This is a genomic window from Streptomyces sp. NPDC049879 (assembly GCF_044461265.1).
In the GTDB taxonomy this organism is placed as follows: domain Bacteria; phylum Actinomycetota; class Actinomycetes; order Streptomycetales; family Streptomycetaceae; genus Streptomyces.
In genome coordinates, this window is record NZ_JBITKT010000012.1 from 1 (window position 1) to 114,231 (window position 114,231).

The following is a 114,231-nucleotide window of genomic DNA, read 5'->3' on the forward strand; positions in this document are numbered from 1 at the left end:
TTGGCATTGACTTTTGGCACGCTGTTGAGTTCTCAAGGAACGGACGCTTCCTTCAAGACCCTCTCAGGCCTCTCCGGGCGCTTCCCTTCGGTGTTGCTCGCCTGCCTTGGGAGCCTTGGCAGTTGGCCTGTTCGGCTTCCCCCGGCGGCGATGACGTAAACGTACTTGAGCGGGGCGCCCGGATGCAAATCCTGGCGCCCCGCCCGGTGCTGAGGGTCAGACGTCGACGACGACCGGCATGATCATGGGGCGCCGGCGGTAGGTGTCGGACACCCACTTGCCGAGCGTCCGCCGTACGAGCTGCTGGAGTTGGTGCGACTCCACCACGCCGTCCTGGGCCGACCTGGCCAGCGCCTCGTCGATCTTCGGGATGACCGCGGCGAAGTCCGCGTCGTCGATGCCGGAGCCGCGGCTGTGGATGCTCGGACCGCTGACGATCTTGCCCGTGCTGCTGTCCACCACCACGACGACGGAGATGAAGCCCTCGTCGCCCAGGATGCGACGGTCCTTCAGGCTGGACTCGGTGACGTCGCCGACGGACAGGCCGTCCACGTACACGTAGCCCGCCTGGACCTTGCCGACGATCTTCGCCTTGCCGTCCTTGAGGTCGACGACCACGCCGTCCTCGGCGATGACGATGCGCTCGGCCGGGACCCCGGTGAGGACGCCGAGTTCGGCGTTGGCGCGCAGGTGGCGCCACTCGCCGTGCACCGGCATCAGGTTCTTCGGTCTGCAGATGTTGTAGAAGTACAGCAGCTCGCCCGCCGAGGCGTGGCCGGAGACGTGGACCTTGGCGTTGCCCTTGTGCACCACGTTCGCGCCCCAGCGCGTGAGGCCGTTGATGACGCGGTAGACCGCGTTCTCGTTCCCCGGGATCAGCGACGACGCGAGGATGACCGTGTCGCCCTCGACGATGCGGATCTGGTGGTCCCGGTTGGCCATCCGCGACAGGGCCGCCATCGGCTCGCCCTGGGAGCCCGTGCAGACGAGGACGACCTGGCTGTCGGCGAGGTCGTCCAGCGCCTTGACGTCCACCACCAGGCCCGGAGGGACGCGCAGATAGCCGAGGTCGCGGGCGATGCCCATGTTCCTGACCATCGAGCGGCCGACGAACGCGATGCGGCGGCCGTGCTCGTACGCGGCGTCCACGATCTGCTGGATGCGGTGGACGTGGCTGGCGAAGCTCGCCACGATGATGCGCTTGTCCGCGCGCGCGAACACCTGGCGGAGGACGCCGGAGATGTCGCGCTCGGGGGCGACGAAACCGGGCACCTCGGCGTTCGTGGAGTCGGCGAGGAGCAGGTCGATGCCCTCCTCGCCGAGCCGGGCGAAGGCCCGCAGGTCGGTGAGGCGGCCGTCGAGCGGCAGCTGGTCCATCTTGAAGTCGCCGGTGTGCACGGCCATGCCGGCCGGTGTACGGATGGCGACCGCGAGGGCGTCCGGGATCGAGTGGTTGACGGCGACGAACTCGCAGTCGAAGGGGCCGATGCGTTCCCTGTGTCCCTCCTTCACCTCCAGGGTGAAGGGGCGGATGCGGTGCTCCTGGAGCTTGGCCTCGATGAGGGCGAGCGTCAGCCGCGAGCCGATGAGCGGGATGTCCGGCTTCTGCCGCAGCAGGAACGGGACGCCGCCGATGTGGTCCTCGTGGCCGTGGGTGAGCACGATGCCGTCGATGTCGTCGAGCCGGGACGTGATGGAGCTGAAGTCCGGCAGGATCAGATCGATGCCGGGCTGCTCCTCCTCCGGGAAGAGGACGCCGCAGTCGACGATGAGCAGCCTGCCGCCGTACTCGAAGACGGTCATGTTCCGGCCGATCTCGCCGAGGCCGCCGAGCGGGGTAACGCGTAGGCCACCCTCAGGAAGCTTCGGCGGACGGCCGAGTTCTGGATGCGGATGACTCAAGAGACTCTCCTGACCACGCGCGCCACCCGCCCCGTTGCGGGCTTGTGGCGCGCGTGACTGTATGCACTGGTCGGTATTCAGTTATCACCCTGGGTGCGGGAATCCGCGCCTCGGGCAACGTCTGTGTGTTCAGATCTGTACCCCGCCGGCGGCGAGATCGCGCGTGAGCTGTGCCGTCTCGTCGGCGCTGAGGCCGACGAGGGGCAGGCGCAGGGGGCCGCCGGGGAGGCCCTGGAGATCGAGGGCGGCCTTGGTGGTGATCACGCCCTGGGTGCGGAACATGCCGGTGAAGACGGGCAGCAGCTTCTGGTGGATCTCGGTGGCCTTCGCGACGTCACCGCTCGTGTAGGAGTCGATGAGGGCGCGCAGCTCCGGCGTGACCACGTGGCCGACGACGGACACCACGCCGACCGCGCCGACGGACAGCAGCGGCAGGTTCAGCATGTCGTCGCCCGAGTACCAGGCGAGGCCGGTGGTGGCGATGGCCCAGCTCGCGCGGCCCAGGTCGCCCTTGGCGTCCTTGTTGGCGACGATGCGCGGGTGGGCGGCGAGCCTGACCATGGTCTCGGTGGTGATCGGCACGCCGCTGCGGCCGGGGATGTCGTACAGCATCACGGGCAGGCCGGTGGCGTCCGCGATGGCGGTGAAGTGCTGGTACAGGCCCTCTTGCGGGGGCTTGTTGTAGTACGGGGTGACGGTGAGGAGCCCGTGGGCGCCCGCCTGCTCGGCGGCGCGGGCCAGCTCCAGGCTGTGCCGCGTGTCGTTGGTGCCGACCCCGGCGACCACGTGGGCGCGGTCGCCGACCGCCTCGACCACGGCCCGCACGAGCCGCGCTTTCTCCGCGTCGCTCGTGGTCGGTGACTCGCCGGTGGTGCCGTTGACGATCAGACCGTCGTTGCCGGCGTCCACCAGGTGGGCGGCGAGGCGCTGGGCGCCGTCGACGTCGAGGGAGCCGTCCGCCGTGAATGGCGTGACCATGGCGGTCAGGACCCGCCCGAAGGGGGTCTGCGGTGTGGAGGTCGGAGCCATAGGTTCCACGCTACTCGCAGCTCAGCGTGCCGGGGGCCATCGGGGCGTGCATCGGGGAGAACCCGGCACCGTCTGCTCGGGGGTTCAGACAGCGCCGGGTCCGTTCATTCACCCTAGATGAACTTAGTGAAATGTCGCAATACGTGACACTTCAATCGGGTTTTCCGCTCGCCCGGCCACCGGTGGGGGCGGGCGTGGCGGCGGTCAGGGGGCGATTCGGCCGTTCGCGTTGAAGGCGGCGTAGGTGAGGGGCATGAGCCGCGCCCACTCGGCCTCCATCAGCTCGGCGACCATCTCGATCTCCCGCTGGGGGAAGGACGGGACGGCGGCGCGCTCGTCCTTGGTGCGCAGGCCGAGGAAGTGCATGAGCGACCGCGCGTTGCACGTCGCGTACATCGAGGAGTACAGGCCGACCGGGAGGGCCGCCCTCGCCACCTCGCGGGCGACCCCGGCGGCGAGCATCTCCTGGTAGGCCGCGTACGCCTGCCGGTAGGTGTCCTCCAGGGTCTTGGTCACCAGGGCGTGCTGGTCCTGGGTGCCCGGGACGAACTCGTACTTGCCCGGCCTGCCCTGCTGGACCAGCCTGCGGTCCTCGGCCGGCACGTAGAAGACGGGGCCGAGCTGCCGGTAGCGGCCGCTCTCCTCGTTGTAGGACCAGCCGACGCGGTGCCGGTGGAACTCGCGGAAGACGAAGATCGGGGCGCTGATGAGGAAGGTCATCGAGTTGTGCTCGAACGGGCTGCCGTGCCGGTCGCGCAGGAGGTAGTTGATCAGGCCGCGGGAGCGCTCCGGGTCCTTCCCCGCCTCCTCGATGGACTGCTCCCCCGCGGTGGAGACACGGGCGGCGAAGAGCACGTCCGTGTCGGCGGCGCTGTGCTTGACCAGCTCGACGGTCATGTCGCTGCGGAAGCTGGGGGTGTCGGTCACCTGCGGGTCCTTCCCGGTGGACGGCGGAGCGGGGACCAGCCTAGGGCCAGGCACCGACAGCGGGGACGGGGCCGGGGCGGGTACGGGGGACGATGGGGGAAAACGGGTGGAAACCGACTTCTCCCCGGGAGTCGGATTCTTCATTTGATAACTTTGTATTGCCTGCGATGAGGGGGTGGATGTCATGGCCGATCCGGCCGGAGAGTTCCTCAGCGATGTCGAGCCGCCGCGCCGCCCGCGGCCGACCGTGGGCCGCCTGCTCGGCGGCCTGCTGTTCGGCCTGGTGGTCGCCGCCGCGCTGGTGGGAGCGCTGCTGCTCGGACGACCGGCGCTGGACGTGGACCAGCAGCAGGCCCCCCACGCACCGGAAGCAGCCGACGGCCGCTGAGCGCGATAGCCTCACCGTTCACAGCACTGTCCCCCCGGATAATCCGACTGTGATACGAACGAGGACTCCGCTTTGCCCCTGCATTTCCTCACGGCCGACCGAGAATCCGACCGCGACGCCCCGGACACACCGCTCGTCCACTCCGGTCTGGACTCCTGGCGCCGCCCCTACCGGCTCGGCCCCTGGCGCGTGGCCGTCGCGGCGATCATGCTGCTGCTGGCCGCCTACATCCTGATATCCGCCCTGGTCATCGCCATGGCGGGCCCACCGTCCGGAGCCAGCGCGACCGTGTGCGTCGCACTGGTCGTCATCGCCCTGGCCCTGCGCATCCTGCGCATCGGCATCTGGGTCAGCCCGCGCGGCCTGCGCCGCGTCGGACTGCTCACCACCCGCACGCTCCGCTGGCGCGAGGTGGCGCGGGTGAGCACCGTCCAGCAGCCCGTGAAGTGGCTGGGCCTGCCCCGCAGCGTGCAAGGCCAGGCCCTCCACATCGAGCGCCGCAAGGGCGAGCCCCTCGCCACACTGCTCACGGACCACAGCGCCGACTTCCTCGGCCGGTCCGCGTCCTTCGACCGCGCCGCCGACACCGTCGAGGCGTGGGCGGCCGAGCACCGCTGACCGGCGGGGCGCGCAGACCCTCCCAAGCCCTCAGGGAGTCCGGCCGGACAGGCCGGGCTCCCTGTCCGTGTCCGTGCCCGCGCGGCCCGCGCGCAGGGCGATGGCGTGCTGCATCGCCTTGCGGGCGCGCGGCGTGTCCCGGGCGTCGTGGTAGGCGACCGCCAGACGGAACCAGCAGCGCCAGTCCCCGGGCGACGCCTCCGTCTCCGCCTGGCGCACGGCGAAGACCTCGTCCGCCGAGGCCCGGTCGATACGGCCGCTCGGCGTCCTGGCCAGCTCGTCCACCGGCAGCCCGCCCTCGGCCTCCAGCTCACGCGCGAGCCGGTTCGCGTCCAGCACGAAGCGGCCGCTGCGCCACAGGAACCACGCGCCGATCAGCGGCAGCACCAGCACGGCGAGGCCGAACGGGACCGTGACCCACGTGCCCTGCGCCACGAGGACGACACCGCGGTGCCCCGTCAGCAGGAAGTAGCCGACGAGGACGGCGCACAGGACGATGTAGGTGATCTTCGCCCGCACCGGTCAGCCGTCCAGGTCCATGAAGTGTTCGAGCCCCACGGTGAGGCCCGGCGCGCCGCCGACCCGCCGCACGCCCAGCAGCACGCCCGGCATGAACGACCCGCGGTTCATCGAGTCGTGCCGGAGCGTGAAGATCTCGCCCTCGTCGCCGAAGAGCACCTCCTGGTGGGCCACCAGGCCGCGCAGCCGCACCGCGTGGACGGGGACGCCGGAGACGTCCGCGCCGCGGGCGCCGTCGAGCGCGGACGCCGTCGCGTCCGGCTGGGCGGGCAGCCCCGCGGCCGCCCGCGCGTCGGCGACGAGCTGCGCCGTGCGTACGGCCGTGCCGCTGGGCGCGTCGGCCTTGTCCGGGTGGTGCAGCTCGACGATCTCGACGGACTCGAAGAAACGGGCCGCCTGCGCCGCGAACCGCATGGTGAGGACGGCGCCGATGCCGAAGTTCGGGGCGATCAGGACGCCGGTGCCGGGCGCGTCGGCGAGCCAGCCGCGTACGGTGGCGAGCCGTTCGTCCGTCCAGCCCGTCGTGCCGACGACGCCGTGGATGCCGTGCGCGACGCAGAACTCCAGGTTCGCCAGCACCGCGTCCGGCCTGGTCAGCTCGACGGCCACCTCGGCGCCCGCGTCCACCAGGGACTCCAGCCGGTCGCCGCGCCCGAGCGCCGCGACCAGCTCCATGTCCTCGGCCGCCGACACCGCGCGCACCGCCTCGGACCCCATGCGTCCCGAGGCGCCGATCACGGCCACGCGCAGCTTGCTCATCGTGTCACTCATCTCTTTCCCAGGGGTCCGGGGGTGTCCGCGGCCGGTCAGGCCACCGCGTCCCGCAGACGGGCGGCCTGGCGGTCCTTCACCGGGCCGATGACGGCCAGCGAGGGACGCTGCCCCAGGATCTCGCGCGCCACCTCGCGCACGTCGTCCGGGGTGACCGCCGCGATGCGCTCCAGCATGGCGTCGACGGTCAGCTGCTCGCCCCAGCACAGCTCGCTCTTGCCCAGCCGGTGCATCAGCGAGCCGGTGTCCTCCAGGCCGAGGACCGTGGACCCGGCGAGCTGCCCGATGGCGCGGCGCACCTCGTCGTCGTCCAGTCCGTGCTCGGCGACCTGCGTGAGCTGCTCGCGGCAGACGGCCAGGACGTCCCCGAGCCGGTCGGGGCGGCAGCCGGCGTAGATGCCGAAGAGGCCGCAGTCCGCGTAGCCGGACGTGTGGGAGTAGACGTTGTACGCCAGGCCGCGCTTCTCGCGGATCTCCTGGAAGAGGCGGGAGCTCATGCCGCCGCCGAGCGCGGTGGACAGCACGTTCAGCGCCCAGCGCCGCTCGTCGTGGCGGGACAGGCCCGGCATGCCGAGGATCAGGTGGGCCTGCTCGGTGGGGCGCGTGACGACGTCCAGCTTGCCCGCCGCGCGGACCGTGCGGTGGCCGCCGCGCGGGCCGACCGGCTCGGCGTCGCCGGTGCCGGGCAGGGCGCCCGCGGCCTCGAAGGCGGCGGCGACGCGGGCGGTGACGTCCTCGTGCGTGACGTTGCCCGCGGCCGTGACGACGAGGCGCGTCGGGTCGTAGTGCTTGCGGTAGAAGCGGGCGACGCGGTCGCGGGTCAGGGCGTTCACGGTCTCGACGGTGCCGAGGACCGGCCTGCCGAGGGGCGTGTCGCCGAAGAGCGTGGCCGCGAACAGGTCGTGCACGCCGTCGCTCGGGTCGTCCTCGGTCATGGCGATCTCCTCGAGGATGACGTCGCGCTCGGCGTCGACCTCCTCGGGGGCGATCACGGACGAGGTGAGCATGTCGCAGACGATGTCCACGGCGAGCGGCAGGTCGGTGTCGAGGACCCGCGCGTAGTAGCAGGTGAACTCCTTCGTGGTAAAGGCGTTCATCTCGCCGCCGACCGCGTCCACGGCGGCCGAGATGTCCAGGGCGCTGCGGCGTTCGGTGCCCTTGAAGAGCAGGTGTTCGAGATAGTGCGTCGCGCCGCCGAGCGCCGGGGTCTCGTCCCGGGAGCCGACGCGCGCCCAGATGCCGAACGTGGCGGACCGTACGCCCGGCACGGTCTCGGTGACGACCCGCAGGCCGCCGGGGAGGACCGTCCTGCGGACGGCGGCGCCGTCGGCGGGGCGCGGACCGGGCACGGCCCGCCCCACCGGAGCGGTGGGGCGGGCCGTGGCCTTGGCTGAGCTGCGGGTCACTTGTCGGCGCCGTCCTCGGCCGCCGCGTCCGAGGACGCCTCCTCCTCCAGGACGGGGATGAGGGAGAGCTTGCCGCGCTGGTCGATCTCGGCGATCTCGACCTGGACCTTCTGGCCGACGCCGAGGACGTCGTCCACGTTCTCGACGCGCTTGCCGCCGGCGAGCTTGCGGATCTGCGAGATGTGCAGCAGTCCGTCCTTGCCGGGGAGCAGCGAGACGAAGGCGCCGAACGTCGTGGTCTTCACGACGGTGCCCAGGTAGCGCTCGCCGACCTCCGGCATCGTCGGGTTGGCGATGCCGTTGATCGTCGTGCGGGCGGCCTCGGCGGACGGGCCGTCGGCGGCGCCGATGTAGATCGTGCCGTCGTCCTCGATGGTGATGTCCGCGCCGGTGTCCTCCTGGATCTGGTTGATCATCTTGCCCTTGGGGCCGATGACCTCGCCGATCTTGTCCACCGGGATCTTGACGGTGATGATGCGCGGCGCGTTCGGGGACATCTCGTCCGGGACGTCGATCGCCTCGCTCATCACGTCGAGGATGTGCAGCCGGGCGTCGCGCGCCTGCTTCAGGGCGGCGGCGAGCACGGAGGCGGGGATGCCGTCGAGCTTCGTGTCGAGCTGGAGGGCGGTGACGAACTGGCGGGTGCCGGCGACCTTGAAGTCCATGTCGCCGTACGCGTCCTCGGCGCCGAGGATGTCGGTCAGCGTCACGTAGTGCGTCTCGCCCTCGATCTCCTGGGAGATCAGGCCCATGGCGATACCGGCGACCGGCGCCTTGAGGGGCACACCGGCGTTCAGCAGCGACATGGTGGAGGCGCAGACGGAGCCCATGGAGGTGGAGCCGTTGGAGCCCAGGGCCTCGGAGACCTGCCGGATCGCGTAGGGGAACTCCTCGCGCGTCGGCAGCACCGGGACGAGGGCGCGCTCGGCGAGCGCGCCGTGGCCGATCTCGCGGCGCTTCGGGGAGCCGACGCGGCCGGTCTCGCCGGTGGAGTAGGGCGGGAAGTTGTAGTTGTGCATGTAGCGCTTGCGGGTCACCGGGGAGAGGGTGTCCAGCTGCTGCTCCATGCGGAGCATGTTCAGCGTGGTGACGCCGAGGATCTGCGTCTCGCCGCGCTCGAACAGGGCCGAGCCGTGCACCCGCGGGATCGCCTCGACCTCGGCGGCGAGCGTACGGATGTCGGTGACGCCGCGGCCGTCGATGCGGACCTTCTCGCGGATGACGCGCTCGCGGACCAGCTGCTTGGTCAGCGCGCGGTAGGCGGCGGAGATCTCCTTCTCGCGCCCCTCGAACTGCGGCAGGAGCTTCTCGGCGGCGACCGTCTTCACGCGGTCCAGCTCCGCCTCGCGGTCCTGCTTGCCCGCGACGGTGAGGGCCTGCGCCAGCTCGTCGCGCACGGCGGCGGACAGGGCCTCGAAGACGTCGTCCTGGAAGTCGAGGAAGATCGGGAACTCGCCGGTGGGCTTGGCGGCCTTGGCGGCGAGGTCGGACTGCGCCTTGCACAGCGCCTTGATGAACGGCTTGGCGGCTTCGAGGCCGGCGGCCACGACCTCCTCGGTCGGCGCGGTGGCGCCGCCCTTGACCAGCTCGATGGTGCGGTCGGTCGCCTCGGCCTCGACCATCATGATCGCGACGTCGCCGTCCGGCAGGACGCGGCCGGCGACGACCATGTCGAAGACGGCCTCCTCCAGCTCGGTGTGCGTCGGGAACGCCACCCACTGGCCGCTGATGAGGGCCACGCGGGTGCCGCCGATGGGGCCGGAGAACGGCAGGCCGGCGAGCTGCGTGGAGCAGGACGCGGCGTTGATGGCGACCACGTCGTACAGGTGGTCGGGGTTGAGGGCCATGATCGTCTCGACGATCTGGATCTCGTTGCGCAGGCCCTTGCGGAACGACGGGCGCAGCGGCCGGTCGATCAGGCGGCAGGTGAGGATGGCGTCCTCGGAGGGCCGGCCCTCGCGGCGGAAGAAGGAGCCGGGGATCTTGCCGGCCGCGTACATCCGCTCCTCGACGTCCACCGTGAGCGGGAAGAAGTCGAGCTGGTCCTTGGGGTTCTTCGACGCGGTCGTGGCCGACAGCACCATGGTGTCGTCGTCCAGGTAGGCGACCGCGGAGCCGGCGGCCTGGCGGGCGAGCCGCCCGGTCTCGAACCGGATCGTGCGGGTGCCGAAGGAGCCGTTGTCGATGACGGCCTCGGCGTAGTGGGTCTCGTTCTCCACCTTGTAATATCTCCTCTTCTGCGCCCCCTGCGGCGGGGGCGGGTGGGGTGGAGCACCTCCGACGAGCCGGCCTTCGATCGAAGCCCCCGGGCACTGCCCGGAAGCCACTACCGAGGACCGGCGACGGTCTGGCAGGCGCTCCGCCTCCTGCGTCGTCTCGCTGGGTCGTCCGGCTGGGCCGTCCGATCCGTACGTCGGGTCCAGCCTACAAAGGAGCCGGGCATCGGGCCCGGCGCCGGGGTGTCTCGTGTGTGTTCCGTACACGCACCGGTATACGGCGAAGGGAGCGGCCCCGCCAGCGGTGGCCGCTCCCTCGTGGGCGTACTACCTCGCGCCCGCCGCGCCGCGGCGGATGCCGAGGCGCTCGACCAGCGCGCGGAAGCGCTGGATGTCCTTGCGCGCCAGGTACTGGAGCAGGCGGCGGCGCTGGCCGACCAGCAGCAGCAGGCCGCGGCGGGAGTGGTGGTCGTGCTTGTGGGTCTTCAGGTGCTCGGTCAGGTCCGAGATGCGGCGGGACAGCAGCGCCACCTGGACCTCGGGGGAGCCGGTGTCGCCCTCCTGCGTGGCGAACTCGGCGATGATCTGCTTCTTCGTAGCGGCGTCGAGCGACGACACACGTACTCCTTGGGGATGTCATGTAGGGCCACCGAGTGCCTCCGCCTGATGCGCGGAGGAGCTTCCTGAACTCGGGAGGCGGGGTCCGCTGAGCGCTTCCTCCAGAAGACTCCGGGGGCGCGTACGCAAACGGCCAGTGAGCACGGTACAACAGATCGGCGTGCCGAGCACATCCGGGCAGGTGGGGGGCTCGGGCGGCGGGGTCAGCCGCTCGTCAGGCCGCGGGCCTCGGCGTAGACGTCGAGCACGGCGAGGCAGAGCGGGATCAGCGACAGGAGGACCGCGCCCTCCGTGAGGTCGAGGACCCGCCCCCAGAACGGGGTGAGACCGGCGCGGGGCACGATCAGGGCGACGGAGGCGATGAGGGCGGCGCCCGCGGTGAGGGCGGCGGCGAGCCAGAGGGTGCGCAGGTCGCCGTCGGCTGAGGTGCCGAGCGCGTGGCCGAGGGCGAGGAGCGCGAGGGTGACGAGCCCGGCGGCCAGCAGCGTCGTCACCTGGACGGCGTAGCGGAAGAGGCGGGCGCGGGTGAGCAGGGCGATGCCCGCGGCCAGCGCCAGGAGGCGGCCCCAGCCGTCGGACGAGAAGGCGAGGACGGCCGACGCGCTGGTCGCCAGCAGCGCGCAGCCGCCGGTGAGGCCGAGGAGGATCTGGTGTCCGCGCCGCGCCTGGGCGGCGATGCGGGCGGTGTCGACAGGGTCGGTCCGCGGGGCTGAGTCGGCGGAGTCGTCCGTCTCGTAGCCGGGGCGCGGGGCGGTGTAGCCGATGGGGAGGCGCACCAGGCTCGCGGTGAGGGCGGGCAGGAACGCGAGGGCGCCCAGGGCGAACGGCACGCAGACGGCGGCGGCGGCCGTCGGCTCCGCGTCGGTCGCGATGGCGCCGAAGGTGGCGAGGGCGGCCGGGGCGGCGGCGCCCGCCGTGGCCGTGAACCAGGCGGCGGCGCGCGGGAGCGCGGCGATCAGGGCCACCGAGACCACGAGGACGGCCAGGAGGCCGAGGAGCAGTTCGAGGCGGCCGACGCCGTGGCCCGGGTCGAGCGGGAGCAGCCCGGTGCCCGCGACCAGGGCGTGCGGCAGGGCGGCGAGGCCGAACGCGACGGCGGCGGCGTGGTCGTCGTAGACCCGTGCCCGCACGGCGGCGAAGGCGGCGAACAGGACGGCGAGCACCCCGGCGACGAGGCCGGGGATGCCGTGCATCCCGTGGGTGCCGGGCTCGCCCGCCCACAGGACGGCGGCGGTGAGCGCGCCGAGGACGCCCGCCGCGGTGAGGCCGGCGGTGCGCAGCAGGTCCTCGTGCCACAGCAGGCGGTCGCGGGTGACGGCGTCGGCGATCGCGTCGGTGACGTCGTCGTGGACCGGGGGCGGCAGCGAGTCGGCGAAGGGCCGGAGGGCGAGGACGTCGCCGTCGAGGACGCGCTGGGCGGCGAGGGTGCGGGCGCCGTCGAGGATGGTGCCGTCGCGGCGTACGAGGTGGTAGCCGACGGGCGCGCCCGGCTCCGGTTCGGCGCCGCTGAGGTGCAGGATCTCCGGGCTGAGGTCGGCGAGCGGGATGTCGTCCGGCAGGGCCATGTCGATCCGGCTGGCGGGCGCGGCGATGGTGACACGGCAGAAGCCGGTGGTCGCGGTCGTGCTCACGTGCTGTCTCCCTCCCCGGGCACGGACTGCGCCCGCCACCCTACCCGCTGTGCTGTCGGTGGTCCCTACTAGGATCGGTGACAAGGCATCAGCTGTGACCGGGGGGTCCCGATGAGTCAGGTCGTGGTCAAGCGTCCGCCGCGGGCGTTGCCCGAGCGGGCCGCCGAGGAGGCGGTGACGCTGCTGCCGCCGCCCGAGCTGCCGAGGGGGCAGCAGGAGGGCGTGCTGATGCAGCTCGTGCCGATGCTGGGCATGGGTTCCTCGGTCGTCTTCTTCTTCATGCCGAACGCCGCGCCGTTCATGCGCATCATGGGCCTGCTGATGCTGGTCTCGACCTGCGCGATGGTCGTGGCGATGATCGTGCGCTTCCGGCGGGGGACGCAGGGGGAGATGGCGCAGCTGCGGCGCGACTACCTGCGGTACCTGTCGCGGACGCGCGAGACGGTCCGGGAGACGGCGCGGGAGCAGCGGGACACGCAGCTGTACCTGCATCCGGCGCCCGAGCAGCTGTGGGCGCTGGTGGCGGACGGCGGCCGGGTGTGGGAACGCCGGGCGGGCGACGGGGACTTCGGGCAGGTGCGGCTGGGGCTCGGCGAGCACCAGCTCGTCACGCCGCTGGTGGCCGCCGAGTCCGCGCCGGTGGACGAGCTGGAGCCGCTGACGGCGGGGGCGCGGAGGCGGTTCCTGGACACGCACGGCACGGTGCACGGGCTCCCCATGGCGGTGTCGCTGCGCGCGTTCCACCGGATCGCGGTGGGCGGTGAGGCCGAGGCGGTGTACGGGACGGTCCGTGCGCTGGTGGCCTCGCTGGTGGCGCTGCACTCCCCCGAGGACGTGCGGGTCGTCGTCGTGGCGGCGGGGGACGAGGCCGTGCGGCGCTGGGAGTGGACGAAGTGGCTGCCGCACCTCCAGGGAGCGGCGCAGGACGGGGCCGGGTCGCGCAGGCTCTTCGCGCGGAGCCTGGTGGACGTGGAACCCGAGCTGGTGCCGCTGCTGGAAGGGCGGGGACGCTTCTCGCCCGGCGGCAAGCCGGTGCTCGACCAGCCGCACGTGCTGGTGCTGCTGGACGGGGCGCGGGTGCCGCCGCACTCGGCGTTCGCGGCGGCCGAGGGGCTCCAGGGCGTCACCCTCGTGGAGGTGTCGCCCGGCGGGGACGCGCCGACGGCGCGGGACGGGCTGGCCGTGCGGTGCCGGCCGGGGCTGCTGCGCCTGGAGTCGCCCGACGGATCGGTGTTCGACGGCGAGCCCGACGTCCTGCCGCTCGCGGCGGCGGAGGCGCTGGCCAGACAGCTCGCGCCGCTGCGCCTGGGGACGGCGGCCGACGAGGACGAGCCGCTGCTGGCCGACCTGGACTTCGCCGACCTCCTCGGGCTCGGCGACCCGGCGACGGTGGACGTCGCCAGGACCTGGCGGCCCCGGTCGGCGGGCGAGCGGCTGCGGGTGCCGATCGGCGTCGACGAGGAGGGCCGGCCGGTGATGCTGGACCTCAAGGAGGCGGCGCAGGAGGGCATGGGCCCGCACGGGCTGTGCGTGGGCGCGACCGGGTCGGGGAAGTCCGAGCTGCTGCGCACGCTCGTGCTGGGCCTGGCGGTCACGCACACGTCGGAGACGCTGAACTTCGTGCTGGCCGACTTCAAGGGCGGCGCCACGTTCACGGGGATGGCCGGGCTGCCGCACGTGTCGGCCGTGATCACGAACCTGGCGGACGACCTGACACTGGTCGACCGCATGGGGGACTCGATCCGCGGCGAGCTGCAGCGGCGGCAGGAACTGCTGCGCGCGGCGGGGAACTACGCCAATCTGCACGACTACGAGAAGGCGCGGGCGGCGGGCGCGCCGCTGGAGCCGCTGCCGTCGCTGGTGCTGGTGATCGACGAGTTCAGCGAGCTGCTCACCGCGAAGCCCGACTTCATCGACATGTTCATCCAGATCGGCCGGATCGGCCGGTCGCTCGGCGTGCACCTGCTGCTGGCGTCGCAGCGGCTGGAGGAGGGGCGGCTGCGCGGCCTCGACACGTACCTCTCCTACCGGATCGGTCTGCGGACGTTCTCGGCGGCGGAGTCGCGTACGGCGATCGGCACGCCGGACGCGTACCACCTGCCGCAGATCCCGGGCTCCGGCATCGTCAAGTTCGGCACGGAGGAGATGACGCGGTTCAAGGCGGCGTACGTCTCCGGGCCGTACCGCGAGCCGGCCGCGCCCGCGGCGCCGAGCGGGCCGCGTCCGGTGCGGCGCCATCCGGTGCTGTTCACTGCGGAGCCGGTGGCGGTGCGGTACGCGGAGCCCGACCCGCGGACGGCGCTGGCCGCCGCGCCCGCCGCGCCGCCGCAGGACGACGCGCTGGCGGAGACGGTGCTCGACGTGATCGTGCGGCGTCTCGAAGGGCGCGGTCCGGCGGCCCACCAGGTGTGGCTGCCGCCGCTCGACTCGTCGCCGACGATGGACGAGCTGCTGCCGGGGCTGCGGGTCGTGGAGGGGCGCGGGCTGCAGGCGCCCGGCCGGTCGGGGGCGCTCGCGGTGCCGCTCGGCCTGGTGGACAAGCCGTTCGAGCAGCGCAGGGAGGTGCTGTTCCGGGACTTCTCGGGTGCCGGGGGCCACATGCTGGTCGTCGGCGGCCCGCAGTCGGGGAAGTCGACGCTGCTGCGGACGCTCGTCGCGTCGTTCGCGCTGACCCACACGCCCGCGGAGGCGCAGTTCTACGCCCTGGACTTCGGCGGCGGCGGGCTGGTGACGATGGCGGGGCTGCCGCACGTCGGCGGTGTGGCGTCCCGGCTCGACCCGGACCGTGTGCGGCGGGCGGTCGCGGAGGTCGGCGGGGTCTTGGCTCGGCGGGAGGAGCTGTTCCGCAGGCGGGGCATCGACTCGATGGCGACGTTCCGGCGGATGCGCGCCGCCGGGCAGCTGCCCGACGAGCCGTGGGGCGATGTGTTCCTGCTGATCGACGGCTGGGCGGCGTTCAAGCAGGAGTACGACATGGCGCTGGAGCCGGTCGTGACGGACATCGCCGCGCGGGGCCTCGGCTTCGGCGTCCACCTGGTGGTCACGGCGTCCCGGTACATGGAGCTGCGTCCCGCGCTCAAGGACCAGCTGACCAACCGGCTGGAGATGCGGCTCGGCGACCGGCTCGACTCGGAGTTCGACCGGAAGGTGGCCGGGGCGGTCCCGGCCGACGTGCCGGGCCGGGGGCAGACGCCCGAGAAGCTGCACTGGATATCGGCGCTGCCCAGGCTGGACGGCGTGGCGCGGGCGGCGGACCTGGCGGAGGGCACCGCGGGGCTGGTCGCCGCGGTGCGGGACGCGTGGGCGGGCGGGGCGGCGCCGTCCGTGCGGATGCTGCCGCGCCGGTTCGCGGCGGCCGACCTGCCGAAGGGCTTCGAGCGGCCGGAGCGCGGGGTGCCGATCGGGATCGGCGAGACCGATTTGGAGCCGGTGTACGTCGACTTCGACCGCGACCCGTTCCTCTTCGTCATCGGCGAGAGCGAGTCGGGGAAGACGGCGGCGCTGCGGCTGGTCATGCAGAAGCTGACCGAGCGGTTCTCCCCGGCCGAGGCGCGGTTCGCCGTGACGGACTTCCGGCGTTCGCTGATGGCGGCGGTGCCGGAGGGCTATGTGGCCGGGTACGCCACCTCGGAGCAGAAGCTGCACACGGACGTGATGTCGCTGCACAGCCTGTTCCAGAAGCGCGCGCCGAAGGACAACATCACGATCCAGGAGCTGCGGGCGCGTGACTGGTGGAGCGGGCCGCGGATGTTCGTGATCGTGGACGACCACGATCTGACGGCGGCCGGTGGCAAGAACCCGCTGGCGATGCTGGCGGAGCACCTGCCGTACGCGCGGGACACGGGCATCTGCTTCGTCATCGCGCGGGGGGCGGCGGGGGCGTCGCGCGGGCTGTTCGACCCGTTCCTCGGGCGGATGCGGGACCTGGGGGCGCAGGGGCTGCTGCTGTCGGGCGATCCGAAGGAGGGCGAGCTGCTGCACGGGGCGCGGATGCGGACGCTGCCGCCCGGCAGGGCGCAGCTGGTGTCGCGGAAGCGGAACGGCGGTCTGGTGCAGCTGGGCTGGCTGCCGGAGGAGTAGCGGGCCCGGTCCGAGCGGGACCGGCGTACGACGGACCGGGGTGGTACCGGCGGCTGATCCGCCGGTACCACCCCGGTCGTCGTCGGGCGGGGCGGGCTGTCAGCCGCCCTCGATCGCCCCGCGCAGGCGGAGGTCGGTGGCGCGGTAGGCGGCTCCGGCCTCGGCGACCTGGTTGCCGGTGCGGCCCAGCAGGGTGGCGAGGCGGCCCGTCTCCTCGGCGAGGACGGCGATGTTCACGTCGAACGCCGCCTTGGCCTCACCGGTCCACCCCGCGGCGACGCGGGTGAGTCCGGCCCTGAGGTCGTCCAGCTTGGTGATGAGCTGGCGCTCCTCGTGGGTGAGTCCCTCCGCGCCCGCGGAGAGGGCGGCGTAGCTGACACCGATGTTGGTCATGGACGTGCCTTCCTGTGGTCGGTGGTGCCGGTGCGAGCGGTCGGGTCAGAGGTCGGCGATGCCGCTGTTGAGCCGGAGGTCCTGGTAACCCGCGTTGACCGACCGCAGCTGGGAGGCCTGTTCCTGCTCCTCGGCGGTGAACGAGTCACGGCTCATCTGGACCAGTTCCTTCAGGTTGCCCACCGAGTTGATCAGCCGGTTGAGCGTGTTGCGGGCCTCTTCGGCACCCGAGCCGAACTGCGACGCGGCCTCGCCGCGCCAGCCGGCGATGGCGTCCCCCGCCGAGTTGGCGACGCCGCGCCGGGTGTTGTCGAGCTGGATCAGCACCTCGTCCATCGTGGTGGTGAGAGCGGTGATGCTCTCCTCACTGACGACGACGTCCTGACCGGCGCCTGCGGCATCCGTCATGTCGAACCCCTCCTCTTGTCGATCACTTGCTGCGGACATCGGCGGCGGCGCGCCGCCGTAGTACGACGGCGGTGGTGACACCGCCGACCAGGACGGCGCCGGCGAGGCCGAACAGCACGACCGGCCCTGACCCTCCCCCGCCGTCCGAGCCTTGCTGGAAGATCCGGGGCATGGCGTCGGCGTCCTCGCGGGCCTGGTCCTCCGGCTCCTCACCGGCGGCGCCGCCCGCGTTCTCCTCGCCTCCCTCGGCGTCGTCCTCCGGCGCGGTGGGCTCCGCGCTGGGGGGCGGGTCGAGGGATCGTTCGTACCGGGCGAACAGCGGGTTGACGTCGGGATCGCCCGGGTCGCCCTCGCCGTCGAGGATCACCCGGTCCGGGCGGATCATCCCGTGGCCGGTGTAGTCGTCCCTGATCTGGTCGTCGGTCCGCACGGCCGTCTCGACCATGACGCGCAGCACCTGGTTCTTCGTCCAGTCAGGATGCGCCGACCAGATCAGCGCGGCGGCCCCGGAGGCGATGGCGGTGGCACTGCTGGTGCCGCCGCGTGGGTCGAGGCAGACCGGCCCGTCGAGATCGGGACAGCGCCACGGCACGTCGTTCCCCGGCGCGGCGACAGCCACCTGCGGCCCGTAGGTCGAGTACCCGGCCCGCTCCCCGTTCCTGTCGACGGCGCCGACCCCGATCACGCCTTGCTGGTCGGCGGGAAACATTGATTCGTTCTCGGCGTCGCCTTCGTTGCCGGTGCCGGCGAAGATCAGGACACCCTCTCGCGCCGCTGCCGCCATGGCATTGTCGACAACTCGCTCACTGCTCTGTACCACCCCGGCCATCGAGATGTTGATGATTTGGGCACCCTCGTCGACTGCATAGCGGATTGCCCGAGCCATCCGTACTTCTGGCTGGAAGACCCATCCCCTCAGGTCGTCGCTGGGCAGACCCTCGCTGAGACGGATGGGAAGAATCTTCGCCTCGGAAGCGAGCCCGCGGACGCCTCCTTGAGCACCGGTACCGGCGATCAGGGAGGCCACACCGGTGCCATGTCCGTTCGTGTCGACGTGAGCGCCGTCTTCACCCGCGGTCAAGTCAGTGCCTTCAAGGACCTGTCCTTCCAACTCGGGCAAGGAGCTGTCCACCCCGGTGTCGATGACCGCGACAGTAATGCCTTCTCCTCGGGTACGTTCCCAGATCTCTTCGAGGCGGTATGTGGTGGCATACCAGGGACTGTCGGGGCTGTCCGCACGCGTCTGAGGAAGAACACTTCCCCACAAGAGCATTGCGGAGGTCAGCACGACGAGAAGCCGTCGGCGACGCCTTCGCGGCAGAAGTTTCAGGCCTAACGTCACGATGGGGTGTCCCTCTCCCTCTGGGTCCTGTCCCCCCGGCCAGAATTGCGGCGCCGCCGTCGCTTCTGCTGGCGTCCCCGCCCGGTGATCCCTCCGACACGGCCCGCATCACGAGCGACCGGACGGCCAGGGATGGCTTCATTTCCGGGGGCGCCGGACGCCCGGCTGTCGCGGAAACCGTCCGCACGGTAGCCGGTCGGACCGGCTACCGGAGGCCGCCCTACAAGCCCGCCACCCGGTCCACGCACCGCTCCTGTCCCCGGGTCCCGCAGGGCAGGAACCGTCCCCACGCCGAGAGCACCGCCACGAGGAATTCCTTTGGTCAGCCTTTCGGCAGGGCGGGGAATGCCCCCAACGATTCCGCTGCGCGGTGGCGGGGTGGAACCGAAACGCCCACCGCCTTGGCCAGGACCGATCGGGCGACCCACGGGAGCGGACTGTCCGGCTGCCGCGTCACCGACCGTGCGGGGCAGCGGGGACGGTGCGTTCCTCGCTGACTGCGCCCCCGCGTAGTCGCGGGGGTACGGACCTTGCGACCCACCCGGTGTCTGCGATCCGAAGCGGCCGGTCTGACCGTTCCACCGACCCTGACTCCCCTGGCTCGGCGGCGGCAGGGGGACAAACGTGTCCCCGGGCACGCCGGTCCTGCTGACGGGCGGCATCTGCACCCGCTCCCCGGCCGACTGGGGCGGAGGCAACAGGCTGGTGGCCGAGTCCCCAGGAAGCGAATCCAGCGAGGTACCGATACGGTCGTCCCCGAGGGGCGGGACGTACGCCGACGGGATCGGCTCCGTCACTCCCCTGTTGTAGGCAGGATGAGAACCGGCTCCAGGGCGCGTTCCTGCCTCTGCGGACGTGCCGGTATCCGTCTGACCGGGGAAACCACCCGGTGCCGTCCCGGAGTCTCTGACGTCAGAGCCAGAGGCGTCATACGGAGACGGAAAAGCGGGCTGTGCAGGAGGGACCGCCCTTACCTGGCCGAGGTCCATGATGGGCAGTTCGAACCCCGGCTCCTCCACCCTCTGCAGTCTCTCGGCGGCCACCCGGTAGTTGGAGGCGAGGCGTTCCATGACGCCGATGGCTTCCTGGCGGTTGAGTTCGCCCAGGGGCGTTCCGTCGAGCGGGTCATTCATCACGATCGCCGGAGGCGCCTCCGGCATCGTCGCGCGGGCCTCCCACACCGCCTGGCCGGCGTGTTCCATGCTCTGGCCCATGGTTTCGACGTACTGGCCCAGCGCCCGGGACTGCTTGTGGAAGTGCTTGCCCCAGGCCCGGAAGACGTCCGCCGTCTCGCCCTGCCACGCGACGTTGGTCATCTGGACGGCGATCGACGCGCCGGTCTCGGAAAGCTCGGGAGCCAATCGCCGCAGCCGCTTGCCGAGGTCCGCGAGCCCCCGTGGGTCGGCGCTTTCCAGAGCCGCGGCGAGTTCTCTGTGCGAGTAGTACTCGTAGTTGGGCATGTTCCCCCCTCCGATCCCCTTACAGCTTCATGTCCCGGCCGCCCCCGCCGCCCCCCGCGGACGGGTCCTCGGCCTGTGCTGCCCGTTCCTGCCAGCCGTCCATGATCTCCCGCAGCCGCGCGAGCTGGTCCGCTTCGAGTGCCTCGAAGTTCCGCTGCGACAGGCGCGTGAAGATCCCCAGCGCTTCGATGGCCTCCTGCTGGAAGCGGATGAACTCGGCGAGGCGCGCGCGCATCCCGTCGTACTGCCTGCCGAAGTCCCCCGGCACCATCCCCGGGGCGCCGAACTGCTCCGGCCTGGCGATCAGTTCATCGGCGAGAGCCGGGCTGATACCGGCCGCCTGCATCTCCTCCAGCCGGAGCGACAGCGAATTCGTGAAACTCCCGAGCGACTGGGTCTCCACGTGGAGATCCTGCTGCGCCGGGCCGACCGGCGTCCGTGGATCGAACTCCATTGCTTCCCCTCCCCCTCCTCCACAGCTCGTGCCCCTCCCGTCACCGTGGGCCAACCATCCTATGACGGTGCACCCTCGGTGACGCAACGCGATTGGCCAGCGGGCTGCTCCCCCGGAAACACGGGCGCGGCCCGCGAACCCAGCCTAGTTACCGAACCGTCGGGTCACATCCGTCATCGTGACCAGCCCGGCTACGCATACGCGCCGGACACCGAACGCTTATGCTGCTGGCGTGACTTCGACACAGCAGGGGCTCACTCCCCGCCAGGCCAGGCGGCTGCGGATGGGGATCGCGGGGGCTGCGATGGCCGTCATGGCGGTCGTGCTCGTCTACCAGCTGGGCGACGGCTCGTCCTTGCAGTCCATAGGTCTCTACGGCGCCGCGTTCATCCTCTGCGGGGCCGTGATCGAGATGAGCCGCCGGGGGCGGACGCGGCTCGGGACCGCGGTGCTGGTGGCCGGGTTCGTGCTGCTGCTGGGGACCAACTGGCTTCTCACCGCCCGGTGACAGTCCGCTGCGTTACGATCACCTACGGGCTGCCGCGCGGCCGTCGCGCGGACCCGAGTTGACGCCTGAGTCCAAGGGGAGCGCACAGATGGCCACGACCGAGACGCCCGAGGAGATCGCCGCCCGCAAGGAGCGCGAGAAGAACGAGCTGTACTCCCTGGACATCTCCGGGGTCGAGTGGCTGAGCGCCCCGGACGGGCCGCAGGACGAGAAGGTGGAGATCGCGTACCTGCCCGGGGGCGGTGTGGGGATGCGGAACTCGAAGGATCCCGACACGGTGCTGCGGTTCACCGCCGCCGAGTGGGAGGCGTTCGTCCTCGGCGCGAGGGACGGCGAGTTCGACATCGAGTGACCCCGCCGCCGTCCCGGTGCGGTCAGCGCCGGACGCAGGTGTAGGCGCCGAAGAGCCGGCCGCGGTAGTCGGCGTCCACGATCTCGAAGCCCGTCGCGGTGAGCATCGGTTCGAGCAGCCAGCGGTAGGTGCTGTGCTCGGTGCGGATGTGCTCGGCGTAGTCGTCGGCCGTGTAGCCGCGCGCGGGATCGGTGGACGCGCCCGCCAGCCAGTCGGCGAAGACGTCCTCCGCCTCGTCCGGCGCGAAGTCGTAGACCAGGTCCGTCAGCCGCAGGACGCCGCCGGGGCGCAGGAGGGCGGCGATGCGGCGCAGCGCGACCGTCTTCCAGAAGTCCGGCAGCTGGTGCAGCGCGTGGCGGCTGTGGACGGCGTCGGCGGGCGGGCCGGTGTGCTCGTAGCTGAGGAAGCCGCCCCGTACGGGCTCCAGGCTTGTGAGGCCTTCGGCGGCGGCCCGTTCGCCGATGACCCGCGTCATCGCCGGGGAGATGTCCACGGCGACGACGCGGGCGAACGCGCGCGCCGCCGCGAGGGCGAAGCGCCCGGTGCCCGCGCCGAGGTCCACGACGGTGGCGTCCTCCGCGATGCCGTGGGCGCGGAGCGCGTCGATGTCGGGGGCGGGGTCGGGGTAGCCCTGTTTGCGGTCGAATCCGGCGACGAACTCCTCGTCGAGGTGTTCGGGGCCCGCGTGGGCGAGTTCGTCGATCATCCATGGTGTCGGCATGGGCACCGACCCTCGCACACGCGGTGGACGCGCTGCCTCCTCTTTTCCCGGCGGGGCGCGTGTCAGGCGCGGTGGCGGCGGCGCCGGTCGCGCAGGACGAGGGAGACCCCCGCGAGCGCGGCGACGAGGACGGCCGCGGCGAGGACGGCGTACGTGCCCCGGCGCGCGACACGTTCCGCGTGCGTCTCGGACAGGTCGAGCGCCGGTATGTCGGGGGCAGGTGCGGCGGGCGCGCCGGTGTCCGTAGTGGGGGCCGGGCCGGGGACGGCGGCGGTCGGCGCGAGGGCGCGGACGGGGTCCACGACGCCCCAGCCGATGTCGCTGTCGGGGCCGGGGGCGGGGCGTTCCGCCGTCTGCTGGAGGTGGCTGACGATCTGCCGCGGTGTCCACCCGGGGTTCGCGGCGCGCAGCAGGGCGGCGACGCCGGCGACGTAGGGGGCGGCGAAGCTCGTGCCGTTGTCGACGCACTGGCCGCCGCCGGGGACCGTGGAGACCATGTCCACGCCGGGCGCGGCGATGCCGACGAAGTCGCCCGGCTGGGAGAACGGTGCCCGCTCGTTGTTGCGGTCGGACGCGGCGACGGCGAGGACGCCCTCGTAGGCGGCCGGGTAGGTGCGGCGGTCGCGGCCGTCGGCGCCGCTGTTGCCGACGGAGGCGATGACGACGGCGCCCGCGGCGAGCGCGTCGTCCACGGCGCGTTCCAGTTGGGAGTCGGGGCCGAGGGCGCCGTCCACGTCCTGGGAGATGTTGATGATGTCGGCCCGGGCGGCGACGGCGTGGTCGATCGCCTGGACCAGCCCGGCGACGGTGCCGTTGCCCTCGGTGTCGTTCTGCTGGATGGGGATGACGGTCGCCTCCGGGGCGAGGCCGACGAAGCCCGAGCCGTCGAGGGCGCGGGCGGCGATGATGCCGGCGACCTTGGTGCCGTGCCCGGCCGGGTCGTCGGTGGGCCCGGTGTCGCCGGGGAGGAAGTCGCCGCCGCTGGTGGCGTCGACGGCGTCGGTGAGCTGGGGGTTGGTGGTGTCCACGCCGCTGTCGATGACGGCGACGCGTACGCCCGCGCCCCGGGTGCGGGTCCACAGCCGGTCGAGCTGGACGCGCTGGAGCGACCAGGGGCGTTCGGCGATCGGGTCGGCGGGGAACGAGCAGCGTCCGCCGTCCGCGTGGGCCGCGGGGGCGGCGGTGAGGGACGCGGGGGCGAGCAGCGCCAGGCAGGTGAGCGCGGGGAGGATGCGGTGGGTCGTCATGTCAGGACCCCTGGGGCTGGGCGGCGCTGTCGCGGTCGAGTTGCGGGCCGGTCGGCAGCAGCGTGGACCAGGTGGCGGGGACGGGGACGGGGGTGATGCCGCCGTAGCCGAGGAGGGTCTGGGCCTCCTCGCCCGCCTCGTCGCCGTCGGCGGTGACCTGGACGGCGTGGCGCAGTCCGGTGTCGGTCGCGAGGAACACGCCGCCCGACTCGGTCTGCTCGCCCTGGACCTGGCGGTAGAGGAGGCCCGAGCCCGGGGTGACGTACGCGGTGGCGGCGCCGGAGGCGATGGCGGCGGGGTAGTCCTCCCCGGCCCAGGTGGCGACCTCGGTGCCGCCGTCCCCGTCCACGGAGAGGAGGACGGAGCAGAGGGTGTCGCGCGCGGCGTCGTCCACGGGGGCGGGCTCGGCGCTCGGCCAGGTGCGGTCGCGGTCGATGCTCTCCTCGGGCGGCGCCGGGTCGAAGTCCGCGGCGCCCGCGGGGACGGGCTCGCCCGCCATGCCGAGGGACTCCGCGCCGGGGCGGTTGGTCAGGAGCATGCCGGTGAAGTCGGAGACGGGCACGACGCGGCCTGGCAGGACGGCGTACTGCTGCGGGCCGTCGCCGGTGCGCGCGGTCAGGACCGTGCCCACGCGGTTGAGTTCGGCGCGCAGGCCGGGGACGCCCGCGTCCTCGCCGGGCGCGCCGTCGAGTTCGGGGAAGACGATGGGGGACCCCTCGGCGAGGGTGGCCAGCCACTCGTCGGTGACGCGCTGCGGCTCGCCGCCCGAGGTGAGGAGGCGGCGCAGCAGGCGCCGTTCCTCCTCACCGGTCCCGTCGTCGCCGATGCGGTACCTGGTGCCCGCCGCGTCCACGATGTGGTCGGTGCCCGCGGAGTCCTGGACGTGGAGGAGTTCGCCGCCGGTGAGGCGTTCGTCGCCCTCGACGCGGGCGGTGTCGCGGTCGGCGAGGACGAAGACGGCCTGCTGCACGGTGCCGCCGTCGCCGCCGGGCTGCTGGCAGACGGCCCAGCGTTTGGCGGCGGCGGCCTCGGCGGCGTCGGGCAGGCGGTCGGGGGCGTAGGGGATGCCGAGGGTGGGGCCGCGGGGGATGGTGCCGCTGTCGAGCTGCTCCTCGTCCACGTTGACGATCGACAGGGCGTCGGGGCTCTCGAGGAGGAGGCGGGCGGAGGAGAGGTTGAGGACGGGGTGGAGCTGGGTGCGCCCGGCTGTCTCCAGGACGACGTACCTGGTCGTGGAGTCGCTGCCGATGATGACGTGGCGGCCCGGTTCGTCCCAGCCCTCGGGGACGGCGGGGCGGAACAGGCCCCAGGCGCCGAAGCCGATCAGGACGAGCGCGCCTGCGACGGCGCCGGGGACGACGGCGCGCAGCGGGCGGGGCGCGCCTTCCTCCGTGCCGGTGGGCGACGGCCGCAGGAATGCCGCGACGGTGCGGCGTTTCGCGTAGGTGTAGGCGTTGAGTTCGTCCTTGCGTGACGCCATGACTGAGCGTTCCTCCCCCTGCCCGTGACCAACTGTCGGACCCGGGCTCTACTATGCCGGGTGACGGTCCGGTCACGGGGAGGAGGGGGCGGATGATGGCGACGGCGACGACGCCCGTCGCGGCGGGGGCGTCCGTACGGGGTCCCGAGGGGGCTGCTGCCGCGCAGGGGGGTGTGCTGCCGAGGCCCGTGTCGGGGGTGGGCGGGCTGCTTGCGCTGTGGCCCCTGGTGTGTGTCCAGGCGGCGGGCGGACTGGTGTTGGGGGCGTGGGCGGCCGACGGCTGGCTGCGGTATCCGCTCGCGGCGCTGGTGGCCGTACCCGTGGCGCTGCTGGTGCTGGTCGTGCTGGCGTGGCGTCAGGGAGAGACGCTGACCGGCTGGCTGGGGTCGGCGCTGGCGCTGCGGCGGAGGCGGCGGGCGGCGGCTGTGCCGCTGCCGCTGCCCGCGGGGGCCGACCCGCTGTTCTCGCTGGCCGAGGAGTGCCGTCCCGGGCTGCGGTGCCACGCGTTCGCGGCGCGTGCCGGGCGGGACGGGCGGGAGCGGCGCGAGATGGGGATGGTGGAGACCGGCGGCTCGCTGACGGTGGTGCTGCGGGTGGAGGCGGGGCTGACGCCCTTGCAGCCGGGCCTGGACGGGCGGCCGTTGCCGCTGACGCTGCTGCACGACGCGCTGGACACGGACGGCATACGCCTGGCGTCGGTGCAGTGTGTGCAGCACACGCAGCCCGCACCGGCGCCTGTCCTGCCGAGCCGGTCGGTCGCGGGGGCGAGTTACTCGCTGCTGCAGGCGCATGGGCCGGGGGGCGCGCCCGCGCTGCGGCTGACGTGGGTGACGCTGCGGCTGGACCCGGAGCTGTGCCCGGAGGCGGTGGCCGTACGCGGCGGAGGGCTGCTGGGGGCGCAGCGGTGTCTGGCGCGGGCGGCCGACCAGTTGGTGAGCCGCCTGGCGGGCGCGGGGTTCTCGGCCACGGTGCTGTCGGAGGCCGAGCTGCTGTCGGCGGTGGCGGCGTGCGCCAGTTCCGACCCGCTGGTGACGACGCTCGTCGGCAAGGGGGACGGGGCGCGCCCGCGCCGTACGGCGGAGGGCGTGCGCGCGTGGCGGTGCGACGACCGGTGGCACGCGACGTTCCGGGTGGCGCGCTGGCCGCTGCTCGGGGCGGGCGGGGCGCCGCTGCCCGCCCTGGTGGCGCTGCTGACGTCCGCGCCCGCGTTCGCGACGACGTTCGCGCTGACGCTGCGGGCCCACGGGCCGCGCGCCGTCGAGGTCACCGGGCATGTCCGGGTGACGGGCCGTGGGGAGCGCGAACTGCGGTCCGCGGGGCGGGCGCTGACGCGCGCGGCACGCACCGCGCGGGTGGGCCTGGTGAGGATGGACAGGCGACAGGTGGCGGGCCTGCGGGCGACGCTGCCGCTGGGAGGGATGGGCTGATGCCGCGCGGGGGACATGTGCTGTCGGTCGGGGAACTGTCCCGGCTGGCGCTGCCGGTCGGGGACGACGGCATCATCGTGGGGGTGGACAGCAGGTCGCGGCCGGCCGTGCTCGGCATCCACCACCCGGTGCCGTACGACATGGTGCTGGTCGGCGGCGTCTGGACGGCGCAGGTGCTGGCGCTGCGGGCGGTGGCGACCGGGGCGCGGGTGGCCGTCGAGACGGGACGTGCCCACGTGTGGGCGCGGCTGGCCCAGGCGGCCAACGGCGGGCTCGAGTGCATGACACTGCACGAGGTGGGCCAGGTGCCGCCGCTGGGTGCCACGCTCGGGAGTCCCGTGCTGGTGGTGCGGGACTGCGGTGTCCGGCCGCCGCGCGGGCGGGTGGCGTCGGCGCCCTGGCAGCCGGTCCTGACGCTGCTGCCCTACCTGGGACCGGCCGCGACACGGCTGATGGAACGCGCCGCGCTGGTCGGGGTGCAGCGCGTCTCGCCGGAGGAGGCCCGGCAGGTCGGCCGGGTGATGGCACTCCCGGCGGTACAGGCCGAGGCGCTGTCCACGTTCGCCGAGGACGCGACGCTGTGGTGCACCCGCACGGCGCGGCGGCTCGTCCGCCTGGTGCCCACCGACAGCGAGACCGGTCTCCTGGGGAACCCGAGCCGCCTGGACGCACACAACTGACACATCGCGCCCACTTCACTCACAACTGGTCTGCTCCGGACGATTTTCGGCCGATATGGGCGTGCGTGGGGGCGGGGAGGACTACGGGTCTTCGCTGTACGCCCACTAGGGTGAGTGGCGACACGGCAGTGGAGCTGTGCGCAGTGCCCTGAGCCCGTGCCGCGGGAACCGCTCTGGGGCTCCGGTCCGTCATCCGGGTAGCGGAACCCCCACGAGGTGCGGATCAGGGATGCAATACCAGGAGCGGGAGGCGCGTCGTGAGCAGCGATCGGGACAGGGTTCGCCCAGCGGAGGACACCTCCGCCGACGAACGGCCCGATGACGATCTCCTTGAGGAGGAGTCGGAGACCACCGGGCAGTTCACCATCGACTACACCCCGCCCGCCTGGTACTCGGGCGGTGCGGCGGCCACGCCGCCCGAGGGCGCGGCACAGGGCGCCGCCGGTGGCGCGCAACCGCCTTCGGCCCCGCCGCCGCAGGCGGGCCCGCCCGGATTCCCGCCGCCCCCGGCTCCCGCGCCGGGACCGCACGCGACGCCGCCGCCCGCGCAGGACGGCGGCGAGGAACCGGACGGGCGGACGATGAAGTTCTCGCCGTCCTCCGTCCGCAAGGCACTCGCGGAGGCCAGGCAGCAGCAGGAGCAGCAGCAAGGCCAGCAGGACGCCGGGCCGGCACCGGCACCGGCCGCGACGGGGGACACGCAGAACGCGGCTCCCGCATGGCCCGCTCCCCCGCCGCCGCCCGCCCGCTCGGAGCCGGAGAACGTGCCGCCGCCCGCCGAGGTCGCCGACCCCGGGCCGGAGAACGCGCCCGCCGAGGCGTCCGGGGACACCCAGGACGCGCCGGGCCCCGAGCCCGTGCGTCCCGAGGCCGCTCCCCCGCCGCCCGCCTCGCCGCCGTCGGCCGCGCCCGCCGGACTCCCGCCGCTGCCGCCGGACTTCCAGATCAAGCCCCCGGCCCAGGACAGCCCCGCCGAGGCCCCCGCGCCGCCGCCGCCCGCCGGTGCCCTCGCCCCTGAGCACACGGCGGTGTTCACCCCGCCGATGCGCCCGGCGGCGCCGGAGGGCCCGAGCGTCGAGGTCGAGTTCGCCAAAACGGGGACCGAGGCCGCGCTGGAGGTGGAGGACGACGCCGAGCCGCTGCCGCCGCCTCAGCCGCAGCAGACCGCCGACCCCCGCCTCGCGGGACCCGTGGGCCCGCCCTCGGTCGCCGGTGCCCCCGCGCCCGAGCGCCCGGCCCAGCCTCAGTGGCCGGAGCCCGCCCAGCACCGGCCCGGCAACGAGCAGCAGCCGTGGCCCCAGCCGCCGTCCCAGCCGTCCCCGCAGCCGCCGGGCCCGCCGAACGCGGGACCGCCCGGCCTTCCGCCCTACGCCCGCCCCGTGCAGGGCGCGCCGCAGGGCCCCGGTGTCCAGGAGCAGCGGCCCGCGCTCCCCCAGTGGCCCGAGCCCGCCGCGCACCAGCAGCCCGCGCCCGGACAGTGGCCGTCACCCGGTACGCCCGCCGAGGGCGGCCCGGTCCTGCCGCCGGGCATGCCCCGGCCGGGCCCGGCGCAGCAGCCGAGCCTGGGCGGCCAGCACCCGTTCGCCCCGCAGTACCCGCAGCACCAACTGCCGCCGCAGCAGGCCCAGCAGCCGCAGTTGCCGCAGCTGCCCCAGCAGCAGGGGCCGGGCGTGCAGCAGCCGTTCCCCCAGCCGCCGGGGCCGCAGCAGTACGCGCAGCCGGACCGGCGCGCCCTGCCGCCGGGCGAGGTGCCCCCCGGCCCCGGCCCGCAGCTGCCGGGCCAGGCCGGTCCCGGCCCCCAGCCCCAGGACCCCCGCGCGGGCGGCTGGCCCGACCAGGAGAGCAGCCCCGTCCAGATGCAGCCCGGCGCGCTGGGCTACACGGCGTCCGTCGAGCTGTCCTCCGACCGCCTGCTCAACGACAAGCGCCGCGCCAAGCAGCGGTCGCAGCCCGCGAGCAAGCCGCCGTCCCGCTTCCGGCTCGGCGGGAAGGCCGCCGAGGAGGAGCGGCAGCGCAAGCTGGCCGCGATCCGCACGCCCGTCCTGTCCTGCTACCGGATAGCGGTCATCAGTCTGAAGGGCGGCGTCGGCAAGACGACCACGACGACCGCGCTCGGCGCGACCCTGGCCAGCGAGCGGCAGGACAAGGTCATCGCGATCGACGCCAACCCGGACGCGGGCACGCTCGGCCGCCGCGTGCGCCGCGAGACCGGGGCGACGATCCGCGACCTCGTGGGCGCCATCCCGTACCTGCACAGCTACATGGACATCCGCCGCTTCACGTCCCAGGCGCCGTCGGGTCTGGAGATCCTGGCGAACGACGTGGACCCCGCCATCTCCACGGCGTTCAGCGACGACGACTACCGGCGCGTCATCGAGGTGCTCGGCAAGCAGTACCCGATCATCCTCACCGACTCGGGCACCGGCCTGCTCTACAGCGCCATGCGCGGCGTCCTCGACCTCGCGCACCAGCTGATCATCGTCTCGACGCCCTCGGTGGACGGCGCGAGCAGCGCGAGCACCACGCTCGACTGGCTCGCCGCCCACGGGTACGGGGAGCTGGTCCGCCGCTCCATCACCGTCATCTCGGGGGTGCGGGAGACCGGCAGGATGGTGAAGGTCGAGGACATCGTGGCGCACTTCAAGACGCGCTGCCGCGGTGTCGTCGTGGCGCCCTTCGACGAGCACCTGGCGGCCGGGGCCGAGCTGGAGCTGGACCTGATGCGGCCCAAGACCCGGCAGGCGTACTTCGACCTGGCCGCGCTGATCGCGGAGGACTTCTCCCGGATGCAGCAGGAGCAGGGGCTGTGGACGCCGGACGGCGGGATGCCGCCGCAGGTGGCGCCGCCGCTGCCGGGCCAGGGGCAGCCGCAGGGGTACGGGTACCCGGCGCCCGGCGCGCAGCCGGGCCAGCACCAGCCCCAGCAGCCGCAGTACGGGTATCCGCCGCAGGTGCAGCAGCAGCCGCCCCCGCCGGGGCCGCCCGGCTACGGCTTCCCGCAGCAGCCAGGCGGCTGGGGCGCGCCGCCCCCGCAGCGCTGACGCGCGCGCCGGGCCCCCGGGGAACCGGGGGTCCGGTCAGCCGCCGCTGGTCAGCTCGCGGACGCGCCGCAGGTCGTCGGCCATCTTCTCCAGCAGCGCGTCGAGCGAGTCGAACGTCTCCTGCCCGCGCACGAACGCCGTGAAGTCGACGGCGACGCGCATCCCGTACAGGTCCAGGTCCGTGCGCCCCAGCGCGTGCGCCTCGACGGTGCGCTCGGTGCCGTGGAAGTGCGGGTTGGTGCCGACCGAGATCGCGGCGGCCATCCGCTCCCCGGCCGCCGTGAGCCAGCCCGCGTAGACCCCGTCCGCCGGGACGGCGGTGTACGGCGGGGTGTCGAGGTTGGCGGTGGGGATGCCCAGTTCGCGTCCGCGCCGCGCGCCGTGCACCACGACGCCCTCGACGCGGTGCGGGCGGCCCAGCACCTCGGCCGCGCCCGCGACGTCGCCGTCGGCGATCAGGCGCCGCGCCAGCGACGACGAGAACGCCTCCCCCTCGCCCGCGGTCCCCCGTTCGTACAGGTCGACCACCAGGACCTCGAAGCCGTACGTGCCGCCCAGCTCGGTGAGCGTCGCGACGGTCCCGGCGGCGCGGTGGCCGAAGCGGAAGTTGGGCCCCTCCACCACCGCGCGCGCGTGGAGCTTCTCCACGAGGACCTTCACGGCGAAGTCGGCGGGCGTCAGCTGCGAGAACTCCTTGGTGAACGGCAGCACCAGCACCGCGTCCACGCCCAGGGCCGCCATCAGCTCGGCGCGGCGCGGGTGCGGCGCCAGCAGCGGCGGGTGGCTGCCCGGCCGGGTGACCTCCTTCGGATGCGGGTCGAAGGTGACCACGACGGCGGGCAGACCGAGTTCCCGCGCGCGGGCCACCGCCCGGCCGATGATCAGCTGATGCCCGCGGTGAACACCGTCGTACGAACCGATGGTGACGACGCTGCGTCCCCAGTCCCCGGGGATGTCCGCCAAGTCACGCCAGCGCTGCACCGTTTCCGCTCCTCACCACCTGGGCCCACGCCACCGCTGCCGGTGGTCCTGCCGGTCCAAGGTACCTGGCGCCACGGCCGGTGAGGACGGCCGCCTCACCCGGCCCGGCCGCAGACGGCACGCGGCACGGCCGGCTGCCCGGCGGCGGGCCCCGCGACCCGTTCGCCCGCCAGCTCGGCCAGCAGCTCCCCGGCACGCGGCCACGGCGCCCCCGCGAGGACCGCCGCCAGCGTCTCCGGCGCGCGGCCCCGGTGGGCGTACAGCAGCGCCTGCGCGGCGGTGGCCACGGTCAGTTCGCCCGGCGCGGGACCGCTGCCGCAGCGCAGCGGCCGCTCGTCCCCCAGCCACCGCGCGACCGCCGCCACGCCCGCGCCCGGCACGTCGGCCAGCAGCGCCGAGGCCGCCGTCAGGAACCGCTCGCCCCCGGTCCCGGGCGCGTCGGCGGGCAGCAGCCGCCGCAGCAGGTCGAACGTCTCCTCCGCCGGCAGCCGCAGCCCCCGCCAGAAGGCGGGCCCGAACGCGCCCACGGGCAGGGCGAGTCCGCCGATCCGGTCGGCGAGCCAGCGCAGCTCGGCGAGCAGCCCGGCCGCCTCCGGCAGCCCGAGCGGCACGGCCCGCAGCAGGTGCCGCGCCCACCAGCCGGGGTCGCCCGGCGCGTCCAGGGCCTCGGCGAGCGGCCTCAGGCGGCGGCGTACGGCGTCGGTCCCGGCCCGGCGCGCCAGGTGCAGCACGGCCTGGACGACCGTCCCGGCCCGGTCGCGCGGCACCGCGCCGCGCGCCGCCGCCGCGAGCGTGGCGTCCAGGTCGAGGTGCGGCCCGTGCAGCCAGTCGGCGAACTCGCCGTCCACGAACCGGTATCCGGCGCCCTCACGCCGCATCACCCCCTCGCCGAGCACCGCGCCGCCCCAGCCCCCGGCCGCCGGGAACAGCGCCTCGAACGCCCGCCGCCCCAGCGCCCCCGTCCCCACCGAGCGGCGCGCCGCCTCCCGCAGCCGCTCCGCCACCTCGCCCGCCGACGCACCGCAGCCGGGCGCGCGGACGACGCGCCGTACGACCAGGTCGAGCCGGTGGGTCGCCGCCAGGTCCGCGCGCAGCCCCGGCGAACAGACCACGACCAGCCGCACGTCGGCCGCCCGCAGCCACGCGCAGGTGGCCGCCGACCACCCCTGCGGGCGCGCCGCGGGGGCACCTCCCGGCGTGTCGGGCACGTCGAGCACGACGAGCAGCCGCCGCCCGTCGTCCCGCGCGACACGGGCGGCGACGTCCGGGTCCACGCCGGGCAGCGCGCGGGCGAGCGCGTCCCGGAGGCTGTGGTCGCCGTCCCGCAGGACGTCGCCGCGCAGCCACAGCACGGGGCCGCCACCTGCCTGCCGCCGCGCGGCGTACGCGGCGACGGCCAGGGCCCGTTCCTCCCCGGGCGGGGCGGCGAGGGGCAGCACCTGGACCGTCCCCGCCTCGAAGCGGGCCAGCTCGTCCGCCGTCCCGTCCCCGCCCCCTTCCCCGTCCCTGGGCCAGCCGCCGGGGACGGCGGGCAGCGTCGCGGCGGTCAGCGCGCGCAGCCCCGCCGGGGTCAGGTCGGCGCCGAAGCCGGGGACGGCCCGCCCGTTGCGCCGCAGCAGCCCCGCGAGCGGCCCTCCGGCGGCCGCGGCGGCGTGCAGCGGTACGGCGAGCCCGGCCGCGCGGCCCGCGCAGTGCAGCGCCGTCCCCAGCACGCCGACCACCGCGCCCGTCACGCCGTCAACGACGGGGCTGCCGCTGTACGCCGCGTTCAGCCGCAGGGCGGCGAGCCGCCCCGGCGGGAGCGGGAGCGCCACGGTGTCGGGGACGCGGTGGAGGCGGTCGGTGGCCGTGTACGTGGCGGGGCCGCCCGCGAGGAGCACCGAGTCGGTCCACGCGTCGAGCCGTACGCGGACGGCGGTGCCGGGCGGCCGTTCGCCGCCGACGAGCAGCGGTTCGGCGCGGATGCCGGGCGCGTCGACGAGGGCGAGGTCCCACTCGGGCAGCGGCGTGACGGCCGCCGCGCGGACCTGCCGCGTGTCGCCGTCGCCGGTGCGCAGCAGAAGCCTGGCGAGGCCGTCGACGGCCTCGTGGGTCGTGACGACCGTGCCGCTGTCCCGGTCGGCGACGAAGCCGCGTCCCCGCACCCGCCCCGCCAGGTCGCGGATCTGCACCAGCGCGCGCTCGTACGCCATCTGCCGAACCTCCCGTGCCGCCGCCGGTGCCGGACCGGCGCGGGAGCACTCTGCCCCGCCCGGGGCGGTTCTGCACGGTCGCGCCGCCGTTCGGGTGAACGGCGGCGGACCCGTGCGGCTCAGACGAAGACGGCGAGGCTGCGCGCGGTGTCGTCCCGCGCCTCGATCAGCGCGATGAACCGCCCGGCGGGCCCGAAGACCGCCACCGGGCCCGGCGGGAGGGCCGGGGTGCCGAGGCGGGCGCCGTTGCCCAGCAGGCGCGCCTGCCGTTCGTCCACGTCCCAGCGGGGGAACGCGGCGGCGGCCGCCTCGCCGAGCGGCAGCACGGTCAGCTCGGCGCGCAGCTCGTCCAGCGTGCGCGCCGCGCCGAGGCCGTAGGGACCGACGCGCGTGCGGCGCAGGGCGGTGAGGTGGCCGCCGGTGCCGAGCGCGGCGCCGAGGTCGCGGGCGAGCGCGCGGATGTACGTGCCGGAGGAGCAGACGACCGTCACGTCGAGGTCGGTGACGGGCGTGCCGTCCTCCGCCGCGCGCTCGGCGGCCGCCGTGACGCCGAACGCGGAGACCGTCACCGGCCTGGCCGGGATCTCGACGTCCTCGCCGTCGAGCACACGGCGGTACGCGCGCTTCCCGTCGATCTTGACGGCGCTCACCTTCGCCGGGACCTGCATGATGTCGCCGGTCAGCGCGGCGACGCCCGCCGCGACCGCCGCCGGGTCGAGCCCGGCGGCCCCGGCCGCGCCGGTGACCTCGCCCTCGGCGTCGTCGGTGACCGTCGTCTGGCCCAGGCGGATGGTGCCCCGGTACTCCTTCTCGGTCAGGGCGAGGTGCCCGAGCAGGCGGGTCGCCCGGCCGAGGCCGAGGACGAGGACGCCCGTCGCCATGGGGTCGAGCGTCCCCGCGTGGCCGACGCGCCGCGTGCGGGCGACGCCGCGCAGGACGGCCACGACGTCGTGGGACGTGAAACCGGCGGGCTTGTCCACGACGACGAGCCCGTCCGGGGGGGTGCTGGTGGTGCGGCTCATGGCCGGCTCAGTCTTCCCGCTCGTCCTTGCCGGTGCCGTCCTCCGGCACCTCGCCGTCGTCGTCGCGGTCCCTGCTGACGTACGGGTCGGCGCCCGCCGCGTAGTCCGCGCCCTCCGACGCGCGCCGCAGCTCCTCGTCGCGCTCGCGCGCCTGGTCGAAGAGGTGGTCGAGGCTGCGCGCGTTCTCGGGCAGGGCGTCCGGGACGAACTCCAGGCTCGGCGTGTGCTTGACGCCCGCCGCCGCGCCCACGGCCGACCGCAGGATGCCCTTGGCGCTCCGCAGCCCGGCGGCGACCTCGGCGCGGTCCGCGTCGTCGCCGTACACCGTGTAGAACACGGTGGCCTCGCGCAGGTCGCCGGTGATCCTGGTGTCCGTGATGGTCACCCGGCTGCCGAGCCGCGGGTCCTTGATGTCCCGTTGCAGCTTCTGCGCGACCACCTCGCGGATGAGGTCCGCCAGCCTCTTGGCCCGGGGGTTGTCGGCCACTGGTCTGTCTCCTCGCTAATCGTCCTCGTCGCCGTGGAACCGCCGCCGTACCGACAGCAGTTCCACCTCGGGGCGGGCCGCCATCCAGCGCTCGCACTCGTCGAGCATGCCGGTGAGGTGCCCCGCGTCGCCCGACACCGCCGCCAGCCCGATGCGGGCGCGGCGGTGCAGGTCCTGGTCGCCGACCTCGGCCACGCTCACCGCGTACTTCCGGCGCAGCTCGGCCACGATGGGCCGGACCACGGAGCGCTTCTGCTTGAGCGATCTGACATCGCCGAGCAACAGGTCGAACGACAGCGTCCCGGTATACATGTGGTGATCGTAACGGCCGGGGCCGGGGCCCATCGACGGAGTTTCAGCGCGCTCGCTGCTCCGCCGACGGGCCCCGGCCCGGGTGGGTCAGACGCGGGGCTTCTCCCGCATCTCGTAGGTGGCGATGACGTCGTCGATCTTGATGTCGTTGAAGTTGCCGAGGTTGATACCGCCCTCGAAGCCTTCGCGGATCTCGGTGACGTCGTCCTTGAAGCGGCGCAGACCCTCGATGTTGAGGTTCTCCGCGACGACCTTGCCGTCGCGGATGAGGCGCGCCTTGGTGTTCCGCCTGACCTCGCCGGAGCGGATGAGGACACCCGCGATGTTGCCCAGCTTGGAGGAGCGGAAGACCTCGCGGATCTCGGCCGTGCCCAGCTCGACCTCTTCGTACTCCGGCTTCAGCATGCCCTTCAGGGCCGCCTCGACCTCTTCGATCGCCTGGTAGATGACCGAGTAGTACCGGACGTCCACGCCCTCGCGCTCGGCCGCCTGCGTGGCACGCCCCTCGGCGCGCACGTTGAAGCCGAGGACGATGGCGTCGGAGCCCGCCGCGAGGTCGATGTCGGTCTCGGTGACCGCGCCGACACCGCGGTGCAGCACCCGCAGGTCCACGCCCTCGCCGACGTCGAGCTGGAGCAGCGAGGACTCCAGGGCTTCGACCGAACCGGACGCGTCGCCCTTGAGGATGAGGTTGAGCTGCTGGATCTCGCCCGCCTTGAGCACCTTGTCCAGGTCCTCAAGCGACACCCGGCGGGTGCGCTTGGCGAACGCCGCGTTCCGCTCGCGGGCGGCGCGCTTCTCGGCGATCTGCCGGGCGGTCCTGTCCTCGCTGACGACGAGGAAGTTGTCCCCGGCGCCCGGCACGTTGGTCAGACCCTGCACCAGGACGGGCGTGGAGGGCCCGGCCTCGCTGAGGTTGCGCCCGGTGTCGTCGAGCATGGCGCGCACGCGGCCGTGGGCGTCGCCCACCACCATCGTGTCGCCGACCCGCAGGGTGCCGCGCTGGACCAGCACGGTCGCCACGGCGCCGCGGCCGCGGTCGAGGTGGGCCTCGATCGCGATGCCCTGGGCGTCCTGCTCCGGGTTGGCCCGCAGGTCGAGGGTCGCGTCGGCGGTCAGGATGACCGCTTCCAGCAGGCCCTCGATGTTGGTGCCCTGGCGCGCGGAGATGTCCACGAACATCGTGTCGCCGCCGTACTCCTCGGCCACGAGACCGAACTCGGTCAGCTGGCCGCGCACCTTCGTCGGGTCGGCGCCCTCGACGTCGATCTTGTTGACGGCGACGACGATCGGCACGTCGGCGGCCTTGGCGTGGTTGAGCGCCTCGACCGTCTGCGGCATGACGCCGTCGTTCGCCGCGACCACCAGGATCGCGATGTCGGTGGACTTCGCACCGCGGGCACGCATGGCGGTGAACGCCTCGTGGCCCGGGGTGTCGATGAAGGTGATCCGCCGCTCCTCGCCGTTCACCTCGGTGGAGACCTGGTAGGCACCGATGTGCTGGGTGATGCCGCCGGCCTCGCCCTCGATGACGTTCGTCTTGCGGATCGCGTCGAGCAGGCGGGTCTTGCCGTGGTCGACGTGGCCCATGACGGTGACCACCGGGGGACGGGAGGACAGGGCCTCCTCGCCGCCCTCGTTCTCGCCGAACTCGATGTCGAAGGACTCGAGCAGCTCGCGGTCCTCCTCCTCCGGGCTGACGATCTGGACGGTGTAGTTCATCTCGTCGCCGAGCAGGTGCAGCGTCTCGTCGGAGACCGACTGGGTCGCCGTCACCATCTCGCCGAGGTTGAACATGACCTGCACGAGCGACGCCGGGTTGGCGTTGATCTTCTCGGCGAAGTCCGTCAGCGACGCGCCACGGGAGAGGCGGATGGCCTCGCCCTTGCCGCGCGGCAGCATCACGCCGCCGATGGACGGGGCCTGCATGGCCTCGTACTCCTGACGGCGCTGCCGCTTCGACTTGCGCCCGCGCCGCGCCGGGCCGCCGGGACGGCCGAAGGCGCCCTGCGTGCCACCGCGGCCACCGGGGCCGCCGGGACGGCCGCCGAAGCCGGGACGGCCACCGCCGCCGCCGAAGCCGCCACCGCCGCCGCCACCGGGACGCGTGCCCGTACCGGCGCCGCCGCCGCGGCCGGCGAAACCGCCGCCACCGCCGCCGCCACCGCCGAAGCCGGGACGACCGCCGCCGCCGGCGCCGCCACCGCGGCCGGCGAAGCCGCCGCCACCCGGGCGGGGGCCGCCCGCCGGACGGCCGCCGGGGCCGCCGGGACGACCGCCGGCCGAGGGCCGCTGCGGCATCATGCCGGGGTTGGGACGGTTACCGGGCGGGCCGGGACGCGGGCCGCCGGGCCCCGCCTGGGGACGCGGCATGTTGCCCGGAGTGGCGCGGTTGCCACCGGGGGCGGCCGGACGCGGACCAGGCCTGTCCTGCCCGCCGGGACGCGGGGCGCCGGGGGCACCCTGGCCGCCCGGACGCGCCGCGGGGCCGGGACGCGGCTGCGGACGGGCCATGCCCGTGGAGCCGCTGGTCGTGAAGGGGTTGTTGCCCGGACGCGGGCCCGCGGGCCTGCCGCCCGGCTTGGGGCCGCCCGGCTTGGCCGGGGCGGGCTTGCCCTGGCCGCCCGCGGGGCCGCCGGAGGGGGCACCCGCGCCGGGCCTGGGGCCCGCCGGACGGGCGCCCGGCTTCGGGCCCTGCTGGCCGCCGGGGCGCGGTGCCGCCGGACGCGTCGCCTGCGTCTCCCCCGCGGGGGCCGCGGGCGGGGCGGTGAACTCGGGTGCGGCCGGCGCCGGCTTGGCGGCGGCGGGCCGCGGTGCCGCCGGGCCGGGGGTGGGCGCGGGGCCCGGCGTCGGGCGGGGACCGCCCGGCTTGGGGGCCGGCGCGGCAGCGCCGGGACGCGGGGCGCCGGGGCGCGGGCCCACGGCACCAGGCTTCGGCGCGCCGGGCCTGGGGGCGGGCGCGCCGGGACGCGCGGGCCTGCGGCCGGAGCCGTTCCCCGCGCTCAGTGCATCAGTCAGTTTTCGGACAACCGGCGCCTCGATCGTCGAGGACGCCGAACGGACGAATTCACCAAGTTCTTGGAGCTTGGCCATGACGACCTTGCTCTCGACTCCAAGCTCCTTGGCGAGCTCGTATACCCGGACCTTAGCCACTTCGCTCCTTCTACGGTCCGGGGTCGGTCGTCCGCCGGACCTTCGCTACTTCACGGGCGTACTCATCGCGTACTCATCGAGTGCTCATCGCAATCTCGACCTACTTCCAACTCGCGAGGTACCTGCCGCGCGGCCGTTCCGCGCGGCGTTTCTTAGCTGTTCTCACTGTGCCTCTGTCCGTGGCGCATCGGGCGCCTCCCCGCCGATCGCCTGTCGCAGCTCTCCGGTGCCGAGCGGACCCTGGGTCCGGAAGGCCCGGGGAAACGCGCGACGGCGGACCGCCAGTTCGAGACAGTTCGGCGTGGGATGCAGGTATGCGCCCCGACCGGGCAGCGTACCGCGAAGATCGGGGACACAGCGATCCCCGTTCACCACCACACGCAGCAGGCCGTTCCTGGCTGAGCGCTGACGGCATCCGACACAGGTACGTTCCGGGCAGGCGCGGGCATGCGTCGGACCAGACACTGAGAATTCTACCTCCCCGTACGCACGGCGCCGAAAGGGGGCGCCGTACCGGTGCTCATGACAACGCCCGGGCGTGCCGCGCCCCTTCCCGGCGGGACGCCGGGAAGGGGGGAGCCCGCCGCGTCAGATCGCGCCCGTGCGCCGCGGCCTGTCCTCGCGGCCCTGGGGGGCACGCTCCCCGTCCGCCCCGCCGGACGGCTCGGTGTCCGGCCTGATGTCGATGCGCCAGCCGGTGAGCCGGGCGGCCAGGCGGGCGTTCTGCCCCTCCTTGCCGATGGCGAGCGACAGCTGGTAGTCGGGCACGGTCACGCGGGCGGACCTGGCGGCGGCGTCCACCACCTCCACGCGGGTGACGCGGGCCGGCGAGAGGGCGTTCGCCACCATCTCGGCCGGGTCGTCCGACCAGTCGACGATGTCGATCTTCTCGCCGTGCAGCTCCGCCATGACGCTGCGCACCCGGCCGCCCATCGGGCCGATGCAGGCGCCCTTGGCGTTCAGCCCGGGGCGCAGGGACCGCACGGCGATCTTGCTGCGGTGCCCGGCCTCGCGGGCGATCGCGGCGATCTCGACGGTGCCGTCGGCGATCTCCGGGACCTCCAGCTCGAAGAGCTTGCGGACGAGGTTGGGATGGGTGCGCGAGAGGGTGACGGACGGGCCGCGCGCCCCCTTCACGACACGCACGACGTACGACCGCAGCCGCGCGCCGTGCGGGTACTCCTCGCCGGGGACCTGCTCCTGCGGCGGCAGGATGGCCTCCAGGCGGCCGATGTCCACCAGGACGCTCTTCGGGTCGCGTCCCTGCTGGACGACGCCCGCGACGACGTCGCCCTCGCGCCCGGCGTACTCGCCGAACGTCACGTCCTCCTCGGCGTCCCGCAGCCGCTGGAGGATCACCTGCTTGGCGGTCGTCGCGGCGATCCGGCCGAAGTCGGACGGCGTGTCGTCGAACTCAGGCGGCTCCGCGCCCCCATCGGACTCTTCACCGTCCTCGCGGTCCTCCGGCTCCTCGCGGGCCCAGACCGTCACATGCCCGGTGGCGCGGTCGAGGACCACGCGGGCCCTGCGGTGGCTGCCCTCGGTGCGGTGGTACGCGATCAGGAGGGCCGATTCGATGGCCTCCACCAGCAGGTCCAGGGAGATCTCCTTCTCCCGGACGAGCAAACGCAGGGCACTCATGTCGATGTCCACGGCTACGCCTCCTTGCTGCTGTCGTCGTCGCCGGCCGCCCTGCGGCTGAACTCGACCTGGACCCGCGCCCGCGCGATCCCGTCGAAGTCGATGCGGCGGGCCGTGGGCTTGCGTCCCTTCTCCCCCGGCACCTGGAGATCCACTCCCGATTCGTCCACGGCGGTGATGCGCGCGGTCAGCTCCGCGCCCTCGTGCGGTGTGATCAGGACGAGGCGGCCGGTGGCCCGGCGGAAGTGGCGCGGCTCGGTCAGGCTGCGCTCGGCGCCTGGCGAGGTGACCTCGAGTTCGTAGGGGGCGTCGCCCATGGCGTCGGTCTCGTCCAGCGCGGCCGAGACGTCGCGGCTCAGCTCCGCGCACGCGTCGAGCTGCACGCCCTCGTCGGTGTCCACGACCACCTGGAGCAGCCGGCGGCGGCCCGACGGGGTGATCCGCACGTCCTCCAGGTCCATGCCGCGCGCGGCGGCCAGGGGTTCAAGGAGTGCCCGCAGCCTCTCGATCGGGATCGTGCTCATCCGGGTGACTCCTCGGCCGCGTGTGCTGTTGTGGGACGGAGCGTGTCGGGGCGCGCCCGGCCCACACCCTATCGCCTGCCGGGGGTGCCGCCGACCGCCGACGGCGGCCCCCGGGCCCTCCCCCGGCCGCCCGCCGCCTGGCACGCCGGGGTTCCGGGGTGGCGCGGGAACGGGACGGGGCCCCGGGTACGCTCACCGTGCGGTGATCTTGTCGTTCTCTCACAACGTTCTCTCACGACGGGAAGTGCGGGAAGCCATGCCCTCTGGCACATCCTCGCGTCTGCCCAGACGCGTCCTCCTCGCCGGCGGGATCGCGACCGGTCTGACCGCCGCCGTGTCCGGCTGCACCGGCTCGGACGGCGGCGGCGGGGGCGGCGGCGGCGCGGGACCCGCGTCCGCACAGGGCCTGCGCCGCCGGGCCGCCCGCGACAGCAACGGCCTGCTGGCCAGGTACGACGCCACCGCCGCCGCCCATCCGGCGCTCGACGGCACGCTCGCCCCGCTGCGCGCGGTCGTGGCCGCCCATGTGACGGCGCTCAGCGCGGACGACCCGGCCGCCGCCGGGGTGGCGGACGACGCCCCCGAGGTCCCGGGTGACGCCGCCGCCGCCCTGTCCGCCCTGGCCGACGCGGAACGGTCCCTGGCCCGCGAGCGGACCGACGCCCTCCCAGGACTGCCCGCCGACCTCGCCCGGCTGCTCGCCTCGCTGGCCGCCGCCGGCTCGGTCCAGGCCCATCTGCTGAACGAGGCCCGCGCATGACGTCCCTCCCCCTCCCCCTCCTCCGCGCCACCCGTCCCGGCCGCCGCCTGGCGGACGACCCCCTGTCCGAACTGGACGCGACACAGGCCGCGCTGGCCGCGGAGCACGCCGCCGTCTACGGCTACGGCGTCGTCGGCGGGCGGATCGGCGACGACCGGGGCCGCGAGGTCTCCGAGGCGTACACCGCGCACCGCGCGCGCCGGGACACGCTGCACCGCACCGTCCGCGACATGGGCGGCACGCCGGTCGCGTCCGCCGCCGCGTACGCGCTGCCGTTCGACGTGGCCGACGAGGAGGGCGCGGTGCGGCTCGCGGCCGAGCTGGAGACGCGGCTCGCCGCGGCGTACGCGGACCTCGTCGGGGCGGGCGGGGAGGAGACGCGGCGCGAGGCCGCTGCGGCGCTGGCCGAGGCGGCGGTCCGGGCGGCGCGCTGGCAAGGGGCTCCGGTGCCGTTCCCTGGGCTGCCCGAGTACGCGGCCGACGGGAGCCGCTGAGCATGGAGCTGCTGCCACCCGAACACCTCGTGCGCGCGCAGCGGGCGGCCGGGGCGGACGACTGGCTCGCCCGGCTGCCTGAGCTGACCGGCGGCATAGCGCGCCGCTGGGAGCTGGCCCCCGAGCGCGTCGTGGCGCCCGGCGGGCGGACCAGCATGACGGTCCTCGTGCGCACCGCCGGCGGAGACGCCGCCGCCCTGAAGCTGGCCGCGCCGGGCGCCGCCCCCGTGGCCGCCGAGGAGGCGGCGCTGCGGCGCTGGGACGGCCTCGGCGCGGTGCGCGCGCTGCGCGCCGACGCGGAGGCGGGCGCGCTGCTGCTCGAACGGCTGCGGCCCGGGACGTCCCTGCGGTCCCTGGCGGAGGCGAAGGCGTCGCTTGAGGCGGTGTCGGTGCTGCGGCGGCTGTGGGTGCCGCCGGGCGAGGGGCACCCGTTCCCCTCGGTCGCGGAGCGGACGGCGGCGCAGGCGGAGCTGATGCGGACGGCGGCGCCGCCGGAGGCGCTGCCCCTGGTCACGGGGGCGCTGGACGCGCGCGATGAGCTGCTGGCGGGCGCCGGTGACGAGGCGCTGCTGCACGGCGACTTCCGGCAGGGCGCCGTGCTCGCCTCGGACGCGGAACGCGCCCACTGGCTCGCGGTCGGCCCCGAACCGGTGGTCGGCGAACCGGCCTACGACCTGGCGCGGCTGGCGCGTGACCGGCTGCACGACCTGGTGGCCTCGGCGGGCGCCGCCGCCGCGACGCGGCGCCGGGTCACGCGGCTGGCGAACTCCGTGGACCTCGACCCCGACCGGCTGCGCGGCTGGGCGCTCTTCCGCGCGGTGGCCTCCGCGGCGCGGGCGTACGGGACGGGGCGGCCGGGCGAGGGCGAGATGCTGCTGGAGTTCGCCACCTGGCTGTGAGGGCCGCCGGACCGCGGAGGCCGGTCAGTCGCGCAGCGGCAGCGTGGCGCCCATGACGGCGTACGGGGTCGGCGCGGAGGGGAACATGACGCGGCGCGCGAGGTCCTGGTAGCCGAGCTTGCGGTACAGGCCGCGGGCCGGGCTCTCCATGTCCACGGCGGAGAGGATCGAGCGCGGCTGCGCGGCGTCGCCGGTGATGCGCGTGATGAGGCGGCGGCCTATGCCGCGCTGCTGGTGGTCGGGGTGGACGTGCAGCTCGGTGACGGTGAAGGAGTCGTCGAGCCAGGACTCGTTGCCGCTGCGGCGCAGGTAGGGCTCGACGACGGTGGACCACCACTGCGCGCGGTCGTTGGGCATGCCGTAGACGAAGCCGACCAGCGTCCCGTCGGGCACGGTGGCGCCGAGGGCGCGGGCTCCCGGCGCGGCGGCGTGGCGCAGGACGATGTGGCGGCGTACGGAGACCTCTTCCTGGGTGAGTCCGAACGCCTCGGCCTGGACGGCCAGCGCCTCGTCCACGGCGGCGGCCAGGTCGAGCGGGGCGATGCGGACGCGCTGGTCGCCGGGGGCGGCGCCACCGGGGGATGGTGTCATGCGGGGAGGCTAACGCGCGGGCGGGCGGAAGTCCCGCCCGGCCGGGGGCGCGGGGCGCGCGCGTCAGAACAGGACGCTCATCAGCACGCCGGTCTCGGTGAAGCCGAGGCGGCGGTAGACGGTGAGCGCGGGGGTGTTGAAGTCGTTCACGTAGAGGCTGACGACGGGCGCGGTGTCGGCGAGCGCGTGCCGCAGGACGGTGGCGAGTCCGGCGGTGGCCAGGCCCTCGCCGCGCCGGTCGGGGGCGGTCCACACGCCCTGGAGCTGGCAGGTGTCGGGGGTGACGGCGCCGATCTCGGCCTTGAAGACGACGCGTCCGTCCTCGATCCGGGCGAAGCAGCGCCCTGTCCCGACGGTCTCGGCGACGCGCGCCTGGTACGTGAGGCCGCCGTCGTCGGCGTCCAGCGGGGAGACGCCGACCTCCTCCGTGAACATGGCGACGGCCGCGGGCAGCACGATGTCCATCTCGTCCTTGCGCACGCGCCGGACCGCCGGGTCGGGGGTGATGTCCTCGGGCGCGCGGTCGGTGGCCATCAGGGGCTGGCGGCGGCGCAGCAGCCTGGCGGGGCCCCAGGCCGGTTCGAGGTGGGCCCACAGCCGGGCGGTGGGCGCGGAGAGGCCGACGATGGACGAGCAGCGGCGGCCCTGCCGCAGCGCGCGGTCGGCGAAGGCGCGCACGGCGGCGGGCCCGGCGCCGACCGGCACGAGGTTGGCGCCCGCGTAGCAGAGGGACTGGAGCCGGCCGCGCCGGTACCAGCCCCACATCTCGCCGCCGAGCCAGGCCGGTTCGAGCCCCGAGTCGAGGACGCGCGCGGTGACGAACGCGTGGGCGACCGGGTCCTTGTTCAGGACGGCGAGGGCGGCGCCGAGGTCGGCGGGGCCCAGGACCCGGGTCGTGGAGGTGGTCAGCACAGGGCGGTGCCTTGCGGTCGGGTGCCCGGGGGCAGCACGGACGGGAGGCGGTGCGGGTGCGGGTCAGCGTACCCGGGGCGCGCGGCCGTGCCGTGCCCGGTGCGTCAGCTGACGGAGACCTCGGGCTCGCCCGAGGCGACGCCGTCGTCCTTCATCGTGGCGGCGATCTTCAGCGCCTCCTCGATGAGGGTCTCGACGATCTTCGACTCGGGGACGGTGCGGACGACCTCGCCCTTGACGAAGATCTGGCCCTTGCCGTTGCCAGAGGCCACGCCGAGGTCGGCCTCGCGGGCCTCGCCCGGACCGTTGACGACGCAGCCCATGACGGCGACGCGCAGCGGGACGTCCAGGCCGTCGAGCCCGGCGGTGACCTGCTCGGCGAGGGTGTAGACGTCCACCTGGGCGCGGCCACAGGACGGGCAGGAGACGATCTCCAGGCCGCGTTCGCGCAGGCCGAGGGATTCGAGGATCTGCGTGCCGACCTTGACCTCCTCCACCGGCGGGGCGGAGAGGGAGACGCGGATGGTGTCGCCGATGCCCTCGCTGAGCAGGGCGCCGAAGGCGACGGCCGACTTGATGGTGCCCTGGAACGCGGGGCCCGCCTCGGTGACGCCGAGGTGCAGCGGGTAGTCGCAGGCGGCGGCGAGCTGCCGGTAGGCGTTCACCATGACGACCGGGTCGTTGTGCTTGACCGAGATCTTGATGTCGCGGAAGCCGTGCTCCTCGAACAGGGAGCACTCCCACAGCGCCGACTCGACCAGCGCCTCGGGGGTGGCCCTGCCGTACTTGGCGAGGAGGCGGCGGTCGAGGGAGCCGGCGTTCACGCCGATGCGGATCGGCGTACCCGCGGCGGAGGCCGCCTGGGCGATCTCCTTGACGCGGTCGTCGAACTGCTTGATGTTGCCGGGGTTGACGCGGACGGCGGCGCAGCCCGCGTCGATGGCGGCGAACACGTACTTCGGCTGGAAGTGGATGTCGGCGATGACCGGGATCTGCGACTTGCGGGCGATCACGGGCAGGGCGTCGGCGTCGTCCTGCGTGGGGACGGCGACGCGCACGATCTGGCAGCCGGAGGCCGTCAGCTCGGCGATCTGCTGCAGCGTGGCGCCGATGTCGGAGGTCCGCGTCGTCGTCATGGACTGGACGGACACGGGTGCGTCACCGCCCACGGGGACGGAACCGACCTGGATTCTGCGGCTCGCGCGGCGCTCGGCCAGCTTGAGCGGTACGGACGGCATTCCCAGCGAGATGGCTGTCATGGACGTGTGCAACCCCACGGTGCGACGGGCGGTTTCCAGCACTCAGAGCCTACGGCACCTCAGCCGGTCAGACTCACCGGACTGACGATGTCGGCCGCGAGGACCAGCAGGGTGAAGCAGACGAACACCCCCGCGACGACGTAGGCGACGGGCATCAGCTTGGCGACGTCGAACGGGCCGGGGTCGGGCAGTTTGCGCAGGCTGGCGACCTTGCGGCGGGCCGATTCGAACAGGGCCCCGGCGATGTGGCCGCCGTCCAGCGGGAGCAGCGGCAGCATGTTGAAGAGGAAGAGCGAGAGGTTGAATCCCGCGACGAGGAAGAGCGCGGTGGCGATCTGCTGGCTGGCGGGGATGTCGAGCGTGAAGATCTCGCCGCCGACGCGGGCGGCGCCGACGACGCCCATCGGGGAGTCGGGCTCGCGCTCGCCGTTGCCGAGGGCGGCGTTCCACAGGCCGGGGACCTCGGAGGGGATGTCCACCAGGGCCTGGACACCGTTGCTCATGATGTCGCCCATGCGCTCCACCGAGTCGGGGAAGCTCTGGCGGACGACGCCGCTGGCCGGGGAGAAGCCGAGGAATCCGGCGCTGACGTACTCGTCCTCGACGTAGCCGCCGTCGCCGTCGGTCTTGGCGACCTGGTTCTCGATGAGGTCGGCGCGCAGGTCGAGGGAGCGGCCGTCGCGCTCGACGGTGATGGTGGCCGGGCCGACGGTGTCGCGGATGCGCTCCTGGAGGGCGCCCCACTCGGTGACGGGCTCGCCGTCGAACGCGGTGATGCGGTCGCCGGGCAGCAGTCCCGCCGCGGCGGCGGGGGCGGGCTGGTCGGAGGCGCGGCAGTCGCGGGCGCCCTCGTCCTGGGGGACGACGCACTCGGAGACGCTGGCGACGGTGGTGGTCTGCTCGTTCACCCCGAAGGCCATCAGGACGCCGAGGAAGATCACGACGGCCAGGATGAGGTTCTGGAAGGGGCCCGCGAACATCACGATGACGCGCTGCCACGGCTTGCGCGTGTAGAACAGCCGCTTCTCGTCGCCCGGCTGCAGCTCCTCGAAGGCGGCGGCGCGCGCGTCCTCGATCATGCCGCGGAACGGCGAGGTGGACCGCTTGCGCACGGCGCCGTCCTCGCCGGGCGGGAACATGCCGATCATCCGGATGTAGCCGCCGAGCGGAATGGCCTTGACGCCGTACTCGGTCTCGCCGCGGCGGCGTGACCAGACGGTCGGGCCGAAGCCGACCATGAACTGGGGCACGCGCACGCCGAACATGCGGGCGGTCGAGAAGTGCCCGAACTCGTGCCAGGCAATCGAGAAGAGCAGCCCGAGGACGAAGATGAGTATGCCGAGGATGAACATCAGCGCCGTCATGCGGTCTTCTCCTGCTTCTCCTGCTCAGCACCGGTCGCCGTGCCGGTCAGCTCGCGGGCCCGCCGCCGGGCCCAGGTCTCCGCTTCGAGGACGTCCGGGAGGGTCAGGGAGGTTCCGGAGGGGACGGTGTCCCGCTCCTCGACCACCGCGGCGACGGTGTCCACGATCCCGGTGAACGGCAGCAGCCCGGCGAGGAAGGCGTCGACGCACTCCTCGTTGGCCGCGTTGAACACCGCGGGCGCGGTACCGCCGAGGCTACCGACATGCCGGGCGAGCGGCACAGAGGGGAAGGCATCGGTGTCCAGCGGGAAGAACTCCCACGTGTGCGCGCGGGTCCAGTCCACGGGCGGCGCGGAGCCCGGCACGCGGTCGGGCCAGCCGAGGCCGAGGGCGATGGGCAGCCGCATGTCGGGCGGCCCGGCCTGGGCGAGCGTGGAGCCGTCGGTGAACTGCACCATCGAGTGCACGTACGACTGCGGGTGGACGACGACCTCGATGCGGTCGAAGGGGATGCCGTAGAGCAGATGGGCCTCGATGACCTCAAGGCCCTTGTTGACGAGCGTCGCCGAGTTGACGGTGATCACCGGGCCCATGGCCCAGGTGGGGTGCGCAAGGGCCTCGGCCGGGGTGACGGCGGCCAGCTCGGCGCGGCCGCGGCCGCGGAACGGGCCGCCGCTCGCCGTGACGACCAGCTTGTCCACCTCGCCGCGCGTGCCGCCGAGGAGTGCCTGGAAGAGCGCGGAGTGCTCGGAGTCCACGGGGACGATCTGGCCGGGCTTGGCGAGGGCCGTGACCAGGGGGCCGCCCACGATGAGCGACTCCTTGTTGGCGAGCGCCAGGACGTGCCCCGCCTCCAGCGCCGCCAGGGTGGGCGCGAGGCCGATCGAGCCGGTGATCCCGTTGAGCACGGTGTGGCAGGGGCGGGCGGCCAGTTCCCCGGCGGCGTCGGGGCCCGCCAGGATCTCCGGGAGCGGCTCGGCGCCGTAGAGCGCCCGCAGGGCCTCGCGCAGCGCGCCGGCGAGGTCGGCGCGGGCGACGGCGACCGTGCGGACGCGCAGCCGGTGCGCCTGCTCGGCGAGGAGCGAGAGGCGCCCGCCCGCCGCCGAGAGGCCGGTGACGCGGAACCGGTCGGGATGGCGCGTGACGACGTCGACCGCCTGCGTGCCGATCGAACCGGTCGATCCGAGGATGACGACCTCGCGCGGTCCGTCGGGCGGCGGCGCGGCCGAGGGACGCAGATGGGGGTCGGCGAGACAGACGGGGCTCTCGGTCATCCCCCCATTGTCACCGCTCCGCGACGGCTCCCGCACCGAAGGGGTGGGGGGAACGGCCGTGCGTGCGCGGCGGGCGGGGCGTGATCAGCGGATGGCGCGGTGCTCGTTCTTGCGCGGGGAGGGCGCCGGGCCCGCCGGGGCGATCCAGGGGCCGGGCGTGGAGGGGTCGAGGACGCCGTCCTCCAGCCAGAGGTAGCGGTCGTCCAGCACGCGGGCGGCGAGCGTGGCGGCGGTCTTGTCGGCGTTGTGCCACAGGGCGCGGAAGTGGTGCTCGGTGCGGAGCCTGGCCTGCGCGCAGAAGGCGTCGGCCAGCTCGTACGCCGTCCTGCCGTGCTCCCCGGCGGCGCGGAGCCGTTCGGCGTGGACGCAGGCGGCGGCGACGGCGAACAGCTCGGCGCCGATGTCCACCACGCGGGCGAGGAAGCCCTGGCGCGCCTCCAGCCGCCCCTGCCAGCGCGAGACGCCGTAGAACGTGGCGCGGGCGAGGCGGCGCGCCGACCGTTCGGCCCAGCGGAGGTGGGCGGCGAGGTCGGGGTAGCCGGAGATGTGGAAGTCGCCGTAGGACAGCGGGAGGTGGCCGCGGCCGGTGGCGAGGGTGGGCAGCCAGCGCGCGTAGAAGCGGCCCGCCGCGAGCCCGGCGCGGCGCTTGCGGGTGAGGCTGGCGTCGGGGGCGACGAGGTCGCCGGTGACGGCGAGGTGCGCTCCTATGGCCTCGCGGGCGATGAGGAGGTGGAGGACGTCGGCGGAGCCCTCGTGGACGCGGTGGACGCCGAGGTCGCGCAGGAGCTGTTCGGCGGGGACGCCGCGTTCGCCGCGCGCGGTGAGGGAGGCGGCGGTCTCGTAGCCGCGTCCGCCGCGTATCTGCACGAGGTCGTCGGCGACGCGCCAGGCCGTCTCGCCCGCGTACAGCTTGACGAGCGCGGTCTCGACGCGCAGGTCGGGGGCGGCGGTCCCGGCCGGCGTCCCCGCGTCGGCCAGCTCGCCGGTCAGCTCGACGACGGCGTCGAGGGCGAACGCGCTGGCGGCGATGAACGCGATCCGCGCGCCGACCGCCTCGTGCCCGGCGATGGGCCCGCCGCCCTGCACGCGGGCGCCCGACCACTCGCGGGCGATCTTGAGGCACCACTTGCCCGCGCCCGCGCACATCGCGGGCAGCGCCAGCCGTCCCCCGGCGAGCAGCGCGGCGGCGATGCGCGGGCCCTCGCCCTCGGCGCCCACGCGTTGCCCGGCGGGGACGCGGGCGCCGTGCAGCCGTATGACGCCGTTCTCGGTGCCGCGCAGGCCCATGAAGGCGCTGCGGTGCTCGACGGTGACGCCGGGCGCGTCCGCCTCGACGACGAAGGCGGTGAGGCCCGCGTCGGGCACCAGGGCCAGGACGAGGAGCAGTTCGGCGACGACGCCGTTCGTCGTCCACAGCTTCACACCGTCCAGCAGGTAGCCGTCGCCGCCGGCGTCCGGCACGGCGGTCGCGGCGACGCGGGACAGGTCGGAGCCCGCGTCCGGCTCGCCGAGCAGGAAGGCCGAGATCGCCCCGCCCGCGCAGCGCGGCAGGAACGCGCGGCGCTGCTCCTCGGTGCCGAAGCGGGCGAGCGCCTCGGGCACGCCGGTGGACTGGTGCGCCGCGAGCAGCGTGGCGACGGCCGGGCTGACGGACGCGACGAGGGCGAGCGCCCGGTGGTAGGGGACGTGGCCGAGGCCCAGGCCGCCGTACGCGCGGTCCACGCGCATGCCGAACGCGCCGAGTGCGGCGAGGCCGCGTACCGTCTCGTCGGGCACGCGCGCGTCCCGTTCGATGGCCGGGCCGTCGAGCGAGGTGCGGCAGAAGTCGGCGAGGCGGGCCAGGAACGCGTCCGCCGCGCGGGCCGCCGCGGGGTCGGGGGCGGGGCGGGGGTGGATCAGGTCGAGGCGGAGGCGGCCGAGGAAGAGGTGGCGGGCGAACCCCGTGTCCCGTCCGTCGCGGCGGGCGGCTCCGGCGATACGGCGGGCGTCCCGGGTGGAGACCGACATCTTCGCTCACCTCGTCCTGGTGGGGGTGCGGCCGGGGGCGGACAGTGCGCGGCCCGCTGCGGTATGTACCCGGACGACGCCACCGCGTACCGGCGGCGGGGCGGGAAATGCGCGGCGCGGGGCGGCCGGTACGGCGCCGGGTTCCGGTTGTTGAAGCGCTTCAACACATCTCTGGACATGGCCAGTCGGCCGGTCTAAGGTCAACGCGACCGCTTCGCGGGCAGCCGTCGAAGCGCTTCACACCTGCGTCCCGGGAGAGAGCCGATGGTCACCCTCGCCGAGGTCGCCCGGCACGCCGGGGTCTCCGCCAGCACGGTGAGCTATGTCCTCAGCGGCAAGCGGACCATCTCGGCCGGGACGAGGGAGCGCGTCGAGCGCAGCATCCGCGAACTCGGCTACCACCCCAACGCCGGTGCGCGCGCCCTGGCCAGCAGCCGGTCCGCGATCATCGCGCTGATGATGCCGCTGCGCACCGACATGTACGTGCCGGTGATGACGGAGATCGCCGTGGCGGTCGCGACGGCGGCGCGCGAGCACGACCACGACGTGCTGCTGCTGACGGGGCAGGAGGGCCCGGCGGCCGTGCGGCGGGTGGTCGGGAGCGGTCTCGCGGACGCGATGATCCTGATGGACGTGGAGCTGGACGACGCGCGGCTCCCGCTGGTGCGCGAGGCGGAACGGCCCGCCGTCCTCATCGGGCTGCCCTCGGACACGGCCGGGCTGACGTGCGTGGACCTGGACTTCGCCGCCACCGGGCGGCTGTGCGTGGACCATCTCGCCGAGCTGGGGCACCGGGACATCGCGATCGTGGGCGAGGCCGCCGCCGTGTACGAGCGGCGCACCGGCTTCGCCGAGCGGACGGTCCAGGGGGTGCGGGAACGGGCGGCCGAGCTGGGCGCGCGGGTGCTGCACCGGCCGTGCGAGGGCAGTTACGAGTCGGTGGCGGGCACGCTGGCCAGGATCTTCGACGAACGGCCTGGCACCACCGGCTTCGTCGTGCAGAACGAGGCGGCGATCGGGCCGCTGCTCGGGCTGCTGCGGCAGCAGGGGCGGGCCGTGCCCGAGGACGTGTCGGTGGTGGCGGTGTGCCCGGACACGGTGGCCACGCAGACGTCGGTGGCGCTGACGTCCGTGGCGCTCCCGGCGCAGGAGATGGGGCGGCGGGCGGTCGAGCTGGTGATGGCGAAGGTGGGGGACGCGGGCACCGCTCCGGTGGTGGAGCTGCTGCCGCCCCGGCTGACGGTGCGGGCGAGCACGGGCCCGGCGCCCGTACGCACCTGACGGCGGCCCGGCGTCGCGTTACCGGGGGCTTCGCTGGGTGGCGCGGGTCACGGCGACCGGCCCGCTCGGCGGGATCACGGGCGGACGGGGCGTCGCCGACACGGGGGCCGGTGGCCCTTGGCGGTGGAGTGGTCGGGCTGCCGAGGTCGGGCAGGGCCCGCGGCAGCGCTGACTGCCGGGACAGGAGATCGGCGTGTGGGAGGACAGGCGCGTCGGCGGCGGGGCACGCGGTCAGTCGCGCGGGGTGGTCGTGCCCGCCGGGGGACAGCCGTGTTCGGCGACGCTGCGTCGCAACGGGTGAGCGCTGTGGGGGCGCGCCGGTCGGGGCGTCAAGGGCGCAGCGCGGCGACGCCGTTGGGGGGCAGGGGGATGGCCGTGGTGTGGTGGCGGCCGGTGAGTACGTCGGTGTACGGGGTCGGGAGGGGGACTTCCACGGGGGCGGCGGTGTGGTTCAGCAGGAAGAGCAACGGACCGCGTCCGACGGCTTCGACGCCGGGAGGTACGGCGGGCAGCGGCGGTTCGACACCGGCCGCTGCGGCGGCGCGGGAGAGCAGGTCGGCGAGTGCGGTGGGTTCCGGCAGGGTGGAGACGTACCATGCGGTGCCGGCGCCGTGGCGGTGGCGGGTGATCGCGGGGTGGCCGGCGAGGGGGCCCGTCGCGTACGCGGCGGCGGTGGTGGCACCGGCGGGTGCGGCCGGTTCGATGTCCTCGCTCCACAGGCTGCCCGTCGTGCCGTCGTCCAGGGTGACGGTCTCCCCCGGCGCGAGCGGCCACCACTCGTGGACGGCGGCGAGGCCGAGGATCCGGCGCAGCCGCGCGTCCGTGCCGCCGTCCCGTACGCGGTCGTCGGGGTCGGCGACACCGGTGAGGAAGCCGCACACGAGAGTGGCCCCCGCGTGCACGCGGGCGGCGAGCGAGTCGAGCGCGGCGTCGCCGAGCAGGTAGAGCTGCGGGACGACGAGGAGGTCGTACGGGGTGAGGTCGGCCTCGGGGTGGGCGAGGTCGCAGGTGAGGTTGCGCCGCCACAGCGCGTGGTGCCAGGCGGCGAGGACGGCCGGGTAGGAGACCTGGTCGGAGGGGCGGCCCGGCTGCTCGGCGGCCCACCAGGAGGGCCAGTCGTGGAGCACGGCCACGCGGGCGGGGACCGTGGTGCCGACGACGGCGTCCAGCGCGGGCAGTTCGGCGCCCAGGGCGCGGATCTCCCGGTGGACGCGGGAGCGCGGGCCGCTGTGCGGGAGCATCGCCGAGTGGAACTTCTCGGCGCCCTGCCGGGACTGGCGCCACTGGAAGAAGCACAGCGTGTCCGCGCCGCGTGCGACGGCCTGGAGGGACCACAGGCGCGTCAGACCGGGCGGCTTCGGCTTGTTGACGGGCCGCCAGCTGACGGCGGACGCGGCCTGCTCCATCAGCGCCCAGGGGCCGCGCGCCTGGGAGCGGGTGAGGTCCTGGACGAGCGCGCCGTGGGCGGCTCCCGCGGGGTCGTCCGGCCCGGCGGCGGGGTCCGGGTAGAGGTCCACGGACACCACATCCTCCTCGGCGGCCCAGCGCCAGCCGTCGATGCCGGGGAAGAGCGGCATGAGGTTGGTGGTGACCGGGACACGGGGTGAGGCGGCGGTGACGGCGTCGCGTTCGGCGGTGAAGCACTCCAGGAGGGCGTCGCTGGTGAAGCGCTTGAAGTCCAGGACGTGCGCCGGGTTGGGGAGGTACTGGGCGCGGCGGGGCGGGAGGATCTCGGCCCAGTCGTCGTAGCGCTGGCTCCAGAACGCGGTGCCCCACGCCTCGTTCAGCGCGTCGAGGGTGCCGTGGCGTGCCTGGAGCCAGGTGCGGAAGTGGGCCGCGGTGGTGTCGCACCAGCAGGCGGTTCCGTACTCGTTGTTGATGTGCCACAGGCGCAGGGCGGGGTGGGAGCCGTAGCGGTGGGCGATGTCCTGGGTAATGCGCAGGGCGTGTTCGCGGTAGGTGGGTGAGGAGGGGCAGAAGTGGTTGCGCGAGCCGTACCAGACGACGGCGCCGTGCTCGTCGCGCGGCAGCGTCTCGGGGTGGCGGGCGCCGAGCCAGGGCGGGGGTGACGCGGTGGGGGTGGCGAGGCAGGCGCCGATGCCCGCGTCGTCCAGCAGGCCGAGCACGGTGTCGAGCGTGCGGAAGTCGCGGGCACCCGGGCGCGGTTCCACGGACGCCCAGGAGAAGACGCCCACGGTCGCGAGGGTGACGCCCGCCTCCCGCATGAGGCGGACGTCCTCGTGCCAGGTCTCCTCCGGCCACTGCTCGGGGTTCCAGTCGCCCCCGAAGAGGATGCGGCCTCGGGTGGCGTCGGCGAGGGTCGGGCGCATGGCGTACAGGACTCCCTGGGTGGTGCGGCGGACCTGGCGGGCGGGGGGGCTCAGCCCTTGACGGCGCCGATGAGCATGCCCTTCTTGAAGTGGCGCTGGACGAACGGGGACAGGACGGCGACCGGCAGCAGGGCGAGGATCATGACGGCGGTCTGCACGGCGAGGCTGGGGATCTGGCCGGTGCCGATGACCTGCGCCATCCCGGCCGGGCGCTCGTTGGCCAGCACGATCTGCTGGAGGACGTTCTGCAGGGGCAGCTTCTCCTGGTCGGTGATGTAGATGAAGCCGGCGAACCAGTTGCCCCAGTAGGCCACCGCGTAGAAGAGCGAGATCACCGCGAGCACCGCGCGGGACAGCGGCAGGACGAGCTGCCACAGGATGCGGAACTCGCCCGCCCCGTCGATGCGGGCGCTGTCGATGATCTCCTGCCCGACGTTCATGAAGAACGCGCGGAGCACCAGGATGTTGAAGACGTTGACCGCCATGGGGAGGATCAGCGCCGCGTAGCTGTTCATCAGGCCAAGGCTCTGGACCAGCAGGTACGTGGGGATGATGCCCGCGCCGCCGAAGAACATCGTGGCCATCAGCGTGAACAGCAGCGGCCGGTGGCCGAGCGAGCCGAGGCGGGAGAGGCCGTACGCGGCGAGCACCGAGACGGCCATGCTCAGCAGCGTGCCGACGACGGTGACGCCGAGGGAGACGAGCATGGCGCGGGAGACCTCGCCACCGCTGAGCAGTTCGCGGTACGCGTCGAGGCTCACGCCGTCGGGCCAGACGACAAGGCCGCCGGTGCGGGAGATCGTCTCGGCGTCGGAGACGCTGGTGACGGCGACGATCCAGACGGGGAAGAGGATTGCCAGGACGGCGAGGACCAGGATCGCGCCCTTGGCGCCCAGGCCGGCCCGGGTGGGCGGCTCCTCCCAGGCGGGCCGGGTGTCGCGGGAGGCGCGGCGGCCCGGGGGCGCGGTGCGGGCGGGGCCGCCGGTGCGGGGACGGGCGCCGCCGGTGGGGCGCGTGTCGGTGGCGGTCATCGGCGTGCGTACACCCCCTGCTCGCCCATCGCGTGGGCGACTCGGTTGGCCGCGAGCACCAGGGCGACGCTGAAGACGCCCTTCACGATGCCGATCGCCGCCGCGTAGCTGAAGTCACCGCTCTGGATGCCGGTGTGCCACACGTAGGTGTCGAGCACCTCGGAGGCGCCGGGTCCCACGGCGGTGCGCTGGATGAGGTACTGCTCGCCGCCGACCGTCAGCATGTTGCCCACCTGGAGGACGAGCAGCAGGGCGACGACGGGGCGCAGCGCGGGCAGCGTGACGTGCCACATGCGGCGGGCGCGGCCCGCGCCGTCCACGGCGGCCGACTCGTACAGCTCGGTGTTGACCGTGGACAGGGCGGCGAGGAAGACGATGATGCCCCAGCCCGCGTCCTTCCACATGACCTGCGCGGTGACCAGCCACTTGAAGAAGCCCGGGTCGGTCATCAGGTCGAAGCCGTCGGACCAGCCCCAGTCGCGCAGCAGCTGGGCGACGAGCCCGGCGCCGCCGAAGAGCTGCTGGAAGACGGTGACGACCAGGACCCAGGAGAAGAAGTGCGGGAGGTAGAGCACGGCCTGCGTCCAGGCGCGGACGTGCCGGTGCAGGACGCTGTTGAGCAGCAGGGCCAGGGCGATGGGCACGGGGAAGTAGAAGATCAGCTGGAGCGAGGAGAACAGCAGGGTGTTCTGGGCCGCGTTCCAGAAGTCCCGGTCGTCGAGCATCCGGGAGAAGTTCTCCATGCCGGTCCAGGCGCTGTTGGCGAGGGAGTCGAAGAACCCGTCGCCCGCGTAGGGGCTGTAGAACTGGAACGCGATGACGTTGCCCGCGATCGGGACGTAGGCGAAGACGACCAGCAGCCCGACCGCCGGGAGCGTCATCAGGATCAGCGGGTAGTCGCGGCGCAGCCGGTGGCGGAACGCGGCGCGCCGCGGCTCCACGGGGGGCGGCGGGGCCGTGCGCGGGGACACGGGTGGCTGGTGGTCCGGCACGCTCAGGCGCCTTCCTCGTCCAGCAGGCCCTGGTAGAAGTCGCGCAGCTCGTCGCCCCCGGCGCTGCGCCAGTCGTCCACGGCGTTGCGCAGGTCGCGCAGGGAGCGGCGGCCGCGTACGACGTCGTCCTCCAGGTCCTCGAAGCCGCTGTTGATGCTGGCGAGGCGGGCGGGCTCCTGGATCTGGCGGCCGTAGAAGAGCGGTTCGCGGGCGAAGGCCAGGTTGCGCTTCTGCCAGCCGGTCCAGTCCTCGACGACCTGCGGGGTGTCGGGCAGCGCGATGGAGTGGCCCGGGGAGCAGATGAACGGGTAGGTCTCGGGGACGACCTCCTCCTCGCCCTGCGGGGTGCGGACGGGCAGTCCGTCCTCCAGGGTGTAGTGGGTGCCCGCGACGCCGTAGGCGCGCATGCGGTTCTCGGCCGTGCCGTAGGGGGCCGCCGTGTAGTTGGCGATCTGGAGTGCCTCGCGGACGCGGTCCTCGGGGAGGTCCTTGTTGACGAACGTCCAGATGCCGGAGCCGTTGGCGAGGTAGACGACGGGGTCCTGCCCGGCGAGGCGGGGGAAGTCGAAGGCGTTCATGTGGAAGCCGGGGTTGGCGGTGCGCTGTTCGACCACGGTGTTGTGCCAGCCGCCGTCCCCGGTGTTGAACATGAGGACCTCGCCGGCCGTGAAGCGCTGGTTGGCGTCGCCCGACGCGGCGACGGCGTCGGGGTGGACGACGCCCGCCTCGTAGAGCCTGCGGGTCCACTCCAGCGCTTCGAGGTACGCGTCGGTCTCGTAGCGGTTGACCAGGCGGCCGTCGTCGCCGCGGTCGAAGTAGTTGGGCTTCTCGGGCAGCACGCCGTGGATGATGAACGCCGTCCACTTGAGGTCCTCGCAGGCCCACACGCCGTTGCGCGCCGAGGTGATGTCCACGCAGAAGTCCAGGAAGTCGGCGGCGTCGGCGGGGACTTCCCAGCCGTTTTCCTCGAAGACGTCCTGGCGGTAGTAGGGCACGACGCCGCCGATGGGGGCGCCCGGCATGGGCAGGCCGCGCAGGGCGCCGCCGAACACGGACGCCTGCCAGGCGCCGGTGGGGATGGCGGCGAGGTTGGGGTAGTCGAGCACGGCGTCGCCCGACAGGTGGGGGCCGAGGTCGGCGAAGCGGCTGCCGATGGCCTGCGGGATCTGGCCGGTGAGGTTCCAGCCGGGGATGCACACCAGGTCGGGGATGTCGTTGCCCGCGAGGACGGCGCCGAGCTTCTCGCCGTACGTGTTGCCGTCCTGGGTCTCCCAGTCCATGCGGACGCCGATGGCCTCGTCCATGGCGGTCCAGAACGCGTTGCCCGCCCCGGGCGGAGTGCCCCACAGGGGCGTCATCGCCCGGAATTCGCCGCCGCCGCCCGGGACCTCGGGCACCGAGACGCCCAGCTCCTCGTCGGGTATCCACGCCGTGTAGCCGGGGCTCGACCCGTTCTCCGGCGCGATGTCGGGCTCCACGGCGGCGTCCGACGCGCGGTAGGAGGGCAGGATCTCCCGCAGCCGCGACTCCGAGGCGCGGCCCTCCTGCCCGCCGCCACCGCCGCCGTTCCCGCCGCACGCGGACAGCAGGGGCACGCCGCCCGTGACCGCGAGCGCGGCGTACGCGGAGGAGCTGAGGAATCGTCTGCGGCTGGGCGCCGGACGGGGAATCGGCATGGCGGGGACACCTTTGCGGCTCGGTGACGTGGGCGGACGTGTGGCGGCACAGTGATCGAAGCGCTTCGATGTTGCGCCGAGGCTAAGACCCGACTCCCGGGACCACAAGCCCTGTTCCGCAGAAAGTTCCCTGCCGCAGGGGGCGCCGGGGCGCCCGACTGGCCAGCGATCACAAGGAGATGGCTGTCCGTCAGGTGTCGGTGTCTTGACAGGACGCCGCCGGAAATCCAGCATCGAAGCGCTTCGAACGTCCGGGCCGGAGCACGGCTTGGCCGCCGCCATCGCAAGGGAGCGACCCGTGACCGACGGACCACCACCGTTCCGTGACCCCGCACTCGGCGTCCCCGCGCGCGTCGCCGACCTCCTCGGCCGGCTCACCCCGGCGGAACGGGTCGCGATGCTGCACCAGTTCGCCCCGGCGGTGCCCCGGCTCGGGCTCCCGGCCTTCCGCACCGGCCAGGAGGCGCTGCACGGCGTCGCCTGGATGGGGCCCGCGACCGTCTTCCCCCAGGCCGTCGGCCTCGGCGCGACGTGGAACGACGAGCTGGTCCGGCGCGTCGGCGAGGCCGTCGGGCGCGAGGTCCGCGCCATGCGCGCCGCCGACGACCGGGTGGGACTCAACGTGTGGTCCCCCACCGTCAATCCCCTGCGACACCCGCTGTGGGGCCGCAACGAGGAGGGCTACTCCGAGGACCCCCGCCTGACGGCCGCACTCGCCACCGCGTACACGCGCGGACTGCGCGGCGACCACCCCGCCCACTGGCGCACGGCCCCCGTCCTCAAGCACTGGCTCGCGCACAACCACGAGACGGACCGCGACACCGCGTCCACCACGCTGCGCCCCCGCGTACTGCACGAGTACGAGCTGCCCGCCTTCCGCGGCGCCGTGCGCGCGGGCGCGGTGGCGGGCGTGATGCCCGCGTACAACCTCGTCAACGGCCGCCCCAACCACCTCTCGCCGCTGCTGGCCGACGAGCTGCGGCGCTGGAGCGGCCTGCCGCTCGTCGTCTGCTCGGACGCGGGCGCGCCCAGCAACATCGCCGGGTCGCAGGGCTACCTGCCGACGCACGAGGAGGGCCTCGCCGCCGCGCTGCGGGCCGGGGTGGACAGCTTCACCGACCACGGCGAGGACCCCGCGCCGACCGTCGCGCGGCTGACGCGGGCGCTGGAGCGCGGCCTGATCACCCAGGAGGACGTGGACAGGGCCGTGGCGCGGCTGCTCGACCTGCGCATCCGGCTCGGACTCCTCGACGGCGACTCCCCCGCCGGTGCGGACGACGCCGCGTTCGACACCCCCGGGCACCGGGCGCTGGCGCGCGAGGCGGCCGAGCAGGCTGTGGTGCTGCTGAAGAACGACGGGGCGCTGCCGCTGCCGCCGGGGGCGCGCGTCGCGGTGGTCGGCCCGCTGGCGGACGAGGTGAAGCTCGACTGGTACAGCGGCTCGCTGCTGCGGCGCGTCACGCCGCTGGACGGGCTGCGGGCGCACCCGGGCGTCGCGTCCGTGACGTTCGCGGACGGCGCAGACCGAGTGCGGCTGCGGGCGGACGGCGGCTGGCTGACCGTGCCGGACGCCCCGGCGGCGGACGCGGACGGCGAGGGCGGGCGCGCGGCCGCCGTACTCGACCCGGCGCTGCTGCGCGGCCGTACGGACCTCCCGCCGCTCGTGCTCGGCCCGGCGGAGGCCGCGTCGGACCTGGCCATGACCGACTGGGGCGGCGGCGTCCTCACGCTGCGCGCGCCCGACGGCCGCTACCTGTCCGTCGCCGAGGACGGCCTGCTGCGCGCCTCGGCCGACCGCCCGGACGGCTGGGTCGTCCGGGAGACGTTCGCGCTCGACCCCGCCGCCGCGGGCGGCCACGTCCTGCGGCACCTGGCCACCGGCCGCCCGCTGCTGGCCGGGCCCGGCGGCCTCGCCACCGCGCCCGAGGGCGCCGACGGCACGGTGTGGGACGTCAGGAGGACCAGGGACGGCCGCGACGACGTGGCCGCCGCCGCGTCCGCCGCCGACGCGGTGGTCGTGGTGCTGGGCAACGACCCGCACATCAACGGGCGCGAGACCGAGGACCGCACGACGCTGGGCCTCCCGCCGCAGCAGGACCGCCTGTGGCGCGCCGCGCACGCCGTCAACGGCCGGACGGTCCTCGTCCTCGCCTCGTCCTACCCGTACGCCGTCCCGCACGCCGACGCGGTGCTGCCCGCCCTCCTGTGGACGGCGCACGGCGGCCAGGACGCCGGGACGGCGCTGGCGCGCGTGCTGTGCGGCGACGTCTCCCCCGCCGGGCGGCTGCCGCAGACGTGGTACGCGTCCGACGCCGATCTGCCGGGGCTGCGTGACTACGACCTGATCGCCGCGCGCAGCACGTACCTGTACTTCGACGGGACGCCGCTCTACCCGTTCGGGCACGGCCTGTCGTACGCGTCGTTCGCCTACGGCGGCCTGACCGCCGCGCAGGCGGGCGACGTGCTGGAGGCGGAGGTGACGGTCACCAACACCGGCGCGGTGACGGCCGACGAGGTGGTGCAGCTCTATGTGCGCGCGGTCCAGCCGAGCGTGCCGCGCCCGCACCGTTCACTGGCCGCACACCGGCGGGTGCGCCTGACGCCGGGCGAGTCGCGGCGGGTGCAGTTCGCCGTGCCGCTGGCGGAGGCGCTGGGCTTCTGGGATGTGGCGCACGGCCGCTGGACCGTGGAGCCGGGGGCGTACGAGGTGCAGGCCGCCGCGTCCAGCGCGGACGTCAGGGGTACGGCCACGGTGGTCGTCGCGGGAGAGCCCGCCGGGCCGCGCCCGGTGGGGGCGGCGGGTCTGGCGGCGGCCGACTTCGACGAGGCGGCGGGCGTCGTGCTCGTGGACCTCAGCAGGAGCGCCGGGGAGGCAGTGGCCCCGGCGGCGGACGGCGTACCGGGCGAACTGGTCTTCCGGCGCTGCGCGCTGGGCGAGGGGACGGGCCCGGTGACCGTGGCGCTGCGGGCGGCGCGGGAGGAGGAGGGTGAGGCGCGGGTGGTGCTCGACGTGCTGGAGGCCGGGGGCGGCGGGCAGCGCGCGGAGTTCACCGTGCCGTCCACAGGGGACCGTTACGCGTACACGACGGTCACCGCGACGCTCCCCAGCGTCCCCGAAGGGGTGCGCGACATACGGCTGACCCTGTGGGGGCCGGTGCGCGTGGAGCGGCTGGACCTGGCCCGCTGACCGGCGTCCCGGGGGCGCTGTCACGGCCGCCCCCGGGACGTCACAGCGGCCTCAGAGCTGGAGGCCGGTGAGCACCATGACGCGCTCGTACGTGTAGTCCTCCATCGCGAACCGCACACCCTCGCGCCCGACGCCCGACGCCTTCACCCCGCCGTACGGCATCTGGTCGGCGCGGTACGAGGGCACGTCGCCGATCACCACGCCGCCGACCTCCAGGGCCCGGTGCGCGCGGAACGCCGCCTGCAGGTCGTGCGTGAACACGCCCGCCTGGAGGCCGAACTCCGAGTCGTTGGCCGCCGCGAACGCCGCCTCCTCGCCGTCCGCGCGGGTCACCAGCAGCACGGGCCCGAAGATCTCCTCGCGCGCCACCTTGGAGTCGGCCGGGACGTCCTCCAGCACGGTCGGCGCGACGGAGGCGCCCTGCCGGGTGCCGCCGGTGAGGACCTTGGCGCCCGCGTCGGCGGCCTCGTTCACCCAGCCCTCGATGCGGCGGGCGGCCTCCTCGCTGATCTGCGGGCCGACGTCGGTGGCGTCGTCGGCGGGGTCCCCGGTGACGAGCGCCTCGACGGCCGCGACGATGCGCGGGACGAGGCGGTCGTAGACGGCGGTGTCGGCGATCACGCGCTGCACCGAGATGCAGGACTGGCCGCCCTGGTAGTTCGAGAACGTCGCGATGCGCGTGGCCGCCCAGTCGAGGTCGGCGTCCGAGGCGTAGTCGGCGAGGACGACGGCCGCGCCGTTGCCGCCGAGTTCGAGCGTGACGCGCTTGCGCGGCACCGAGTCGCGGATCGACCAGCCGACGGGCACGGAGCCGGTGAACGAGATGACGGGCAGCCGCTCGTCCTGCACGAGGGACGGCATCGCGTCGTTCGGCACCGGCAGGACGCTCCAGGCACCGGCGGGCAGCTCGGTCTCGGCGAGCAGTTCGCCCAGCAGCAGCGCGGAGAGCGGGGTGGCGGGGGCGGGCTTCAGGATGATCGGGGCACCGGCGGCGAGCGCGGGGGCGACCTTGTGCGCGCTGAGGTTGAGCGGGAAGTTGAACGGCGCGATGCCGAGCACCGGGCCGTACGGGACGCGCCGCGTCAGCGCGAGCCGCCCGGCGCCGCCCGCGTCGGCGTCCAGGCGCTGGGCGGTGCCGCCGTTGAAGCGGCGCGCCTCGTCGGCGGCCCAGCGGAAGACGGACTGGCAGCGGGCGACCTCGATCCGCGCCCACTTGACGGGCTTGCCGTTCTCCGCGCTGATCAGCTGCGCGATCTCCTCGGTGCGCTCGGCCAGCAGCGCGACCACGCGGTCGAGCGCGGCGGCCCGTACGTACGCGGGGGTGGCGGCGAACTCGGCGGCGGCCGACGCGGCGGCGGCCACCGCCTCCTCGGTCTGCGCCGCCGTGGGCACGCTCACCGTGCCCACGGTCCTGCCGTCCCAGGGCGAGGTGACCTCCAGGGTGTCCTCGCCGGTCGCCTGCCGCCCGGCGAGCCAGAACGGCTGCGGAGAAGTGGTCGTCGTCATCGCGGAGCCCGCCTTCCGGTGGTGTCTGCTGTCCTGGGTTCCCACCGTAGGCGCTGGTACGCCCGTGGCTTCTTGTCCGGCGTGGCGCGGTGGGGTGCGTCGGCGCGCCACTTCGGCAGGGAGGCGGCACGGGGCGGCACGGAAAGGCGCTATTGACCGGAGCATGTCACGAGCCGGAGCATGGCTCTGCGCGAGCCTGGCGCACCACAGCGGGGCGCCCCACGAGGGGCCGCCCACCGGCGCATCGGACACCCCAGGGAGAAGCCTTGCGACCGTTCCGCCGCACCAGCCGCACCAGACCCAGCACACCCGCGCGCCGTGCGCGCACCGCAGCAGCCGCCCTCGTGGCGCTGGCCCTCGCCGCCGGTCTCGGCACGCAGGCCACCGCCTCCTCCCCGTCCCTGTCCCCCGCGGCGGAGGCCGCCACCGTGCAGCAGTGGGAGGTCACGGGGCTGAGCACCGCCGCCGAGCGCACCGCGCTCTCCAGGACCGGCACGGCCATCGACGAGGTACGCGCGGACTCCGTCGTCATCACGGCGAACGCGGCCGACGTACGGCGCCTGCGCGCCCTCGGGTACGAGCTGAGCGCCCTGCCCGGCACCGCCGCCACCGACATCCGGCCCAACGCCCCCTCCGACTACCACACATACGCCGCCGCCGTGGCGGAGATCAACGCCGTCAGGGCCGCCCACCCGAGCCTGGTCACGACCCGGGTCATCGGCCGCTCCTACCAGGGCCGCGACATCATCGCCGTGAAGATCAGCGACAACGCCGCCACGGACGAGAACGAGCCCGAGGTCCTCTTCACCCACAACCAGCACGCCCGCGAGCACCTGACCGTCGAGATGGCGCTGCGCACCCTCAGCGTGCTGACCTCCGGCTACGGCACGAACGCCCGCATCACCGAGCTGCTGAACACCCGCGAGGTGTGGCTCATCCCGTCCGTCAACCCGGACGGGAAGGTGTACGACCAGGAGTCCGGCTCGTTCCGCAGCTGGCGCAAGAACCGGCAGCCCACGCCGGGCAGCTCCTACGTCGGCACCGACCTGAACCGCAACTGGGCGTACCGCTGGGGCTGCTGCGGCGGCTCGTCCGGCTCGGCCAGCTCGGAGACGTACCGCGGCCCGTCCGCCGAGTCGGCCACCGAGACGCGCGTCGTCGCCGACTTCGTGCGCAGCCGGGTCGTCGGCGGGCAGCAGCAGATCACCGCGCACATCGACTTCCACACGTACGGCGAGCTGGTGCTGTGGCCCTACGGCTACACGTACGACCGCACCGGCCCCGGCCTGACGGCGGACGACGCGGCGGCCTTCGAGGCGCTCGGCCGGCAGATGGCGGGGACCAACGGCTACACGCCGCAGCAGTCCAGCGACCTGTACATCACGGACGGGTCCATCAACGACTGGCTGTGGGCGAACCAGGGGATCTTCTCGTACACCTTCGAGATGTACCCGCGCAGCGCCAGCGGCGGCGGCTTCTACCCGCCGGGCAGCGTCATCGCGCGCGAGACGGCGCGCAACGACGCGGCGGTGCTCCTGCTGCTGGAGTACGCCGACTGCGTGTACCGCATCACGGGCCAGCAGAACACGTACTGCTGACGCGGCGCACCGCGGCGCGGACAGCCGCCCCCGTTCCCCGGGACAAGCCGGGGAACGGGGGCGGCGGCCGTACGGGTCAGGCGCCCGGCGCGGTCGCCTTCAGCGCGAGCCACAGCTCCATCCGGACGTCCGGGTCGTCCAGCGAGCGGTCCAGGATCTCCTCGACCCTGCGCATGCGGTACCGCAGCGTGTGCCGGTGCACGCCCAGGTCGGCGGCCGCGGCGTCCCACTGCCCGTGCCGCGCCAGCCAGGCGCGCAGCGACGCCACCAGGTCGCCCCTCCCCCGCTCGTCGTGGCGGCGCAGGGCGCCCAGCATGCCGTCCGCGAACGCGCGCACCGCGTCGTCCGCCAGCAGCGGCAATATCGACCCGGCCGCCACGTCGGTGTGCTCCACGAGGACGCGGCCGCGCCGCCTGGCCACCACCAGCGCCTCGCGCGCCTGCCGGTAGGCGGAGTCCACGGCGGCGGGCCCCGTCGGCGCCGACAGGCCCATGACGAGCCCGGCGGGCGGCTCCCCCGCCGCGGCGTACTCGGCGCAGGCCGCGGCGGTGGCGCCGCCGTCGGGCAGCAGCCACACCAGCCCGTCGCCGTCGGCCGCCGCCAGCACCGGCTCGCCCGCCCGCGCGGCGGCCGTCACGACGGCGCGGCCGAGCGCGTCACGCTCCTCGCCCGTGCCCGGCACCTCGGCGACGAGGACCCGCAGCGGCGCGTCGAACAGCCCGCCGTACAACTGGCCCGCCACCGCGCGGGCGTGGTCCGCCTCGCCGCTGAGCAGCATCCGCAGCACCGCGCCGCCGAGCCGCCCCTCCGCCTCCTGGTACGCGCGGGAGCGCTCGGTGAGCAGCGTCAGCACGGCGACGGCGGACTGCACCGCGTACCGCTCCGCCGTGCCGGGGGGCGCGCCGGTGCCGATGGCGAGGACGGCCCTGGGTGTGCGGCCCGCGCCGATCGACTGGAGTTCCACGCGGTCGTCGTCGGGCGCTCCGGCGCAGACGGCGCTGGCCGGGGCCTGGCGTTCCCCGAGGGCCCTGACGTCGTCGGCCAGCGCGGCGGCGCGGCGCCCGGCCCAGGCGGGCGCGGCGCCGGTGACGCGCCCCGCCAGGTCGTACAGGGCGCACCAGCCGCCGAGCTGGACGGCGAGCCGGTCGAGCAGCGCCTGCTGCCCGCCGTCCGAGAGGGCGGCCCTGGTCAGCTCGCGCTGGGCGGCGAATCCGGCCGAGACCGTGCGGTACTGCTCGGCGGCGATGGCGGCGGACACGGCCTTGCCGATGGCGATGAACGGAGTGGGGCGCGGTACTTCGAGCAGCGGCAGGCCGACCGCGCGGGCCGCTTCGAGCAGCGCGGGCGGCACCTCGGGGTGGTTGACGCCGACCCCGAAGCCGAGGCCGACGACCCCGGCGCCCGCCAGCCGCGTCACGTACTCCCGCATCGCGTCGGCGTCGTCCACGGCCAGCTTCAGGCCCGTCGTCAGGAGCAGCTCGCCGCCGTCGAGCCAGGGGACGGGGTCGGCGAGTTCGCTGGCGTGCGCCCATCGCACGGGCGTCTCCAGCCTGCCCTCCCCGGAGAGCACGGCGAGCTTGAGCCCGGTGTGCTGGGCCAGGGAGGCGAGCGTGGGCTGCATGGGTCACCTCGGGGGCCAGGACAACACGTCTCATCACGGTACATCGCTCGCCATAGGGGGCGGCGGGGGTGCTCAGCCGAGCCGTACGAGCACCGGCGGGGTCGGCTCGCCGCCGACGGTCGTCATCGACACCACCGCGTGGCGGGGCGGCACGCGGTGGGCCAGCTCGGACGCGGACCAGCGCTCGCGTTCGACCCGCCGCACGGTGACGGACTCGGTGGTGGTGTCGCGGCCGGTGAACAGCTTGCGCACGCCCCGGACCGTACGCCGCAGCACGCCGCCGGCGCGGTCGGGCGTGCGCGTCGTCTCCTGGTCCTCGGTCCACGCGGTGCCCCAGGCGCGCGCGAAGTGCTCGGCGTCCCAGGTGGTCAGCCCGGAGAACGCCATCCGGCAGCCGACCGCGCCCAGCAGCCCGGTACGCAGGGCGGACGGCACGTCGTCCAGGGTGCGCAGGGCGAGGACGGCACCGGCGTTGTTGGGGCGCAGCTGGGTGAGGCCGCGTACGGTGCCGGGTGTGACGGCGGCGGTCGCGTCGTCCAGCACGAGGCAGGCGAAGAGGGTCCGGTCCGCCCGGGTGGTCGCGGCGGTGGTGAACTGGGCGAGCAGCAGGCGCGTGATGATGCGGCCCGCCTCGGCGTGCCCGCCGCCCGGGAGGTCGACGCGTACGCGCACGGGGTGCACGAGGGCGCTCAGCGAGAAGGGGCGCGCGCCGAGGGAGAAGCCCGCGCGGTCGAGGACGGCCAGCCGGTCGGCGAGCTGGGGGCCGAGGTCGTCGGGGCGCTGGGCCTGGCGGGCGCGTGCGTCGAGTTCGCGCTGCTGGTGGGCGGCGCCCGCGTGGGCGAGGTCGTCGCGGAGGGTCGCGAGGAGGGCGGGGGCGCCGTCGAGCATGGCGCGCAGCTCGGGGACGCCGGGGAGCCGCGCGTACGCCGCGTGGTAGGGCGCGATCAGCTGGACGAGGACGGCGGCGGCCTCGGCGGGGTCCACGCGGGTGCCGCCGACCAGTGCCTCGGCGAGCAGCGCGGCGGCCTCGTCGGTGTCGGCGGCGCCGCCGTAGGGGTCGAGGTGGTGGGTGCTCGCCGGGTCGCCGACGCGCACGATGATGTCGAACGCGGCGTCGGGCCCCAGCGCGCTGCGCGCCGTGCCGACGGCCACCACGGCGGCCTGGCCGGTGAGGGCGCGCAGGCACAGGGCCTCGGTGACCGGGCGTATGACGCGTCCTGTCTTCCCTGAGCCTGGCGGGCCGACGGCGAGCAGCGATGTGCCCAGGACGGCCGGGTCGAAGGCGACCTCCTCGCCCCGGTAGGCGTAGGCGTTGCGGTCCTCGTCCAGGGCCGTGCCGATGCGGACCTGGCCGGTGAGGAGGTCGTGCCGCGCGGTGCGGGCGGGCAGGTCGCGGTCGCCCGACGGGTGGGTGAACGCGGCGGCGCCCTCGGTCTCGGCGGCCCCGGCGAAGGCGGGCAGGGCGGTGGGGCGGCTGCGGACGGCGCGCCAGGCGTGCTCGATGCGCGCGTAGTCGAGGTCGCTCATCGTGCCGTCCCTGATCTCGCGGGCGAGCCGGTCGGCGGCGGCGGGCGCGCCCGCGGCGCGCAGCTCGGCGAAGTCGGCGAGGCGCGCGCGGTCGGCGGCGGCCGTGCCGTCGGCGGCGCCGCGCGGGAAGTGCCGCAGGACGTGCCGCCAGCCGCCCGCCGCGGCGGCGAGGGCGACGAGGAGGGCCGTCCACAGGAGGTAGTGGGCGTTGTACGCGAGGGTGTACGCGGTGGTGTCGCCGTCGCGCCACCAGGAGTCGGGGACGACGGCGTACAGCGGCTCCAGCCAGAACGTCCAGATGCCGAGGAAGCTGAGGCGCCAGGCGGCCCACAGCGCGGCCAGCGCCACCAGCGCGCGGGTGGTGGCGCGCGGCGGCAGCGGCGGGATGTCGGCCCGGCCGCACACCCTGCGCAGCAGCGACGGCCGCCAGCGCCGCCACAGCGCGGGCCCGTTCCCGACGCGTGCGAAGGCGTACACGAGGAGGTACGCGAACAGCAGCTCGTACAGCCACAGCAGCGTCGGACCGGCGGTCGACGTGCCCCAGGAGTCCGCGCCCAGCCAGTCGAGCGGCCAGGTGACGAACGGCAGGTAGCCGTTCGCGTACAGCGACCACACGACCCAGCCGGTGATCGCCGCCAGGGCGGCGCCGCCGTGCAGCTCGCGGTCGCCGAGGCGGTCCGGGTCCTCGGGCGGCTTGGGGACGTGTCCCGTGCGCCAGACGCCGGGTACGGCGGGCGGGCGCGGCGCGCGCAGCCAGCGGACCAGAGGGGGCGCGTCGGCGTCGGGCGCATGCCGGGGCACCGGCGGCGTGCCGGGCGGGCGGGGGACGGGCGGTGCGTCCTCGCGTGCGCTGTGCGCGTCAGGCGCGCCGTTCGTGGTCATTCGCTGCCAAGCCCCCTGAGCAGGCGATCGGGTGACAGTGCGTCGCCCTTCAATCTAGTGCCCCGGCGGCGCCGGTTCTGAGGGACCGGAAGCCCCGGAGGGAGATGCCCGGTGAGATTGCCCAACGGGGGACCGTCGCATACCCGTTCGCCTGGGACATCTGCCCGGCGCGGCGGCGCCGTGGGACGCCGCCGCGGGGCCGCGCGTCACGGCCAGGGGTCGAGGGCGGGCAGCCGCGCCACCGGCGGTGTCAGGGCGCCGTCGGGCGTCCGGCCCGCGAGCCAGGCCGTCAGGTCGGCGAGCCGCCCCTGCACGGCCACGTCGCGCCCGGCGCCGGACTCCGCGCCGTACTCCGCGCGTTCCGGCCCGTCCGAGGCCGTCAGCCGCAGCCGCACGCCCTCCGGCACCCGCGCCGACAGGAAGTCCAGGGCGTGCGCGCAGAACGGGCGGGGCCACTCCCCCGGCGCGTACCCGAGCAGGGCGTCCGCCGTGTGGACCTCCACCTCGCGCCACCACGCCAGCAGCGCGTCGGTGAGCACGCCGTCGCGGTAGCCCACCGGCCGCCGCCAGTCGTCCGGGCCGACCGCCGACCAGGCGGCGTCGGCCTCGTCCAGCGCGGCGGCGACGGCGCGGCGCAGCTGCTCCGCGTCCCGCACGGAGCCCGCCTCGATGCCCGCGTCACGCTCGGGACGGCCGCCGTCGTACACGGCGACGCGCTCGCCGCGCACCGCGTACCGCGCCTGGCGCGCGAGGGCGCGGCCCACGCCCTCGACGTGCGACAGCAGGTGCGCCCTCGACCAGCCGGGGAGCGCGCTCGGGGCGCGTTCGCCGCCGTCGGCGAGGCGCGGCAGCAGGGCGCGGAGGCGGCGGTGGGCAGCGAGCACGAGGTCCCGGACGGCGGCCGGGTCCTGGGTCACGGCCACAGCCGCCCCCGCTTCCAGCCCGCCGCGCCGTCGCGGTCGTACGCCAGCCGGACGTGGTCGCGGTCGCGCCTGCCCTGCCAGAACTCGACGCGTTCGGCCCGCAGCGTGTACAGCGTCCACTCCGGAGGCACGGCGTCCGGATCGCGGGCGAGGCGTTCCCGTGCGGCGGTCAGCTCGCGTTCCCGCGCGGCGGGGTCGGTGAGCGGCGTGCTCTGGCGGCCGAGGGACGCGGCGGCGCGGGCGGGCAGGCCGCGGGCGCGGAAGTCGGCCGCGGCGGACTCCGCGTCCTCGGCGGTGACGGGGCCGCGCAGCCTGACCTGGCGGGCGAGCGCCTTCCAGTGGAACGTGAGCGCGGCGTACGGCCGGTGCGCCAGGTCGCGCCCCTTCGGGCTCCCGGCCTGGACGGCGAACTGCCAGCCCGCGGCCTCCGGCAGGACGTCCTTCAGGATCAGCACGCGCGCCGACGGGTACCCGTCGGCGTCCACGGTGGCGAGCGTCATGGCGTGCGGCTCGGGCTCGCCCGCCTCGACGGCCTCGCGCAGCCAGGCGGCGAACAGGCCGACGGGCCCGGCGGGGGCCGCCGCCGTGGCGAAGCCCGGGGTCTCCCCTGCGAAGACGGGCAGTGCGCGCAGCAGCGGGCGCAGGCCCGGTGTCCCGGGCGGCTCTGACAGTGCGGGCGACACGAGCACCGCGGTCACCCCTTTCCCTCGTTCTAACGGTTGGACGCGACATTACCATTAGGCCCTCCGGGAGCCCGGCTCCGGCCGCCTCCTGACGGATTGGCCAAGAAGCCGCGCCGACCACTCCGCCACGGCGCGTGCCCCCGGCCGCCGCGCGGCCCTAGCCTGCGAAGGACGCACCCGACACACGCCCCTTCGCGACGAGGAGTCCTCATGAGCGCCACGAGCGACACGACCGAGACGACCGGCGGCCCCTCCCTCCCCCAGCGACGCCGCCTCGTCACCGAGATCCCGGGCCCGCGCTCCCGGGAGCTGATGGCCCGCAAGAGCGCCGCCGTCGCGGCCGGGGTGGGCTCGGTGCTGCCGGTGTTCGCGCGCCGCGCGGGCGGCGGCGTCCTGGAGGACGTGGACGGCAACAGCTTCATCGACTTCGGCTCCGGCATCGCCGTCACCTCGGTCGGCAACAGCGCCGAGGCCGTCGTACGCCGCGCCGCCGCCCAGCTGGAGCAGTTCACCCACACCTGCGCGATGGTCACGCCGTACGAGGGGTACGTCGAGGTCTGCGAGGAACTGGCGCGCCTCACGCCCGGCGACCACGCCAAGAAGTCGATCCTGGTGAACTCCGGCGCCGAGGCCGTCGAGAACGCGGTCAAGATCGCCCGCTACCACACCAAGCGCCAGGCGGTCGTCGTCTTCGACCACGGCTACCACGGCCGCACCAACCTCACGATGGCCCTGACGGCGAAGAACATGCCGTACAAGCACGGCTTCGGCCCGTTCGCGCCCGAGGTCTACCGCGTCCCGATGGCCTACCCGTACCGCTGGCTGAGCGGCGCGGAGAACTGCGCCGAGGAGGCGGCGGCCCAGGTGATCGAGCAGATCACCAAGCAGATCGGCGCCGAGAACACGGCGGCGATCGTCGTGGAGCCGATCCTCGGCGAGGGCGGCTTCATCGTGCCCGCGCGCGGCTTCCTGCCCCGGATCGCGGAGTTCGCGCGGGAGCACGGCATCGTGTTCGTCGCGGACGAGATCCAGTCCGGCTTCTGCAGGACCGGGCAGTGGTTCGCGTCCGAGGACGAGGGCCTGGTGCCCGACCTGATCACCACCGCCAAGGGCATCGCGGGCGGCCTGCCGCTCGCGGCGGTCACCGGCCGCGCCGAGATCATGGACGCGGCGCACTCCGGCGGCCTCGGCGGCACGTACGGCGGCAACCCGGTCGCCTGCGCCGCCGCGCTCGGCGCGATCGAGACGATGCGCGAGCAGGACCTCCCGGCCCGCGCGCGCCGCATCGGCGACATCATGCTGCCCCGGCTGGCGGAGCTGGCCGGCAAGTACCCGGCGATCGGCGACGTGCGCGGGCGCGGCGCGATGGTCGCCGTCGAGCTGGTGAAGCCGGGCACCAAGGAGCCCGACGCCGCCGCCACCGCGAAGGTCGCCGCCGCCTGCCACGCCGAGGGCCTGCTCGTCCTCACCACCGGCACGTACGGCAACGTCGTCCGCTTCCTGCCCCCGCTGGTGATCGGCGAGGACCTCCTCACCGAGGGCCTGGACATCCTGGAGAACGCCTTCGCCGCGCTCTGACCGCGCACGCCCGGCCCGGCCGTCTCCCGCACGGGGGACGGCCGGGCCGCGCCGTACGGGAAACCACGTGCGCGCGGCGGCGCGGGTCCCGTAACGTCCGCCCGGCCCGTACCCCGGCCCCTGAAGGAGCGGACCATGGACCTCCTGGTGACCACCGCCGCGCAGCGCCCCGACCTCGTCCCGCTGCTCGACGACTTCAACGACTGGCCCGCGTTCATGCGGGAGGACATGCTGTCGCCGCTGTACTACGGCGACGCGGTGGCGGCGCACCCCGCGCACGTCCTGATCGCCGTGGACCGCGACCGGCCCGACCGCCTGGCGGCCAAGGGCTACAGCGTCCCGTTCACCTGGGAGGCGGACCCGGACGAGGCCCTCCCGCCCGGCGGGTGGGACGAGGTGATCCTCATGGCGGCGCGCGACCGCCTCGCCGGGCGCAGGGGCACGATCGTGTCCGCGCTGGAGATCTCCGTCCGCCGCGACCTGCGCGGCACCGGCCTGTCGGGGGTGATGCTGGCCGCCATGCGCCGTGCCGCCGCCGACGAGGGGTACGCGAGCCTCGTCGCGCCCGTCAGGCCGAACGCCAAGCACCTCCACCCCGGCATGCCCGCCGCCGCGTACGCGGACCTGCGCCGCGACGACGGCCTGCCCGTGGACCCGTGGCTGCGCGTGCACGTCAGGGCCGGGGGCAGGATCACGGGCGTGTCGTCCCGCGCGATGACGATCACCGGGAGCCTCGCGGACTGGCGCTCCTGGACCGGCCTGCCGTTCGACACCGCGGGCCCCGTCGAGGTGCCGGAGGCCCTGGTCCCCGTCCACTGCGACACGGCCCAGGACCTCGCCGTCTACTGCGAGCCCTGCGTGTGGGTGCACCACCCGCTGTCCTGATGTTGAAGACCGTGCGCGGATGTGATGTGCGTCCGGCGGCACCCGGCCCACCGGCCGGGGCGCTGCCGTACGGTCGGCTGTGGCGAGAGCGGCCAGACTCCCGCACTCTCCTTCTCCTTACGGAACGGACCCGCCCGCCCCACACCCCCCGGGGCGGGCGGCCCGTCCGTCCACCGCCGCCGCGACACGCGGCGCGCGGGAGACGGGGCCCACGACGGCCGCCGCCTCGTGCATCGCCAGCTCCAGCAGCCCCGGATCGGTGAGGACGCCGGACCCGTCGGGCGGCACCAGCCAGCGCACCCCGGCCGCGGGACGCCCCGGGTGCGGCACGACGATCCAGCTCCCGTTGCCCGCCGCGCGCACGCCCGTCCCGAGCCAGCGGCCCGCCGTGCCCGCCGGGACGAAGAACCCGATCCGCCGGTCGCCCCGGTCGGCCAGGACGGGTCCCGGCCGGTCCAGGAGGACCGTCAGCACGTCGAGCGTCGGCCGCGCCAGCGGCTCAGGCACCACCAGCACGTCCCACAGCCGGCCGGCGGGCAGCAGTGCCACGCCGAGCGGGTGCCGCTCCCACTCCCAGCGGCAGGCCGCCGGTTCCGGCGCCGCCGACGCCAGCCAGTCCACCGCGGTCCTGCTCGTGCCGTCTCCGGTCCTCATCCCGGCCCTCCCCTTCGCGCCATGACGCCCGTGTCACGGGTCTCGGGGAGGGGGAGGCCGCGGCGGGCGGATCGTTACGCGACTCGGCGCGGCGGGCGGCGTGGCGCGCGTCACACGTCGAGGCTGTCGCCGCCCGGGTTGCCGCTGAGCCCGCCGTCGCTCCCCGCGCCGTCCCCGGCGGGGCCGGTCTCGACGTCGAACTCCCAGAAGCCGGTGTCGTGGCCGCCGCCCGGCGCGTAGTCCACGCCGACGACCCCGGTGTCCGCCGGGACGGTCACCTCGAACCTGACGCGCAGCGTCTGCCCCGGGCGGACGGTGTCGCGCGGCGCACTGCGCAGCACGTCCCCGCGGGCCACCCGCGCGTCGTCGGCGAGGGCGCGGAAGTCGCCGGCCGAGACGTCCACCGTGCCGTCGCCGTCGTTCATCACATTGGCGACCAGGACGACGACGCCCTCGTCCTCCGTCCCGCCGTCCTGCGCGCGCGGCCGGTCGAACGTGACGCTCAGCCCGTCGTCCCAGGTGACCTGCTCGCTCGGCCCGGCGAGCCATTCCGAGCCCGCGTCCGAGTCCACGGGCGTGGACGCGCCGATCCAGGCGACCAGCAGGACGGTCAGCACGGCCGAGACGACCGTGCCGCCCAGGCCCGTCCACAGCCCGGCGAGCGCCTTGGTGCGCCCTGCCGCGGCGCCGCGCCGTATGCGCATGAGGGCTATGCGCCCGAGGACCAGCGCGGTGATCCCCGCGGCGAGGGTCGCCGGGCTGAGGAAGAACGTCCAGCACAGCGACGCGGAGACGATGCCGGAGACCATCGCCGCCGTGGCCACCCCGTTGCGCGGCGGCGCGGGCCACAGCGGCGTGCCGCCCGGCGTCCCGTACCCCTGCGCGGCGTAGGCGGCGGGGGCGTAGGGCGAGGGCGGGAAGGGGGCGGGCTGCGGGGGCGGCGCGGGGGCGTAGGGCGACGGGTACGGCGCGGGCTGCTGCGACGGGATGCCGTGGCCCGCGGTGCCGCCGGGGGGCGGCGGCGGGGCGTACGGGCCGGGCCCGGCGGGCGGCGCGTAGGGCCCGGCGGGGGCCGGGGGCGGCACCGGCTCCGGTGTCCGGAACGGGTTGGGGTGCTCCGCGGTCACACGACCTCCTCAGATGTCCGGCCACACCCTACGGCCGACCCGCGGCGACCGGTCGGCCGCCGCCTACGATGAGCGGGCATCGTCCATCCAGGGAGGGCCCGTTGTCCGATCTGACCGCATTCATCGCCGGGCTGCCCAAGGCCGAGCTGCATGTGCACCACGTGGGCTCCGCCTCGCCGCGCATCGTCGCCGAGCTGGCCGCGCGGCACCCCGACTCGCCGGTGCCCAAGGACCCGACGGCGCTCGAACAGTACTTCACATTCCGGGACTTCGCGCACTTCATCGAGGTGTACATCTCGGTGGTCGAGCTGATCAGGGACGCGGAGGACATCCGGCTGCTCACGTACGAGGTCGCGCGCGACATGGCGCGGCAGCGGATCAGGTACGCGGAGCTGACGGTGACGCCCTACTCGTCGGTGAAGCGCGGCATCCCGGACGTGGCGTTCATGGAGGCCATAGAGGACGCCCGCCTGTCCGCCGAGCGCGACTTCGGCGTGGTGCTGCGCTGGTGCTTCGACATCCCGGGCGAGCTGGGGCTGCCCGCCGCCGAGGAGACGGCGCGCCTGGCGTGCGACCTGGGGCCCGACGGGCTGGTGGCGTTCGGTCTCGGCGGGCCCGAGATCGGCTGGCCGCGCCCGCAGTTCAAGCCGTACTTCGACCGGGCGATCGCGGCGGGCCTGCACAGCGTGCCGCACGCGGGCGAGACGACCGGGCCAGGGACCGTCTGGGACGCGCTGACCGAGCTGCGCGCCGAGCGCATCGGGCACGGGACGAGCGCCGCGCAGGACCCGGCGCTGCTCGCGCACCTCGCCGAGCGCGGCATCCCGCTGGAGGTCTGCCCGACGTCCAACGTGGCGACGCGCGCCGTCCCGTCGCTGGAGGAGCACCCGCTGCGCGCCCTGGTGGACGCGGGGGTGCGGGTGACGGTCAACTCGGACGACCCGCCGATGTTCTCCACCGACCTGAACAACGAGTACGCCATCGCCGCCCGGCTGCTCGGCCTCGACGCGGCCGGGGTCGCGGAGCTGGCGCGCGAGGGGGTGCGCGCCTCGTTCCTCGACCCGGCGGGCAAGGCGCGGCTGACCGGCGAGATCGACGCGTACCTCGCGGCGTGGCCCGGGTGAGCGTGCAGGCCGTCGCCCACCGGGGCGATCCGTACCACGCGCGGGAGAACACGCTCGCCTCCTTCCGCTCCGCCGTCGCGGCCGGGGCCGACGCGGTCGAGCTGGACGTGCGCCGCAGCGCGGACGGCGTGCCGGTGGTCGTGCACGACGCGACGCTGGAGCGGCTGTGGGGCCACCGGCGGGCGGTGGCGGAGCTGACGGCTGAGGAGATCCGCGAGCTGACCGGCGGCGGCGTGCCGGTCCTGGACGACGCGCTGGCCGTCACCTCGTCCGTGCGGACGCTGATCGACCTGCCGGAGCGGTCGGCCGGCACGGCGCTGGCGGCGCTGGCCGCCGTCCGCCGGGCGGGCGCCGCCGGGCGCGTCTACTACAGCGGCGACCCGGTGGCGCTGCGCGCGGTGCGCACGGCCGACCCTGACGCCGAGATCTCCCTGACGTGGCACCGCACCGCGCGGCCGCGCGGCACCCTGCTGGACGAGCTGCGCCCGCGCTGGCTGAACTACCCCTTCGGCCTGGTCACGGCGCGGACCGTCGCGGAGGACCACGGGCGCGGCCTGCTGGTGGCGGCGTGGACGGTGGACAGCCCGCGCGTCATGCGGCGGCTGGTCGCGCTGGGCGCGGACTCCGTGACGACCAACAGGATCGGCGCGCTGCGCGCCGTGCTGGCCCGGCGGGACCGGGGCGTGAATCCGGGGTGAACGGGCGGGCCGCGGGGGCGACGGCCCGGCCCCCGCGGTGCCATACTTCCCCGCACGGCCGTCCGGGTGGGCGCCGGTGGCGCACCGCCAGTGGTGCCACCACCGGCGACGACTGCGCGGAGTGGCGGTGAGCAAACGCCCTGTCAGCGCACGCGCCCCAGGAGTTCATCCGGTGAGCACACGCCGTCAACCAGCTCAGCACCCTCAATTTTCGCTCAGAGATACGGTTTTGACGTCCCGCAGACGCCCACCAAGCCGTTGCACGCGCTAACGTTCCCACATGGTGGCAACACGGTGGCACGCATACCGATACCTTCGGCCGTCCGCACTTGATGTTCCCAACGGCCTTATGAGATTGGCGACTTACGGGGGTTCGACACCTGAGGGACCGCAGGACGCGCCCCGGCTGTTCGACGGCCGGGTACGGCACCCGGAGCAATTCGCACGGGCCCTGCTCGCCGTCATGAACGTGGCCCAGGCGGGCTACGACCGGCGGCGCCCCGCCGCGCCGCGCGACCCGGTCGCCAGCTCGGACGGCACCCGGCTGCGCTTCGAGTCGCTGTCCGTCTGCGGCGGCATCGCCGCGCGGCTCGACGTCCTGCCCGACGCCCTCGCGGAGGGCACCCCGCTGCGCGGCAGCACGAGCGTCGACCTCGGCGCGTCCCTGCGGGAGGCGCTCGGCCGGGTCAGGGGCCCCGAGCCGCTGCGGCTGACCGTCGGCCAGGAGGCGCCCGGCACGTCCGCCGAGCCCGCGCCGAAGCGCCGCGTCCCGCTGCCCGAGCGGTGGCTGCGCGCCTTCGCCGGACTCCACGCCGTCTCCGCGCGCCTCGACCTGCGGGCCGCGCTCGGCCCGGCGGAGGCCGCCCAGTTCCTGGCCATGCTGCCGAGCGGCACCGGCACGGCGCGCTCCCTGTGGGCCGCCCCCTTCGACGGCCGGCTGCGCACCTCGCTGCGCCCGGTGGCGGGCGCCGTGCACCTGGCGGGCGCCCCGCGGCTGGCCGCGCTGCGCCCGCTGCTGCGCTTCGCGGAGTCCCTGCGCGCGTACGGGCCGCCGGTCACGGCGGACGGCGAACCCGCGGCCTCCGCCTGGGAGCTGGTCATGCCGGGCATGCGCCTGACGCTGACCCTCTCGGGCGACGCCCGCACCGGCTTCGCCGCGACCACACCGGCCGTCGGCACCCTGGCGGCCGAACGGGTCGCCGAGGACGCGGGGCTCGTCGAGCCGCTCCTCGACCACAGGGGCGGCCTCGACCTGGGCGCGCTCGCCGGGAACACCGGCCTCGGCATCGCCCGCGTCCGCGCCGCGCTCGGCCTGCTCGGCGCGGCGGGACGGCTGGGCTACGACGTGGCGGACGCCGCGTTCTACCACCGCGACCTGCCCTACGACGCGGTCAGCTCCCAGCGGCTCATCCCCCGGCTCGACGCGGCCCGCGCGCTGCTCGCCGAGGGCCAGGTGCGCCTCGACCCCCGCGCGCGCACGGCCACCGTCGCCGGGCCCGACCGCACCCACCGGGTGACGTTCGCCGACGACGGCATCGCCGAGGGCTGCACCTGCCACTGGTGGGCCGAGTACCACGTCAGCCGGGGCAAGTGCCGCCACGCGCTGGCCGCCGAACTGGCCCGCAGGGCCGCCGCCCACTGACCCCGCCCCCTCCACGAGGGGCACCGCACACCGCACCGCGCCCGGGAGACCGCGGCGGCCCACACGCGCCGCCCGTCGTCCCGGGCACGGCCCTGGCGGGACCTCTCCGCCTCACAGACTCACAGGCTCACGGCCTCACAGCGCTCACAGACCTCAGAGCGCGGTCATGACGTGCTTGACCCGCGTGTAGTCCTCCAGGCCGTAGGCCGACAGGTCCTTGCCGTAGCCCGACTTCTTGAACCCGCCGTGCGGCATCTCCCCGACCAGCGGGATGTGCGTGTTGATCCACACGCAGCCGAACTCCAGCGCCTTCGACAGCCGCATGGCCCGCGCGTGGTCCCGCGTCCAGACGGACGAGGCGAGCCCGTACTCCACGTCGTTCGCCCACTCGACCGCCTGCGGCTCGTCCATGAAGGACTGGACGGTGATGACCGGGCCGAAGACCTCCTGCTGGACGATCTCGTCGTCCTGCCGGACGCCCGTGACGATCGTCGGCGCGTAGAACCAGCCGCGCTCCCCCACGCGCCGCCCGCCGGTGACGACCGTGGCGTGCGCGGGCAGGCGGTCGACATACCCGGCGACCTTCTCCAGGTGGTCGGCGCTGTTGAGCGGCCCGTAGAAGCAGTCGGGGTCGGCGGGGTCGCCGGTGCGGACGTCGGCGGTGGCCTTGGTGAGCGCGGCGACGAACTCGTCGTGCACCGACTCGTGCACGAGCACGCGCGCCGCCGCCGTGCAGTCCTGGCCCGCGTTGAAGAAGCCCGCGTCGCGGATGCCCTCGACGGCCGCCGCGATGTCCGCGTCCTCGAAGACGACGCACGGCGCCTTGCCGCCCAGCTCCAGGTGGACGCGCTTGACGTCCTTGGCCGCGCTGGTCGCCACCTCGGTCCCGGCCCTGACGGAGCCGGTGACGGACACCATGGCGGGCGTCGGGTGCGCGACCATCAGGCGGCCCGTGTCGCGGTCGCCGCACAGCACGTTGAACACGCCCGAGGGCACGATCTCCCCGATCAGCCCGGCGACGAACGACGCGGAGGCGGGCGTGGTGTCGGACGGCTTGAGCACCACCGTGTTGCCCGCCGCCAGCGCCGGGGCGAACTTCCACACCGCCATCATCACGGGGTAGTTCCACGGCGCGACCTGCGCGCACACGCCCACCGGCTCGCGCCGGACGAACGAGGTCAGCCCGGCCATGTACTCACCGGCCGCCTTGCCCTCCAGCATGCGCGCCGCGCCCGCGAAGAAGCGGATCTGCTCCAGCATCGCGGGCAATTCCTCCTGCCGCGTCAGCTCCAGGGGCTTGCCCGTGTCGCGGCACTCGATCTCCAGCAGCTCATCCGCGTGCTTCTCGAACGCGTCGGCGATCCGCAGCAGCGCCAGCTGCCGCGTCGCGGGCGTTGCGTCGCGCCACGCGGGGAACGCCGCCGCCGCCGCGTCCATCGCCGCGTCCACGTCGGCCGCACCCGACAGCGGCGCCGTCGTGTACACCTCGCCCGTGGCCGGATCGAAGATGTCCGTGGTCCGCCCGTCGTCGGCGTCCCGGTACTCCCCGCTGATGTAGTTGCGCACCCGACGCGGCTCGCTGGTCACGGAACCCTCCTGGTCTCCCGGCGTCCTGCGTTCTTACCCTGCTGCGCCCCCACACTATGCCCGGCACCGCCCCGGCGAACAGCACACACGACAAGAGATCCGGCGCCGCACAAGACAGCACACCGGATAAACACCACTGTTCGCCGCCCTGGAGCACAGATCTTCCCGGCGGCCCGATCCGCTGTACACCGTCCGGAGGATTCTTAGGACCGCCCGCCGAGTCGCCCGCCGCACCCCCGTCCGCCTGTGCCAGCGTGCTGGGGATGCCTTCGACGGTCTCCCGCGCCGTTCTCGTTCACCCGGTCGGGGGACCAGGGCGAACCACGGCGATACGAGCGGAGGTGCCGCCGACCATGGCTCCACCAGAAACGGCCCCACCCGACAACGACGTGCTCTGGGGGCGCGGCCTGCGGCACGCGCACCACGGCTCCCCCGCGCTGCTGGGGGTCTCGGTGAGCGTCCGGCAGGGCGAGATCCTCGCCGTCACCGGCCCGCGCGGCTGCGGCAAGACCACCCTCCTCGGCTGCCTGTCAGGGCAGCTCGTGGCCGACGAGGGCGAGGTCTGGTTCAACAGCATGCCGATCCACACCCTGGACGCCGCCTCACGGGAGCGGCTGCGCCGCGACCGCTTCGGCTGGGTCGGCGACACGCCGCAGCTCGTGGACGAGCTGACCGCCTGGGAGAACGCGGCGCTGCCCCTGCTGCTGACGGGCACCGGCCACCGCGCGGCCCGGCGCGCGGCGCTCGACTGGCTGGAGCGCCTGGACGTCGCGGACTGCGCGCACAAACGCCCGTACGCCATGGTGCAGTCCCAGCGCCAGCGCATCGCCCTGGCACGCGCCCTGGTGCACAAGCCCGACGTGCTGTTCGCCGACGAGCCCACCGCCCCGCTGCACCGCGCCGACCGCGCGCAGGTCCTGCGGACGCTGACCACGGCGGGCCGCTCGCACGGCATCACGGTGGTGCTGGCCACGCACGACGCCGAGGTGGCCACCCTCGCCGACCGCACCGTGACCCTCCTCGACGGCCGCGCCTCGGGCGCGGTGGCCGAAGCATGCTCGCTTACCGTCTAGCCCGGGGCTCCCACCCGGCCGTGCTGCTGCGCCGGCTGCTGCTGGCCTGCGCGGCGGGCGGCGTGGGGTTCCTGCTGCTGAGCGCGCTCGCCTACGCCGCCGCGCACCCGGACGGCGGGCGGTCCGCCGTGCTGCGCCTGGCGTGGTGCGCCGTGCCGCTGGCGGCGACCGTCCAGCTGGCGGTCGCCGTGGCCCGCGCGGAACCGGCGGGCAGGCCGCGTTCTGGCCTGGACGTGGTCGGTCTCGGACCTGCCCGCGTGCCCGCGCTCGCGGCCGTGTCGGCGGCGGCGGCCGGGGGGCTCGGCAGCGCCGGGGCGCTCGGCCTCTTCCTGCTGCTGCGCGGCGACCTGACCGGCCTGCCGTTCCACGGCGCGGCGGCCGGGACGCTGCCGGACGGCGGCCCGCTGCCGCTCGGTGCCACGGTCACGCTGCTGGCGGTCGCGCCCGCGGCGGCGGCCGTGGCCAGCGCCCTGGCGATGCGCGCCCGCCCCGCGCGCCGCCCGGCGCCGACGCCCGTCGTCGTCACGGACCTGACCGAGATCACCCGCGCCGAACCCCCGCCGCCGCTCCCCACCGGATTCCCGTGGGGCACGACGCTGATGGGCACGGGCATCGCCGTCTCCGCCTTCGCCGGTGAGGAGCCGCTGGCCGTCCCCCCGGACGGCTGGCTGCCGCTCGACGGCGCGCTCGGCGGCGTCAGTTCGGGCATGGTGGGCGGCTGGCTGCTGATCGTCGCGGGCGTCGTGCTGGCCGCGCCGGGACTGATCCACATCTGCGGCCTGCTGCTGACCACCGGCAGGCCCGGCGTGCTGCGGCTGCTCGCCGGACGCGGTCTGCTGGAGGAGGCGACGCGCGTCGGCCGTCCCATGGGCGCGCTCTCCGCCGCCTGCGCGGTGGTGCTGGCAGCCATGGAACTGGACGGCCTGGGCGACTTCGGCCCACTGGGCGCGCTGGGCACCGCCGTCGTACTCCTCTGCGCACTGGGCACATTCGCCACCGCCGCCGACCAGGCACGCTCCGCGCGTCGTCCTGCCACGGCGCTGCTGCTGCGTCTCGGCGCCGCGCGCGGGCTGCTGCGCGGCGCGGCGGCCGTACGGATCGGGACGCTGATCGCCGTCTTCGTGCCGCTGACGTGGCTGGCCGTGCAGCTGATCACCCTGCCCACCGGGCGCTGAACGGCGCCTCCCCCCGCGGGCCCCCGCCTCCTGGCGGGGGCCCGCGGGTGCGTCCGGTGTCAGCGGGCGGTCAGCCCCGGCAGCCGCGCCTCGGCGATACCGCCGCGCCGGACGTGCACGACGGTGACCGGCGCGCCCGTCACACCGCGCGGCAGGTCGGCCCGTACGAGATACAGGCCCGGTGCCACGTGCGCGAAGCCGAACCAGCCGGTGCCGTCGGCCCGGGTCTCGCTCTCGCGCGCGCCGGGGGCGGCGAGCGGGGTGAGCGTCAGCCGGGCCTGGTCGAGGGACGTCCCGTCACGCAGGGCCAGGGTGCCGGTGACGTGGCCGTCGCGCGGGGCGGTCTTCCACCGCATCCCCGGGACGGCGGCCGGCTCGGCGAACGGGGCGCCGGGGCCGGTGGTCAGCGCCTCGGCGAGGCGGGCGCGCTCGGCCGCCGCGCCGTTCGCCGCGCTGTCCATGCTGGGGGTCGCGTAGGAGTAGCCGCTCCATCCGGCGGCGGTGTTGCCCGCCGGGCTGGGGGCGAGGGCGCGGCGGACCTGGGCGACGCTGTCGTCCACGCCGTTGAGGTACAGCGCGGGCCCGTTGACCGCCTGCCGGCCGCCCTGCGCGTCGGCCAGGAACGCGGACCACTCGGCGAACATCAGGGCCTGGTCGGGGTCCCACTCGCGCTTGTAGTTCATGGTCACGACCGTGTCCATGATCCCCTCGTCCAGCCAGCCCGCCCAGTCCTGGAGCACCTCGGCGTAGGTGCGGGTGTTCTCCCAGCCGCCGACGGCCTGGGGTCCGTGGCCGTAGGTGATGGCGTCCATGGACAGCCGTATGCCGGGGTCCACCTCCCACAGGCCGAGGTAGATGTGGCGGACGAGGCCGGTGACCTGGTCGCGGCGCCAGTCGCTCCACTGCTGGTCGGCGGGTGCGGGGACGTCGGTGCGGCCGGTGGCCTGCTGGAAACGGGCGACGGAGACGGCGTTGTAGCCCCAGTCGCTGTGGGTGGTCTGCGCACTGCCGTCGGGGTAGCGCACGTAGTCCAGGTTGATGCCGTCCACGTCGTAGGCGCGGGCGATGCTCTGCACGGCGGCGACGATGTAGGCGGCGGCGTCGGGGTGGCCGGGATCGATGTACGTGTTGGCGCCGACGCGTTCGGTGCCGTCCGCCTTACGGTTCAGCCAGCGGTCGCGGCCCTGCGCGGAGGGGCCGTGCTGGTTGTAGGCGTGGTCGGGCGAGGTCGGCGGGGTGGTGCTGTTCCAGAGGGTGTTGACGTTCACCCAGGCGTGGACCTGGAGACCGGCGGCGTGGGCACGTTCGATCACCTCGGCCAGCGGGTCGTAGGGGGCGGGGTCGATGGCAGCGTCCGTACGGGGGTAGAGCGCGTTGTTGCAGAAGCAGTCGTAGCGGCGGGCGGTCTGCACGATCAGCGCGTTGGCGTTGACGGCCAGGGCGTCGTCGATCAGGCGCTCCACCTGCGCCGGGGTGTAGATGCCCTCGTTGAAGCCGTCCACCCAGTAGCTGCGCCACTGTTCGGGGAGGCGGTCGGCGGAGGGGGCGGCGGTGGCGGGGGCGGCGGTGAGGAGGCCGAACAGCAGGGTGAGGCAGGCCAGGAGGGCGGACGCGGCGGGGCGGACACGGAGGGTGCGGCGCATACGGACCCCTTCGGGGAAGGTGACGTCGTCGCGACAACATACGTCGCCGCCGGAAGGGCGTACAGATGAAAACTTCCGTCTCGCGCGCGACAGTTGGGGTGCGTGGGCTAGAGTCCCGCGCCATGACACGACCCGACCACCTGGGCGCGACGCGGGCGGCCTACGACGCGATCGCGCCGGAGTACGCCGACCGGTTCCGTGACGAGCTGGACCACAAGCCGTTCGACCGCGCGCTGCTCGCCACGTTCGCGGAACTGGTCGCGGCGGAGGGCGGCGGGCCCGTCCTCGACGTGGGCTGCGGCTTCGGGCGGATCACGGCGTACCTGCACGGTCTCGGCCTGGACGTGTCCGGGGTGGACCTCTCGCCGGGGATGCTGGCGGTGGCGCGGGAGTGGTTCCCCGGGCTGCGGTTCGCGGAGGGGTCGATGACGGCGCTCGACCTGCCGGACGGCGGCCTGGCGGGCATCACGGCGTGGTATTCGGTGATCCACCTGCCGCCGGGGGAACTGCCGGCGGCGTTCGCCGAGTTCCGCCGCGTGCTGGCGCCGGGCGGGCTGGTGCAGCTGGCGTTCCAGGTGCGGCCGGAGCCGGTGCGCCTGGACGAGGTGTTCGGGCACGCCGTGGACCTCGCGTACCCGCGGCTGCCGCTGGAGTACGTCGAGGAGACGCTCGCGGCGGCGGGCTTCGCGCCCGTGTCGCGGCTGCTGCGGGCGGCCGACGCGGTGGAACGGTCGCCGCAGGCCGTCGTGACCGCGCGCCGCCGCGCGGACGCCTGAGCCGGGGTCAGCCGGGCAGGACGACGACCTCGGCCGCGTCGAAGGCGTACCCCACCTCCGCGCCCTCCTCCGGCGCGTCCCGCAGCGGGCAGGACGCCTCAAGCGGCGTCCCGTCCCCGCACTCAAGCAGCACCAGGACGTGGTCGCCCCGGAAGCTGCGCGCCTTCACCAGCGCGCGCCGCTCCCCGCCAGGGGCGCCCACGCGCACCCCCGACGGCCGCACCAGCAGCCGCCGTTCGCCGCCGGATGTGCCCGGCGGCACGGGGACGGGCCCCCACGGCGTCGCGGCGGCGCCGTCGCGCACCACCGCGTCCGCCACGTTGCGGAAGCCCAGGAAGCGCGCCACGAACGCGTCGGCGGGCCGCCGCCACACCTCGACCGGCGTGCCGGTCTGCGCGATGCGCCCCGCCCGGGTGATCACCACGCGGTCGGCCAGCGCGAACGCCTCGGCCTGGTCGTGCGTGACGGCCAGCACCGTCGTCCCCAGGTCGCGGAAGAGCTGCCGCAGCTCCACGACGAGCCGGTCCCGCAGGTCGCGGTCGAGCTGGCCGAGCGGCTCGTCCAGCATCAGCAGCCGCGGCCTGGGCGCCAGCGCGCGGGCGAGGGCCACCCGCTGCTGCTCGCCGCCCGACAGCGAGCCGACCGCGCGGCGCTGCGCGCCCGGCAGGCCGACCAGGTCGAGCAGTTCGGCGACGCGGCGCTCGGCCTCGCGGCGGGGCACCTTGTGCATGCGCAGGCCGAACGCGATGTTCCCGCCGACGTCGCGCTGCGGGAACAGCTGGTGGTCCTGGAACATCAGGCCGACCCCGCGCCGGTGCGCGGGCACGCCCGCCTGGTCCTGCCCGGCCAGGCGGATCGTCCCGGCGGCGACGCCGGTGAGGCCCGCGACGGCGCGCAGCAGCGTGGACTTGCCGCTGCCGCTCGGGCCGAGGACGCACACCGTCTCGTGCTCGGCGACGGTGAGGCGCACGTCCTGGAGCGCGGTGCGGGAGACGGCGCGGCCGCCGTACGCGACGGTGACCCCGTCCACGTCGAGCAGCGGGTGCGAGGCGGTCATGGCGTCGTCCTCTCGGCGGGACGCAGGCGTTCGAGGGCGAGCAGTGTGACGGTGCATATCAGCATCAGGACGGCGCTGAGGGCCATCGCCTGCCCGTAGTTGAGGGCGCCGGGGCGGCTGAGCAGCCGGGCGACGGCGACCGGGAGGGTGGGGTTGTCGGCGCGGGCGATGAAGACGGTCGCGCCGAACTCGCCCAGGGACACGGCGAACGCGAAGCCCGCCGCGACGAGCACCGCGCGCCGTACGAGGGGCACGTCCACCTCGCGCCACACCCGGGCGGGGGACGCGCCCAGCACGGCGGCGGCCTGCCGCAGCCGGTCGTCCACGGCGCGCAGCACCGGCAGCAGGACGCGGACGACGAAGGGCACGCCGACCAGCGCCTGCGCCAGGGGGACGAGCAGCCAGGACGACCGCAGGTCGAGGGGCGGTTCGTCCAGCGTGATGAGGAAGCCGAAGCCGACCGTCACGGCGGAGGTGCCGAGCGGCAGCATCAGCAGCGCGTCGAAGCCGCGCAGCAGGCTGCCGCCGCCGCGCCTGGCGAGGGCGGTGGCGGCGAGCGCGCCGACGACGACGGCGATGGCCGTGGCGACGGCGGCGTAGCGCAGCGAGGTGCCGACGGCGGACCAGGGGGCGGTGACGAACGTGCCGCCTTCGGTGGTGAACAGCGAGCTGTAGTTGCCGAAGCCGTAGCCCCCGCCGGGCACGGACAGGGACCGTTCGAGCAGCACGCCGAGCGGGAGGAGCAGCAGCAGCGCGATGACCGTGAGGACGGCGCCCAGCGTGACGCGTTCCGCGGCGCCGCGCGGGCGGCGGGCGGTCGTCGCCGGGTCCACGAGACTCAGCGCGGACTCCGTCCTGCGGGTGAGCAGCGCCTGCACGCCCAGCAGTACGGCGACCAGGGCGAACTGGAGGAGGGTGAGCACGGCGGCGGTCGGCAGGTCGAGCAGCTGCGCGGTCTGCCGGTAGATCTCGACCTCAAGCGTCCCGTTGCGCGGCCCGCCCAGGATCTGGACCACACCGAAGGACGTGAAGGTGAACAGGAACACCATCACGGCCGCCGACGCCACCGCCGGGGTCAGCGCGGGCAGCGTGACCCGCAGCCACGCCGCGCGCCGCGTGGCGCCCAGCATGCGCGCCGCCTCCTCCTGGCGCGGGTCGAGCTGCGACCACAGCCCGCCGACGATGCGCACCACCACCGCGAAGTTCAGCGACGCGTGCGCCAGCAGGATGGCCCACACCGACTCGTCCAGGCGCACGCCCCACCAGTCGTCGAGCAGCCCGCCGCGCCCCACCAGCGCGAGGAACGCCGCACCGGTCACCACGGTCGGCAGCACGAACGGCACGGTCACCGCCGCGTGCAGCACCCGCCGCCCGGGGAACCGCAGCCGGGCGAACACCCACGCCGCGGGCAGCCCCACGGCCAGCGTCAGCAGCGTGGACGCGGCGGCCTGCCAGACCGTGAACCACAGGATTCCGGCGGTGTCCCCGTCGCCCAGCACCTCGCCCACACGCCCGAGGTGCCAGGCGCCGTCCTCCCGCAGCCCCTGCCCCACGATCGCGGTCACGGGATACAGGAAGAAGACGGCGAGGAACGCGACGGGCCCCGCGAGCAGCGCGAGCCGTACGGCGGTGGCCCGGCCGGTCACCTGACGACCAGCGAGGTCCACTCGTCGATCCAGCCGTCACGGCCCTCGGCGATCTCCGCCGGGTCCATCGTCACCGGATCGTCGACGGTGACGCCGTACCGCGTGTACTCCTCGGGCAGCGCCGCGTCGGGCAGCACCGGCGAGACGAACATCTGCAGCGGCATGTCCTCCTGGAAGTCCCTGCCGATCAGGAAGTCGAGCAGCGCCCGGCCCCCCTCGGGGTTCTCGGCACCCGCCAGCAGCCCGGCGAACTCGACCTGCCGGAAGCAGGTCCCCGTGGACACGCCGGTCGGCGCCTCGTCCGGCCGCTCCTCGCCGCCGTAGACCACCCCGGCGGGCGGGCTGGAGGCGTAGGAGACGACCAGCGGCCGGTCACCGCCCTGTCCCGAGCCGGAGAACCGCTCGTTGTACGCCTGCTCCCAGCCGTCCACGACCTCGACGCCGTTGTCGGCGAGCTGCTGCCACCAGTCCTGCCAGCCGTCCTCGCCGAAGGTGGCGACGGTCGCCAGGAGGAAGCCGAGGCCGGGCGAGGACGTCGCGGCGTTCTCCACCACGAGCAGGTCGCGGTAGGCGGGGTCGGTCAGGTCGGCGAACGTCTCGGGCGGGTCGATGCCCTCCTCGGCGAACCACGCGCGGTCGTAGTTGACGCAGATGTCGCCGGTGTCCACGGGCGTGACGCGGTTCTCGTCGTCGAGGCGCAACTCAGCCGGTATCGCGTCCAGGCCCGCCGCCTCGTACGGCTCGAACACGTCCTCGTCCAGCGCGCGGGACAGCAGCGTGTTGTCCACGCCGAACAGCACGTCGCCCTGCGGGTTGCCCCGCGAGAGCACCGCCTGGTTGACGACCACGCCCGCGTCGCCGCCGCGCAGGACGTTCACGCGGTAGCCCGACTCCTCCTCGAAGCGGGCGAGGACGTCGTCGGAGACGAGGAACGAGTCGTGCGTGACCAGCGTCACCTCGCGCGAGCCGCCGCCGTCACCGCCGCCCGCCTCGTCGCCGCCGTCGTCGCCGCTGCCGCAGGCGGTGACCAGGCCGAGGGCGAGGGCGAGACCGCATATGCCCAGTGTCGCGGTGCGCTTCATGGTGCCGCCTTCTTCGCGCGGGCGCGCGCGGGCAGCACGAGAGTGGTTCCGAACTTCCTACCCGGCATGACCCGGGCGAGGTTCGAGGGTCTGCGGCCGTTGCCGCACTCTCAGCGCTGCGAGCGCTCCCCTGTCGGAAAGATGAAAAATTACTGGCCAACGATAACAGCCGCCGGTCAGACCCGCTCCGTCGCCGCCAGCTGCCCGCAGGCCCCGTCGATCTCCTGGCCCCGGGTGTCCCGCACCGTCACCGGCACGCCGTGCGCCTCCAGCGCGGCGACGAACGCCCGCTCGTCCTCCGGGCGCGACGCCGTCCACTTCGAGCCGGGCGTCGGGTTCAGCGGGATCAGGTTCACGTGCGCGCCGCGCCCCTTGAGCAGCCGGCCCAGCCGGTCGGCGCGCCACGCCTGGTCGTTGATGTCCCTGATCAGCGCGTACTCGATGGAGACGCGGCGGCCGGACTTGTCCGAGTAGTCCCAGGCCGCGTCGAGGACCTCGCGGACCTTCCAGCGCGTGTTGACCGGCACCAGGGTGTCGCGCAGCTCGTCGTCCGGCGCGTGCAGCGACACCGCGAGCCGGCAGGAGAAGCCCTCGTCGGCGAAGCGGCGCATGGCCGGGACCAGGCCCACCGTCGAGACGGTGATCCCGCGCTGCGACAGGCCCACGCCGTGCGGCGCCTCGTCCGTCAGGCGGCGGATCGCGCCGGTCACGCGGCGGTAGTTGGCCAGCGGCTCGCCCATGCCCATGAAGACGATGTTCGACAGCCGCGCCGGGCCGCCCGGCACGTCGCCGTCGCGCAGCGCCCGCATGCCGTCCACGATCTGGTGGACGATCTCGGCGGTCGACAGGTTGCGGTCGAGCCCCGCCTGCCCGGTGGCGCAGAACGGGCAGTTCATCCCGCACCCGGCCTGCGACGAGACGCACATGGTGACCCGGTCCGGGTAGCGCATCAGCACCGACTCGACCAGCGTGCCGTCGTGCAGGCGCCACAGCGTCTTGCGGGTGGCGCCCTCGTCGCACTCGATGTGCCGCACCTCGGTCATCAGCGGCGGCAGCAGCGCCTCCGCGAGCCGCCCGCGCGCCGCGGCGGGCACGTCCGTCCACTCCGCCGGGTCGGCGGTCCAGCGGCCGAAGTAGTGCCGCGACAACTGCTGTGCGCGGAACGGCTTCTCGCCCAGCGCCACGACCGCCTCGCGGCGCTCCTCGGGCGTGAGGTCGGCGAGGTGCCGCGGCGGCTTCTTGGCGCCGCGCGGCGCGATGAACGTGAGCTCTCCAGGTGCAGGCATGGTCCTGCCAGTGTCGCAGATCGCCCGGCCGGCTCAGCCCGCGCCGACGAAGGCGAGGAACAGCAGCCACACGACGGGCGCCGTGGGCAGTATCGAGTCGAGCCGGTCCATGATCCCGCCGTGCCCCGGCAGCAGGGACCCCATGTCCTTGATGCCCAGGTCCCGTTTGATCATCGACTCCCCCAGATCGCCCAGGGTCGCGCTGACCGAGACGCCGAGGCCGAGCACCAGCCCCTGCCACCACGTCCCGCCGTCGATCAGCAGCGGCATGACGACCGCGCCGGCCGTCATCGCGAACGCCACCGCGCCCGCCAGGCCCTCACGCGTCTTGCCTGGGCTGATGCGCGGCGCCAGCTTGTGCCGCCCGAAGCGCCAGCCCACCGCGTACGCGCCGGTGTCGCTGATCACCGTCAGCAGCAGGAACGTCAGCACGCGCCACGAACCGTCGTCCGCGCTCAGTATCAGCGCCACGAACGTCGCCATGAACGGCACGTACAGCGCGACGAACACCCCGGCCGTCACGTCCCGCAGGTAGTTGTCCGGCGGCCGGAGCATCCGCCACACCAGGACGGCCACACCCGTCAGCGCCATCGCGATCCACGCGCCCTCGGACCCGCCGAGGTAGCCGGCCACGACCATGGCCGCGCCGCCCACCGCCAGCGGCGGGAGCGGCACGTGGATGTCCTTGCGCTCGGCGAACCGTGTGGAGAGTTCCCACAGGCCGACGACGACGGCCACCGCTATGACGCCGACGAAGACCGGCTTGTAGACGAAAAGCGCGGCGACCACCACCGCCCCGAGGCCGAGCCCGACCCCGACCGCCGCACGCAGGTCACGGCCCGCGCGCTTCCTGGGCTGCTGCTCCGTCATAGGCCGAGTCTGCGCCGCCGGGACCGGTTCGCGCGCGGGACCCGCCGGGGCGGGCGGCGCGGCCTGGGGCTGCGCGACGTAACCGGTGGCCCGGGGCGGTCCCCAGGATGAATCGTTCACGGGAGGGTGCGTCCTCGTCCTCACTGTGCGGGCGCCGGCCGGGCCGCACCCGGCCGGTCGTCGGGGTCAGACTTCGAGCAGCTCGGCTTCCTTGTGCTTCAGCAGCTCGTCCACCTGGGCGACGTACTTCGCGGTGGTGTCGTCCAGCTCCTTCTCGCCGCGGCGCCCCTCGTCCTCACCGACCTCGCCGTCCTTGACGGCCTTGTCGATGGTCTCCTTCGCCTTGCGGCGGACGCCGCGGATGGAGATCTTGGCGTCCTCGCCCTTGGTGCGGGCCACCTTGATGTACTCGCGGCGCCGCTCCTCCGTCAGCTCGGGGAAGACGACGCGGATGATGTGGCCGTCGTTCGTCGGGTTGACGCCGAGGTCCGAGTCGCGGATGGCCTGCTCGATGTTGCGCAGCGCCGACTTGTCGAACGGGGTCACCACCGCCATCCGCGCCTCCGGCACGGAGAAGGAGGCGAGCTGCTGGATCGGCGTCTTGGTGCCGTAGTACTCGGCAACGATCTTGTTGAACATCGCCGGGTGCGCACGGCCGGTACGGATCGCGGCCAGGTCGTCCTTGGCGACGCCTACGGCCTTCTCCATCTTCTCCTCGGCCTCGAGGAGGGCTTCTTCGATCACCACGTGCTCCTGGTTCGGTGTGTGGGAGGCTGCTCAGGCCCGGCGGCCCTGGCTGTTGACGAGTGTGCCGATCTTCTCACCCTTTACCGCACGGGCGATATTGCCTTCCGTGAGCAGCTCGAACACCAGGATGGGCAACTGGTTGTCCCGGCACAGGGTGATGGCGGTCGAGTCGGCGACCCGCAGGTCGCGTGTGATCACCTCGCCGTAGTCCAGGGCGTCGAACCTGACGGCGTCGGCGTTCTTCGCGGGGTCGGAGTCGTAGACCCCGTCCACCCCGTTCTTTCCCATCAGCAGCGCCTCGGCGTGGATCTCCAGGGCGCGCTGGGCGGCGGTGGTGTCGGTGGAGAAGTAGGGCATGCCCATACCGGCGCCGAAGATGACGACCCGGCCCTTCTCCAGGTGCCGCACGGCCCGCAGCGGGATGTACGGCTCGGCGACCTGGCCCATCGTGATGGCGGTCTGGACGCGGGAGTCGATGCCCTCCTTCTCCAGGAAGTCCTGGAGTGCGAGGCAGTTCATCACGGTGCCGAGCATGCCCATGTAGTCGGAGCGCGCCCGGTCCATGCCGCGCTGCTGCAGCTCGGCGCCGCGGAAGAAGTTGCCGCCGCCGATGACGATCGCGATCTGCGCGCCGTCCCGTACGACGGCGGCGATCTCCCGCGCCATCGTGTGGACGATGTCGGGGTCGACACCGAGCCCGCCGCCGCCCGCGAAGGCCTCTCCCGACAGCTTCAGCAGAAAACGCCGCGGTTTGTCGTCCTGGTTCATGGCACTCTCCTCGGGCACACACCAAGGAGGCCACTGCCGGCGGTTCCGTGTGCGGTTCCGTCCGTGCGGTGGCCTCCTCGTCACAACTACGGTCGTCCCGGCCGGTGCACAGCCTGCGGCCCGACGGACTTCCGCCCGACAATAGCCGGGCGGAGTCCGTTCCGTCGCCGACGGCGCGGCGGCGCGAGGCGGCGGGGTCAGGCGCCGACGCGGAAGCGGGCGAAGCCCTTGAGCGTCACACCGGCCTCGGTCAGGACCTTGCCCACCGTCTTCTTGTTGTCCTTGGCGAAGGGCTGGTCGAGGAGGACGTTCTCCTTGAAGAAGCCGTTCACCCGGCCCTCGACGATCTTCGGCAGGGCGCCCTCGGGCTTGCCCTCCTCGCGCGCGGTGGCCTCGGCGATGCGGCGCTCGTTCTCCACCGTCTCGGCCGGGATGTCCTCGCGGCTCAGGAAGCCGGGGGCGAAGGCGGCGATGTGCTGCGCGACGTCCTTGGCGGCCTGCGCGTTCTCCTGGTCCAGCTCGACCAGGACGCCGACCTGCGGCGGCAGGTCGGGGCTGGTGCGGTGCAGGTAGGAGGCGACGTAGGCGCCGGAGAACTGCGCGAAGCGGTCGAGGACGATCTTCTCGCCCAGCGACGCGTTCGCCTCGTCCACGTAGGTCTGCACGGACTTGCCGGGCTCGATCTCGGAGGCGAGCAGCGCGCCGAGGTCGGCGGGGGCGGTGGCGAAGACGTGCTCCGCGATGGCCTCGGCCACGACCTGGAACTTCTCGCCCTTGGCGACGAAGTCCGTCTCGCACTTCAGCTCGACCAGGGCGCCGCGGGTGCTGTCCTCGGCGAGGCGCACGACGACCGCGCCGTTCTCGGCGGTGCGGCTCTCGCGCTTGGCCACGCCCTTCTGGCCCTTGACGCGCAGGATCTCGACGGCCTTGTCGACGTCGCCCTCGGCCTCGTCGAGCGCCTTCTTGCAGTCCATCATGCCGGCGCCGGACAGCTCACGGAGCTTCTTGACGTCGGCGGCGGTGAAGTTCGCCATGGTTACTGGATTCTCTTCCGGAAGTCGATCGGATCGCTTGGCACTCGCTCGGCCGGGCGCACGGGGGGGCGGGCGGAGTGGTCCGCCCGCCGCCGCCGTACGCCCGGCCGTCGCTCTGTTCCGCGTCAGGCCTGCTCGGCGGGAGCCTGCTCGGCGGGGGCCTGGGCCTCCTCGGCCGCCGGGGCGGCGGCCTCGGCGGCGGGCGCCTCGGCGGCCGGGGCCTCGGCAGCGGGGGCCTCGGCAGCGGCCGGCTGCTCGCCGGCCTGCTTCTCCTCGCCGCGCTCGAGCAGCTCGCGCTCCCACTCGGGCAGCGGCTCGCCGGCGGGCTTCTCGCCCTCCTTGGCCTCGGTGGCGACACCGGAGCGGGAGATCAGGCCCTCGGCGACGGCGTCGGCGATCACACGGGTCAGCAGGGTGACGGAGCGGATCGCGTCGTCGTTGCCCGGGATCTTGTAGTCGACCTCGTCGGGGTCGCAGTTGGTGTCCAGGATCGCGACGACCGGGATGTTGAGCTTGCGGGCCTCGCCGACCGCGATGTGCTCCTTCTTGGTGTCCACGATCCAGACGGCGCTGGGCACCTTCTGCATGTCGCGGATACCGCCGAGGGTGCGCTCCAGCTTCGCCTTTTCGCGGGAGAGGACGAGCAGCTCCTTCTTGGTGAGACCGGAGGCGGCGACGTCGTCGAAGTCGATGGCCTCCAGCTCCTTGAGGCGCTGCAGCCGCTTGTGGACGGTCGAGAAGTTGGTGAGCATGCCGCCCAGCCAGCGCTGATTGACGTAGGGCATGCCGACGCGGGCCGCCTGCTCCGAGATGGCCTGCTGCGCCTGCTTCTTGGTGCCGACGAACATGACCGTGCCGCCGTGGGCGACGGTCTCCTTGACGAACTCGTAGGCGCGGTCGATGTACGACAGCGACTGGAGCAGGTCGATGATGTAGATGCCGTTGCGCTCGGTGAAGATGAAGCGCTTCATCTTCGGGTTCCAGCGGCGGGTCTGGTGCCCGAAGTGGACGCCGCTCTCCAGCAGCTCCCGCATCGTGACGACGGCCATGGCCGTTCTCCTTGTGACACTCGGTTGTCAGCGCCGCCCGGCCGGGCGGCGCCCCTGACGCCCCGGCGCGCTGAGCCTGGAGCCGCCGCGCGCGGCGGGCGGTTCCGAGGACCGAGGTGCGCGGCCACCGAGGCGCCGGGGCCGGGTGGACCGGCCGGCGGGTGCCGGGGTGGCGGGGCATGCGAGGTCGATCCGGGGCTGCCGGATCGCCACCAGAAGTGTACGGGACGGGGAGGACCCGGGGCGACAGAGCGCTCACGCACGGATGGTCACCCGCAGGGGTGACGGAGTTGTCCACATCCGCCGGGTTTTCCACCAAGATCCACTTCTTCCTCGGGGCCGGGCCATCGTCGGGGGCGGAGGTGATGCGGGATGAACCGGCGAGGTGCGCTGGGCCGCTTCGGGGAGGACGTCGCCGTACGGCGGCTGTGCGAGGCGGGACTGACCGTGCTGGAGCGCAACTGGCGCTGTCCGGCGGGCGAGATCGACGTCGTGGCCAGGGAGGCGGCGGCGGACGGGGCGCTGGTGGTCTGCGAGGTGAAGACCAGGAGGAGCGGCGGCTTCCAGCATCCGATGGCCGCGCTGACGCCCGGCAAGACGCGGCGTCTGCGGGAGCTGGCCGAGTGGTGGCTGAGCGAGCGGTGGCTGCCGGAGCACGCCGCGCCGCCGTCCGGCGGTGTGCGGATCGACCTGCTGGGCGTGCTGGTGCCCCGGCGGGGCGCACCGGTCGTGGAGCACGTGCGGGGGGTGGCGTGATGGCGTTCGCGCGGACCTGTGCCGTGGCCCTGACCGGGGTGGACGGCGTGGTGGTCGAGGTGCAGGCCGACCTGGAGCCGGGGGTGGCCGCGTTCTCCCTGGTGGGGCTGGCCGACCGGTCGCTGTCCGAGAGCCGCGACCGGGTCCGTGCCGCGGTGGTCAACTCGGGTGCGGAGTGGCCGCAGAAGAAGCTCACGGTGGGGCTGAGTCCGGCGGCGGTGCCGAAGCACGGCTCGGGCTTCGACCTGGCGGTGGCGTGCAGTGTGCTGGCGGCGGCGGAGCGGATCGATCCGCGGGCCATCGCGGACCTGGTGATGATCGGGGAGCTGGGGCTCGACGGGTGGGTGCGTCCGGTGCGCGGCGTGCTGCCCGCCGTCCTGGCCGCCGCGAACGCGGGGTACCGGCAGGTCGTCGTGCCCGAGTGCGTGGTGGCGGAGGCGTCGCTCGTGCCGGAGGTGGCGGTGCTCGGCGTGCGCAGCCTGCGCCAGCTGATCGCGGTGCTGGCCGACGAGCCGGTGCCGGAGGAGCCGGGTCCGGGTGATCCCGGCGGCCCGCCGGGGATGGCGGGTGGCGTGGGGTGGGACTGCCCGCCGACGGCGGGTCTCGCCTGGCTGACGGCTGACGAGCGGCGGCCCGACCTCGCCGAGGTGGCGGGGCAGCGGGTCGCCAGGCGGGCGCTCGAAGTGGCCGCGGCGGGGCGGCACCACCTCCTTCTCAAGGGGCCGCCCGGCGCGGGCAAGACCCTCCTCGCGGAGCGGCTGCCCGGCATCCTGCCGCCGCTGTCCCGGCGGGAGTCGCTTGAGGTGACCGCCGTCCACTCGGTGTGCGGCGCCCTGCCGCGGGACCGGCCGCTGATCGAGCGCCCGCCGTACTGCGCGCCGCACCACTCCGCGTCGATGGCGTCCCTGGTCGGCGGCGGGAGCGGCGTTCCGAGACCGGGGGCCGTCTCGCTGGCGCACCACGGCGTGCGGTTCCTGGACGAGGCGCTGGAGATGAGCGCGCAGGTGCTCGACGCGCTGCGGCAGCCGCTGGAGTCGGGGCAGGTCGTGGTGGCCAGGTCGGCGGGGGTGGTGCGGATGCCGGCGCGGGTGCTGCTCGTCATGGCGGCCAATCCCTGCCCGTGCGGCAGGCACGGCTCGGCGGGCGGCGACTGCGAGTGCCTGCCGTCGACGGTGCGCCGCTACCGCTCGCGGCTGTCGGGCCCGCTGCTCGACCGGATCGACCTGCGGGTGCCGGTGGAGCCGGTCGGCCGGGCCGAGCTGGTGGCGGCGCCTGGCGGGGAGGGCACGGCGGCGGTCGCCGCCCGGGTGCTGGCCGCGCGGGAGCGCGCGGGTGTGCGGTTCGCGGGGACGCCGTGGTCGGCGAACGGCCAGGTGCCCGGCCACGAGCTGCGGACCCGGTGGGCGCCAGTGCCGGGCGCCCTGCTGCGGGCCGAGCAGGACATGGACCGGGGGCTCCTGACGGCCCGGGGCTTGGACCGGGTGCTGCGGGTGGCGTGGACGGTCGCGGACCTGGCGGGTCACGACCGGCCGACGGCCGAGGACGTGGACGCGGCGCTCGAACTGCGCACCGGGGTGCGCCGGGGCGCCGGTGTGGTGGGGAGCCTGCCGTGACGGTGACGGTGTCGGAGGAGGAGCGGGAGGGGCCCGCGGCGCCGGAGCGGGAGCCGGAGGACGCGCGGCTGGCGCGGGCCGCGCTGACGAGGGTCGCCGAGCCGGGTGACGAGCTGGTGGGCCGCTGGCTCGCGGAGTACGGGCCCCGGTCCGTGGTCGAGGCGCTGCGGGCGGACCGTCCGCTGCCCGGCGTGTCATCCGACCGGTGGGCCGGTCTGCGGGCCAGGACGCGGCGTGCGGCGCCCGGCCGTGACCTGGAGCTGGCCGCGCGGGTGGGCGGCAGGTTCGTGTGTCCCGGCGACCGGGAGTGGCCCCGGCAGCTGGACGACCTGGGGCACGGCAGACCGATCGGCCTGTGGGTGCGGGGGCCCTGCTCGCTGCGGTTCGTCGCCCTGCGGTCGGTCGCCATGGTGGGGGCGCGTGCGTGCACGGACTACGGCGCGCATGTCGCCGCCGAGCTGGCGGGCGCGCTGGCCGAGCGCGGCTGGACGGTCGTCTCCGGCGGGGCGTACGGGATCGACGGCGCCGCCCACCGGGGCGCGCTCGCGGTGGGCGGGGCGACGGTCGGGGTCCTCGCGTGCGGGGTGGACCGCGCGTATCCGGCGGGGCACCGGGAGCTGCTGGAGCGGGTGGCCGCCGGTGGCCTGCTGGTGGCGGAGCTGCCGCCGGGCGACCACCCGACGCGGGGCAGGTTCCTTCAGCGGAATCGGGTGATCGCCGCGTTGACACGGGGGACGGTGGTCGTCGAGGCGGCGCGGCGCAGCGGCTCGCTGGTGACCGCCCGGCGGGCGGGCGGACTGGGGCGGCAGCTGATGGCGGTGCCGGGACCGGTCACCTCCGGCCTGTCGGCGGGCACCCACCAGCTGATCCGCGACGGCGCCGTCCTCGTCGGCAGCGCGGGAGAGGTCACCGAACTGGCCGGGCACATGGGCGAGCTGGCCCCCGACGAGGCGTTCCCCGCCGTCCCGCGCGACCTGTTGGCGCCGCAGGCGGGGCAGGTCCTGGACGCGCTGCCCGCCGGAGGGGCGGCCGGGCTGGCGGCGGTGGCGGAGGGCGCCTGCACCAGCCCGGAGGCGGCGCTCGCCCGGCTGCACGAGCTGAGCTGCCTCGGCTTCGTCGAACGCGTGGGCGATCGCTGGCAGTTGTGCCGGGGGCCGTCCCGACACGCGGAGGGAGGGATTCCTCGGACACATCACCGGGATTGACACCACCGTGCGGGCAGCGGAACGTATCTGCGCATACCCGAGCGACTCCCACGTGCGCAAAGCGACCTGACTGTCACGCTACGCTCACAGGGTTCCGACGCCTCGGCGACGTCCACGGCGCCGCCCCGTCCTCGTAGCACCCGTCCGCATCCTGGAGAACGGTTCCAGTCCTCGTATGCCACAGCACTCCACCGGGCCACGGCACGCGGCTACGGCAGCGCCCGCCGCGACGGAGGGGGCCGCGCTCGCCCCGGCGCCCTCCGCACTCGACGCACTGTGGCGCTCCTACAAGACCACCGGCGACGGGCGGCTGCGCGAGCAGCTGATCCTGCACTACTCACCGCTGGTCAAGTACGTGGCGGGCCGGGTGAGCGTGGGGCTGCCGCCCAATGTCGAGCAGGCCGACTTCGTGTCGTCCGGGATCTTCGGGCTGATCGACGCCATCGAGAAGTTCGACCCGGGCCGGTCGATCAAGTTCGAGACCTACGCGATCACCCGCATCCGGGGCGCGATGATCGACGAGCTGCGGGCCCTCGACTGGATTCCCCGGTCCGTCCGGCAGAAGGCGCGGGCGATCGAGCGGGCGTACGCCACGCTGGAGGCGTCGCTGCGGCGCACGCCCTCGGAATCCGAGGTGGCCGCCGAGATGGACGTCACGCTGGAGGAACTGCACGCCGTCTTCAGCCAGTTGTCCCTGGCCAACGTCGTCGCCCTCGAAGAGCTGCTGCACGCGGGGGGCGAGGGCGGCGACCGGCTCAGCCTGATGGACACACTGGAGGACACCGCCGCCGACAACCCGGTGGAGGTCGCCGAGGACCGCGAGCTGCGCAGGCTGCTCGCCCGCGCGGTCAACACGCTGCCGCACCGCGAGAAGACCGTCGTGACCCTCTACTACTACGAGGGGCTGACGCTCGCGGAGATCGGCGAGGTGCTCGGCGTCACCGAGAGCCGGGTCAGCCAGATCCACACCAAGTCGGTGCTGCAACTGCGCGCGAAACTAGCCGACGTGACCGGCTGAGCACACCCGTTCATTCCCTGATCTCCCCCGGGAGCAGCGACCCCACCCAGGCGTCCACCCGGCACCCCCGGTGCACGAGACGCTGCCGCAGCACCCCTTCCATGGAGAAACCCACCTTCTCCGCGACCCGGCGCGACGCCTCGTTGCCCACCTGGGCACGCCATTCCACGAGGGCGAGGTCCCGGATGTCGAACGCCCACCGGCAGACGGCGACCACAGCGGCCGTCGTCACCCCGCGCCCCCTGGCGGACGGATCGGTCCAGTAACCGATCTCGCCGGTGCCGTCGCCCCGCAGGTGCAGCCCGACACGGCCGAGACGCCGCCAGGACTCCCTCGCCGACCCGACCAAAAACTCGGCTCGCGTCCCGTTCCTCCAGCCGTCCACGGCCAGCCGCTCGACGAAGTCAGCGGCGTCCGTCCTCCGACAGGGCGAGGGGAGATCGATGAACCGCTGGACCTGCGGGTCGAGCGAGACCCGGTGGACCCAGTCGATGTCCTCGCTCCTGAAGGGCCGCAGCCGTAAGGCACCCGCTTCGAGCACGAGAGGTTCCATCCGGTGACGGTATCCGGTCCATGTCACCCCTCGGGGAGGGGAACGCCGGTCGTCGGGAGCAGGCGGGACGGGCCCGCGCGCAGCAGGTCGGGCCGCAGCAGTGTCAGCGGGTCGAGATAGGCGCCGTCCCGCGTCGCGCCCCAGTGCAGGCAGGGCGCCGCGCAGTGTCCAGGACCGGCGGCGAGGGTGCCGAGCAGCGCGCCCGCCGCCACGCGGTCGCCCGTGGTGACGGCGACGGAGAGCGGTTCGTGCGTGATCCTGACCGGTGGTGCACCGCTGCCGTCGAGTTCGACGGTGACCACGCCGCGACCGGCGACCTGTCCGGCGAAGGTCACACGCCCGGGTCCCGCGGCCCGCACCGGGGCGCCCGCGTCCGTGAGCAGGTCCACGCCCCGGTGCCCGGCCTGCCACGGGGCGGGCGGCGGGTCGTACGCGCGGTCCACGGCCGGACGGCGCCCGCCGTCCGAGCCCGGCACCGGCCACAGCGGCAGCCCCTCCACCTCGGCCGCTCCGTCGGACGGCGGCGCGGCCGGCGCCGGGACGGACAGGAGCAGGAGGAGAACGACCAGTGGTGACGCGATCACGGACAGCATGGGACCACCCTGCACCGGTCACGCCGCGCCCGGGAGCCGGGCGGTGAATCTGTGGACAACCCGCCACCTGTGGACAGCGCCGTCGCCCGTACGGGTGAAGCCCGGGGCGTCAGGTGCTCCGGCCGCCGCCGAAGCCCGAGTCCTCCGGAAGGTCGAGTTCGCTGCGGTTCAGCTCCTCGATGTTGACGTCCTTGAAGGTCAGGACGCGGACCTGCTTCACGAACCGCGCCGGGCGGTACATGTCCCACACCCACGCGTCCGCCATCGACACCTCGAAGAACACCTCGCCCTGCACCGAGTGCACCTGCATCTCGTAGTCGTTGGTGAGGTAGAAACGGCGTTCGGTCTCGATCACATAGGTGAAGAGCCCGACCACGTCCCGGTACTCCCGGTAGAGCTTCAGCTCCATATCGGTCTCGTACTTTTCGAGGTCTTCGGCACTCATGGCGTGATCCCCTTCAGCCGTGCGTTACCTCATTGTGCGCCACCGGCCGCGTCGGCACGCCGCCGGTGGCCCGTCCGGGACGCCCGGCGGGCGAGCGGCCCGTACGCGGCGCCCGCGAAGATCAGCACGGCCCCGCCGCCCATGGCCCAGCACAGGGGCCGCAGCGGTCCCGGTTCCGAGATCCCGCCCGGCAGATCCGCGAAACCGCCGGGGCTCGGCAGGCCGCCCAGCCTGCCGAGCGGCCAGACCGTCGCCTCGACCCGGGCCTCCACCGTCTCGCGCGGCACGGTCCCGGTCTGTGTCTCCGTGATGTGGCTGCGCGAGTCGAGCGAGTCCATCCGGTCGTCGCCGAGGACGAACAGCTCGCCGTCCGGAACCGTGACGTCGAAGCCCGTGGCCGAGGCGCCGTGGCGGGAGTGCACATAGGGCTCGGTGACCGGCTCGCCGTTGATCCGCAGCCGTCCCTCCGCGTCGCAGCACGCGACCTCGTCCCCGCCGACGCCGACGACACGCTTCAGCATCGGGATGTCGCCCCACGTCTCGTCGCGGAACACCACGACGTCCCCGCGCCGCACGTCGTCCCCGTCGACGCGCTGGGCGAGGACACGGTCACCGGCCGCCACCGCCGGGGCCATCGACCCCGTCGGCACGGTGTACGGCTGGTACAGCAGCGCGGCCAGCACGAAGCCGCCGAGGAAGAGCACGCACCCGACGGCCACGGCCGCCCCGGACAGCAGCCGTCCCCTGCCGCGCCCGCCGTCCACCGCACCGCCCATCGGGTCCCCTCCCCTCTCCGCCGGCGATCCGCCGACGGGCCGGTGGAGACCCTATCGAGGGCGGCGGGCCGGGGTCAGCCCCGCGTGCCGTCTTCCCCGCCGTCCCGGACGGCGGCCGCGTCCTCCGGGCGGCGCAGCACCACGCGCCGCCGCCACAGGACCAGCGGCACGGCGCCCGCGAGGCCGACCGCGCCCGGCGCGACCACGGCCGCCGCACTCGTCACGGAGTCGAACGTGCCGGGCACGGGCAGGGTGCTCCAGCGCGTCACCGGCCAGGCGACGACGATGGCGCGGCCGACGACCTCGTCCTCGGAGATGGTGCCGCCGCCCTCCAGGTTCTGGTGGTAGCGCGAGTCCAGGGAGTTCTGCCGGTGGTCGCCCATGACCCACAGCCGCCCCTCGGGGACGGTGATCGGGCCGAACGGCTGGTCGTCGCACGGGGTGTTGCCCGGGAACAGGTAGTCCGACTCGTCCAGCTCCTGCCCGTTGACGACGACCTGGCCGCCCTGCTGGCACTCCACGGTGTCGCCGCCGACGGCGATCACACGCTTGATCAGGTCCTGGTCCTCGTCGGACGGCATGAGCCCGATCGCGCTCAGCCCGGTGCGCAGCGCCGACCCGATGCCGCCCTCGTCCTCGGGGCCGTCGTCCAGCCAGCCGCCCGGGTCGTGGAAGACGACGACCTCGCCCCTGGACGGCTCCCAGCCGAACCACGGCGTCAGCTTGTCCACGAGCACGCGGTCCCCGCGCTGCAGGGTGTCCTGCATCGACAGCGACGGGATGGAGAACGCCTGCACCAGGAACGTCTTGATGAGCAGCGCGAGGACGATCGCGATGCCGATCAGCAGCGGCAGCTCCTTCCAGAACGACCGCTGCTTGGCGGCCTTGCGCCCGTGCCTGCCGCCGCCCGGGGCCGCGGCCCCGTCGTCGGCCGGCCCGTCGCCGCCGTCTCCCGCACCGCCCGTCCCGTCGGCGTCCGGCGCGTCCGGCCCGTCGGGAGAGCCCACGGCCCGCTCGCCCGCGGTGGCGTCATCCACCGCCGCCTCGTCGCCCTCGCCCGGGCGCACGGCGGCGCCGTCCGGACGGGGGGACCCTTCGTCGGACGCTCCGGCACCCGGCGTCACCGGCCGGTCGTCCCCCGGCTCGTCCGCTCCGGCCCGCGCATCCACGGCCACATCCCCCACATCCGCTCCTCACGCTCCGCTCCAGCCCGATCCGCCACCGCGACAGGCCCACCACTCCCATAACGAGCGGGAGTTCCACAGGGATCGGCAGTGACGCCATCTCCTCGCGGCCCGCCTCGGCGCCAGGGCCCGCGCGGGCCGCGGCGGCGCCCGCCCCCGGTTCCGGCACCTCCGCGAACGGACCGTCGTCACCGAGTCCCCGCCAGTGGGAGAACGGCCACGCGATCACGACCGCCCGGCCCACGAGAAGGTCAACGGGTACCGTACCCTGCCACTCGTCGTCGAGGTGGTAGCGGGAATCCGAGGAGTCCGACCGGTGGTCGCCGAGGACGAAGAGGCGGCCCTCGGGGACGGTCACCTCGAACTCGATCTCCGACGGCGCGTCCCCGGGGTGGAGGTACGGCTCGTCGAGCGGCGCGCCGTTGACCGTCACCCGGCCCCCGGCGTCGCAGCAGGCGACCGTGTCGCCGCCGACGCCGACGACCCGCTTAATGAGGTCCTGGTCGTCGGCCGACGGCAGCAGCCCGATCCAGGTGAGCGCGTCCCTGACCTGCTTGATCCCGACCGGGGCGTCGTCGCCCTGCCCCGCCTGCTCGCCCTGGAGCCAGCCGCCCGGGTCGCGGAAGACCACGACGTCGCCGCGGTCCGGCTCCCAGCCGAACCACGGCGTCAGCTTGTCCACGAGCACGCGGTCGTTGATCCGTATCGTCTGCTCCATCGAGCCGCTGGGGATCACGAACGCCTGGACCAGGAACGTCTTCAGCACCACCGCGATCAGCAGCGCCGTGCCGACGAGCAGCGGCACCTCGCGGGTGGCCCGCAGCCGCCTGCGCCGCCTGATGCGCCGGGCGGCCCGCCGCCGGTCCGCCCGGCCCTCGCCGGGACCGCGCAGTGTGGCGCGCGGCTCCTCCGCCGCGCCCGCGCCCGAGGACGCGGCGACCGGCTCGCGCCGCGCCCTGCCGCCCCCGGCCCGCCGGTGCCCGGCGTGGCGGCGGCCGCCTTCCGGCGGGGGCGCGTGGTCCCGGTCCTGGTCACTCATCCCCTGAGTCCACCGATCCCCAGCGGCCGACCGGCCACGCGATCCACTGCACCCGCCCGACGACCCGGTCCACGGGGACCGTGCCGCCCCCGGGGGAGCCGAGGTACTGCCGTGAGTCCGCGGAGTCGGAGCGGTGGTCGCCCATCACCCACAAGCGTCCCTCCGGCACCTCGATGTCAAACCCGACCTCGGACGGCGCGTCGCCCGGGTACAGGTACGGCTCGTCCAGCGGCTCGCCGTTCACCTCGATCCGGCCCCGGTCGTCGCAGCAGCGGACATGGTCGCCGCCGACGCCGATGACGCGCTTCACGAAGTCGGTCTCCGCCGGCTCGGCGAGCCCGACCGCCGCGGCGGCGCCGTGCAGCAGGCCGAGCAGCGGCCCCCGGTCGTCGGGCGGCTCGGCGGCGGTGAACGAGCCCGTGCCGTCGAAGACGATCACGTCCCCGCGCCGCACCGGGTCCCCGAAGCGGTACGCCAGCTTGTCGACGAGCACCCTGTCCCCGGCCCGCAGCGTGCCCTCCATGGAGCCGCTGGGGATGCGGAACGGCTGGACGATCCACGCGCTCACGCACCAGGTGACGACCACCGTCGCGGCGACCGCGGCGGTCCACAGACGCGCGGAGCGCGACCGCCACCACCCGCCGGGCGAAGGGCGGGAGGCGGGATCGCGCTCCGGGGGCCGTGCGTCGGTATCCGTCACGCCGTGATGGTAACCGGACGGAGGACCTGCTCAGTTGTCGCGCTTCTCCTTGATCTTGGCCGCCTTGCCGCGCAGGTTGCGCAGGTAGTACAGCTTCGCGCGGCGGACGGCGCCGCGCGTGACGACCTCGATCTTCTCCACGACCGGCGTGTGGACCGGGAAGGTGCGCTCCACGCCGACGCCGAAGCTCACCTTGCGGACGGTGAAGGTCTCCCGGATGCCCGCGCCCTGGCGGCGGATGACGACGCCCTTGAACTGCTGGACACGGGAGCGGTTGCCCTCGATGACGCGGACGTGCACGTTGACCGTGTCGCCGGGCCGGAAGGCGGGGATGTCGTCGCGCTTGGAGGCGGCGTCGACGCTGTCGAGGAGGTTCATGACCTGCTGCTCTCTTCGCCGGTGCCACAGGTCAACGGCGGTACGTGGTGTCTGGGTGTGTGCTCGGGCCCCGGCTCCGCGGGCGGGCGGCGGTCCCCCTGTGGCAGGGTCGCGCGCCGGGCGGAATGCCGGGCCGACGGCCTATTCTTCCACGGGCCGCGACGACCGCCCAAATCGCCCGTCGGGACCCGGCTCCCAGCCCAGCTCGGCGAGGGTGGCGCGGTCGTGCTTGTCGAACGCCTCCGGGTCGGCGCCCGCGACGAGGTCGGGGCGGTTCGCGCTCGTGCGGCGCAGGGCCTCGTCGCGGCGCCAGCGGCCGATCCGCCCGTGGTGGCCGCTGACGAGGACCTCGGGCACCTCGCGCCCGCGCCACTCCGGCGGCTTGGTGTAGACGGGCCCCTCCAGGAGCCCGGCCATCGCGCCGGGGGCGAACGAGTCGTCGCGGTGCGACTCGGCGTTGCCCAGCACGCCGGGCAGCAGCCGGGCGATGGCCTCGACCATCACGAGGACGGGGGCCTCGCCGCCGGCCAGGACGTAGTCGCCGATGGACACCTCACGGACGTCGCAGCGGGCGGCGTAGTCGTCGATCACGCGGCGGTCGATGCCCTCGTAGCGCGCCGGGGTGAAGACGAGCCACGGGCGCGCGGCCAGCTCGACGGCCAGTTCCTGGGTGAACGGGCGCCCGCTCGGCGTCGGCACGACGAGCACCGGGCCGCCGTCCCCGTCACCACCGTCAGCGCCGCCGTCTGAGGCCAGCACGGCGTCCAGTGCCTCGCCCCAGGGCTCGGGCTTCATGACCATGCCGGGGCCGCCGCCGTAGGGGGTGTCGTCCACCGTGTGGTGCCGGTCGTGCGTCCAGGCGCGCAGGTCGTGGACGCGCACGTCGAGCTGTCCCCGGGCGCGGGCCTTGCCGACGAGGGAGACGTCCAGCGGCTCCAGGTACTCGGGGAAGATCGTGACGACGTCTATCCTCACCTGGCGCCGTCCCCGTCGTCGCCACCGCCGTCACCCGGGTCCACGTCCTCCAGCAGGCCGGGCGGCGGGTCGATCACCACGCGGCGCTCCCGTACGTCCACCTCCGGCACGATCTCGGAGACGAACGGCACCATCACCTCGCCGCCGCCAGGACGGGCGACGATCAGCAGGTCCTGGCTCGGCAGGTGCGCGATCTCACGCACGGTGCCCACCGCCTCGCCCCCGGCCGTCACGACGTCGAGGCCGGTGAGCTGGTGGTCGTAGTACTCCTCGGGGTCGTCCGGGAGTTCGTCCGGGTCCACCTCGGCGAGGAGCAGGGTGTTGCGGAGTGCCTCGGCGCCGGAGCGGTCGGTGACGCCCGCGAAGCGCAGCAGCAGCCGGCCGCTGTGGACCCGGCCGCTCTCGATGGTCAGCGGGCCCGCGGTGTCCGGTTCGGTGACCAGCACGCTGCCGGGGGCGAGCCGCAGTTCGGGCTCGTCGGTCCGTACCTCGACGGACACCTCGCCCTTGATGCCATGGGCGCGGCCGATGCGCGCGACGACCAGGTGCACTGCTCTGTTCCCACTCCTCGGTTCGGCGGACCCGTCGGGTCCGGCCACGGACGTCACGAAGGGCCGGGGGCGGCGATCCGCCCCCGGCCCTTCGTGCGATGCCTTGCGCGCCCTCAGCGGATGTCGTCCGCGTCGACCAGGTCGACGCGGATGCCCTTCCCGCCGAGCGCGCCCACGACCGTGCGCAGCGACCTGGCGGTGCGGCCGTTGCGGCCGATCACCTTGCCGAGGTCGTCGGGGTGGACCCGGACCTCGAGCGTACGTCCGCGGCGCAGGGTGCGGGAGGCGACCTGGACCTCATCGGGGTGATCGACGATGCCCTTCACCAGGTGTTCCAGGGCCTCTTCGAGCATTCTCAGCCCTCGGTCGTCTCGGCCGGGGCCTCGGCGGCCTCGGCGTCCGCCTTCTTCTCGGCCTTCTTCTTCGGGGTGATGGCCTCGCCACGGGCCTCACCGCCGGTCGCCTTGGCGGCGGCCTCGAAGACGGCGCGCTTGTCGGGCTTGGGCTCGGCCACCTGCATGGGCGGCGGAGCCGGGAGGCCCTTGAACTGCTGCCAGTCGCCGGTGACCTTGAGGATCGCCAGGACGGGCTCGGTCGGCTGCGCGCCGACACCCAGCCAGTACTGCACGCGCTCCGAGTCGACCTCGATGCGCGACGGGTTCTGCACCGGGTGGTACAGGCCCAGTTCCTCGATGGCGCGGCCGTCCCGGCGGGTGCGGGAGTCGGCGACGATGATGCGGTAGTGGGGCGACCGGATCTTGCCCAGTCGCTTCAGCTTGATCTTGACGGCCACGGGAGTGGTGTCTCCTGCATGTTGACGTGATGGGCCACAGCCGGTCTCCGCGTGGGGATGCGGCGCCACGGGCCCGATGGACGCGCCAGCCGGAGGAGAGAGGGTCCTGTGCGACTGTCGAGTTCAGCCGCCCATTGTGCCACAGGACGTCAGTGGGGTGCCGACGCGGTCAGCGCCTCCACGATCTGGAACGGCTTCTTGCACGCCCCGCAGACGATGGGCGCCTGCGCCAGGACGGACGGGACGACCCGGACGTTCCGTCCGCACTCGCAGACGGCCTTGACCCGGACGCCGCCCCCGGAGGAGCCGTGCCGCGCGGCGGGGCCGCGGAAGGTGCGCTTGGTGTCGGTGGCGGTGGCCACGTTGTGCGCCTTCAGGGCACGGGCCAGCCGCTCGGCCGTGGGCCGGTAGCGGCGCCGGGTCTCCGGCGTCATGGCGACGAGCGAGAACCCACTGCTCGGGTGGGGGTCCTCGACGTGTTCGAGACCCAGCTCCTCGGCGATCGCGAGGAACCGTCTGTTGTGGTAGCGCCCGGCCCGCGAGGTGTCCCGGACACCCCGCGCGGCGGCGATGCCGTGCACGGCCTCGTGCAGCAGCCTTTCGAAGGAGAGCTCGGAGCCGCAGGCGGACGACGACTCTCCGATCAGGGACTCGGGGGCGGCCAGGTCCGGCAGCTCCGGGTGGTGCCGTTGAATGTCGGCCCACGCGTGTGCCAGCTCGGCGGCGAGAACTGGTGGTGTCGTGCTCACGTCGTACCTAACGAGCGAGTCCCCCGGGGTGTTCCGATTCCGGGTCAAGTCCCCGAATTTGCACTTACCAGTCAGTTCGGCTTCATTCCGCCGCCGCGCGCCCGGGGCGTACGCCCCGCCCGCCGGGGGGTCCGGCGGGCGGGACCCGCGCGTCAGTACGAGCGGCCGACGACCGCGAGGGTGCCGGGCGGGACCTCCCCGTCGACCGCCTCGGGCACGGAACCGTCCGCGCCGACCAGGCAGCGCACCGTGACGGCGTCCTGCGCGAGCCGCTTCTCGCCCTCCTCGCCCACCTCGGACCAGGGCAGGCGCGCCCAGCCGCCCGCCGCGGCGGCCTCCACGGCCTCCTCGACGGTCCGCACGTCGCTCGTACGGGACTCGCGGCGCTCGCGGGACTGGCGCAGCAGCAGCGCCTGGTCCTCCTCCAGCAGGCCGGGCAGCAGCGACGGCAGCGCGTCCAGGGCGACCGGCTCCTTGCCGCCGGGGATGCGGCGGACGAGCATCGCGGTACCGGCCGCGACGTCGCGCGGGCCCACCTCGACGCGGACCGGGACGCCCTTCAGCTCCCAGTCGACGGCGCGGCGGCCGAAGGGGGTGTCGGTGCGGTCGTCCACCTCGACACGGACCCCGGCGTCCGCCAGCGCGGCGCCGATCCTGCGGACGGTCTCCAGGACCTCCGGGTCGTCCTTGATCGCGAGGACGACGGCCTGGACGGCGGCGAGGCGCGGCGGGATGCGCAGGCCGTTGTCGTCGCCGTGCGACATGATCAGGCCGCCGACCATGCGGGTCGAGGCGCCCCAGGACGTCTGCCAGACCAGGTCGCGGCTGCCCTCGCGGGAGAGGAAGCGGGTGTCGAAGGCGCGCGCGAAGTTCTGCCCCAGCTCGTGGCTGGTGCCCATCTGGAGGGCCTTGCCGTCGCCCATCATGCCTTCGAGCGTGCGGGTGTTGATGGCGCCCGCGAAGCGCTCGGAGGGGGACTTGACGCCCGGCACCACGTCGATGGCCAGCACGTTCTGCATGAAGTCGTGGTAGACCTCGCGGTGGATGTGCGCCGCGTAGTCGCGCGCCTCCTCGTAGGTGGCGTGCGCCGTGTGGCCCTCCTGCCAGAGGAACTCGGTGGTGCGCAGGAAGACACGGGGCCGCATCTCCCAGCGGACCACGTTGGCCCACTGGTTGATCAGGAGGGGCAGGTCGCGGTAGCTCTGCACCCAGCGGGCGAACGAGGCGTTGATGATCATCTCGGAGGTGGGCCGCACGACGGCGGGCTCCTCCAGCTGCTTCCCGCCGCCGTGCGTCACGACCGCCAGCTCGGGGGCGAAGCCCTCGACGTGCTCGGCTTCCTTGGTCATGTACGACTGGGGGATGAAGAGGGGGAAGTAGGCGTTGCGCGCGCCCGACGCCTTGATCCGGGCGTCCAGCTCCGCCTGCATCCGCTCCCACAGGCCGTACCCGTACGGTCGGATGACCATGGTGCCGCGCACCGGGCCGTTCTCCGCCAGTTCCGCCTTGCTGATCACGTCCTGGTACCAGCGCGGGAAGTCATCCGCCTGGGGGGTGAGTACGGGAGCCTTTGCCATGGCGGAGATGGTACGGGGCGCGGCGGTCCGAGCGTGAATCCGTATCCGCGCGCCCCGTACGGGAGCGTCACTTCGGGGGCAGGATGTCCCGAAATTCCTTGGGCAGTTCGAAGTCGGAGGGGTCGGCGCCCGTGGCACCGAAGGTGCCGTCGGCGCGCTGCGCCTCCTCCTCGCGGCGCTTCATCGGGTTGCCCGACCTGCGGGCGCCCTTGCCGCGCTTCTGCTGCTGCTTGCCCTTGCGCTTGCCGCCGCCGCCCATCCCGGGGATGCCGGGCATGCCGGGCATCCCGCCGCCCTGCGCCATGCGGGACATCATCTTGCGCGCATCGAAGAACCGTTCCACGAGGCCCTTGACGGCCGAGACGTCCACGCCGGAGCCGCGCGCGATGCGGGCGCGCCGCGAGCCGTTGATGATCTTCGGGTCGTTGCGCTCGGCGGGCGTCATGGACTTGATGATCGCGGCGGTGCGGTCGACCTCGCGCTCGTCCAGGTTGTTGATCTGCTCGCGCATCTGGCCCATGCCGGGCATCATGCCGAGCAGCTTGGACAGGGAGCCCATCTTGCGGACCTGTTCCATCTGGGACAGGAAGTCGTCGAGGGTGAACTCCTTGGGGCCCTTGGCCAGCTTGCCCGCGAGCTTCTCGGCCTCCTCCTGGGAGAAGGTGCGCTCCGCCTGCTCGATGAGGCTGAGGACGTCGCCCATGCCGAGGATGCGGGAGGCCATCCGGTCGGGGTGGAACGCGTCGAACTCGTCCAGCTTCTCGCCGTTGGAGGCGAACATGATCTGGCGGCCGGTGATCTGCGCGATGGACAGGGCCGCGCCGCCGCGCGCGTCGCCGTCGAGCTTGGAGAGCACCACGCCGTCGAAGCCGACGCCGTCGCGGAACGCCTCGGCGGTGGTCACCGCGTCCTGGCCGATCATGGCGTCCACGACGAAGAGGACCTCGTCGGGGCGCACGGCGTCGCGGATGTCCGCGGCCTGGCGCATCAGTTCCTCGTCGATGCCGAGGCGGCCCGCGGTGTCCACGATCACGACGTCGTACTGCTTGTCGCGCGCGAAGACGATCGAGTCCTCGGCGACCTTGACGGGGTCGCCGACGCCGTTGCCCGGCTCGGGCGCGTAGACGGCGACGCCCGCGCGCTCGGCGACGACGGACAGCTGGTTCACGGCGTTGGGGCGCTGGAGGTCGCAGGCGACGAGCAGCGGGGTGTGGCCCTGGCCCTTCAGCCAGCGGCCGAGCTTGCCGGCCAGGGTCGTCTTGCCCGCGCCCTGGAGGCCCGCGAGCATGATGACGGTCGGCGCGGTCTTCGCGAACCGCAGCCGCCGCGTCTCGCCGCCGAGGATGCCGACCAGTTCCTCGTTGACGATCTTGACGACCTGCTGGCCGGGGTTCAGCGCCTTGGACACCTCGGCGCCGAGGGCGCGTTCCTTGACCTGCTTGATGAACGCGCGCACGACCGGCAGCGCGACGTCGGCCTCCAGCAGCGCGATCCTGATCTCACGCGTCGTGGCGTCGATGTCCGCCTCGCTCAGACGGCCCTTGCCGCGGAGGTTCTTGAACGTTGCCGCAAGGCGGTCGGAGAGAGTGTCGAACACGGCGCTGACTGTTCCTTAGAGGTCGGGGGAACGCTCGGGGAGCATCGGGTCGGCTGGGGGAACGGTGCCCTCCAGCCTATCCGCCCCGCACGGAAACGGTCAGCCCGCCGGTGGCGGGGTTCAGGCGGCCAGGGCGCGCTCCATCCCGGCGGCGAGGCGGGCGGCGTCGTCCGGGGGCAGCGGGGCGCCGTCCGGCCCGGTGACGTAGAAGGCGTCGACGGCGTTGGCGCCGAGCGTGCTGACGTGGGCGCTGCGGACGGAGACGCCCGCCGTCTCCAGGGCCTGCCCGATGCGGTGGAGCAGCCCGGGGGCGTCCTGGGCGCGGACCTCGATGACGGTCGCGAGCCGCGAGCCGAGGGGCGCGACGGTGACGCGCGGCGGCGGCGCCTGGGGCAGGCGGCGGCGCGGGCGGCGGTATGCGGCCTCCCGCTCGGCGAGGCGTCCGGCGATGTCGAGCGAGCCGTCGAGGGCGCGGACGAGGTCGGCGCGGAGGCGTTCCGCCTGGGGCAGGGAGCCGTACTCGGCGGCCACGCGCCAGTCGAGCAGCAGCACGGGTCCCTGGCCCGTGGGGTCGATGGAGCGCAGCTCGGCTGACCTGACGGTGAGGCGGTGCAGGGCGAGGACCCCGGCCATGGCGGGGAGGACCCCCGGCTGGTCGGGGAGGGCGACGATCAGCTCGACGCCGACGGGCTCGGGCTCGGGCTCGGCGTCCGCGTCCCGGCCGTCCCGGGTCGCGGGGCCGTCGGCGCCGTCGCCTGCGGCGGGGCCGCGCTCGGGCCGCGGCAGCAGGGCGAGCACGGGGGCGCCGGTGCGGGAGGCCTCGACGGCGAGGCGTTCGGCCGCGACGGTGGGGACCGGCGGGACGGCGCGGGCCGTTCCGCCGTCCTCGAAGGTCGCTCCGACGCGGGCGACCAGGTCCGCGATCAGCGAGGCGCGCCAGCCGGACCAGGCGGCGGGGCCGGTGGCCAGGGCGTCGGCCTCGGTGAGGGCGTGCAGCAGCTCCAGGGTCACGGGGTCGCCGACGGTCTTGGCGACGAGGGCGACGGTCGCCGGGTCGTCGAGGTCGCGGCGGGTCGCCGTCTCGGGCAGCAGCAGGTGGTGGCGTACGAGGGTGGCGAGCGTCTCGGTGTCGGCCTGGCCGAAGCCGATCCTGGCCGCCATGTCGCGGGCGATGGTCTCCCCCGCGACGCTGTGGTCGCCAGGCCAGCCCTTGCCGATGTCGTGCAGCAGGGCGGCGGCGAGGAGGAGGTCGGGGCGGCTGACGCGGCGGGTCAGCGCGGACGCGCGGACGGCGGTCTCGACGAGGTGCCGGTCGACGGTCCAGCGGTGCACGGGGTTGCGCTGCGGGCGGCAGCGGACGCGTTCCCAGTCGGGCAGGAGCTTCGTGATGATCCCGGCGGCTTCGAGCGCCTCCCACACGGGCACGGTGTCGGGGCCCGCGCCGAGCAGGGTCAGGAACTGTTCGCGCGCCTCGGCGGGCCACGGCACGGGCAGCCGGGCGTCGGCGGCGGCCAGGGCGTGCACGGCGGGGAGGGCGAGCGGCAGCCCCGCCTGGGCCGCCGCGGCGGCGGCGCGCAGCGGCAGCACCGGGTCGCGGTCGGCGCGTGCGGTACGGGCGAGGACGACCTCGCCCTCCTGCTCGACGACGCCCTCGGCGAGCGGCGTGCGCTCCTCCACGGGGCGGCGGGCGGTGCGGGAGCCGAGGAGCGTGCGGAGGCGGCGGCGCGCGGACCGGGCGCGCAGGACGCGGCCGACCTCGCGCCACGTGACGTCCGACGCGTAGCCGATCGTGCGGCCCGCCTCGTACACGCGGCGCAGGAGCGCGTCGGCGTCCAGCAGGCCGAGCGCCTTGGCCACCTGGTCCTGGTCCTCCAGGGCGAGGCGGTCGGTGGCGCGCCCGGTGGCGAGGTGGAGGGCGTCGCGGATGTCGAGGAGGGTGCTGCGGGCGGCCTCCAGGCCCTCGCGGGGCGCGTCGGCGACCCAGGAGGCGGCGACGGCGCGCAGGGCGGTCGCGTCGCGCAGGCCGCCGCGTGCCTCCTTGAGGTCGGGTTCGAGGAGGAACGGCAGCTCGCCGAAGCGGCGGGCGCGCTCGCGGCCCATCTCGTGCAGTTCGGGCAGGCGGGCGGGGGCCTGGGCGCGCCACTGGGCGAGGAGCGCGGTGCGCAGTTCGGCGGTGAGGGCGCCGTCGCCCGCGATGTGGCGTGCGTCGAGGAGGCCGAGGTGGACCTTGTGGTCGGCGGCGGCGGTCTCGTGGGCCTCGGAGAGGGTGCGGACCGAGTGGTCGAGGGCGATGCCGAGGTCCCAGACCGGGTACCAGAGGTGGTCGGCGAGTGCGGCGATCTCCTGGCGCGAGGCGGTGCCGTCGTGGAGGAGGAGCAGGTCGAGGTCGCTGCGCGGCGAGAGTTCCCCGCGGCCGTAGCCGCCGACGGCGACGAGCGCGACGCGGCCGGGGCGCGGTCCCTCGGCGAGGAGTCCGGCGAGCCAGGTGTCGGTGAGGCGTGCGAGTTCGGCGCGGCGCGGGCGCCCGGTGGGGCCGTCCGCGGTGAGGAGGCGCAGGCGCGCGGCCGCGTAGCCGCCGCTGGTGGGTGTCGTCTCCGCCGTCATGCGGTGGTGCCCTTCTTCGCCGGTGGGGGGTTTCGCCGGTGCGGGAGGTTCGCCGGTGTGGGGGCCGTCTGTGGGGTGGCCGGGCGGGGGCGGGGGCGCCCGCGCCGGGGGGGGGGGGGGGCGCCCCCCCCGCGGGGGGGGCCCGGGGGGGGGGGGGGGGCCGGGGGCGCCCCGGCGGGCGGGGCGCCCCCCCCCGGGGGGCCCCCCCCCCCNNNCGTGCGGGGGGGGGGGGGGGGGGGGGGGGGGGGGGGGGGGGGGGGGGGGGGGGGGGGGGGGGGGGGGGGGGGGGGGGGGGGGGGGGGGCCCCCGCGCGGGGCGGGGGGGTGGCCGCCCCCGGCTCGGTGGCGCCCGGTTCCGAGGAGAGGTCCGGAGGCCTACAGGGCGTCGGGGCCGCGCTCGCCGGTGCGGACCCGGACGGTGGTCTCGACGGGGAGGCTCCACACCTTGCCGTCACCGATCTTGCCGGTACGGGCCGCCCTGACCACCACGTCGATGATCTGCTCGGCGTCGTCGTCCTCGGTGAGGATCTCGACGCGGATCTTCGGGACCAGGTCGACGGTGTACTCCGCGCCCCGGTAGACCTCGGTGTGACCGCGCTGGCGGCCGTAGCCGGTGGCCTCGCTGACGGTCAGGCCGTGCACGCCGAAGGCCTGCAGCGCGTCCTTGACCTCGTCGAGCCGGTGCGGCTTGATCACCGCGGTGATGAGCTTCATGCGTCCACCTTCTTCTCACCCGTGACCGCCGCGCCGGCGGCACCCGGGACTGCGCTGACCGGCACGGAGCCGGTGCCGGTCTGGCTGAAGTCGTACCCGGTCTCCGCGTGGTACGCCAGGTCGAGGCCGGCGACCTCTTCCTCCTCCGTGGCGCGGAAGCCGATGGTCTTCTGCACCAGGAGCGCGATCAGGTAGGTGACGACGAAGGAGTAGCCCATGACCGAGAAGGCGCCGAGCGCCTGCTTGCCGAACTGCTCGAAGCCCGCGCCCTCGGTGGCGAGGAAGCCGACCAGCAGGGTGCCGACGACACCGCCCACGAGGTGGACGCCGACCACGTCGAGCGAGTCGTCGAAGCCCAGCTTGTACTTGAGGCCGACGGCCCAGGCGCAGATGGCACCGGCGAGGATGCCGATCAGGACGGCGCCCATCGGGTTGACGTTGGCACCGGACGGGGTGATCGCGACCAGGCCGGCGATCGCGCCGGAGGCGGCGCCGAGGGTCGTGAACGCGCCGTGGCGGATGCGCTCGTAGATCAGCCAGCCGAGGACGGCCGCGCCGGTGGCGAGCTGCGTGTTCAGCGCCATCATCGCGGCTGTGCCGTTCGGCGACAGGGCGGAGCCGGCGTTGAAGCCGAACCAGCCGAACCACAGGAGGGCCGCGCCGAGCAGGACCATCGGCAGGTTGTGCGGCCGCATGGGGTCCTTCTTGAACCCGATGCGCTTGCCGACCACCAGGGCCGCGGCGAGGCCGCCGGCACCGGCGTTGATGTGGACGGCGGTACCGCCGGCGAAGTCGATCACGCCCTGGTTGAACAGCCAGCCCTGGTCGACGGCCCACACCCAGTGCGCGACCGGGAAGTAGACGACCGTCACCCACAGGAAGACGAAGAGGACCCAGCCGGAGAATTTCACCCGGTCGGCGAGCGCACCGCTCATCAGCGCCGGGGTGAGGATCGCGAACATCAGCTGGAACACGGCGAAGGCCAGCAGCTCACCCTGGTCCACGGTGATGTCCTGGAATCCGATGAAGTCGAGATTGCCCAGGATCGGACTGGTGCTCGTCTCGCTGAAGGTCAGCGAGAAACCGTAGAGCACCCACAGGACGCTGACGATGCCGAGCGAGATGAAGGACATCATCAGCATGTTCAGCGCGCTCTTGACCCGGACCATGCCGCCGTAGAAGAAGGCGAGACCAGGAGTCATGAGCATCACCATCGCGGCACAGATGACCACGTAGGCGATATTGGTCGATGACTGCACTTCCTCAGGAATCAAAGTGGACGTCTCCTCAGAACGACGACCCGTGCGGGCATGTTTTCGGTCGGGTCAGGATTCGCCACAGCGTTTCGGAGGGCCGTTTCGGTCGATGGCCGCACTTGTTTCACGTAGGTGACGATGGCATAGCGCGTGTTACGCCCTCATGAAGCGGATCGTCGCGCCTGTCCCGCCGGGCTACGGTGTCCCGCACCTGCTCCGGCCGCCGCCGGCCCGCCGCGCGGCGGCGGAAACCGGCCGCGCCGACCGCATGGTTCCGCCCGGCGCGCCGAGGGCGCGCCGGGCGGGGCCACGGGCCGGAACAGCCGGTGGGAGCGGGTGTCGCAGGCGGGGGGAACGGGCGCGTCAGACCGCCCGGACGGCCGAATTCGCGGGCGGTTGCGCCGCGAACGCCGCGACGCTCTCCCGCACCTCGGGGACGTCGCCGAAGTCGCGCTGCGCCGCCGCGTACGTCTTGCGGAGCCGGTCGTTGACGCGCTCGGACCGGAGCCGACCGGCCAGTTCCGCCGCCTCGTCCGCCTGCGCCGCGAACGCCTCGGGCTCCCTCTCCAGCAGGTGCACCGTCGCCATGCCGATGAGGTTGAGTGCATACGAACGGTGGTGCGCCCCGCCCGGGTTCCGCTCGCGCTCCTCGCCGAAGAGCGCGACCGCCCGTTCGAGATGCGGCCTGGCGCGCGTCACATAGGTGGGGCTGCGTCCGGCCACGTAGGAGAGGTCGCGGTACGAGTGGCCGTTCTCCGCGTTCAGCTCGGCCTCGGAGAAGAAGCCGATCCAGTCCGGGTCCTGCTCGTCCGCCCCGATCTGGCCGAACGTCTCCTCCGCCATCCGCACCGCGCGGTGGCACTTGGCGGGCTGCCCCTGCGTCGCGTACGCGCGGGCCTCCATCGCGTACAGCATGGCCTGCGTCCGC

Annotated in this window: 98 protein-coding genes and 1 riboswitch (1 of these 99 only partly in view); of the genes, 26 read left to right on the forward strand and 72 right to left on the reverse strand. The window is 74.3% G+C overall.

From position 1 onward, the window contains the following. Positions 1-216 precede the first annotated feature (216 nt). From ACIBPC_RS29830 to thyX, 3 genes are all read right to left on the reverse strand, one after another. Positions 217-1,902 carry a ribonuclease J gene (locus ACIBPC_RS29830; protein WP_362965316.1) on the reverse strand — a complete coding sequence of 562 codons (1,686 nt, stop codon included), beginning with the start codon at positions 1,900-1,902 and terminating at the stop codon, positions 217-219. 129 nt (positions 1,903-2,031) lie between these two features. Beyond that, positions 2,032-2,931 carry a 4-hydroxy-tetrahydrodipicolinate synthase gene (dapA, locus tag ACIBPC_RS29835; protein ID WP_398848977.1) on the reverse strand — a complete coding sequence of 300 codons (900 nt, stop codon included), beginning with the start codon at positions 2,929-2,931 and terminating at the stop codon, positions 2,032-2,034. Positions 2,932-3,135: 204 nt separating this feature from the next. Further along, entirely contained in the window at positions 3,136-3,828 is a 693-nt protein-coding gene (thyX, locus tag ACIBPC_RS29840) for an FAD-dependent thymidylate synthase (RefSeq protein ID WP_398849146.1), read from the reverse strand. 214 nt (positions 3,829-4,042) lie between these two features. Between thyX and ACIBPC_RS29845 the strand changes: the two genes are divergently transcribed. Further along, positions 4,043-4,246, forward strand: a complete 204-nt coding sequence (locus ACIBPC_RS29845; RefSeq protein WP_398848978.1) for a hypothetical protein — start codon at positions 4,043-4,045, stop codon at positions 4,244-4,246. A gap of 72 nt (positions 4,247-4,318) precedes the next feature. After that, the gene (locus ACIBPC_RS29850) at positions 4,319-4,864 is read left to right on the forward strand and encodes a hypothetical protein (protein ID WP_362965310.1); all 546 of its coding nucleotides are present in this window, start codon (positions 4,319-4,321) and stop codon (positions 4,862-4,864) included. A gap of 30 nt (positions 4,865-4,894) precedes the next feature. Here ACIBPC_RS29850 and ACIBPC_RS29855 read toward each other — a convergent pair whose 3' ends face one another. The 6 genes from ACIBPC_RS29855 to eccD all read right to left on the reverse strand — a co-directional run bounded on the left by ACIBPC_RS29855 (position 4,895) and on the right by eccD (position 12,025). Next, positions 4,895-5,383, reverse strand: coding sequence for a hypothetical protein (locus ACIBPC_RS29855; RefSeq protein ID WP_398848980.1), 489 nt, complete (start codon positions 5,381-5,383; stop codon positions 4,895-4,897). 3 nt (positions 5,384-5,386) lie between these two features. Then, positions 5,387-6,142 (reverse strand): 4-hydroxy-tetrahydrodipicolinate reductase, encoded by a 756-nt coding sequence (gene dapB, locus ACIBPC_RS29860; protein ID WP_362965306.1) that lies wholly within the window; start codon positions 6,140-6,142, stop codon positions 5,387-5,389. A gap of 47 nt (positions 6,143-6,189) precedes the next feature. After that, a complete protein-coding gene (locus ACIBPC_RS29865) occupies positions 6,190-7,560 on the reverse strand; it encodes a pitrilysin family protein (protein WP_362965304.1) in 1,371 nt (456 codons plus the stop codon). Continuing rightward, entirely contained in the window at positions 7,557-9,779 is a 2,223-nt protein-coding gene (locus tag ACIBPC_RS29870; protein WP_362965302.1) for a polyribonucleotide nucleotidyltransferase, read from the reverse strand. Before ACIBPC_RS29870 ends, ACIBPC_RS29865 begins: the two co-directional genes overlap by 4 nt. A gap of 324 nt (positions 9,780-10,103) precedes the next feature. Then, entirely contained in the window at positions 10,104-10,394 is a 291-nt protein-coding gene (rpsO, locus tag ACIBPC_RS29875) for a 30S ribosomal protein S15 (RefSeq protein ID WP_052852115.1), read from the reverse strand. 203 nt (positions 10,395-10,597) lie between these two features. Next, entirely contained in the window at positions 10,598-12,025 is a 1,428-nt protein-coding gene (gene eccD / locus ACIBPC_RS29880; RefSeq protein ID WP_398848983.1) for a type VII secretion integral membrane protein EccD, read from the reverse strand. A 111-nt stretch (positions 12,026-12,136) separates the two neighbouring features. On the opposite strand from eccD, the gene eccCa reads away from it, so the two are divergent. After that, positions 12,137-16,105 (forward strand): type VII secretion protein EccCa, encoded by a 3,969-nt coding sequence (eccCa, locus tag ACIBPC_RS29885; protein ID WP_398848985.1) that lies wholly within the window; start codon positions 12,137-12,139, stop codon positions 16,103-16,105. 99 nt (positions 16,106-16,204) lie between these two features. On the opposite strand, the gene ACIBPC_RS29890 is transcribed toward eccCa, so the two are convergent. The 4 genes from ACIBPC_RS29890 to ACIBPC_RS29905 all read right to left on the reverse strand — a co-directional run bounded on the left by ACIBPC_RS29890 (position 16,205) and on the right by ACIBPC_RS29905 (position 20,162). Beyond that, complete coding sequence (locus tag ACIBPC_RS29890; protein WP_362965295.1) at positions 16,205-16,498, reverse strand: WXG100 family type VII secretion target; 294 nt, start codon at positions 16,496-16,498, stop codon at positions 16,205-16,207. A 45-nt stretch (positions 16,499-16,543) separates the two neighbouring features. Beyond that, complete coding sequence (locus ACIBPC_RS29895; RefSeq protein WP_398848987.1) at positions 16,544-16,906, reverse strand: WXG100 family type VII secretion target; 363 nt, start codon at positions 16,904-16,906, stop codon at positions 16,544-16,546. 22 nt (positions 16,907-16,928) lie between these two features. Then, a complete protein-coding gene (locus tag ACIBPC_RS29900) occupies positions 16,929-18,194 on the reverse strand; it encodes a S8 family serine peptidase (protein ID WP_398848989.1) in 1,266 nt (421 codons plus the stop codon). 1,533 nt (positions 18,195-19,727) lie between these two features. Beyond that, on the reverse strand, positions 19,728-20,162 hold the full coding sequence (locus ACIBPC_RS29905; protein WP_398848991.1) for a hypothetical protein: 435 nt from the start codon (positions 20,160-20,162) through the stop codon (positions 19,728-19,730). 232 nt (positions 20,163-20,394) lie between these two features. Between ACIBPC_RS29905 and ACIBPC_RS29910 the strand changes: the two genes are divergently transcribed. Both ACIBPC_RS29910 and ACIBPC_RS29915 read left to right on the forward strand, forming a co-directional pair. Beyond that, positions 20,395-20,670 carry a hypothetical protein gene (locus tag ACIBPC_RS29910; RefSeq protein ID WP_362965285.1) on the forward strand — a complete coding sequence of 92 codons (276 nt, stop codon included), beginning with the start codon at positions 20,395-20,397 and terminating at the stop codon, positions 20,668-20,670. A gap of 88 nt (positions 20,671-20,758) precedes the next feature. Beyond that, positions 20,759-21,022 carry a DUF397 domain-containing protein gene (locus tag ACIBPC_RS29915; RefSeq protein WP_362965283.1) on the forward strand — a complete coding sequence of 88 codons (264 nt, stop codon included), beginning with the start codon at positions 20,759-20,761 and terminating at the stop codon, positions 21,020-21,022. 22 nt (positions 21,023-21,044) lie between these two features. Here the strand turns inward: ACIBPC_RS29915 and ACIBPC_RS29920 are convergent, their stop codons facing one another. From ACIBPC_RS29920 to eccB, 3 genes are all read right to left on the reverse strand, one after another. Then, the gene (locus tag ACIBPC_RS29920; RefSeq protein WP_398848993.1) at positions 21,045-21,743 is read right to left on the reverse strand and encodes a class I SAM-dependent methyltransferase; all 699 of its coding nucleotides are present in this window, start codon (positions 21,741-21,743) and stop codon (positions 21,045-21,047) included. A gap of 62 nt (positions 21,744-21,805) precedes the next feature. Then, a complete protein-coding gene (mycP, locus tag ACIBPC_RS29925; RefSeq protein WP_398848995.1) occupies positions 21,806-22,990 on the reverse strand; it encodes a type VII secretion-associated serine protease mycosin in 1,185 nt (394 codons plus the stop codon). Between the two features lies 1 nt (position 22,991). Further along, complete coding sequence (eccB, locus tag ACIBPC_RS29930; RefSeq protein WP_398848997.1) at positions 22,992-24,470, reverse strand: type VII secretion protein EccB; 1,479 nt, start codon at positions 24,468-24,470, stop codon at positions 22,992-22,994. A 92-nt stretch (positions 24,471-24,562) separates the two neighbouring features. Here eccB and eccE point away from each other — a divergent pair, with 92 nt between their 5' ends. From eccE to ACIBPC_RS29945, 3 genes are all read left to right on the forward strand, one after another. Continuing rightward, positions 24,563-25,897, forward strand: a complete 1,335-nt coding sequence (gene eccE, locus ACIBPC_RS29935) for a type VII secretion protein EccE (RefSeq protein WP_398848999.1) — start codon at positions 24,563-24,565, stop codon at positions 25,895-25,897. Then, positions 25,897-26,577 (forward strand): hypothetical protein, encoded by a 681-nt coding sequence (locus ACIBPC_RS29940; protein WP_362965273.1) that lies wholly within the window; start codon positions 25,897-25,899, stop codon positions 26,575-26,577. Before eccE ends, ACIBPC_RS29940 begins: the two co-directional genes overlap by 1 nt. Positions 26,578-26,834: 257 nt before the next feature. Further along, entirely contained in the window at positions 26,835-29,618 is a 2,784-nt protein-coding gene (locus tag ACIBPC_RS29945; RefSeq protein WP_398849001.1) for an SCO5717 family growth-regulating ATPase, read from the forward strand. Between the two features lie 36 nt (positions 29,619-29,654). Here the strand turns inward: ACIBPC_RS29945 and ACIBPC_RS29950 are convergent, their stop codons facing one another. From ACIBPC_RS29950 to rimP, 9 genes are all read right to left on the reverse strand, one after another. Continuing rightward, positions 29,655-30,599 carry a bifunctional riboflavin kinase/FAD synthetase gene (locus ACIBPC_RS29950; RefSeq protein ID WP_398849003.1) on the reverse strand — a complete coding sequence of 315 codons (945 nt, stop codon included), beginning with the start codon at positions 30,597-30,599 and terminating at the stop codon, positions 29,655-29,657. Between the two features lie 95 nt (positions 30,600-30,694). Next, positions 30,695-32,791: a hypothetical protein gene (locus ACIBPC_RS29955; protein WP_398849005.1), complete on the reverse strand. Its 2,097-nt coding sequence runs from the start codon at positions 32,789-32,791 to the stop codon at positions 30,695-30,697. A gap of 119 nt (positions 32,792-32,910) precedes the next feature. Further along, on the reverse strand, positions 32,911-33,813 hold the full coding sequence (truB, locus tag ACIBPC_RS29960; RefSeq protein ID WP_398849007.1) for a tRNA pseudouridine(55) synthase TruB: 903 nt from the start codon (positions 33,811-33,813) through the stop codon (positions 32,911-32,913). A gap of 7 nt (positions 33,814-33,820) precedes the next feature. Further along, complete coding sequence (rbfA, locus tag ACIBPC_RS29965; RefSeq protein WP_398849009.1) at positions 33,821-34,300, reverse strand: 30S ribosome-binding factor RbfA; 480 nt, start codon at positions 34,298-34,300, stop codon at positions 33,821-33,823. Positions 34,301-34,315: 15 nt separating this feature from the next. Beyond that, entirely contained in the window at positions 34,316-34,612 is a 297-nt protein-coding gene (locus ACIBPC_RS29970; RefSeq protein WP_362965261.1) for a DUF503 domain-containing protein, read from the reverse strand. Positions 34,613-34,699: 87 nt separating this feature from the next. Beyond that, on the reverse strand, positions 34,700-37,765 hold the full coding sequence (gene infB, locus ACIBPC_RS29975; protein ID WP_362965259.1) for a translation initiation factor IF-2: 3,066 nt from the start codon (positions 37,763-37,765) through the stop codon (positions 34,700-34,702). A gap of 162 nt (positions 37,766-37,927) precedes the next feature. Then, positions 37,928-38,230, reverse strand: a complete 303-nt coding sequence (locus ACIBPC_RS29980; protein ID WP_362965257.1) for a YlxR family protein — start codon at positions 38,228-38,230, stop codon at positions 37,928-37,930. A gap of 123 nt (positions 38,231-38,353) precedes the next feature. Beyond that, the gene (gene nusA / locus ACIBPC_RS29985; RefSeq protein WP_398849012.1) at positions 38,354-39,418 is read right to left on the reverse strand and encodes a transcription termination factor NusA; all 1,065 of its coding nucleotides are present in this window, start codon (positions 39,416-39,418) and stop codon (positions 38,354-38,356) included. A 2-nt stretch (positions 39,419-39,420) separates the two neighbouring features. Continuing rightward, the gene (gene rimP, locus ACIBPC_RS29990; RefSeq protein WP_362965253.1) at positions 39,421-39,930 is read right to left on the reverse strand and encodes a ribosome maturation factor RimP; all 510 of its coding nucleotides are present in this window, start codon (positions 39,928-39,930) and stop codon (positions 39,421-39,423) included. 256 nt (positions 39,931-40,186) lie between these two features. Between rimP and ACIBPC_RS29995 the strand changes: the two genes are divergently transcribed. Genes ACIBPC_RS29995 through ACIBPC_RS30005 form a run of 3 tightly spaced genes read left to right on the forward strand, consistent with a single transcriptional unit; the run spans position 40,187 to position 42,083 of the window. Next, on the forward strand, positions 40,187-40,690 hold the full coding sequence (locus ACIBPC_RS29995; protein WP_398849014.1) for a hypothetical protein: 504 nt from the start codon (positions 40,187-40,189) through the stop codon (positions 40,688-40,690). After that, a complete protein-coding gene (locus tag ACIBPC_RS30000; RefSeq protein ID WP_398849016.1) occupies positions 40,687-41,184 on the forward strand; it encodes a ferritin-like domain-containing protein in 498 nt (165 codons plus the stop codon). Before ACIBPC_RS29995 ends, ACIBPC_RS30000 begins: the two co-directional genes overlap by 4 nt. Before the next feature lie 2 nt (positions 41,185-41,186). Beyond that, entirely contained in the window at positions 41,187-42,083 is an 897-nt protein-coding gene (locus ACIBPC_RS30005) for an aminoglycoside phosphotransferase family protein (protein WP_398849018.1), read from the forward strand. Positions 42,084-42,107: 24 nt separating this feature from the next. Here the strand turns inward: ACIBPC_RS30005 and ACIBPC_RS30010 are convergent, their stop codons facing one another. The 6 genes from ACIBPC_RS30010 to ACIBPC_RS30035 form a co-directional block, all read right to left on the reverse strand. Beyond that, positions 42,108-42,674, reverse strand: a complete 567-nt coding sequence (locus ACIBPC_RS30010; protein WP_362965247.1) for a GNAT family N-acetyltransferase — start codon at positions 42,672-42,674, stop codon at positions 42,108-42,110. Between the two features lie 63 nt (positions 42,675-42,737). Further along, the gene (locus tag ACIBPC_RS30015) at positions 42,738-43,583 is read right to left on the reverse strand and encodes a GNAT family N-acetyltransferase (protein ID WP_362965327.1); all 846 of its coding nucleotides are present in this window, start codon (positions 43,581-43,583) and stop codon (positions 42,738-42,740) included. 107 nt (positions 43,584-43,690) lie between these two features. Beyond that, positions 43,691-44,845 carry a flavodoxin-dependent (E)-4-hydroxy-3-methylbut-2-enyl-diphosphate synthase gene (ispG, locus tag ACIBPC_RS30020; RefSeq protein WP_398849021.1) on the reverse strand — a complete coding sequence of 385 codons (1,155 nt, stop codon included), beginning with the start codon at positions 44,843-44,845 and terminating at the stop codon, positions 43,691-43,693. Between the two features lie 59 nt (positions 44,846-44,904). After that, entirely contained in the window at positions 44,905-46,209 is a 1,305-nt protein-coding gene (locus ACIBPC_RS30025; RefSeq protein WP_398849023.1) for a M50 family metallopeptidase, read from the reverse strand. Continuing rightward, entirely contained in the window at positions 46,206-47,483 is a 1,278-nt protein-coding gene (gene dxr / locus ACIBPC_RS30030) for a 1-deoxy-D-xylulose-5-phosphate reductoisomerase (protein WP_398849025.1), read from the reverse strand. Before dxr ends, ACIBPC_RS30025 begins: the two co-directional genes overlap by 4 nt. Positions 47,484-47,567: 84 nt before the next feature. Then, positions 47,568-49,490, reverse strand: a complete 1,923-nt coding sequence (locus tag ACIBPC_RS30035) for an acyl-CoA dehydrogenase family protein (RefSeq protein WP_362965238.1) — start codon at positions 49,488-49,490, stop codon at positions 47,568-47,570. Between the two features lie 264 nt (positions 49,491-49,754). On the opposite strand from ACIBPC_RS30035, the gene ACIBPC_RS30040 reads away from it, so the two are divergent. Next, entirely contained in the window at positions 49,755-50,771 is a 1,017-nt protein-coding gene (locus tag ACIBPC_RS30040; protein WP_362965236.1) for a LacI family DNA-binding transcriptional regulator, read from the forward strand. A gap of 329 nt (positions 50,772-51,100) precedes the next feature. On the opposite strand, the gene ACIBPC_RS30045 is transcribed toward ACIBPC_RS30040, so the two are convergent. From ACIBPC_RS30045 to ACIBPC_RS30060, 4 genes are read right to left on the reverse strand one after another with little or no spacing between them, the layout of a single operon-like run. After that, positions 51,101-53,101 carry a beta-galactosidase gene (locus ACIBPC_RS30045; protein ID WP_398849028.1) on the reverse strand — a complete coding sequence of 667 codons (2,001 nt, stop codon included), beginning with the start codon at positions 53,099-53,101 and terminating at the stop codon, positions 51,101-51,103. 50 nt (positions 53,102-53,151) lie between these two features. After that, complete coding sequence (locus ACIBPC_RS30050) at positions 53,152-54,132, reverse strand: carbohydrate ABC transporter permease (protein WP_398849030.1); 981 nt, start codon at positions 54,130-54,132, stop codon at positions 53,152-53,154. Continuing rightward, positions 54,129-55,130: an ABC transporter permease gene (locus ACIBPC_RS30055; RefSeq protein WP_398849148.1), complete on the reverse strand. Its 1,002-nt coding sequence runs from the start codon at positions 55,128-55,130 to the stop codon at positions 54,129-54,131. The genes ACIBPC_RS30050 and ACIBPC_RS30055 overlap by 4 nt, the downstream gene beginning before the upstream one ends. Further along, a complete protein-coding gene (locus tag ACIBPC_RS30060; RefSeq protein ID WP_398849032.1) occupies positions 55,127-56,800 on the reverse strand; it encodes an extracellular solute-binding protein in 1,674 nt (557 codons plus the stop codon). Before ACIBPC_RS30060 ends, ACIBPC_RS30055 begins: the two co-directional genes overlap by 4 nt. Positions 56,801-57,098: 298 nt before the next feature. Between ACIBPC_RS30060 and ACIBPC_RS30065 the strand changes: the two genes are divergently transcribed. Then, on the forward strand, positions 57,099-59,987 hold the full coding sequence (locus ACIBPC_RS30065) for a glycoside hydrolase family 3 C-terminal domain-containing protein (protein ID WP_398849034.1): 2,889 nt from the start codon (positions 57,099-57,101) through the stop codon (positions 59,985-59,987). A gap of 51 nt (positions 59,988-60,038) precedes the next feature. Here the strand turns inward: ACIBPC_RS30065 and ACIBPC_RS30070 are convergent, their stop codons facing one another. Continuing rightward, positions 60,039-61,493: an aldehyde dehydrogenase family protein gene (locus ACIBPC_RS30070; protein ID WP_398849036.1), complete on the reverse strand. Its 1,455-nt coding sequence runs from the start codon at positions 61,491-61,493 to the stop codon at positions 60,039-60,041. Positions 61,494-61,759: 266 nt separating this feature from the next. On the opposite strand from ACIBPC_RS30070, the gene ACIBPC_RS30075 reads away from it, so the two are divergent. Then, on the forward strand, positions 61,760-63,091 hold the full coding sequence (locus ACIBPC_RS30075; RefSeq protein ID WP_398849038.1) for a M14 family metallopeptidase: 1,332 nt from the start codon (positions 61,760-61,762) through the stop codon (positions 63,089-63,091). A gap of 76 nt (positions 63,092-63,167) precedes the next feature. Here the strand turns inward: ACIBPC_RS30075 and ACIBPC_RS30080 are convergent, their stop codons facing one another. The 4 genes from ACIBPC_RS30080 to ACIBPC_RS30095 form a co-directional block, all read right to left on the reverse strand. Beyond that, positions 63,168-64,712, reverse strand: a complete 1,545-nt coding sequence (locus tag ACIBPC_RS30080) for a PucR family transcriptional regulator (protein WP_398849040.1) — start codon at positions 64,710-64,712, stop codon at positions 63,168-63,170. Positions 64,713-64,784: 72 nt separating this feature from the next. Beyond that, positions 64,785-67,121, reverse strand: coding sequence for an ATP-binding protein (locus tag ACIBPC_RS30085; protein WP_398849042.1), 2,337 nt, complete (start codon positions 67,119-67,121; stop codon positions 64,785-64,787). A gap of 206 nt (positions 67,122-67,327) precedes the next feature. After that, the gene (locus ACIBPC_RS30090; RefSeq protein WP_398849044.1) at positions 67,328-68,044 is read right to left on the reverse strand and encodes a maleylpyruvate isomerase family mycothiol-dependent enzyme; all 717 of its coding nucleotides are present in this window, start codon (positions 68,042-68,044) and stop codon (positions 67,328-67,330) included. Beyond that, positions 68,035-68,733: a pyridoxal 5'-phosphate synthase gene (locus tag ACIBPC_RS30095; protein WP_398849150.1), complete on the reverse strand. Its 699-nt coding sequence runs from the start codon at positions 68,731-68,733 to the stop codon at positions 68,035-68,037. The genes ACIBPC_RS30090 and ACIBPC_RS30095 overlap by 10 nt, the downstream gene beginning before the upstream one ends. A gap of 204 nt (positions 68,734-68,937) precedes the next feature. On the opposite strand from ACIBPC_RS30095, the gene gabT reads away from it, so the two are divergent. Together gabT and ACIBPC_RS30105 are read left to right on the forward strand one after the other, a co-directional pair. Continuing rightward, positions 68,938-70,305: a 4-aminobutyrate--2-oxoglutarate transaminase gene (gabT, locus tag ACIBPC_RS30100; RefSeq protein ID WP_398849046.1), complete on the forward strand. Its 1,368-nt coding sequence runs from the start codon at positions 68,938-68,940 to the stop codon at positions 70,303-70,305. 135 nt (positions 70,306-70,440) lie between these two features. After that, positions 70,441-71,190 (forward strand): N-acetyltransferase, encoded by a 750-nt coding sequence (locus tag ACIBPC_RS30105; protein ID WP_398849047.1) that lies wholly within the window; start codon positions 70,441-70,443, stop codon positions 71,188-71,190. A gap of 117 nt (positions 71,191-71,307) precedes the next feature. On the opposite strand, the gene ACIBPC_RS30110 is transcribed toward ACIBPC_RS30105, so the two are convergent. Both ACIBPC_RS30110 and ACIBPC_RS30115 read right to left on the reverse strand, forming a co-directional pair. After that, entirely contained in the window at positions 71,308-71,844 is a 537-nt protein-coding gene (locus tag ACIBPC_RS30110; RefSeq protein WP_362965212.1) for a hypothetical protein, read from the reverse strand. Between the two features lie 110 nt (positions 71,845-71,954). Next, positions 71,955-72,971, reverse strand: coding sequence for a DUF4190 domain-containing protein (locus ACIBPC_RS30115; RefSeq protein WP_398849049.1), 1,017 nt, complete (start codon positions 72,969-72,971; stop codon positions 71,955-71,957). A gap of 68 nt (positions 72,972-73,039) precedes the next feature. Between ACIBPC_RS30115 and ACIBPC_RS30120 the strand changes: the two genes are divergently transcribed. From ACIBPC_RS30120 to ACIBPC_RS30130, 3 genes are all read left to right on the forward strand, one after another. After that, on the forward strand, positions 73,040-74,095 hold the full coding sequence (locus ACIBPC_RS30120; protein WP_398849051.1) for an adenosine deaminase: 1,056 nt from the start codon (positions 73,040-73,042) through the stop codon (positions 74,093-74,095). Then, entirely contained in the window at positions 74,092-74,793 is a 702-nt protein-coding gene (locus ACIBPC_RS30125) for a glycerophosphodiester phosphodiesterase (RefSeq protein ID WP_398849152.1), read from the forward strand. Before ACIBPC_RS30120 ends, ACIBPC_RS30125 begins: the two co-directional genes overlap by 4 nt. 349 nt (positions 74,794-75,142) lie before the next feature. Further along, the gene (locus ACIBPC_RS30130) at positions 75,143-76,435 is read left to right on the forward strand and encodes an SWIM zinc finger family protein (RefSeq protein ID WP_398849053.1); all 1,293 of its coding nucleotides are present in this window, start codon (positions 75,143-75,145) and stop codon (positions 76,433-76,435) included. Between the two features lie 153 nt (positions 76,436-76,588). On the opposite strand, the gene ACIBPC_RS30135 is transcribed toward ACIBPC_RS30130, so the two are convergent. Continuing rightward, positions 76,589-78,022 carry a gamma-aminobutyraldehyde dehydrogenase gene (locus tag ACIBPC_RS30135; protein WP_398849054.1) on the reverse strand — a complete coding sequence of 478 codons (1,434 nt, stop codon included), beginning with the start codon at positions 78,020-78,022 and terminating at the stop codon, positions 76,589-76,591. Positions 78,023-78,375: 353 nt separating this feature from the next. On the opposite strand from ACIBPC_RS30135, the gene ACIBPC_RS30140 reads away from it, so the two are divergent. Then, positions 78,376-79,095: an ATP-binding cassette domain-containing protein gene (locus ACIBPC_RS30140; protein ID WP_362965199.1), complete on the forward strand. Its 720-nt coding sequence runs from the start codon at positions 78,376-78,378 to the stop codon at positions 79,093-79,095. Beyond that, entirely contained in the window at positions 79,077-80,270 is a 1,194-nt protein-coding gene (locus ACIBPC_RS30145) for a hypothetical protein (RefSeq protein WP_362965197.1), read from the forward strand. Before ACIBPC_RS30140 ends, ACIBPC_RS30145 begins: the two co-directional genes overlap by 19 nt. A gap of 59 nt (positions 80,271-80,329) precedes the next feature. Here the strand turns inward: ACIBPC_RS30145 and ACIBPC_RS30150 are convergent, their stop codons facing one another. Further along, complete coding sequence (locus tag ACIBPC_RS30150; protein WP_398849055.1) at positions 80,330-81,913, reverse strand: glycoside hydrolase family 10 protein; 1,584 nt, start codon at positions 81,911-81,913, stop codon at positions 80,330-80,332. A gap of 122 nt (positions 81,914-82,035) precedes the next feature. Here ACIBPC_RS30150 and ACIBPC_RS30155 point away from each other — a divergent pair, with 122 nt between their 5' ends. Further along, positions 82,036-82,689: a class I SAM-dependent DNA methyltransferase gene (locus tag ACIBPC_RS30155; protein WP_398849057.1), complete on the forward strand. Its 654-nt coding sequence runs from the start codon at positions 82,036-82,038 to the stop codon at positions 82,687-82,689. A 7-nt stretch (positions 82,690-82,696) separates the two neighbouring features. Here the strand turns inward: ACIBPC_RS30155 and ACIBPC_RS30160 are convergent, their stop codons facing one another. From ACIBPC_RS30160 to rpsB, 9 genes are all read right to left on the reverse strand, one after another. Continuing rightward, positions 82,697-83,746 carry an ABC transporter ATP-binding protein gene (locus ACIBPC_RS30160; RefSeq protein ID WP_398849059.1) on the reverse strand — a complete coding sequence of 350 codons (1,050 nt, stop codon included), beginning with the start codon at positions 83,744-83,746 and terminating at the stop codon, positions 82,697-82,699. Continuing rightward, positions 83,743-85,413, reverse strand: coding sequence for an ABC transporter permease (locus tag ACIBPC_RS30165; RefSeq protein WP_398849061.1), 1,671 nt, complete (start codon positions 85,411-85,413; stop codon positions 83,743-83,745). Before ACIBPC_RS30165 ends, ACIBPC_RS30160 begins: the two co-directional genes overlap by 4 nt. Continuing rightward, positions 85,389-86,474 (reverse strand): thiamine ABC transporter substrate binding subunit, encoded by a 1,086-nt coding sequence (locus ACIBPC_RS30170; RefSeq protein ID WP_398849063.1) that lies wholly within the window; start codon positions 86,472-86,474, stop codon positions 85,389-85,391. Before ACIBPC_RS30170 ends, ACIBPC_RS30165 begins: the two co-directional genes overlap by 25 nt. A gap of 36 nt (positions 86,475-86,510) precedes the next feature. After that, a riboswitch (TPP riboswitch) is annotated at positions 86,511-86,616 on the reverse strand. A 34-nt stretch (positions 86,617-86,650) separates the two neighbouring features. Continuing rightward, a complete protein-coding gene (gene rlmN / locus ACIBPC_RS30175) occupies positions 86,651-87,760 on the reverse strand; it encodes a 23S rRNA (adenine(2503)-C(2))-methyltransferase RlmN (protein ID WP_362965185.1) in 1,110 nt (369 codons plus the stop codon). Positions 87,761-87,793: 33 nt separating this feature from the next. Beyond that, positions 87,794-88,750 carry a phosphatidate cytidylyltransferase gene (locus ACIBPC_RS30180; protein WP_362965183.1) on the reverse strand — a complete coding sequence of 319 codons (957 nt, stop codon included), beginning with the start codon at positions 88,748-88,750 and terminating at the stop codon, positions 87,794-87,796. 66 nt (positions 88,751-88,816) lie between these two features. Next, on the reverse strand, positions 88,817-89,374 hold the full coding sequence (gene frr / locus ACIBPC_RS30185; RefSeq protein ID WP_362965181.1) for a ribosome recycling factor: 558 nt from the start codon (positions 89,372-89,374) through the stop codon (positions 88,817-88,819). A gap of 33 nt (positions 89,375-89,407) precedes the next feature. After that, positions 89,408-90,145, reverse strand: a complete 738-nt coding sequence (gene pyrH, locus ACIBPC_RS30190; protein WP_362965179.1) for a UMP kinase — start codon at positions 90,143-90,145, stop codon at positions 89,408-89,410. A gap of 197 nt (positions 90,146-90,342) precedes the next feature. After that, on the reverse strand, positions 90,343-91,179 hold the full coding sequence (gene tsf / locus ACIBPC_RS30195) for a translation elongation factor Ts (RefSeq protein ID WP_362965177.1): 837 nt from the start codon (positions 91,177-91,179) through the stop codon (positions 90,343-90,345). A 125-nt stretch (positions 91,180-91,304) separates the two neighbouring features. Next, entirely contained in the window at positions 91,305-92,228 is a 924-nt protein-coding gene (rpsB, locus tag ACIBPC_RS30200; protein ID WP_362965175.1) for a 30S ribosomal protein S2, read from the reverse strand. 372 nt (positions 92,229-92,600) lie between these two features. Between rpsB and ACIBPC_RS30205 the strand changes: the two genes are divergently transcribed. The 4 genes from ACIBPC_RS30205 (at position 92,601) to whiG (ending at position 96,820) form a co-directional block, all read left to right on the forward strand. Continuing rightward, positions 92,601-92,984: a YraN family protein gene (locus ACIBPC_RS30205; protein ID WP_362965173.1), complete on the forward strand. Its 384-nt coding sequence runs from the start codon at positions 92,601-92,603 to the stop codon at positions 92,982-92,984. Then, the gene (locus ACIBPC_RS30210; protein WP_398849067.1) at positions 92,984-94,597 is read left to right on the forward strand and encodes a YifB family Mg chelatase-like AAA ATPase; all 1,614 of its coding nucleotides are present in this window, start codon (positions 92,984-92,986) and stop codon (positions 94,595-94,597) included. Before ACIBPC_RS30205 ends, ACIBPC_RS30210 begins: the two co-directional genes overlap by 1 nt. 2 nt (positions 94,598-94,599) lie before the next feature. Then, complete coding sequence (dprA, locus tag ACIBPC_RS30215; protein WP_398849154.1) at positions 94,600-95,802, forward strand: DNA-processing protein DprA; 1,203 nt, start codon at positions 94,600-94,602, stop codon at positions 95,800-95,802. A 175-nt stretch (positions 95,803-95,977) separates the two neighbouring features. Beyond that, positions 95,978-96,820, forward strand: a complete 843-nt coding sequence (gene whiG / locus ACIBPC_RS30220) for an RNA polymerase sigma factor WhiG (RefSeq protein WP_398849069.1) — start codon at positions 95,978-95,980, stop codon at positions 96,818-96,820. A gap of 10 nt (positions 96,821-96,830) precedes the next feature. Here the strand turns inward: whiG and ACIBPC_RS30225 are convergent, their stop codons facing one another. From ACIBPC_RS30225 to ACIBPC_RS30315, 19 genes are all read right to left on the reverse strand, one after another. Further along, positions 96,831-97,373, reverse strand: a complete 543-nt coding sequence (locus ACIBPC_RS30225; protein WP_398849070.1) for a GNAT family N-acetyltransferase — start codon at positions 97,371-97,373, stop codon at positions 96,831-96,833. Positions 97,374-97,396: 23 nt separating this feature from the next. Beyond that, entirely contained in the window at positions 97,397-97,966 is a 570-nt protein-coding gene (locus tag ACIBPC_RS30230; protein ID WP_398849072.1) for a murein hydrolase activator EnvC family protein, read from the reverse strand. Positions 97,967-98,075: 109 nt separating this feature from the next. Then, on the reverse strand, positions 98,076-98,411 hold the full coding sequence (locus ACIBPC_RS30235) for a DUF2469 domain-containing protein (protein ID WP_362965164.1): 336 nt from the start codon (positions 98,409-98,411) through the stop codon (positions 98,076-98,078). A gap of 29 nt (positions 98,412-98,440) precedes the next feature. After that, positions 98,441-99,187, reverse strand: a complete 747-nt coding sequence (gene lepB, locus ACIBPC_RS30240) for a signal peptidase I (protein ID WP_398849074.1) — start codon at positions 99,185-99,187, stop codon at positions 98,441-98,443. 74 nt (positions 99,188-99,261) lie between these two features. Then, on the reverse strand, positions 99,262-100,311 hold the full coding sequence (gene lepB, locus ACIBPC_RS30245) for a signal peptidase I (RefSeq protein WP_398849076.1): 1,050 nt from the start codon (positions 100,309-100,311) through the stop codon (positions 99,262-99,264). Continuing rightward, entirely contained in the window at positions 100,217-101,410 is a 1,194-nt protein-coding gene (gene lepB / locus ACIBPC_RS30250; protein ID WP_398849078.1) for a signal peptidase I, read from the reverse strand. The genes lepB (ACIBPC_RS30245) and lepB (ACIBPC_RS30250) overlap by 95 nt, the downstream gene beginning before the upstream one ends. Continuing rightward, positions 101,403-102,110 carry a signal peptidase I gene (gene lepB, locus ACIBPC_RS30255; RefSeq protein WP_398849080.1) on the reverse strand — a complete coding sequence of 236 codons (708 nt, stop codon included), beginning with the start codon at positions 102,108-102,110 and terminating at the stop codon, positions 101,403-101,405. The genes lepB (ACIBPC_RS30250) and lepB (ACIBPC_RS30255) overlap by 8 nt, the downstream gene beginning before the upstream one ends. A gap of 30 nt (positions 102,111-102,140) precedes the next feature. After that, positions 102,141-102,488 carry a 50S ribosomal protein L19 gene (gene rplS / locus ACIBPC_RS30260; protein ID WP_362965155.1) on the reverse strand — a complete coding sequence of 116 codons (348 nt, stop codon included), beginning with the start codon at positions 102,486-102,488 and terminating at the stop codon, positions 102,141-102,143. A gap of 141 nt (positions 102,489-102,629) precedes the next feature. Continuing rightward, positions 102,630-103,463: a tRNA (guanosine(37)-N1)-methyltransferase TrmD gene (gene trmD / locus ACIBPC_RS30265; RefSeq protein WP_398849083.1), complete on the reverse strand. Its 834-nt coding sequence runs from the start codon at positions 103,461-103,463 to the stop codon at positions 102,630-102,632. Beyond that, positions 103,460-104,014 (reverse strand): ribosome maturation factor RimM, encoded by a 555-nt coding sequence (gene rimM / locus ACIBPC_RS30270; protein WP_398849086.1) that lies wholly within the window; start codon positions 104,012-104,014, stop codon positions 103,460-103,462. Before rimM ends, trmD begins: the two co-directional genes overlap by 4 nt. Before the next feature lie 113 nt (positions 104,015-104,127). After that, positions 104,128-104,367, reverse strand: coding sequence for an RNA-binding protein (locus tag ACIBPC_RS30275; protein ID WP_052852049.1), 240 nt, complete (start codon positions 104,365-104,367; stop codon positions 104,128-104,130). Between the two features lie 2 nt (positions 104,368-104,369). Beyond that, positions 104,370-104,807: a 30S ribosomal protein S16 gene (gene rpsP, locus ACIBPC_RS30280; RefSeq protein WP_362965149.1), complete on the reverse strand. Its 438-nt coding sequence runs from the start codon at positions 104,805-104,807 to the stop codon at positions 104,370-104,372. 149 nt (positions 104,808-104,956) lie between these two features. Beyond that, positions 104,957-105,556 carry a hypothetical protein gene (locus ACIBPC_RS30285; RefSeq protein ID WP_362965147.1) on the reverse strand — a complete coding sequence of 200 codons (600 nt, stop codon included), beginning with the start codon at positions 105,554-105,556 and terminating at the stop codon, positions 104,957-104,959. Positions 105,557-105,708: 152 nt separating this feature from the next. After that, positions 105,709-107,133 carry a proline--tRNA ligase gene (proS, locus tag ACIBPC_RS30290; RefSeq protein ID WP_362965145.1) on the reverse strand — a complete coding sequence of 475 codons (1,425 nt, stop codon included), beginning with the start codon at positions 107,131-107,133 and terminating at the stop codon, positions 105,709-105,711. 67 nt (positions 107,134-107,200) lie between these two features. After that, on the reverse strand, positions 107,201-108,730 hold the full coding sequence (gene ffh / locus ACIBPC_RS30295; RefSeq protein ID WP_398849089.1) for a signal recognition particle protein: 1,530 nt from the start codon (positions 108,728-108,730) through the stop codon (positions 107,201-107,203). A gap of 120 nt (positions 108,731-108,850) precedes the next feature. Beyond that, positions 108,851-111,334, reverse strand: coding sequence for a [protein-PII] uridylyltransferase (locus ACIBPC_RS30300; RefSeq protein WP_362965141.1), 2,484 nt, complete (start codon positions 111,332-111,334; stop codon positions 108,851-108,853). A 374-nt stretch (positions 111,335-111,708) separates the two neighbouring features. Next, positions 111,709-112,047: a P-II family nitrogen regulator gene (locus tag ACIBPC_RS30305; RefSeq protein WP_362968243.1), complete on the reverse strand. Its 339-nt coding sequence runs from the start codon at positions 112,045-112,047 to the stop codon at positions 111,709-111,711. Continuing rightward, positions 112,044-113,279, reverse strand: coding sequence for an ammonium transporter (locus ACIBPC_RS30310; RefSeq protein ID WP_398849092.1), 1,236 nt, complete (start codon positions 113,277-113,279; stop codon positions 112,044-112,046). Before ACIBPC_RS30310 ends, ACIBPC_RS30305 begins: the two co-directional genes overlap by 4 nt. A gap of 387 nt (positions 113,280-113,666) precedes the next feature. Beyond that, positions 113,667-114,231: the 3' end of a hypothetical protein gene (locus tag ACIBPC_RS30315; protein ID WP_398849094.1), read on the reverse strand. Its footprint extends 956 nt past the window's final position; the window shows 565 of its 1,521 coding nt (coding positions 957-1,521); the start codon falls outside the window, past its right edge; its stop codon occupies positions 113,667-113,669.

Coding starts and splice junctions, on each gene's coding strand:
- dapA (WP_398848977.1), bottom strand. CDS start 2,931: ATGGCTCCGACCTCCACACCGCAGACCCCCTTCGGGCGGGTCCTGACC.
- thyX (WP_398849146.1), bottom strand. CDS start 3,828: ATGACCGTCGAGCTGGTCAAGCACAGCGCCGCCGACACGGACGTGCTC.
- ACIBPC_RS29845 (WP_398848978.1), top strand. CDS start 4,043: ATGGCCGATCCGGCCGGAGAGTTCCTCAGCGATGTCGAGCCGCCGCGC.
- dapB (WP_362965306.1), bottom strand. CDS start 6,142: ATGAGCAAGCTGCGCGTGGCCGTGATCGGCGCCTCGGGACGCATGGGG.
- eccCa (WP_398848985.1), top strand. CDS start 12,137: ATGAGTCAGGTCGTGGTCAAGCGTCCGCCGCGGGCGTTGCCCGAGCGG.
- ACIBPC_RS29890 (WP_362965295.1), bottom strand. CDS start 16,498: ATGACCAACATCGGTGTCAGCTACGCCGCCCTCTCCGCGGGCGCGGAG.
- ACIBPC_RS29895 (WP_398848987.1), bottom strand. CDS start 16,906: ATGACGGATGCCGCAGGCGCCGGTCAGGACGTCGTCGTCAGTGAGGAG.
- ACIBPC_RS29905 (WP_398848991.1), bottom strand. CDS start 20,162: ATGGAGTTCGATCCACGGACGCCGGTCGGCCCGGCGCAGCAGGATCTC.
- ACIBPC_RS29915 (WP_362965283.1), top strand. CDS start 20,759: ATGGCCACGACCGAGACGCCCGAGGAGATCGCCGCCCGCAAGGAGCGC.
- ACIBPC_RS29920 (WP_398848993.1), bottom strand. CDS start 21,743: ATGCCGACACCATGGATGATCGACGAACTCGCCCACGCGGGCCCCGAA.
- mycP (WP_398848995.1), bottom strand. CDS start 22,990: ATGACGACCCACCGCATCCTCCCCGCGCTCACCTGCCTGGCGCTGCTC.
- eccB (WP_398848997.1), bottom strand. CDS start 24,470: ATGGCGTCACGCAAGGACGAACTCAACGCCTACACCTACGCGAAACGC.
- eccE (WP_398848999.1), top strand. CDS start 24,563: ATGATGGCGACGGCGACGACGCCCGTCGCGGCGGGGGCGTCCGTACGG.
- ACIBPC_RS29940 (WP_362965273.1), top strand. CDS start 25,897: ATGCCGCGCGGGGGACATGTGCTGTCGGTCGGGGAACTGTCCCGGCTG.
- ACIBPC_RS29955 (WP_398849005.1), bottom strand. CDS start 32,791: ATGGCGTACGAGCGCGCGCTGGTGCAGATCCGCGACCTGGCGGGGCGG.
- truB (WP_398849007.1), bottom strand. CDS start 33,813: ATGAGCCGCACCACCAGCACCCCCCCGGACGGGCTCGTCGTCGTGGAC.
- ACIBPC_RS29970 (WP_362965261.1), bottom strand. CDS start 34,612: ATGTATACCGGGACGCTGTCGTTCGACCTGTTGCTCGGCGATGTCAGA.
- rimP (WP_362965253.1), bottom strand. CDS start 39,930: ATGAGCACGATCCCGATCGAGAGGCTGCGGGCACTCCTTGAACCCCTG.
- ACIBPC_RS29995 (WP_398849014.1), top strand. CDS start 40,187: ATGCCCTCTGGCACATCCTCGCGTCTGCCCAGACGCGTCCTCCTCGCC.
- ACIBPC_RS30000 (WP_398849016.1), top strand. CDS start 40,687: ATGACGTCCCTCCCCCTCCCCCTCCTCCGCGCCACCCGTCCCGGCCGC.
- ACIBPC_RS30005 (WP_398849018.1), top strand. CDS start 41,187: ATGGAGCTGCTGCCACCCGAACACCTCGTGCGCGCGCAGCGGGCGGCC.
- ACIBPC_RS30010 (WP_362965247.1), bottom strand. CDS start 42,674: ATGACACCATCCCCCGGTGGCGCCGCCCCCGGCGACCAGCGCGTCCGC.
- ispG (WP_398849021.1), bottom strand. CDS start 44,845: ATGACAGCCATCTCGCTGGGAATGCCGTCCGTACCGCTCAAGCTGGCC.
- ACIBPC_RS30025 (WP_398849023.1), bottom strand. CDS start 46,209: ATGACGGCGCTGATGTTCATCCTCGGCATACTCATCTTCGTCCTCGGG.
- dxr (WP_398849025.1), bottom strand. CDS start 47,483: ATGACCGAGAGCCCCGTCTGTCTCGCCGACCCCCATCTGCGTCCCTCG.
- ACIBPC_RS30035 (WP_362965238.1), bottom strand. CDS start 49,490: ATGTCGGTCTCCACCCGGGACGCCCGCCGTATCGCCGGAGCCGCCCGC.
- ACIBPC_RS30040 (WP_362965236.1), top strand. CDS start 49,755: ATGGTCACCCTCGCCGAGGTCGCCCGGCACGCCGGGGTCTCCGCCAGC.
- ACIBPC_RS30045 (WP_398849028.1), bottom strand. CDS start 53,101: ATGCGCCCGACCCTCGCCGACGCCACCCGAGGCCGCATCCTCTTCGGG.
- ACIBPC_RS30050 (WP_398849030.1), bottom strand. CDS start 54,132: ATGACCGCCACCGACACGCGCCCCACCGGCGGCGCCCGTCCCCGCACC.
- ACIBPC_RS30060 (WP_398849032.1), bottom strand. CDS start 56,800: ATGCCGATTCCCCGTCCGGCGCCCAGCCGCAGACGATTCCTCAGCTCC.
- ACIBPC_RS30070 (WP_398849036.1), bottom strand. CDS start 61,493: ATGACGACGACCACTTCTCCGCAGCCGTTCTGGCTCGCCGGGCGGCAG.
- ACIBPC_RS30080 (WP_398849040.1), bottom strand. CDS start 64,712: ATGCAGCCCACGCTCGCCTCCCTGGCCCAGCACACCGGGCTCAAGCTC.
- ACIBPC_RS30085 (WP_398849042.1), bottom strand. CDS start 67,121: ATGACCACGAACGGCGCGCCTGACGCGCACAGCGCACGCGAGGACGCA.
- gabT (WP_398849046.1), top strand. CDS start 68,938: ATGAGCGCCACGAGCGACACGACCGAGACGACCGGCGGCCCCTCCCTC.
- ACIBPC_RS30105 (WP_398849047.1), top strand. CDS start 70,441: ATGGACCTCCTGGTGACCACCGCCGCGCAGCGCCCCGACCTCGTCCCG.
- ACIBPC_RS30110 (WP_362965212.1), bottom strand. CDS start 71,844: ATGAGGACCGGAGACGGCACGAGCAGGACCGCGGTGGACTGGCTGGCG.
- ACIBPC_RS30120 (WP_398849051.1), top strand. CDS start 73,040: ATGAGCGGGCATCGTCCATCCAGGGAGGGCCCGTTGTCCGATCTGACC.
- ACIBPC_RS30130 (WP_398849053.1), top strand. CDS start 75,143: ATGAGATTGGCGACTTACGGGGGTTCGACACCTGAGGGACCGCAGGAC.
- ACIBPC_RS30140 (WP_362965199.1), top strand. CDS start 78,376: ATGGCTCCACCAGAAACGGCCCCACCCGACAACGACGTGCTCTGGGGG.
- ACIBPC_RS30145 (WP_362965197.1), top strand. CDS start 79,077: ATGCTCGCTTACCGTCTAGCCCGGGGCTCCCACCCGGCCGTGCTGCTG.
- ACIBPC_RS30150 (WP_398849055.1), bottom strand. CDS start 81,913: ATGCGCCGCACCCTCCGTGTCCGCCCCGCCGCGTCCGCCCTCCTGGCC.
- ACIBPC_RS30155 (WP_398849057.1), top strand. CDS start 82,036: ATGACACGACCCGACCACCTGGGCGCGACGCGGGCGGCCTACGACGCG.
- ACIBPC_RS30160 (WP_398849059.1), bottom strand. CDS start 83,746: ATGACCGCCTCGCACCCGCTGCTCGACGTGGACGGGGTCACCGTCGCG.
- ACIBPC_RS30170 (WP_398849063.1), bottom strand. CDS start 86,474: ATGAAGCGCACCGCGACACTGGGCATATGCGGTCTCGCCCTCGCCCTC.
- rlmN (WP_362965185.1), bottom strand. CDS start 87,760: ATGCCTGCACCTGGAGAGCTCACGTTCATCGCGCCGCGCGGCGCCAAG.
- pyrH (WP_362965179.1), bottom strand. CDS start 90,145: ATGAACCAGGACGACAAACCGCGGCGTTTTCTGCTGAAGCTGTCGGGA.
- tsf (WP_362965177.1), bottom strand. CDS start 91,179: ATGGCGAACTTCACCGCCGCCGACGTCAAGAAGCTCCGTGAGCTGTCC.
- rpsB (WP_362965175.1), bottom strand. CDS start 92,228: ATGGCCGTCGTCACGATGCGGGAGCTGCTGGAGAGCGGCGTCCACTTC.
- ACIBPC_RS30205 (WP_362965173.1), top strand. CDS start 92,601: ATGAACCGGCGAGGTGCGCTGGGCCGCTTCGGGGAGGACGTCGCCGTA.
- ACIBPC_RS30210 (WP_398849067.1), top strand. CDS start 92,984: ATGGCGTTCGCGCGGACCTGTGCCGTGGCCCTGACCGGGGTGGACGGC.
- whiG (WP_398849069.1), top strand. CDS start 95,978: ATGCCACAGCACTCCACCGGGCCACGGCACGCGGCTACGGCAGCGCCC.
- ACIBPC_RS30225 (WP_398849070.1), bottom strand. CDS start 97,373: ATGGAACCTCTCGTGCTCGAAGCGGGTGCCTTACGGCTGCGGCCCTTC.
- ACIBPC_RS30230 (WP_398849072.1), bottom strand. CDS start 97,966: ATGCTGTCCGTGATCGCGTCACCACTGGTCGTTCTCCTCCTGCTCCTG.
- ACIBPC_RS30235 (WP_362965164.1), bottom strand. CDS start 98,411: ATGAGTGCCGAAGACCTCGAAAAGTACGAGACCGATATGGAGCTGAAG.
- lepB (WP_398849074.1), bottom strand. CDS start 99,187: ATGGGCGGTGCGGTGGACGGCGGGCGCGGCAGGGGACGGCTGCTGTCC.
- lepB (WP_398849078.1), bottom strand. CDS start 101,410: ATGAGTGACCAGGACCGGGACCACGCGCCCCCGCCGGAAGGCGGCCGC.
- rplS (WP_362965155.1), bottom strand. CDS start 102,488: ATGAACCTCCTCGACAGCGTCGACGCCGCCTCCAAGCGCGACGACATC.
- ACIBPC_RS30275 (WP_052852049.1), bottom strand. CDS start 104,367: ATGCTCGAAGAGGCCCTGGAACACCTGGTGAAGGGCATCGTCGATCAC.
- proS (WP_362965145.1), bottom strand. CDS start 107,133: ATGGCAAAGGCTCCCGTACTCACCCCCCAGGCGGATGACTTCCCGCGC.
- ACIBPC_RS30300 (WP_362965141.1), bottom strand. CDS start 111,334: ATGACGGCGGAGACGACACCCACCAGCGGCGGCTACGCGGCCGCGCGC.
- ACIBPC_RS30305 (WP_362968243.1), bottom strand. CDS start 112,047: ATGAAGCTCATCACCGCGGTGATCAAGCCGCACCGGCTCGACGAGGTC.